The sequence below is a fragment of the Paenibacillus sp. FSL P4-0113 genome, assembly GCF_038009305.1.
Taxonomy (GTDB): Bacteria; Bacillota; Bacilli; order Paenibacillales; family Paenibacillaceae; genus Paenibacillus; species Paenibacillus polymyxa_D.
In genome coordinates this window covers 520172-635514 of record NZ_JBBPAZ010000001.1, presented here as the reverse complement: position 1 = coordinate 635514, position 115343 = coordinate 520172, and the positions used below count along the sequence as shown (strand labels likewise).

59 protein-coding genes, 3 pseudogenes and 1 riboswitch (1 of these 63 cut by a window edge) are annotated in these 115343 nt (G+C 47.5%); of the genes and pseudogenes, 12 read left to right on the top strand and 50 right to left on the bottom strand.

Going from position 1 to position 115343, the window contains the following annotated elements; genetic code table 11:
- The 5 genes from MKX46_RS02400 to MKX46_RS02380 form a co-directional block, all read right to left on the bottom strand.
- A protein-coding gene (locus tag MKX46_RS02400) for an ABC transporter substrate-binding protein (protein WP_029515274.1) crosses the window boundary here: on the bottom strand, positions 1–359 show its start. It extends 1267 nt beyond the left edge of the window; the window shows 359 of its 1626 coding nt (coding positions 1–359); its start codon is at positions 357–359; its stop codon lies beyond the left edge, outside the window.
- A 124-nt stretch (positions 360–483) separates the two neighbouring features.
- Positions 484–1380 carry a carbohydrate ABC transporter permease gene (locus MKX46_RS02395; RefSeq protein ID WP_069012408.1) on the bottom strand — a complete coding sequence of 299 codons (897 nt, stop codon included), beginning with the start codon at positions 1378–1380 and terminating at the stop codon, positions 484–486.
- Positions 1381–1393: 13 nt separating this feature from the next.
- The gene (locus tag MKX46_RS02390) at positions 1394–2347 is read right to left on the bottom strand and encodes an ABC transporter permease (protein ID WP_340932231.1); all 954 of its coding nucleotides are present in this window, start codon (positions 2345–2347) and stop codon (positions 1394–1396) included.
- Positions 2348–2657: 310 nt separating this feature from the next.
- Positions 2658–3626, bottom strand: a complete 969-nt coding sequence (locus MKX46_RS02385) for a LacI family DNA-binding transcriptional regulator (RefSeq protein ID WP_029515279.1) — start codon at positions 3624–3626, stop codon at positions 2658–2660.
- 322 nt (positions 3627–3948) lie between these two features.
- The gene (locus tag MKX46_RS02380; RefSeq protein WP_029515280.1) at positions 3949–4842 is read right to left on the bottom strand and encodes a helix-turn-helix transcriptional regulator; all 894 of its coding nucleotides are present in this window, start codon (positions 4840–4842) and stop codon (positions 3949–3951) included.
- 147 nt (positions 4843–4989) lie between these two features.
- Between MKX46_RS02380 and MKX46_RS02375 the strand changes: the two genes are divergently transcribed.
- A complete protein-coding gene (locus MKX46_RS02375; RefSeq protein WP_318628297.1) occupies positions 4990–7185 on the top strand; it encodes an alpha-galactosidase in 2196 nt (731 codons plus the stop codon).
- Positions 7186–7353: 168 nt separating this feature from the next.
- Here MKX46_RS02375 and MKX46_RS02370 read toward each other — a convergent pair whose 3' ends face one another.
- From MKX46_RS02370 to MKX46_RS02275, 21 genes and pseudogenes are all read right to left on the bottom strand, one after another.
- On the bottom strand, positions 7354–7746 hold the full coding sequence (locus MKX46_RS02370; protein WP_341070839.1) for a PTS sugar transporter subunit IIA: 393 nt from the start codon (positions 7744–7746) through the stop codon (positions 7354–7356).
- The gene (locus MKX46_RS02365; protein ID WP_341070838.1) at positions 7718–8071 is read right to left on the bottom strand and encodes a GH32 C-terminal domain-containing protein; all 354 of its coding nucleotides are present in this window, start codon (positions 8069–8071) and stop codon (positions 7718–7720) included. Before MKX46_RS02365 ends, MKX46_RS02370 begins: the two co-directional genes overlap by 29 nt.
- A gap of 17 nt (positions 8072–8088) precedes the next feature.
- On the bottom strand, positions 8089–8277 hold the full coding sequence (locus MKX46_RS25540) for a hypothetical protein (protein WP_049816878.1): 189 nt from the start codon (positions 8275–8277) through the stop codon (positions 8089–8091).
- Positions 8258–8854 (bottom strand): hypothetical protein, encoded by a 597-nt coding sequence (locus MKX46_RS02360; RefSeq protein ID WP_318628299.1) that lies wholly within the window; start codon positions 8852–8854, stop codon positions 8258–8260. Before MKX46_RS02360 ends, MKX46_RS25540 begins: the two co-directional genes overlap by 20 nt.
- Positions 8855–8896: 42 nt before the next feature.
- A complete protein-coding gene (locus MKX46_RS02355) occupies positions 8897–10351 on the bottom strand; it encodes a sucrose-specific PTS transporter subunit IIBC (protein WP_209950298.1) in 1455 nt (484 codons plus the stop codon).
- 549 nt (positions 10352–10900) lie between these two features.
- Positions 10901–11125 (bottom strand): hypothetical protein, encoded by a 225-nt coding sequence (locus MKX46_RS02350; RefSeq protein ID WP_029515287.1) that lies wholly within the window; start codon positions 11123–11125, stop codon positions 10901–10903.
- Between the two features lie 258 nt (positions 11126–11383).
- Positions 11384–11512, bottom strand: a pseudogene (locus MKX46_RS02345) (tyrosine recombinase XerS); the annotation flags it as partial.
- A gap of 75 nt (positions 11513–11587) precedes the next feature.
- Positions 11588–12286, bottom strand: a complete 699-nt coding sequence (gene narI, locus MKX46_RS02340; protein ID WP_322252365.1) for a respiratory nitrate reductase subunit gamma — start codon at positions 12284–12286, stop codon at positions 11588–11590.
- A 2-nt stretch (positions 12287–12288) separates the two neighbouring features.
- Positions 12289–12957, bottom strand: a complete 669-nt coding sequence (gene narJ, locus MKX46_RS02335) for a nitrate reductase molybdenum cofactor assembly chaperone (RefSeq protein WP_029515290.1) — start codon at positions 12955–12957, stop codon at positions 12289–12291.
- Complete coding sequence (narH, locus tag MKX46_RS02330) at positions 12944–14458, bottom strand: nitrate reductase subunit beta (RefSeq protein WP_341070837.1); 1515 nt, start codon at positions 14456–14458, stop codon at positions 12944–12946. Before narH ends, narJ begins: the two co-directional genes overlap by 14 nt.
- Positions 14448–18134: a nitrate reductase subunit alpha gene (locus MKX46_RS02325; RefSeq protein WP_341070836.1), complete on the bottom strand. Its 3687-nt coding sequence runs from the start codon at positions 18132–18134 to the stop codon at positions 14448–14450. Before MKX46_RS02325 ends, narH begins: the two co-directional genes overlap by 11 nt.
- Positions 18127–18408: a hypothetical protein gene (locus MKX46_RS02320; RefSeq protein WP_029515295.1), complete on the bottom strand. Its 282-nt coding sequence runs from the start codon at positions 18406–18408 to the stop codon at positions 18127–18129. The genes MKX46_RS02325 and MKX46_RS02320 overlap by 8 nt, the downstream gene beginning before the upstream one ends.
- Before the next feature lie 52 nt (positions 18409–18460).
- Positions 18461–18787 carry a hypothetical protein gene (locus tag MKX46_RS02315; RefSeq protein ID WP_069011450.1) on the bottom strand — a complete coding sequence of 109 codons (327 nt, stop codon included), beginning with the start codon at positions 18785–18787 and terminating at the stop codon, positions 18461–18463.
- A complete protein-coding gene (locus tag MKX46_RS02310; protein WP_341070835.1) occupies positions 18777–19217 on the bottom strand; it encodes a hemerythrin domain-containing protein in 441 nt (146 codons plus the stop codon). Before MKX46_RS02310 ends, MKX46_RS02315 begins: the two co-directional genes overlap by 11 nt.
- A pseudogene (locus tag MKX46_RS02305) lies at positions 19199–20784 on the bottom strand (nitrate/nitrite transporter). The gene MKX46_RS02310 and the pseudogene MKX46_RS02305 overlap by 19 nt, the downstream one beginning before the upstream one ends.
- A 951-nt stretch (positions 20785–21735) precedes the next feature.
- Positions 21736–22617: an ABC transporter permease subunit gene (locus tag MKX46_RS02300; RefSeq protein ID WP_069011453.1), complete on the bottom strand. Its 882-nt coding sequence runs from the start codon at positions 22615–22617 to the stop codon at positions 21736–21738.
- On the bottom strand, positions 22614–23597 hold the full coding sequence (locus MKX46_RS02295) for an ABC transporter ATP-binding protein (RefSeq protein ID WP_318628308.1): 984 nt from the start codon (positions 23595–23597) through the stop codon (positions 22614–22616). The genes MKX46_RS02300 and MKX46_RS02295 overlap by 4 nt, the downstream gene beginning before the upstream one ends.
- Positions 23594–24700: a hypothetical protein gene (locus MKX46_RS02290; protein ID WP_341039353.1), complete on the bottom strand. Its 1107-nt coding sequence runs from the start codon at positions 24698–24700 to the stop codon at positions 23594–23596. The genes MKX46_RS02295 and MKX46_RS02290 overlap by 4 nt, the downstream gene beginning before the upstream one ends.
- A 28-nt stretch (positions 24701–24728) precedes the next feature.
- Positions 24729–25247 (bottom strand): sigma-70 family RNA polymerase sigma factor, encoded by a 519-nt coding sequence (locus MKX46_RS02285; protein WP_029515305.1) that lies wholly within the window; start codon positions 25245–25247, stop codon positions 24729–24731.
- A 914-nt stretch (positions 25248–26161) separates the two neighbouring features.
- Positions 26162–27043, bottom strand: a complete 882-nt coding sequence (locus tag MKX46_RS02280; RefSeq protein ID WP_209950304.1) for a DNA-binding protein — start codon at positions 27041–27043, stop codon at positions 26162–26164.
- A 623-nt stretch (positions 27044–27666) separates the two neighbouring features.
- Positions 27667–28161, bottom strand: coding sequence for a MerR family transcriptional regulator (locus MKX46_RS02275; protein ID WP_029515307.1), 495 nt, complete (start codon positions 28159–28161; stop codon positions 27667–27669).
- Between the two features lie 175 nt (positions 28162–28336).
- Here MKX46_RS02275 and MKX46_RS02270 point away from each other — a divergent pair, with 175 nt between their 5' ends.
- Both MKX46_RS02270 and MKX46_RS02265 read left to right on the top strand, forming a co-directional pair.
- Complete coding sequence (locus MKX46_RS02270) at positions 28337–29188, top strand: aldo/keto reductase (RefSeq protein WP_318628310.1); 852 nt, start codon at positions 28337–28339, stop codon at positions 29186–29188.
- Positions 29189–29784: 596 nt separating this feature from the next.
- Positions 29785–30069, top strand: a complete 285-nt coding sequence (locus MKX46_RS02265) for a helix-turn-helix domain-containing protein (protein WP_141695491.1) — start codon at positions 29785–29787, stop codon at positions 30067–30069.
- A 370-nt stretch (positions 30070–30439) separates the two neighbouring features.
- Here the strand turns inward: MKX46_RS02265 and MKX46_RS02260 are convergent, their stop codons facing one another.
- Both MKX46_RS02260 and MKX46_RS02255 read right to left on the bottom strand, forming a co-directional pair.
- The gene (locus MKX46_RS02260) at positions 30440–31090 is read right to left on the bottom strand and encodes an FMN-dependent NADH-azoreductase (RefSeq protein WP_341039350.1); all 651 of its coding nucleotides are present in this window, start codon (positions 31088–31090) and stop codon (positions 30440–30442) included.
- A gap of 475 nt (positions 31091–31565) precedes the next feature.
- Positions 31566–34097: an NB-ARC domain-containing protein gene (locus MKX46_RS02255; RefSeq protein WP_341070834.1), complete on the bottom strand. Its 2532-nt coding sequence runs from the start codon at positions 34095–34097 to the stop codon at positions 31566–31568.
- 124 nt (positions 34098–34221) lie between these two features.
- Between MKX46_RS02255 and MKX46_RS02250 the strand changes: the two genes are divergently transcribed.
- The 6 genes from MKX46_RS02250 (at position 34222) to MKX46_RS02225 (ending at position 40205) form a co-directional block, all read left to right on the top strand.
- Positions 34222–34605 carry a tautomerase family protein gene (locus MKX46_RS02250; protein WP_341039349.1) on the top strand — a complete coding sequence of 128 codons (384 nt, stop codon included), beginning with the start codon at positions 34222–34224 and terminating at the stop codon, positions 34603–34605.
- A gap of 37 nt (positions 34606–34642) precedes the next feature.
- Positions 34643–35278, top strand: a complete 636-nt coding sequence (locus MKX46_RS02245) for an FMN-dependent NADH-azoreductase (protein ID WP_029515311.1) — start codon at positions 34643–34645, stop codon at positions 35276–35278.
- Positions 35279–35383: 105 nt separating this feature from the next.
- Positions 35384–36073: a metal-dependent hydrolase gene (locus MKX46_RS02240; protein WP_069011459.1), complete on the top strand. Its 690-nt coding sequence runs from the start codon at positions 35384–35386 to the stop codon at positions 36071–36073.
- A 183-nt stretch (positions 36074–36256) separates the two neighbouring features.
- The gene (locus tag MKX46_RS02235; protein ID WP_029515313.1) at positions 36257–37873 is read left to right on the top strand and encodes a spore germination protein; all 1617 of its coding nucleotides are present in this window, start codon (positions 36257–36259) and stop codon (positions 37871–37873) included.
- Positions 37874–37882: 9 nt separating this feature from the next.
- Positions 37883–39085 carry a Ger(x)C family spore germination protein gene (locus MKX46_RS02230; protein ID WP_165150641.1) on the top strand — a complete coding sequence of 401 codons (1203 nt, stop codon included), beginning with the start codon at positions 37883–37885 and terminating at the stop codon, positions 39083–39085.
- A 28-nt stretch (positions 39086–39113) separates the two neighbouring features.
- A complete protein-coding gene (locus tag MKX46_RS02225) occupies positions 39114–40205 on the top strand; it encodes a GerAB/ArcD/ProY family transporter (protein WP_165150639.1) in 1092 nt (363 codons plus the stop codon).
- A gap of 7 nt (positions 40206–40212) precedes the next feature.
- Here the strand turns inward: MKX46_RS02225 and MKX46_RS02220 are convergent, their stop codons facing one another.
- The 13 genes and pseudogenes from MKX46_RS02220 to MKX46_RS02160 all read right to left on the bottom strand — a co-directional run bounded on the left by MKX46_RS02220 (position 40213) and on the right by MKX46_RS02160 (position 57533).
- On the bottom strand, positions 40213–41850 hold the full coding sequence (locus tag MKX46_RS02220) for a glycoside hydrolase family 13 protein (RefSeq protein WP_341070833.1): 1638 nt from the start codon (positions 41848–41850) through the stop codon (positions 40213–40215).
- Positions 41851–41914: 64 nt separating this feature from the next.
- Positions 41915–42808 (bottom strand): carbohydrate ABC transporter permease, encoded by an 894-nt coding sequence (locus tag MKX46_RS02215; protein WP_039274896.1) that lies wholly within the window; start codon positions 42806–42808, stop codon positions 41915–41917.
- Positions 42809–42821: 13 nt separating this feature from the next.
- Positions 42822–43736 (bottom strand): ABC transporter permease, encoded by a 915-nt coding sequence (locus MKX46_RS02210; RefSeq protein ID WP_029515318.1) that lies wholly within the window; start codon positions 43734–43736, stop codon positions 42822–42824.
- 62 nt (positions 43737–43798) lie between these two features.
- A complete protein-coding gene (locus MKX46_RS02205) occupies positions 43799–45535 on the bottom strand; it encodes a sugar ABC transporter substrate-binding protein (protein WP_165150635.1) in 1737 nt (578 codons plus the stop codon).
- A 323-nt stretch (positions 45536–45858) separates the two neighbouring features.
- Positions 45859–47517, bottom strand: a complete 1659-nt coding sequence (locus tag MKX46_RS02200; RefSeq protein WP_341070832.1) for an extracellular solute-binding protein — start codon at positions 47515–47517, stop codon at positions 45859–45861.
- A 47-nt stretch (positions 47518–47564) separates the two neighbouring features.
- Positions 47565–48971 carry a response regulator transcription factor gene (locus MKX46_RS02195; protein WP_341070831.1) on the bottom strand — a complete coding sequence of 469 codons (1407 nt, stop codon included), beginning with the start codon at positions 48969–48971 and terminating at the stop codon, positions 47565–47567.
- A 2-nt stretch (positions 48972–48973) separates the two neighbouring features.
- Entirely contained in the window at positions 48974–50680 is a 1707-nt protein-coding gene (locus MKX46_RS02190) for a sensor histidine kinase (protein WP_069011467.1), read from the bottom strand.
- A 547-nt stretch (positions 50681–51227) separates the two neighbouring features.
- Entirely contained in the window at positions 51228–51560 is a 333-nt protein-coding gene (locus MKX46_RS02185) for a hypothetical protein (RefSeq protein WP_029515324.1), read from the bottom strand.
- 259 nt (positions 51561–51819) lie between these two features.
- Positions 51820–52527, bottom strand: coding sequence for a response regulator (locus MKX46_RS02180; protein WP_029515325.1), 708 nt, complete (start codon positions 52525–52527; stop codon positions 51820–51822).
- Positions 52520–55216 carry a sensor histidine kinase KdpD gene (locus tag MKX46_RS02175; protein ID WP_341070830.1) on the bottom strand — a complete coding sequence of 899 codons (2697 nt, stop codon included), beginning with the start codon at positions 55214–55216 and terminating at the stop codon, positions 52520–52522. The genes MKX46_RS02180 and MKX46_RS02175 overlap by 8 nt, the downstream gene beginning before the upstream one ends.
- Positions 55217–55531: 315 nt before the next feature.
- A pseudogene (locus MKX46_RS02170) lies at positions 55532–55648 on the bottom strand (hypothetical protein); the annotation flags it as partial.
- A 221-nt stretch (positions 55649–55869) separates the two neighbouring features.
- Complete coding sequence (locus MKX46_RS02165; RefSeq protein ID WP_341070829.1) at positions 55870–57102, bottom strand: starch-binding protein; 1233 nt, start codon at positions 57100–57102, stop codon at positions 55870–55872.
- Positions 57003–57533, bottom strand: a complete 531-nt coding sequence (locus MKX46_RS02160) for an alpha-amylase family glycosyl hydrolase (RefSeq protein ID WP_341070828.1) — start codon at positions 57531–57533, stop codon at positions 57003–57005. The genes MKX46_RS02165 and MKX46_RS02160 overlap by 100 nt, the downstream gene beginning before the upstream one ends.
- A gap of 561 nt (positions 57534–58094) precedes the next feature.
- Here MKX46_RS02160 and MKX46_RS02155 point away from each other — a divergent pair.
- Entirely contained in the window at positions 58095–60941 is a 2847-nt protein-coding gene (locus tag MKX46_RS02155; RefSeq protein WP_029515329.1) for an alpha-amylase family glycosyl hydrolase, read from the top strand.
- 857 nt (positions 60942–61798) lie between these two features.
- Complete coding sequence (locus MKX46_RS02150; protein ID WP_341070827.1) at positions 61799–62452, top strand: helix-turn-helix domain-containing protein; 654 nt, start codon at positions 61799–61801, stop codon at positions 62450–62452.
- A gap of 146 nt (positions 62453–62598) precedes the next feature.
- On the opposite strand, the gene MKX46_RS02145 is transcribed toward MKX46_RS02150, so the two are convergent.
- The 4 genes from MKX46_RS02145 to MKX46_RS02130 form a co-directional block, all read right to left on the bottom strand.
- Positions 62599–62913: a DMT family transporter gene (locus MKX46_RS02145; RefSeq protein ID WP_023988641.1), complete on the bottom strand. Its 315-nt coding sequence runs from the start codon at positions 62911–62913 to the stop codon at positions 62599–62601.
- A 3-nt stretch (positions 62914–62916) separates the two neighbouring features.
- Positions 62917–63258: a DMT family transporter gene (locus tag MKX46_RS02140; RefSeq protein ID WP_069011472.1), complete on the bottom strand. Its 342-nt coding sequence runs from the start codon at positions 63256–63258 to the stop codon at positions 62917–62919.
- Positions 63259–63353: 95 nt separating this feature from the next.
- Positions 63354–63450: riboswitch (guanidine-I (ykkC/yxkD leader) on the bottom strand.
- An 84-nt stretch (positions 63451–63534) separates the two neighbouring features.
- Positions 63535–64053: a GNAT family N-acetyltransferase gene (locus MKX46_RS02135; protein ID WP_341070826.1), complete on the bottom strand. Its 519-nt coding sequence runs from the start codon at positions 64051–64053 to the stop codon at positions 63535–63537.
- 26 nt (positions 64054–64079) lie between these two features.
- The gene (locus tag MKX46_RS02130; RefSeq protein ID WP_029515334.1) at positions 64080–64532 is read right to left on the bottom strand and encodes a MarR family winged helix-turn-helix transcriptional regulator; all 453 of its coding nucleotides are present in this window, start codon (positions 64530–64532) and stop codon (positions 64080–64082) included.
- Positions 64533–64646: 114 nt separating this feature from the next.
- Here MKX46_RS02130 and MKX46_RS02125 point away from each other — a divergent pair, with 114 nt between their 5' ends.
- The gene (locus MKX46_RS02125; RefSeq protein WP_340885403.1) at positions 64647–65309 is read left to right on the top strand and encodes a YczE/YyaS/YitT family protein; all 663 of its coding nucleotides are present in this window, start codon (positions 64647–64649) and stop codon (positions 65307–65309) included.
- 820 nt (positions 65310–66129) lie between these two features.
- On the opposite strand, the gene MKX46_RS02120 is transcribed toward MKX46_RS02125, so the two are convergent.
- The 5 genes from MKX46_RS02120 to MKX46_RS02100 form a co-directional block, all read right to left on the bottom strand.
- Positions 66130–108312: a non-ribosomal peptide synthase/polyketide synthase gene (locus MKX46_RS02120; RefSeq protein WP_341070825.1), complete on the bottom strand. Its 42183-nt coding sequence runs from the start codon at positions 108310–108312 to the stop codon at positions 66130–66132.
- A 2025-nt stretch (positions 108313–110337) separates the two neighbouring features.
- Positions 110338–110646: a hypothetical protein gene (locus MKX46_RS02115; RefSeq protein WP_039275163.1), complete on the bottom strand. Its 309-nt coding sequence runs from the start codon at positions 110644–110646 to the stop codon at positions 110338–110340.
- A gap of 121 nt (positions 110647–110767) precedes the next feature.
- Complete coding sequence (locus tag MKX46_RS02110; protein ID WP_165150625.1) at positions 110768–112618, bottom strand: ABC transporter ATP-binding protein; 1851 nt, start codon at positions 112616–112618, stop codon at positions 110768–110770.
- On the bottom strand, positions 112611–114374 hold the full coding sequence (locus tag MKX46_RS02105) for an ABC transporter ATP-binding protein (RefSeq protein WP_039275165.1): 1764 nt from the start codon (positions 114372–114374) through the stop codon (positions 112611–112613). Before MKX46_RS02105 ends, MKX46_RS02110 begins: the two co-directional genes overlap by 8 nt.
- 73 nt (positions 114375–114447) lie before the next feature.
- Positions 114448–114858, bottom strand: coding sequence for a MarR family winged helix-turn-helix transcriptional regulator (locus MKX46_RS02100; RefSeq protein WP_069011340.1), 411 nt, complete (start codon positions 114856–114858; stop codon positions 114448–114450).
- Between the last annotated feature and the right edge of the window lie 485 nt (positions 114859–115343).

Genomic DNA, 115343 nt, shown 5'->3' with positions numbered 1-115343 from the left:
TAATCTGTGAATCCAGCTCCGTAAAAGGCATCTGGCAAATCTCCGCTGGCCAACAACAAATTTTTCTTCTCTGCAAAGTCAGTGTCTGGAATGTTTTCCCAATCAATTTTTACGTTTGTTTGTTTTTCCAGCCGCTTAAATATTTCCATTTTCGAGTAATCTGGCGCTAAAGCAGCTTTTGGGGATACCATCTTTAATGTCACCGCTTCTTTAACAATCGGAAGACCGGTTTTATTAAAATTTGCATCCTGATCTGGATTCACCGTCTGATTTTTTGACTCGCCTCCGCCTCCCGAACATCCGCTAAGAGCAAACATTCCAGCCAGCATTAGAATTCCAGCCCTTTTGAATAATTTCATCGTACATAACCTCCTTATGTCAGTCCACAAGCTGAGAACTTCCCTTGTCCTTGTTATTTACTTGTCTGAATGCTGAATTTAGGTATTCTGTTGCACATTCCCCCTTTCAGGCACCATGACAATGTTAGCCTTTGATCGAGCCGATCATCACGCCTTTAACAAAGTATTTTTGCAGGAAAGGATACAAAATCAGCAACGGTAGGCTGGATACCATGATGACACCATATTTGATAAGCTCTGTAACGCGCATCTTCGCTGCATAGGATTCCACGTCTATCATCATGCTCGAGTTGGCCTGATTCTGGACAAGAATGTTGCGAAGGACCAGTTGTAATGGATACTTGCTTTCATCGTTCAAGTAAATCAAAGCGTCAAAGAAACCATTCCAGAACCCGACAACATGATACAGTACCATTACGGCTATAACGGACTTAGACAAAGGTAATACGATGCTCCAAAAAAATCTGGTATTGGAACAACCATCAATGGAAGCGGCCTCCCACATTTCATCCGGGATGGTCGACTGAAAAAAAGTCCTTACGATAATGACATTGAACACACCTCCCGCTCCAGGAATAACAAGTGCCCAGATCGTATTCAGCATGTGAAGATCTTTAATCAGCAAATAGGTCGGGATCAACCCCCCACTAAAAAACATGGAGATCAGTAAAAACCACATTATCACCGACTTTCCTGCCAGTCCTTTACGAGCTAACGGGTAAGCTGCACATATGGTCACGGCAACTCCGATTAATGTTCCTAGACTCGCATATAAGATCGAATTGGCATATCCAATCCATATAGATGAATCGCTGAATATTCGCCCGTATCCATCCAGCGTAAAACCCTTTGGAAAGAACCATACTTCACCTGAGTAGATGAGATTGGGGTCACTGAGTGAAGCAATCAATACAAAATACAGCGGGAATAATACAAGCAACATAACTATGGTCAGCATGACGTAGTTGACGATGTCAAACCACATGTCTCCCTTGCTTTTTCTCTTTAATAATTGATTCAAAATGAACTCCCCCTTACCACAGGCTGGTTTCCGTCAATTTTTTTGCGATCCGGTTGACGGTGACTATCAGGATAATATTTACAACTGAATTAAACAGGCCAACTGCTGTAGAAAAGCTGTATTGTGCTTTTTGAATCCCGATTTCATAAACATAGGTCGGAATGATATTGGAGGTGGCATAATTCAAATCGTTCTGCATAAGGAAAGCCTTTTCAAAACCGATACCCATAATGTTACCGAGTGCGAGAATCAATAAGATGACGATCGTCGGCAAAATGCTTGGAATATCCACATGCATTACGCGCTTCCATTTGCTTGCTCCATCCATGATCGCGGCTTCATGCAATTCTGGATTGACCCCTGCCAGCGCAGCAAGGTAAATGATGGTAGCAAAACCTGTCTCTTGCCAAACCCCTGATAAAATATACAAAGGGCGGAACCACCCTTCGTCGGCCAAGAACATAATGGGGTCCCCTCCAAACCAAGTGATGATGTGATTCACAATTCCGCTGTTTGGAGACAGAAAAACATTAAGCATACCGACGAGCACTACGGTCGAAATAAAGTGTGGTGCATAAATTACAGTTTGTACAATTTTCTTGTATCTCTTGGCCAGCATCTGATTGAGCATAATCGCTATAATAATCGGAGCTGGGAAGCTAAATACAAGCGATAGAACACTGAGTGTAAGCGTATTAGTCATGATCGTCCAGAAGTTATAGGAATCGAAAAAATCAATAAAGTGCTTAAAGCCTACCCACTCGCTTCCCCAGATTCCCCGACTTGGTGAAAAATCCTTAAAAGCAATTTGTATTCCATACATTGGATAGTACTTAAATACGAGATAAATAATAATGATTGGCAGCAAAAACAGATATAGTTCATAGTCACGTTTGATCTGGTTCCATATTTTGCGATTTGGCTTGATCGTAGAATGATCCCACTCACTAGTTCTTGAATTCACCATTACACTCCCTTTCTTGTAAAAGAATATTTTCATTTTTGAAACGTTTCCAATTTATTAAAAGAAAAACGTCAGCCGGTGATCCATACCATAAATCCACCGAATGAGCTAAAGTTTTTCCAAAGTCAAAAACAACCTTGCCTAAGATAGCAGGAGACGATACATTTGCTGATCCAAACTTATTCCTTGGATCTTTTAACAGAGTAGTCTGATTGTCAAATGAAACGTTTCCAATTTATTATAAAAAAAAAAGGCGAGTTTGCAGATCCAGACTGAGATCCAACTGAATGAGCTAATATTTATACAATAAAACTCATGTCGTTTCGCCTTGCCTGAAGATAACGGGGAGACGATACACTTGCTGATCTAAAGTTATACCATCCATCTTTTGATACAGTAGTCTGATTGTCAGACGTGCCATCTCCTCAACTGGCTGCCTAATTGTAGACAATATCGGATGAAAATAACGATGATCCTGAATGCCGTCATAACCGATGACCTTTACATCTTCTGGAACTCGAATACCCTGCCTACCTGCTCTTTCTATATATTTGGCGGCAAACATATCGGTAATAGCGAAAATGCCATCCACATCCCGATGCTTAGATAGAAATTCGCCAAAATAGGCTTCGTCGTCCACAATAGGATCTGGTTTCTCGTATACAACATGGTCTACACCCAATTTTTTCGCCTCATCAATGAAACCTTTTCTTCGATTCATGGTTTCACTAAAAATTGAAGTTACACTTCCTATAAAGGCCGGTTTTTGGGCCCCTGCCTTAACAAGTTCCCTCAAAGCTAGACGGCCTCCCTCATAATTATCTGAGGTCACACAAGTGATTTTTTTGTTGAAATGTCTGTCAATACTTAGAATCGGAATGTCATTGCTTACGCTATTTTCTATATCATTGTAAGTAATGCCGACAATACCAGCCACTTTGTTTTGACGTAGCATATCCAGGTAATACAGTTCCTTTTCTGGCTTGCCGCCGCTATTACATAACATGAGCTTAAAGCCTTCCCGATCTAACTCATCCTCAATGTAATAAGCCAGTTCAGAAAAAAAAGGATGCCAGATACTTGGAAGCAGCAAGGCTACCATCTTGGATTTCCTCATTTTAAAATTTCGAGCGACTTCATTAGGAAAATAATTCAGTTCTTGTATAGCTTTCTCCACTTTCCTTCGTGTATCTGGTTTTACAGAGCCCGAGTTATTAATAACGCGGGACACCGTTCCCACAGCAACACCAGCTATCTTAGCTACATCTCTAATACTTGGCATTTAACCCCCCCATATCTCTTATGGGAATTATAATAGCACGAAGTTGGAAACGTTTCAATAATCTTTGAAGCGCTTTTTTTCTAACTTTCTTCATTGCTACCCCGCATTTGAGTTTCGTGCCACCTGATTCAATCGAACCGCTGAGGAGTACCAACTCCATTCCGGCGGGACGGGGATCTTTTTGTCATCGATACTATTGAGTCAATCGACCCCCTAATCATTAACGTAGTGTTTGCGTGACCCTTCTTTTTTCTTTTAAGCCGCTTTAAAACAAGGCTGCCGAAATTTTCGGCAACCTGTTACTATCTTCAAGACCCTATTTTCATTGATCGCTCCGGATCAACCGCCGAATTTGATACAAATCGCCCTCCATGCGGAATTCGCCTGGAGCCATTCCTGTATACTTTCGGAACACTTTGCCGAAATAATTCGCATTCGAGAAACCGGACTGTTCCGCCACCTGCTCCAATGTCAGATTTGCGGGCTCCAGCAGAAGAGCAGCCGCTCTTTCCAACCTCATACGAGTTAAATAGCGGCCGGGAGAGAGGCCAAGCTTGCGCTCAAACTCACGGGTGAGATGAAATTTAGAACATCCGGAGACCTCCGCCATGTCCTGAAGGCCAATGCTCCGATGCAGATTACTGTCAATGAAGGTCTTACAGCGTTCTACAATCGGAGGCAATGGGACGCTGCTGGCAAGAGTGACAAGATGACTCGCTAGTGACATGGCCAGTGAATAAGCAGCCCGTGAGCACTGATACATATCGCGGTAGCTGTTCTCAATAGCTTCCCGATAAGTCACCCACAGGAGATGCTCCAAATCGGTCCCCGGCTCAATCCGGAAAATGTAGCCGCTTATGTCCAGCCATTCCTGGAGGAGATGCAGCGCCAAGTGTGACAGTTCGAAGTAAAGCACTTCCCATCTGGGAGAATCAGAGGGGAGACGGTAGATATGGTCGCCCGGAACATCAGCCAGAAAAGCATCCCCCGGCTCGAGGGAATGTCTCCTCCCCCCCGTTTCAATCTCACCGCGACCATTCAATGTATATTGAAGCACACAATGGTCTCCGGTACGGTTCCGTCCATCCCAGATATAATCATGCGAAGTAATCAGCTCATATCCAGCACCTTTTAACAAGATATAGGGCATAGGTGTTATAAAGTGAAAAGATATCGAGGACTGCTTCTCTTTCCCGTTTCCCTCCCCATGATTCACAGCAATATTTCACCCTCCTCAATTTATAAAGTTACTCTTGTTTCGGTTCTTCTGCACCTTTACGCTAATGATGAAGACGAATTTTCTATAATCAGTTATTTCATACGCTTACTAAATTATAACACTAAAAGGAGCACGATTTCACTTATGGGCATTCACTACGATGAGAAGCGCATGGTATTTCACCTGCAAACCCCCGGTTCCAGCTACTGCATTCAGATTGTTCGCGACGGCTACCTTGGGCATTTATACTGGGGACGACGAATCGCCATCTACCAGGATTCTGTACCTTTTGATTTTATCGATCGGGGCTTTTCGCCGAATCCTGACCCTGCTGACCGAAGGTTCTCCTTGGACAACCTTCCGCAGGAGTATCCGGGTTACGGGAACGGCGATTTTGGCATACCCGCCTATCAGGTCGGCCAGTCTAATGGATCTGAAATCTGTGATTTCCGTTACCAGACTCATCGGATATTCGCCGGCAAGCCAAAGCTTCCAGGTCTTCCTGCCACTTACATCGAGAGGGAGGACGAAGCGGATACGCTGGAGCTTGTGCTTGAAGATGCACTGACCGGTCTGCGTGCTACCTTAATTTATACTGTCTTTAACAAATACGACGCCATCGCTCGGTCGGTTCGTTTCGACCATACCGGCTCCGACAATCTGGTCCTTCTTCGCGCGCTCAGCGCCAGTATCGATTTCAGAGATGACGAGTATGACATGTTGACCTTCTACGGTACGCATACCAATGAGCGAAATATTGCGCGGAGACCCCTTATGCCCGGCATCCAGAATGCGGAAAGCCGGCGAGGTGCCAGCAGTCCCCAGCAGAATCCGTTTCTGGCCCTGCTTCGTCCTGGCGCTGATGAAGACAATGGCGAGGTATACGCGCTCAATCTCGTTTACAGCGGAAACTTCATAGCCCAGGCCGAGGTTCAGCAGTACCGGACGACTCGGTTGTCGATCGGCATCAATCCGTTTGGCTTCTCCTGGCAGTTGGCTCCCGGAGAAAGCTTTCAAACGCCCGAGACCGTCATGGTATACTCTGCACAAGGCTTGGGCGGGATGTCTCGCGTCTTTAATAGGCTCTACCGCACGCGGCTCAGTCGCGGCAAATTTCGTGACGCCGAACGGCCGATTCTAATTAATAACTGGGAGGCCACCTACTTTGACTTTAACGCCGACAAGATCGAAGCGATCGCCCGCGAAGGGAAAGAACTTGGTATGGAGCTCTTTGTCCTGGACGACGGTTGGTTCGGCAAGCGGGACAATGATTTGAGTTCCCTGGGCGACTGGACCGTTGACCGTCGCAAGCTTCCGGAGGGGCTGGACAATCTGGCCCGGCGGATAACCGGAATGGGCATGCAGTTCGGTCTGTGGTTCGAACCGGAGATGGTCTCACCGGACAGCGAACTCTACCGGCGCCATCCCGACTGGTGTCTTCATGTGACAGATCGTCCCCACACGGTGGGGCGAAATCAGCTTGTTCTCGATCTGTCGCGGCGGGATGTATGCGACTATATTGTTGGAGCGCTGTCCGATGTTCTGTCTTCCGCACCGATTACTTATGTCAAATGGGACATGAACCGCCATTTGACGGAGATCGGCTCTGCCCTGCTTCCGGCGGAGCGCCAGCGCGAAACGGGACACCGGTATATCCTCGGTCTGTACAGGGTATTGGACGAGCTCACTTCCGTCTTTCCGGATGTACTGTTCGAGAGCTGTTCCAGCGGAGGAGGGCGCTATGATCCCGGCATGCTCTATTACATGCCGCAAACGTGGACAAGCGACAATACCGATGCGATCAGTCGGCTAAAAATCCAGTACGGCAACAGTATGGTCTATCCGGCTGTGTCTATGGGCGCTCATGTTTCGGGTGTACCGAATCATCAAGTCAACCGGGTTACTCCTCTTGACACCCGAGGACATGTCGCGATGTCGGGAAACCTTGGCTACGAACTCGATCTTACCAAGATGTCGCCGCAGGAAAAGATAGCGATCAAGTCCCAAGTTGCGCTATATAAAGCAATTCGCCCCCTTATCCAATTCGGAGAATTTTATCGCATTTTAAGTCCGTTCGAGGGCAACGAGGTGGCCTGGGCCTTTGTTTCTGATGACCAGAGCGAAGCTGTACTTGCTTTCTTCCGAGTGCTGAGCCAGCCGGGTGAAAGGGTGCCTATTCTGAAATGCAAAGGATTGAATTCGCGTTACCTGTACCGCCATCACGAAACTGGAAAGATATACGGAGGTGACGAGCTGATGTACGCCGGTTTGACACTTCCAAGAATAAAAGGGGATTTTATCAGCCTGTTCTGGCGGTTTAGTAAGATCGACGAGCAATGAATGTATCAAAGCAAAAAAATTAGAAGTCCAACAGAAAGCAGGGCCTGAAATCATGAGATTTCAGGCCCTGCTCGCTATGCCCCTTCGCCGTGGTTATATTATTTTGAGAAGCAGAAATCAACTGGCAAATGTGCTGTAACAGCTTGCCGGTTCTCCGATAAATCCAAGCTACACCATCATTTTAAGTGAACACGAAGCAGTGGGGACACCGTCTACCACCCCAGCGCCTTCCATCGTCTCCACCGGTTTCACCATTTCCTGGTCGTCCGGGACCAACACTGGTGTGATCACCGGAAAGCCCGCCTGCTCGATTTCGGAAATATCAAATTCCAGCAGCTGTCCTTTCTTGATTTTGTCACCGGTCTGAACTCGTAGGGTAAACCCTCTTCCCTTCAACGACACCGTATTAATGCCAACGTAAATCAGCAGTTGAATACCGCTAGCATGCTCCAGCAGCAGCGCGTGATTACTACGGCCGAACGCATGCGCTACTATTCCGTCAAACGGCGCGTAGACTTTACCTTCCCGGGGCTTAATGGCTATTGACCTCGCGGCCATCATCTACGAACACTTCTACAGATGATGTATCCATAAACAAATGCAGCTTGACAGCCAAAGGATTCAGCTTGCAGCTTCGGACCGTACCAAATTCTTCTGCAATCGGCCTTCCGGACAGCGTTCGATCCAGCATAAGCCTAGATTCCCTGGTGTTGCATACCAGATTCGTCCCTTCTGCTTCTTCTGTTCTCAGTCTAATACCATATTCGACGGCGTCTACATTATTGAATTCTATTATCAGCTCGTAACGTGAGCCGGCAAAACCGGCCGGACTAAGCGTATCGTTTGAAATTTTCCCGTCCGCGAACCTTTCCCTTCCCGTCTCCACATTCAGTGGATCACCGATTACATAACCCGACGGTAAATATTACCAGGGTCGTTCAGCTTTGCTCCCTGCGGACAGAAGCAGAGAACCCCCTGGCCGTCAAATTCAAAATAATCCGGACATTCCCACATATAGCCGAAATCGGACAAACGGGTATGCAGTTCGCCAACCTCTTCCCATTTGTAAAGATCAATGGAGCGATAGAGCATGGCTCAGCCGGTAAGATTGGAACGTTGCGCTCCAAACGGCATAAAAGCAATCTTTCTGTTTCCATACTTTGGGGTCGCGACAATGATCGGTATACCCGGACGGAGGTCCGCTTATAACCGGGGAGGAGAACTTGTGTATACGTCCATCTCTCTCCATTTGAGCCATACACTGATAAGGCACTCGCTCCCAACTCTTATCATGTGTATTGCCGGTGTACCTGAGGTACAATCGCCCATTGTGTTCGATTGCACTGCCCGAGTATACTCCATGACTGTCAAAATCCCGGTCCGGTTTTAACGCCACTCCCCGGTTCGTCCAGTGAACGAGATCCCGAGAGCTGGTATGATACCAATATTTGAGACCATGCACAGTACCGAGAGGAAAACATTGATAGAACAAATGATACTCTTCATGAAAAAAAGCAAATCCATTCGGGTCGTTCAGCAACCCTGTCTCAGGCTGGATATGATACCCCTGGCGCCAGGGGCACCTTGCCACTCTGGCGGCCAGACCGGAGATTTCCTCCGTATTGGTATCTTCTAATCTTCTGTATCTCTCTTCTTTTGTCCACTCCACAGCAACCTCCTTACTGCAAAATAGTTCCAAGCATGCTTAAACTTACGGTCGATCCGCTGCTTCGCTTGAAGTCTCCCCTGAGGCTGACGCATTTTTCCGCTTGCCCCAGAGCAGGGTGATGAGAAACGTAACCAGAAAGCTGATGCCCATGCCGATACAGAAATCAGCGATGGACTGTGGACGGATTGCGATAATACCGGGTAGCGCCGCCGGTCCCATTGAAATGGACAGCACATGTGCGTAAGCAATATAGGCGGAAGCCAGGCCGGAACCGATCATCGCAGCAATGAACGGGTAGCGAAGCTTCAGGTTGATTCCGAACATTGCAGGTTCGGTAATACCGAGCAGCGCGGATATGCCGGCAGCTGAGGCGATACTCTTCGTCTTGCTGTTGCGTGTGATGAGAAAGACGGCCAGCGTAGCCGCGCCCTGAGCGATATTCGCCATCGAGGCAATCGGAAGCAAGAAGGATCCGCCCGTCTTAGCAACGTCCGACAATAGTTGGGTATCCACAGCGAGGAAACTGTGATGCATTCCCGTTATGGCAATCGAAGAATAGAAAAAACCGAAAATACCTCCTCCAATGAAACCCGTCGTATCATAGAGCCAGAAGAGACCATCTGTCAGTCCGTTGCCCGCGGCGCGAAGGACCGGTCCAACAACAGCAAAGGTCAAGAGGCCGGTAACGAGGACAGACAGCAAGGGAGTCAACAGATTATCAAGATAAGATGGAATTACCTTTCGCAAATTTTTCTCGATTACCGATAAAATATAGGATACGGCCAGTACTGGCAGAACCGTTCCCTGATAGCCAACCTTTTCGATTGAGAAACCGAACAGTTGCCAGGTGGGTACTGTCCCATCTACAAGTGCCTGGCCGTAGCTGTAACCATTAAGCAGATCGGGATGAACCATAATCATGGCCAGCGCCGCACCCAAATAAGGATTTCCACCAAACTTGCGAGTGGCCGAGAAGCCGATCAGGATGGGAAGGAAAACAAAAGGAGCGTTGGCGAATAAATTAATAATGCTTGCCCAATCGGCAATACCAGGGTACATTTCGACCAGAGACCTGGGACCAAACAGATTGCTGGCAGTCAGAACATTGTTGATCCCCATTAATAGACCCCCGGCAACAATCGCCGGAATGATCGGAACAAAAATGTCGGAAAGTGCTTTCACAAGTCGTTGAAGCGGATTCATTTTAGCTGCTCCTGCCGTCTTTACATCGCCGGTGGACATTTCTCCGAGACCCGTAAGTTTGGCGAACTCGCCATACACGTTATTTACAATCCCGGCTCCAAGGATAATTTGATATTGCCCTGCTATAGAAAAAGTCCCTTTAACAACGTCCATTTGATCAAGCGCTTTTTGATCAAGCAAAGATTCATCTTCAAGAACGAGCCGCAATCGCGTCGCACAATGAGCAGCTGCCGTTATGTTTTCCTTACCTCCCAGGGCATCCAGGATGTCAGCTGCAACTTGCTTGTAATCCATATTTCTCTCCTCCTAATATTATGAAACCGGTTCCAATTTAATTAAAAAAAATGTTCGTTACCGACATTGGCCGGTAATTTTTGTTCGAAAACAACTGCCCCCCCTATTACTTTCTCCGAAGAAGGTTATTGCCCCACTTCACCACTTCTCGCTCCCTTCAATAAGCCCCTTTTGACCACCCGTAGGATTGGATGGACATACAACCCTTGCCATAGGAAAAAAATTGCTCAATTCAAAATGTTTGTTTTATATTAAATTTTGTAAGGGGGCTGTTATTTGATAATAAAACACTATCCATGTCATCCTCAATGGTAAGTTAATGCGATGGCAGGGTAAAAAATTGCCCCTTCATTAACACAAAAATCCACCGCAGAAAATAAAGGGTCGTTGCTGCTTCCAGCCCGGTTTTCCTACACTCTGACCTGAACAGACTGAAACACGAGGATTATTTGCTAAATCCATAAGAGTGCTTGCCTGCCAATCGTCAGGAAAGAATTTAAGCATCTCTTGGCAGAACAATGTGGGTTCTTACGATATTCAGGAATCGGTTTATTGAATACTTAAAGCCTCCGTTTCGTCTCCGGTGAGTCCTTCGTCTTCATCATCTACCATCGTCTCTACCCAATTAATGTCTGCAAAAGCTATCTTCATGTACTCCATCAGTACGCGCTGAGCATTGAATCCTACCTCATCAATCATAGATTCCTTAGTAAAGTTTTCTGCAACTAACCAATCAAAAAACATAATATAGTCATGGCAATAGTTCAGAAGCACTGATAAACCTCCCCACCTATAAGTTCATCACTTTGGTCGTTTGATCAATGATGAAACTGAAATCACCTCTTGCAAGTGGGGAATTATATATTATTATACAATTTTGTCTATGTATTCCATAAAAGAATTCTCCTTGGACGCAAACCATCATTCTGAATCCATTACTATAGAAAAAAGCCGCCATTAAGGGCGACTTTCTACATCCTATGTTCTGTCCTCCAAGAGCTTCAATCTTAATTTGATCGCCCACCATCAATAAAGGTTGTTTTTCAATCTGGGCACATTAATGTTCTCTAGGTGATAACGGGTTGCAAATGAATGTCTCAGAGAATGCACGGATAAAGCTGGTTTTCCAAAAGCTGAAGCATATTTTTCAATCAGTTTCTCATTGGTTAAGCAGAGATGCTCTTCATGAACAGCTATTATTGTCATCAGAAATTTTCGTCCATATCGAAATAGAAATCAGGTTCTCTCCCGTTTCCGGTAACTGTTTCTGGAACGGTACTGCTGCGGAGATCTTGCCGGATAACGTGCGGGAAAAGAAAACATATGGACCAGATGGGTAAACGGAATGGAAGCGAACAGAAGAAACGCCAGGATGATGTGAAGCTGAAACACGAAAGGAACCATGTGCATCAACCCGTATTGCGGATTAAAGGTGAACAGGCTGCGAAACCAAGGCCCGATGGTCGTACGGTATTCATAGGCCACCACAGTCGTATTATACACGATGGTCATATAGGTACCGATGGCTGCGATGATCAGGACTAAAATCACTGCAAAATAATCACCAAAACCCGCATGGGCCCTTACCCGACGGTTAAGGATTTTGCGCATAAGCAGAAGAACCAGACCGATGACGACCATCAGACCGGCAAAGCCGCCCCCCGCGATCGCAAATATATGATAGGTCTCATCGGATATGCCGAAGAAATGATAAACACTGCGCGGGATCAACACACCCATGATATGGCCAACAAACGCGAAAATAATCCCGTAATGGAACACAGTCGAACCGATTCTGAGCCATCTTTTTTCAAAAATCTCCGTAGAAGGCGCCGTCCAGCTGACCTGACGAAAAGCAAACCGATAGAGCAAGCCGAAGATCATCACCGCCAAGGTAAGATAGGGAAACACGACCCACCAAAAGATACCAGTCATCATTATACCCCCATTCCATTGCACGTTTTATAGACAGGTAAGCCTGAATCACTACGAGCCGTACCGTCCATGCCAAACAGGATAGGGTAAGGCAGTTCATCCAGATCGGCGCTCTCCCGCTTGCTCTCCAGCATGCGAATTTCTTCTTCCGTAGGGACCTCGAAAACATCGGTCATCAGAAAGTTCAACAACTCGGAATAGGGACTGTCTTCAGACAGATGCTTCCGAATCCGCTCTGTGGCTGCGGCCAGCCGGAGTTCAAGCGCGCGTACATGAACATTGTCGGACCTTACGGCCAGCAGCTCGTACAACAGCGGAATGAAGTCGCACAGCTCCCCGCTCGGCATCATAAAGCCCGCATCCCGGACAATATGCTGAAGCAAAATCAGAGCTGCCCCACGTTCCCGACTGTCACCCAATTCATGAGCGGTCAGATAGAGTCCGGTCTTTTCCTTCCAATCGAACGTCCAAACATAAATTTCCTGAAGCTCCTTGGGAGGAACCGAGAAGATAGCCTCGGCCGCCTGGCCAAACCTGCTCGCCAGCTCATTATCTTTCATTTCCTCTTGGACAGCTGAAAGCAGTTCCTCCTTCATTTCCTGAAAATCCTCACAGGGATATCCTAGCAATCTGGCGCAGGCCGCCAGCAAAACGGGCTTATGTTCCATCATCCATGTCCTCCCTTGCGAAAAGATGTGACGTGACCGCGCTTGACGGGGTAATGGATTCGATGCTGCAGGCCCCCTGCTTGTAATGAAGCTCTTTCGCGCCATCCATTTCCCTCCGAGCGGTTGGGATCACAAACCTTTCGTTATATTTGGCAACAGCGAACAATCGGGTCATCTCTTCAATTTCCTCCACTGTAATTCCCGCCTCTCCCAAAAGCTGGCTGTGTCTGAGATCATCCATGCCGCCAACGGCTTGCTGCCGCCTATGTACACGCATGGCGGTCATTTTAAGCAACACTCTACGGATGACGGAGGTATCCCCTGCCGTAAGCAGAGATGCCAGATACTCCATTGGAATCCGCATTTGATCGACGGCGGGAATATAGTGATCGGTCTGAAGCTCGTCTTCTTCAATATGGTTCATAATCGGGCTAAGCGGTGGAACATACCACACCATAGGGAGCGTGCGGTATTCCGGATGAAGTGGCAGAGCAACCTTCCACTTCATGGCAAGCTTGTAGATCGGCGAGCGCTGTGCCGCATCGATCCAGGAATCGTTGATCCCGCTTCTTCTCGCCTCCTTGATCACTTCCGGCTCGAAGGGGTCAAGGAACACCGAAAGCTGGGATTCATACAAATCCTGCGGATTCTCCACGGAAGCTGCCGCCTTGGCTCGATCTGCGTCATAGAAGACGACACCGATATAGCGAATCCGGCCCACACAGGTTTCCGAGCAAATCGTGGCCATGCCCGCTTCTGTCCGCGGGTAGCAGAAATTGCATTTTTCCGCCTTGTGCGTATTCCAGTTGTAGTATACCTTGTGGTAGGGACAGCCATTGGTACAGAATCTCCACCCCCTACAGGCGTCTTGATCTACAAGTACAATGCCATCCTCCTCCCGCTTGTACAGAGCTCCGGATGGACAGGAAGCCACGCAGGAAGGGTTCAGACAGTGCTCGCAAATGCGGGGCAGGTACATCATGAACGTCTTCTCATACTCCATGGCGATCTGTTCCTGAAGCTGCTTGACATTCGGGTCCAGCGGTACGATCTCACTTCCGCCAGCCAGGTCGTCATCCCAGTTCGGGCCCCATTCCGGCTTGTCTATATATTCTCCGGTAATCAGTGATACAGGCCGCGCGACCGGAAGATGCTTCCGCTTGGGGCTATGAATCAAGTTATCGTAATCATAGGTCCACGGCTCATAGAAGTTGTCCAGGCTGGCCATATTCGGATTGTAAAAAATATTCGCCAGTTTGGTGATTGGCCCCCCCGCCCGGAGTGCCAGCTTTCCGTTGCGCAGAACCCACCCGCCTTTAAATTTCCTCAGGTCTTCCCATGCCCGAGGGTAACCGGGACCCGGCCGGGTTTCCACATTGTTGTACCACATGTATTCCGTTCCGGGCCGATTGGTCCACGTGTTCTTGCAGGTCACCGAACAGGTATGGCAGCCGATGCATTTGTCCAAGTTCATGACCATGGCGACTTGCGCTTTAATCCTCAAGCCAGTCAACCTCCTTCAACGGTCGGATGATTGTCATCGTATCTCTCTGACTTCCTGTCGGCCCGTAATAATTGAACCCGTAGCTCAATTGGGCATAACCTCCGATCATATGTGTCGGCTTCATCGTAATCCGAGTCACACTGTTATGGGTACCGCCGCGCTGCTTGGTGATAGAGGTGCCCGGCACGCCAAGCGTGCGATCCTGGGCATGATACATATAAGCGATCCCCTCCGGAATCCGGTAAGTCAGCACCGCTCTTGCTGCGATGACTCCATTCCGGTTATATACCTCAATCCAATCGTTATCCTTGATCCCGATTGAAGCCCCGTCTTTTTCGTTCAGCCAGACGACCTGCCATCCGCGGAACAGCGTCGACATTTGATTGGTGTCGATGAACATCGTATGAATTCCCCATTTTTGGTGCGGGGTCAAATAACGGATCGTCATCGTTTTCCCATTCGCTGGCACTTCTTTCTCACCCTTAAAAAAAGGAACGTGCTCCAGCGGCGGCAAATAAAGCGGCAGCCCTTCACCGAAATCCAAAATCATCTCATGGTCCAGATAAAAGCTTTGTCTGCCTGTTAAAGTACGCCATGGAATGCTGTACTCCGTATTTAAGGTAAAGGGCGAGTATCTCCGATTGTCCTTCTCCAAGCCACTCCAGACCGGAGTTGAGATCGTATGCCGGGGCTGAGCAGTAATATCCAGAAGTGTGAAAGCCTCTTCTTCCCGAGGTTTTGAGATGTCCTCCAGCTTTTTGCCGGTTTTGGTCTCTAACGAACGCCAGCCTTCCACGGCCCGTTCTCCGTTCGTGGCGCCAGACATCAGCAGAATCGCTTCGATTACCTGTTTATCCCGGAATAGATCCGGCTGTCCTTTGCCAATCCCCTCATGTTTCGATGCCCCCAGCCGCTCCATGAGCTGGCCGTACACCTTGTCGCCGGGAATTTTAATCCCCTTTGTTCCATAGCCCTTTTTAATGTTCGGTCCGATGGTAATCATTTTTCCATACACGTTCGGATAGTCACGCTTCACCAATAAAAAATGGGGCATCGTTTTGCCGGGCACTGCCTCCGTCTCTCCCTTGCGCCAATCGCGGATTTTTCCGTGAACTTGGGCGATTTCATCTGGACTGTCATGTCCGAGCGGAGTCATGAGAACATCCTCGCAGGCTGGCAAATGTTTCTCTGCCAATTGGGAGAACGTTTTGGCGATTTCCCGAAAAGCGTCCCAATCGCTTTTGCTTTGCCAAGGTGGTTCAATAGCTGGATTAAACGGATGGACAAACGGATGCATATCGGTCGTGCTTAAATCGTATTTTTCGTACCAGGTCGCTGCTGGCAGCACGATATCCGAAAACAGCCCTGAACTCGTCATTCTAAAATCCATGCTGATGAACAAATCGGTTTTGCCTTCCGGCGGAACATCATCCGTCTTCACCGTCTCCGGCCGCCACGAATGGCTCGGGTCCGTCAACACCTGATTGTCCGTCCCGATCAAATGCTTGGCAAAGTATTCATGCCCTTTACCGCTATCGCCAAGCAGATTGGACCTCCAGTTGAAAAAGACACGCGGGAAATTGTTCGGATCATTGGGGTGCTCCACCGCAAAATCTAGCTCTCCCTCTTTAACCATTCTCGCAATTTCCTGTACGGCCTCCTGATCGTCCGAAAACCCTTTTTCTCGAACCTGTCTGGCCACATCGATGGAGTTCTGGTTGAATTGCGGGAATGAAGGCAGCCACCCGAGCCTTACGGCCAGAGCATTGACATCCGCAGGATGCATATGGTTAAACCGCCCGCCCCAGGATGGTTTCTGCTCCTCATTGACCTTGGCCTCATAGCGGAACTGCTCCGTCGCGAAGTAGAAGAAGGAGGTTCCGTTTTGTAAGCGGGGAGGCTTGATCCAATCTCCTGCAAATGCGATCTGCTGCCACCCCTCCACTGGCCTCACCTTTTCCTGACCTACGTAATGGGCCCATCCGCCGCCATTTACTCCCTGGGAGCCCGTGAGCAGAACCAAATTCAGAATGGAACGGTAGATTTGGTCGCTGTGATACCAATGATTCGTTCCTCCGCCCATGGCGATCATCGATTTTCCACCTGTCTTGGCCGCATTTTCGGCAAACTCCCTCGCTACCTGAATGCAATGAGATTTCTTGACGCCAGTAATCGCCTCCTGCCAAGCCGGAGTGTAAGGCTTCGGATCGTTATAATCGACCGGATAATCGCCTTGCAGTTGCTGTCTGGGTACACCCACATGAGCCATCATAAGGTCATAAACCGTCACGACTTTGAGCGTCCTGCCTTCCACACTCGGCAAATGCTTTACAGGAACTCCACGCCGAACTGTCCCTCCCTCCGATTCCACGAAATAAGGAAAGTCAACGGGAGCCACTTCATCCGCCGCATCAATAAATGACAGCAGAGGATCCACTACTGTCCCGTCAGGATTTTCGAGATCCAGGTTCCACCTGCTGTCCTGATCCCAACGGAAGCCCTGGCTGCCGCTCGGAACCATCGGCGCTCCTGATGCCTCGTCCCAGACTACCGTTTTCCATTCGGCCAACTCCTGGACATCTCCCAAGTCGGAGGCCCGGAGGAAGCGGCCCGAACGAAACGCATCGGCATGTTTCTCTAGTATCACGAGGAAAGGCAGGTCTGTAAATTTTTTCGCGTAATCCGTAAAATAAGGGACTTGCTGATCCACGTAGAATTCTTTGAGAATGACGTGGGTCATAGCCATGGCAAGCGCGGCATCGGTCCCGGCTTTAGCTGGCAGCCAAATGTCCGCAAACTTTTCATACTCGGCATAATCGGGGCTGACCCCGACCACCTTGGTGCCGTTATAACGGGCTTCCACCATGAAATGCGCATCAGGAGACCGGGTTTGCGGAATGTTGGTCCCCCAGATAATAAAATACTTGGAGTTATACCAATCGCCGCTTTCCGGCACATCTGTTTGTTCTCCCCAAACCTGTGGCGAGGCAGGGGGAAGATCTGCATACCAATCATAAAAACTGAGGATGGTCCCGCCAATCAGCGACAGGAAGCGTGTCCCTGCCGAATAACTCACCATGGACATGGCCGGGATCGGGCTAAAACCAACAACACGATCTGGACCGTATTGTTGAATGGTATGGATAATAGAACTGGCGATCATCTGACAGGCATCATCCCAATCCGCCCGGACGAAGCCGCCTTTCCCTCTGGCCTTGACATATCTGTCACGCTTTTTGGGATCACTGACGATGTTTTTCCAGGCCCTGACCGGGTCCTCCACAACTGCCAACTCCTCACGCCACATGTCGTACAAATCGCCGCGGATATAGGGATACTTCACCCGGATCGGGCTATAGGTATACCAGGAAAAGCTAGCCCCGCGCGGACAGCCCCGAGGTTCATACTCGGGGCTGTCGACCCCCGTGGTCGGATAGTCCGTTTTTTGTGTTTCCCAGGTGATAATGCCGTCCTTGACGTAAACATTCCAACTGCAGGAACCGGTACAGTTGACACCATGTGTCGACCGGACGACCTTGTCATGCTGCCAGCGGCCGCGGTATAGGCTCTCCCAATCCCGGGATCTGGGGCTCTCCTCGGTCCATCCCTCGTTAATGGCCTCTCCGCGTTTTAAGTATTTCAACGCTTCAAGCAGCTTGTTTTTATGTTCAGCCATTGCACAGATGCTCCTTTCCCTGCTGGTTTACCGGGTTAAACCTTTCCCCCGTCAGTTTAAAGCTGTCTTGTCCCAACTGAAGCTCTTCCATAAACACTTCCCAATCCGCTGCGTTGCAAGCCGCGATAATCAGGCGCTGAAGCTCGTTCAGATCCTGCAGCCGGCAGATTTGTTCTTGCACAGGCTGCGGCACTCCGCCGAATCTCATCTCAAGCAAGGCAAGCAAATCATTCCGATCATCCCGGACAAACTGTTCCGTTTCCACCTGATTCATCTGGTTCGCCTTCTTTCGTAGCTACTTTTCTACACTCATCTGCCGACCCTTGTCAGAATTTCATCATTTTAAAATAATCGGCAATCATCGATTTCTTAATCTTTTCCGCCGACTGTTTAAAAAAGGCCAAGACCTCCTCGTCGCCACCTTCCACCAATGCCCATAAAAATTTCCTGCTGGTGACCTGTCCCAATTCCTCTCCAAATCGGAGGTAGACGGTGATACCTTGAGCATCAGCCCGGCCACCCGCCTTCACATCATAAGGATGAAGGTGGAGCCTCTCGAGCTCTTGTACCAGTAGCCGATACAGCCTCGGCTCCACGGATTGAAGCGGTTTGTCGGGAAGCATCGCCGCCAGTGTATAGGTCTCATTTATCATGAAGCAGCCCCTTCACTTCTTTTTCCAGCATGTTCATTTCATCCCGGTTATGCAGTTCATCAACGACAATCAAAGCCTGAAAACGGGCAAGAAGCTCGCCTCCCACCTTGCCCTGCACCAGCAGTTCCTTAATCTCAGCGACAATTTCTCGCATTATTTGATGATCGCGAGTCAGAGAAATAATGACGTTCTTCAACTCCGGCTTGATGCCCACAGCTTCTACATATAATCCTTCCTCTTCGCTGGCCGCGTGCTGAAGCGTACGCCCCTCCCAATGCTCCACCGTGATGTAGGCAATTTCCTCCGCTTTGTCCAATTCACCTTTTTTTATACTTCGATTCAACAGCTCGGTAAGCTCTCTTGCTTCGCCTAAGGCCGCCTCATGAATCATCGAATGACTGTCCACATGTCTCAATGCGGGTCCTGACATGAAGCCCCCGCCTCCTTTCCTGTTGCTTTTTTTGAGAATTGATTTTCCAGCCTGTCGCCTTCACCTTCCCCGATTACGGAGTCAGAATGCGAAAGGTCGCTGAATATAGCCACATAATGGGTGGCATTTTGCTCGTTCGTGATCGCCGTTACGGAGAGCCACTCCCGAAAAACCTCCCCATTTGCCTTGCGGTTGACGATCTTTCCCTGCCATTTTCCGGTGGTCAGTAAAGTGTCCCAAAAGGCATTATAGAAAGAGCGATCATGGAAGCCGGAGCTGAGTATATTGGGAGTTTTTCCGATCACCGCTTCTTTGGGATATCCGGTGACCTCGGTGAAGGCAGCGTTTACGGTATGGATCACGCCCTTGGCATCAGTGACCATCACGGCATCGGCTGTGGACTTGATAATATCCGACGCAAACTCCAGCTTGTTGCTGAAAAATACCCACAGAACAAGTATCAGGCTGGCCAGCGAGGCTTCGGACAAGGCCATAAAGCCGATTGCGTAGTGGCCCGTCCACCCAAACAGCAGGGTAAGCAGCAGTGGAGGAAAAAAACCGCCCAGACCGCCCGCTGCAGAGACGATCCCGCTGGCGATGCCCCCCTGTTTGGAAAAGTAAAGCGGGACCAGTTTGAACACCGCGCCGTTCCCGATACCGGCGCACACGGCTACCATCAAACAACCCAACGTAAAAAGAGGCATGGTCAATCCGAAAGAGAGTAAAACTCCTGACAAGGTTAGGCCGGCAAACACGAACATAAGAACTACAAAAGGATTGGACTTGTCGGACAGTATCCCGCCTACTGGACGGAGAAAGGTAGCCAAGGCGATAAAACCCGCCGTCCTGAGTCCGGCATCCACCTTGCTTAATTCAAAATAGCTGACCAGAAAACTGGGGAGATAGATTGTAAAAGCTACGAGGAGCCGAAGGTAATGAAGTAAAATATGCTGAAAAACCACAGCTTTTCGTTGCGATAAACCTGCTTGAGTTGATTCTTCCAGGAGCTTCGTACACGCTCTTCGCGCTTATCCCCTAAAAACAGATTCAGCAGAGCGAAAAGGGCAAGCAAAATCAAAAAAAGCTGAAGGGCTCTTGACCAGCCGATCGCATCAGCCACCCACGGTGCGCCAAAGGTAGAGATGGCCGTACCCAGGTTCCCGATCCCGTATATCCCATTGATGGTGCCCTGCTTTTCTTTGGGATAATATTGAGGCAGTGAAGTCACACCGATCGAGAACGTAGCCCCGCCTATCCCAAGAAAGAAGCCCCCAACCGCCAAATCCAGAAAAGTATTGGCCTGGCTCAAATAGTAGACAGGAACAAGCAAAATCAAGAAACTGACTGTATTCATCAGCCTTGCCCCGAAGCGGTTGGTCAGAATCCCCGCCGGAATTCGCAGCAAAGAGCCCAAGATTACCGGGATCGCGGTAGACCACGCTCTTTGCCCAGGCGTCAGCGGAATATCCTGACTTATGTAAGAAATCAGGGAAGAGATCAAGACCCAGGCCATAAAGGAGACAACCAGACTAAGGGTTTGCAATGGCAACTGAATTTTTTTTACCATGTATAGCTCCCCTTTGGAGATTATTCGAATTGCAACTATAGGATATAATATCCATTTTTGACAAACTTCTGGCCTTTCAAACATTTGATTTGGGGAGATAACAAATGACGGCTCACTTGCAACCTGTGATGGAAGGATGCTTGCCATGATCGGTTACGATGTGGAAAAATATTTTCGGAAGATGCTGTAGCTGGCGGGCAAAAATCAGGTCAACTTTTTATGTAGAGCAATTGCATTTGTATTTTATGAAGCTCAAGCGATTAATAGTTTTTCCACGTCCATGACCAGTTCTTCGCCTGTCATATTTGAATACTTTTGGCCAAATAGAAATTCTAAACCACTGTCTTTTTCTATTGTACAGGATGAAAAACTCCAACTTGACATGGTTAATCAAAATAGTAGGTTTCTATTGATTGTTACGCTGGAAAGATAAGCATCGTTTGCAGAAATGGGCATATACCCAGGTGATTTTCAAAATAAAAAAACGCTCTAGGTTATCCTAAAACGTCTTTTGAAAATAGAAATATTATCCATAGAGGTCAACATCAAATGATTAAAGTTTGAGCTTGTACCCGATGCTCTCTAACGGGTAACATCAAACTGTAATTAAGATGCATATTGTCAGAATAGTAACTAGCAGCAGTCCATCTTGTTCTGCCCCAATTAAAATATTATTATCGCTGTGTAGATATGGTTGCAATAATGTCGTTATCACCTTCTTTAGACTTGGAGACCTTAGCGCCCTTTTTGATCGCTTTAAGCGTGATTATGGCGTAAAGACGAGGCTGAAACTAATGAACGATCGAAATAGATAAACAGACTCATAGATTCATTTATTGGAATAAAGCAAGCAATTTGGCGGTCTTTTTAGACCACCTTTTTTATTCTCAGAAGGTCTTTTAAAACAATTTTTTTGAATGGCTGCTGAAGTCTGAAACTTCAAAGTAGAACCTATAAATCCTTGCGGACAAAGCGGCGCAGCCCGAGTCCAAAGAGCACAGCCGTGTAAAATGCCGCGTATATCAAAAAGGCTGTTGAAGGAATCTCGCCGATACCAAACGGTCCACTTGTGCTTACCGGGATGAGTCCATTAATATTCTCAAAGCTGAACAACACTGCCTGCATTTTACGCTGCAGTCCATCGGCAGGCATGATCAGGGACAGGACACCCGTTATATTGTTCAGGGTCTGCATGGGACCTGACTCCAGACCCACAGAGCCGATGATTTTTCCAACCATGCCACCGAGCCAACCAGCCCCATAAAGCATCGTCATGACGACACCATTCGCAACCGATGACAAATAGCCGGATCCGAACATGGACACGGTTACAAGCAAGGGAACGACTGAAGCAAATAGCAAAAAAGACTGCACCAGCACTACCGGATCACGCGGGATCGAAGCATGCACATCGGTGATCCACAAAATCAGGCTGTACAATACCAAGGCATAGATTACACCAAGCGAAACATAGCCCAGCCAGCGGCCCGTATACCATTTCCACCTCGGAATCGGCCGTGGCAGCATCGCCTGCATGACCCCCTGCTCCGCCTCACCCGCAATCGTGGAAAATGAGCTGAAAATCGCTAAAAAGGCGAGTACAAAACTTGCGAAGAAAAAACCGAGCATCAAAATGAACATCCCGAGCGTAAATTCCTGGATCATAGTTTCATTATTCGTACCGCCTGTGATCACCCTAGAGGTAGAATCTCCTGCGATGGCGCCGGCAATAAACCAAAATCCCAGCAGGAATACAACAGTTAATAAAAGTGTCAGCAGGAGGACCCGTTTGCGCAGTAGCTCCTTCCAGGTCATGGTCCAAATAATCCTCATTCCAGTTCCCCCCTATGATTCAGCCCTGCAACAGCCTTCATGAACCACTCTTCAAGCCGTTCTCGAACTTTGGTGACTTCATATAACGTCATCCCCTGTCCGATCAGCAACGTATTGATCCAGCCTGCCTGTTCTTCGCTCTCCAGTTCCGCTTCAAGCCAGACGGTATCATCTATGCCCCTCTCTCCTGTAAATCCGCCTTCGGCTTTTCCATCTGTTATTACTCGAAAGCTGAGCTCTGTCGTATCCATAAGCCAGGACAGCAAAAAAGGCGAAAATCCGCCGACTTTAAAACGCCAGCAGACTCGCTTCTGGAGCATTTCGGCTACCCGCCCATGGCGGAGAACCTGTCCGTTATTCAAGAGTGCCATTCTGTCGCATAATACTTCCACATCCTCAAGCAGATGGGAGTTTAAGAAAATCGTTTTCCCCTGCTGCTTCAGTTCCTCAAGTATATTACGTACATGCATTCGTCCAACCGGGTCCATGGCGGAAGAAGGCTCGTCAAGAAAAATCACGGCCGGATCATTCACCAGCGCGCAAGCCAGTCCAAGCCGCTGCTGCATGCCTTTGGAATAATGCTTAACACGGTCCTTCCCCCGCTGACCCACACCTACCATGTGCAATAGCTCAGGAACTCTCTTGTCGATCACCTGCTTGTCCAAACCGCATAATCGCCCATGCAACCGGACGACCTCATCACCTGTAAGCCATTCCTGATACCGGTACAGCTCGGGAAGATACCCGATTTGCCGTTTCGCTTCGAGCGTTCCGATGGGTGCACCCATCAGGGTTGCTCCTCCGGCCGTCGGATGGATGAGCCCGACCAGCATTTTCACAAATGTGCTTTTCCCGGCTCCATTGGGGCCGAGGAAGCCAAAGGCTTCCCCTTTCCCTACGGTGATGGTCACGTTGCGGCAGCCGCGCCCGTTGCTGTATTCCTTGGTTAATCCTTTAGCGTCGATTGTCGGCTTACTCATGCCTCAACCAGCTCCTTAAGCTTGTTCATGAAATCAAACTCTGACTCATAGGCGCTCCCACCTTCAAAGGAAAAGAACTGTCCGTCTTTGATCCAGATAGCGGTACGATTCGTCATTGAGCTGTACTTCATGTTTGTAACCAGAACCTTGGTTCCTCCAACGGTAATCTCAGAAGTTTCAGCACTTTTATTAACCACATATGGCATAGGAATGGAACCTGCCAGAATGCGGCTGCGCTTTACCTTCTCTTTCAGATCGGAAGGCAGAATCGGAAGCTGAAGAACGGCATCCACCGCTTTTTCTGTATCAACGGACGGATCTACCGTAATTTCTGGAGCCTGCATCTGTGTCAGAGTTGCCCAGTGGTCCTGATCGGTACCCAAATCGTAATTTACGCTTTCATGTGTACTAAACGCTATTTCTTTACCGTCCATCGACTCCGGCAGCAGCTTCGTTGCCCCTACACGCTGCATAGCTTTATTGAGCTCATCCACATTCAGCATCATTGTAATTTTTTGCGAAGGAGTAACGTACACACTTTCCTTCGTTCCGGCCACATTTACTGGAAGAAGCTGATATCCGAGCTTAGAGACGGCTTGTTCACGCGTAAAATCCCCCTGTACGTTTCCGCTTTCCGATGTAAACTGGCCAAAGGTGTTTTCTATGTCGGCCGATTTTCCCGGAACCAGCTGATTAAACATACCTTCGAGCGTGCTTTCGTCAACTGTAGCGATATCCTGCACCCGGAATTGATTTAAAAATGCCGCCAGCGCGTTATTTCCCACAGGGGTTGTAAGTACGACGCCAAAGATAACGGCTGTCGCCACCGCTGCGGCCCACTTTCGGCCCTTGCCTGCTCGCCGGCGGAAAGAAGCAACCGGAGCCGGAGCATCAACTTTCAAACTGGATTCCGAATCCTGAATTGCAACTGAGTCCGCTGGCGGCCTAAGGGCATCGGCAAGCCTCAGAACGTCCTCTTTGTCATTTGCGTCCCTGGTCTCCCACTTGGCGTTTACCGGCTCCATGGCCAGCTTCTGTAGCAACCTCTCCCAGGCTTCATGTGTACTTTTGTCAGCTTCTGAATGCTGCAATTTAGTTGTCATATCATTTCAATCCTTTCCGAATATTTGATTAGTCCTGCCTTGCTATAGCCTTGCTGGATGTGGCCTGCAGCTTGCGTGTCGCTCTTTGGAGCAGACTGCCTATTAGCGGCGACCTGACATTAAGCTCTTCCGCGATCTCCGCATAGCTGTAGCCGGAGTAGCGCAGAAGCAGCGCTTGGCGGTCTCGTTCGGGCAGTCTGTCCAGCCAAGCCTGAACCTCTTCCTGATCCAATCGACGCATCAGCGCCTCTTCGCCGGATTCAGAAGCGACTTCCCCTTCATACATTATCTCCTGCTTATTCTGCAGCTTTCTCTCTCTTGCTCTCTTCTCTAAATAATCGTATCCGATTCTTGTCAGTACCCGGTGTAGCCATGCCCCCAGGGTTGCCGGGTTGTCCGGCGGATTTCTGTACAGCCGCAGAAATACTTCTTGCGCCAGATCGTCGGCTGCTGCTTCATCTCGCACAAGCGCAGCCAGTTTTCTGCGTACGGTTGGATAATGCTCATAAAATATGTTGCGGAATGGTGAGGATTCCGGAATACTCATTTTGTAATTGCCTCCTTTTAAGCTGCAGCTATTAGGAAGACGAACCTTCTTCCTTTTTTGTATCATGCTCGGGAGATTTTCTTCGAATTTTTTTAGGCTGCACTTAATTGGACAGTCCGATGACATCAGGATTAAGAAATTGTTAGACATTAGAAAACAACTTTATTGTACAAAGAACTATTGTATTTCAGCAAAACCTATGCTAGTCGCTCTAACGAAATTTGTGTATGTACGTCGTACCGACTACATCCATCATTGTATTAATGATTCATTAAACCGGTAAAAAAGCTTTCCATAGCCACCTTTTCGGGTGATTATAAAAAGCTAATCTGCTTTGGAGCGTCTATAACGATCGCTTAAAATTTCCCAGGAAACTGTTTGACAATGCCTTTTGTCAGGTCCGCTAGAACTAAATACTGAACGACACTTAACTTTTCATTATTTAGTATGCATGGGGTTAATTGATATTGAACCTATGACTGGAATAGGAATGGAGGGAATATTATCAGTAACGATTACTAGTCAGTGTTATCACGTTGAGCGCCCTCCATCGTTTTTATTGCAATGTAAAACGCCCAATGTAACCGATATATTTGAATTGACGGCCGAGACATTAAGTCTTTGTGCTGCTGAAATGGCTTTATGAGGGCACGAAGCACCCCCTGCCTCGACACGTCTCTCCTCAATGATAGTGTTCTGTGAATTGAGGGGAAATCCTTCAGAAAAATCAGTAGATTTCTAGAAGATTGTTATGATTCTTTGGAACTATTCTGCCAAATTAAAACCCCTTCTTTGTAGAAGGGGTTTCAAATATACGAACCTAGCTATTCATGCCATGATTGTTAAGTTGTTGGAAGCTATTCATGCCGTGATTGTTAGGTTGGATCGTTGCTGCACCAGTAGGGATGATTACGTTACCTAACAGAAACAATACTACTGCCATCATACCTAATGCCTTTTTCATCTTTTAACACCCTTTCTAGGATAGTTTTGTTCAATACATTATATTCATTCAGCTGTTCTTTAGTTGCATGAACACTAAATGAAACAAATAATGCATTGATTTTTTTATATCCAGTATCATCCTTAAGTTTATCAGACATTCGCAATCCCTTGAGGGATATATTTAATGCATTGTAAATATTACCATTAGTAAAGTGGTAAAGGGACATAAGATATAAATGATCTATATAATAACGAATATTGGCTTCCGTTTCGTACTCTCCATCCAGAGCGTCCAAATTAGGTTCAAATTCTTTTAATGCCCAATCAACGTTACAGTTATGTTTTAAAGCTGACTCCAGTATCGTAATAATCCCCGGCAACAACTCTTCTTCCTCGGCATTGTGTATAAATTGCACATATTCAGGAAGCGTCTCCATATTACCTTCCAGCAAATTCAAAACATATGTATTGGCATTTGCAATCATCCTGAAATGTGTTACATCCTCCTTCCCCTCATCGTCCAATCCAGATATCCATCCCAATTCAGAGTACTTTTCAATACAATCCCTTGCTGCTGAGTAATCGCCCATCTTTTGCAATGCGATACCTTTCGCCACCATAGAATATCCAAAATAAAAAGCAACACTTCGTTTAAGTCTTTTAGTATCAATTCTCGGCTGCCCTTTTGCTTGTCTAAGTTGGTCTTCCTCATAGAATGCGTTGATTGAGTGGTGGAGTTTATCCGCAATATGTACCATAGCATCCCAACCATCTAGTGAAAACTCTGCTTGCAGCATTTCATACAAAAGGTTTATGTCACTTATTGATTCTAAAACTGCCGAGTTAAACATATAGCTGCCTCCTGATTACATTTTTAACCAATAGTATATTATAATTGGGCAATGGTCAATTACGTAGTTAAGTGAGCTATTCACAAGTTGAATCTTCTCTGAATTTTCTCATATGATGTGAGACACTGAATCGGCTTAGCCCAAGTATTTTTGCATACTGTGCCTGTTTAAGTCTTGGACGCAGTTCCATTAAATCTTTCAGTCTGCCCCTTGTTATTTCAGACTTACGTTTCTTTACATTCTAATCTCTGTAGTAGTCAATTCTACCGCTGGCGTGGGGTGCTGCCCTCCTTTTAATCATGTGTACATACGATGCATAGAAAGCTTTCCCGAAAGTGCGTTAGCTGATCGACTGATCCCGCAAAAAGGTAAATACATACATTGGGAGGATCAGTCCGAGAACTAAGTTACCCAGACGGTTCGACTCATGTTTGAAACAACGCTACCATTTTATGATCTTTTACGATGCGTTCAGTGCTGTTATTTAGTGTAAAAACAGAGGATTTGAACGAAGGCAATGGGTCCATTTGGCCTGCTGCCTTCTCGTTATGATTAAGTTATCGTCTCTCGTTAGTCCAATCTAGACTGTTCTGAATCTTGTTCATCCTAAGCCAACCAGGAATTTAAAACAGAGGATTTTCTTCGAGTGGTTGTGTCTCACGTAGATCTCTAGCCTTCCGAACAGAGGGCGAGTAAAAAACGTCACTATGCATATGCTGAATTTTATCCCAGTTGCCAGGATTGGTCGTGTCTGGAGAGCGGTGCTCCAGAATGGCCTGATATAGAGCCGTTTTTTGTTCCAAATGGGCAACGTGCTGTTTGGCTTCTTCGAGCTTAATGAGCGCCGCTTCCTTATGCTCCATCATGAGTGTGTAGCGTTGCGGAATGGTCGAATCCCCTTCGAGACAGAAATCGACGTACATTTTAATGACTTCAATCGGCATCCCGGATTGCTTGAGACATTTGACGCCATGCAACCAGTTGATCGATTCTTCGTCGAACATCCGAATGTTGTTTTGATTGCGCTGTACGCTTGGTACCAGGCCTTTATCCGTGTAAAAGCGTACAGCGTGCTCGGTGAGTCCCGTTATCTGGGCAGCTTCTTTGACTGTATGCATGTGGAATCCTCCTTGGAAAAATAAAAATTTTTGAAGATGGCTTGACTTCGTGTAACACGAAGGCGTTAGGCTTATTGTAATGCAAGTCGACCGTAAGCGGAAGCCCACTGAGGTGCCCGATTTCCGAGTTTTGCGGCCGTTTGCGTTTTACATTTGGACAATGGGAGGAAATACAATGCAAACCGTAACATTAAACAATGGTGTGAAAATGCCGATCATCGGCTTTGGTGTCTACCAAGTTCCAGATGCTGAAGAATGCGAGAACGCTGTATATGAAGCGCTGATGGCTGGTTACCGCCTGATCGACACCGCCTCCGGTTATTTGAATGAGGAAGCGGTCGGTCGTGCGATTAACCGCAGCGGCGTACCGCGTGAGCAGCTGTTCATCACGACCAAGCTCTGGGTTCAGGATGCCGGCTACGAGAGTACCAAGCACGCATTTGCCAAATCCTTGAAGAAGCTTCAACTCGACTATCTCGATCTGTACCTTATTCACCAGCCATTTGGCGATTACTACGGTGCATGGCGTGCGATGGAAGACCTGTACCGCGAAGGCAAGATTAGGGCGATCGGTGTCAGCAACTTCCTACCCGACCGCCTGATGGACCTCATCGTTCATAACGAAATCGTACCCGCCGTCAACCAGATCGAAACGCACCCGTTCTACCAGCAAACAGAGAGCGCAGCTTTTATGAAAGAGCACGGAGTTCAACACCAGTCGTGGGCCCCATTCGCTGAGGGACTTAACAACATGTTCAAAAACGAAGTGTTGCTCTCGATCGCAGAAAAATACAACAAGTCCGTCGCTCAGGTCGTATTGCGCTGGCTTGTTCAGCGTGAAGTCGTTGTAATTCCAAAATCGGTGAGAAAAGAGCGGATCGTCGAAAACTTTGACATTTTCGATTTTGAGTTGAGCGCGGATGATACCGAACAAATCTCGGCCCTCGATACGCGGGAAAGTCTTTTCTTATCGTATCGCGACCCGGAAGTCGCCAAGATGATGGGCAACTGGAGAATCGATCTGTAAACCTTGATCGAACCATAAACTTATCACTCGTTTATCCTCATCTATAAAGAAAGGGCAGGGCGGTTTGAAGTGAACCCTGTCCTTTCTTTACTTGAATTGACCCTTGGATTTGCTTTTCAGCTTTATAAGATGCCACCTTTCGCTTAATCATAATCCCCCCTATTAAAGCAATAATTCTAGTCTGTTTCTAATAGAAGATTTAGACTAATTTATTCAACAAGCATCTCTGTTAGCGCAATTCTCAGCTTGTGTTCGTAACTAGATATTTTCGGTTTTGTCAGTTGGAAGCTGGGACACACAAATATCTACGCGAAGTGCCGAGGATTCCAAGGGAATTTTCCAAGCTTGGTGCACGCTGTTTGAGTTTGGCTAAAATGTCATAGTACTGTCTAATTCCCGCATCCAGATTCCTGCGTGTCTCTGTGCAAATTGTTGGAAGGAGACAGGCGCCTTCCCAGTCACCCTCATTACAGTATCAGTACTTAGATCTTCCGCTCCTTCCTCGCGAATTTTACGGTCGAGTCCGGTCATGATCTCAGCATAATCCTTGCTTATCCCTGCTGCTAACCAGCTGCGGGTGAATTCATCATCTGATATTGATTAGTCAAATTGAGAAAGGAAATGCGATGCCCTCTTTTGAGATCATTAGCAAGCTTGCGGAGCGATTAAATTGCTCTATTACTTTTCTCTTAGAAGAAGTGGCCTCGGAAACCGTTTCTCCTCCTCCCTCCATTCCTACTCAATTGGTAAGGGCGGAACAATATCTTGAAAGCAATTTGTTAAATGAGTTTCTAAACATAATAAAGAGTATAGAAATCACAGAGGAAGAAGCTGATTTAAAAGCCCAACTCAATAACAAAAGCAAGCGCACAAAAAAATGAGTGAATTGTATATTCTTATAGCTGAAGCTTATTATCACCAAAAAGATTTTGAGACCGCTTCGTATTACTACAGGCAAGACCTCCCTGCTCAATAACAAAAAACCTCAGGGCTTCTTCCAGATGGATAAGGTCCCTGGGGTTTAACCATTATATTTCCACTTATGGCTCATAGCGCTCCATAATGATGACCGCATTGTGGCCGCCAAAACAAAGGAATTGCCTTAAGTATCAAGGATTGTAATAATGCAACTTATTTGGGTAACGTACATCAGGTGTAACAACAATACATTCCCCCATCATGGTCAAAAAAGAGAAAGAAAAACCAGAAAAAAATCCTGGAATTTTTCCGCTTTTTCTTTAGGCTGTCACATCAAAACGCTTTGGCTGCCAATATGGCTTGCCGGATTGCTGATTCCTTTATGCTCTGCGCTTGGTCCGGCTGCTCACTGATACCTTCAACAAAGATAGCCTGCACATCGTCAATGCCCAGTAAATTCATGATAGCTTTTACATAACTATGGCTGTACTCTACATCTTTGAACTTCCCATGGGAAAGAACCGTGCCGGAAGCCTGAATGTGCATCACTTTTTTGTCCTGCTGCGTCCCAATCAAACCGGACAAACCCCGCAGCCCATTATCGGCTCGCTTAATAGTTTTTCCCGGAACTATAACCGCGTCAATGTACGCTTTCAGAACCGACGGGAAAGAATAATTCCATACCGGATTGACAATGACGATTTTATCCGCAGTCATGAATTGGTCCGTAATCTCGCGCATTCGCACCGCTTTGACCTTCGATCCCTCGCTCAGTTCATCGAAAGAAAGACCACTTGGTGGCTGCCCCCAGCGTCTTAGAAGATCGGCGTCGATTTGCGGAAGATCCATGCGATACAGGTCCAAATGAATGACCTCATCTCCTGGATTGGCCTCCTGATAGGTTTCGATAAACTGTTTGCCGACTGATAGGCTGTATGTACCGTCTTTTAAAGGATGAGCGGTTACGTACAATACAGTTGCCATGATAAATCCACTCCTATGTTATGATTAAAATAATTGAGGATACAATGCTATTAATAGCAATTCTAGCTATGCTGTTCGTGGATATGAAAGAGCTTCCCCTACTCCATGACTTCCACTGTCTGGTAAACATTCAGCAGTGGAACTTTTTCGAGTCCTATTGAAAATCGCTGAATATTATCATTACTAACTCCCTTCTTAATGTAATCATTATAGTTACAGAAAAAAATGAGTGTCAAGAGGGATCTTGAAATGCAGACACCAATTTTTTGACTTTTATTGGTCGTTCATAAACTGCATACCCCACAGGAAGACCGCTTTTCTCAAAGATGTAAAACAAAAAGAAACCGTCTTGGTAAATGGAAGTGCGACCCACCATTTACGAAAGGAACGGTTTCTTTGTACTATCACCTTGTTCGTGTTGTCAATGAGGCTGTCCATCGTTTGGACGATCAGATTTTCAGGGAGGCTATCACACCTAAGTTTCTAAAGAATATGCGAGAATCTGGTCTTTCGTTAGACTCTTTCCTTTGTTCCAAATATCGCGTATTTCCTGTTCAATTAAAACATGTTGAAGATCAAGAAGCACTGCATTATGCTCCACGGGAAAATTCGGAACGGCAGCAGCTCCGAAGCTTTCGCGACATTTCTCAGCAGCACTCAGAAGGATGACCGCTTCTGGATAAGCCTTCTTTGCCCATAAAGCTATAGCCAACCCTTCTATTCCGCGAGAGAGAATCCATGTCCCTTTGTAAATTTGGCTGATCGCAATGCTTTTTTTGAAGCATTCAATGGATTGATCGGTCTGCCCAAGTTTCAAGGCAGTATAACCGAGGCTTTCGTACGGACCGGATACTTCCCATTTATCCTGAACCGATTCGAAGAAGTACACGCTCTCTTTTAGAAGCATGGATGCTTCATGATACTCCTTTTGTTCCAGCTTTAGCTTTCCGTAAGCATGCAACGAAGCCGCCAAATTCCACATGTCCTTCGTTTTCCTGGCAATATCAACGCTCTCCTTAACGAGAGGCTCGACATCTTTCAAAAGTAGCTGGTTGATATAAATAAATGCCATGAGACGAAGAGAAGAGGCTAATTGTGCAGAATGGTTCAGATCACGGGCGAGCTCAGCGCTGCGTGCAGCTGAAACCATGGCTTCTTCAACGTTTCCTTGAACCAATTGAATGACGCCCCGCCCATGCAATGCTTTGGCAAAATCTCCACCAGGCAGTTCTTTATGAACGGTACTTTCCAGAAAACGATTAAGCCAAAAAATCCCCTCCTTTAATCTGCCTTCATGAAGCCAGAACCAGTAAAGGTTTGAAACCATATGAAATCCAATTGAGTTGGTATGTGCATCATTCTGATAACACCATTGCATGGCTGAGCGCAGGTTTGCATATTCTCGTCTCACTTCATCAAGGCAGGCATCACGCTCGCGAGTCCTGAACTTGGCCTCGGCACGATTCAAAATTTGGCTGTAATATTGAGCATGACGTTCAAGAAGAACATGTCTGTTACGGCCGTCAGTTTCTTCCCGCATCTTCTCGCCAGCATATTCCTTAATGGCTTCCAGCATGAAATAACGGATATAGCGGTAGTCATCACTGGTTTCGATTGAGACGAGTGACTTGTTGACCAGTCCGGATAACAGATCAAGCATATCTTCCCGAGCAAGTTTATCATCACGGGTGGGCAATGCGGGTTCGCAGCTACAGATCCGCTCCACTGCCTCCAACGTAAACCCTCCCGAAAATACACTGAGCCTTCTCAGAAGCAGTTGCTCCTTGCCGGTTAGTAGATCGTAGCTCCAATCGATTGTAGATTTCAGCGTTTTTTGCCGAGGCACAGCATTTCGTTTTCCAGCAGTCAATAATGTCAGCAGACTCGCCAGACGTTCTTCCATCTGTTCTAATGTCAACATACTCATTCTGGAAGCCGCAAGCTCAATGGCTAACGGAATCCCTTCTAATTTTTTGCATATGGCACCTACAAGCTGCAAGTTTGCCAGCGTGGGTTGAAGCTTAGGAGCAACCAAAAGCGCACGTTCCATAAACAGTTGCACGGCTTCAAATTCCTTGATTTCTTCTTCGGAAAGCACCTCCAGCGAATACTCCTCACCTGGAAAGGATAACGGGGGAATCCGATAGACGTATTCCCCCGAAATGTTCAAGGCTTCTCGGCTCGTGACCATGATGCTTAGTGTTGGCGCAGCCATCAGGAGTGATTCAGCTAAAGCCGCGCATGCATCAATGATGTGTTCGCAGTTGTCGAAAATAAACATCATTCTTTTCTCGGAGATTACATCTAATATGGTTTGGAGATCAGTTCGATTCCCTTGATTTTGCAGTCCCATAGTGGATAACAGATACTGGCCCAAAAAATGATGATCCTTTACGGCGCCGAATTCGAACATCCAAATACCGTCCGGATACGTTTCAGCAAGCGTTGAAGCGACTCGAACAGCAAGTGATGTTTTCCCTATCCCTCCGGGTCCTACGATTGACACAAGGGAATGGAACTTCAGCTGTTCTTTCAGGTCAGCCATGGATTGGTTTCTTCCTATAAAGAGAGAAGGAGGCTTCGGTAACTGACTTTGCCTTGCAAGTGAAACGGCTTGCGTGGCAACCCGACCTTCCTGCGCGGAACCTTCGAACGAAGCAACGGTTTCAAACCAAGTGACATCAAAATCCGGAAACTCCCGTTTTGTTGCAGAGCGCACTTCCGAAAAACGTTTTACTGCAAGCCAAAGCTCCTCAGCCTCTTTCCGCTGGGCTCCCTCCAGGAAGAGTCCTTCCTCCAAAAAGACTTGAATCAAACGTTTGAGGCTGCCAACGCTGGGAAGACGATCTCCGTTCTCCCACTGTTGAACGGTTCGTGGATCGACGCCAACTTGCCTTGCCAAGTCAACTTGCCGTGTTCGTTTGGAAAGGTTATGTCTAGCGGGCCTGGAACGAATTTTTTTAATCCAATCATGGGGCCAATCTTTCAAAGATTTTTCGTCTTCCATCTTATCACCTGGCTTCAATAGTTTGAGCATCTCTGACACGAACTAACACGAACTCATGTACATTCGTGTTCTGGATTTTAACAGATAGAATAAAGCATATCAACAAAAAGAGGAGGTAATCTACATGCCTTTAACGCGTATCGTCACGTTGGAAGGACGTTCGAGCGAAGCTAAAGCCCGTATTAAAGAGGTCGTCTCGCAAACGATCGTGGACAAACTGCAAGTGCCTGAAAATGATCGTTTTTTGATTATCGAGGAACACAACCGAGAGAACTTCAACTTTGATCCAAACTGTCTGGACATTGAAAGAAGCGATGGATTTCTCATTGTTCAAATCATTTTGAATGTCGGCAAATCGTCTGAAGTAAAAAAAGAGTTCTATGCGGCATTAGCTGAACAACTGCATGAGCAGTGCAACATTAGAACCGAGGATGTTTTTATCAATTTAATTGAAGTCACGAAAGACAACTGGTCTTATGGCAACGGCATCGCCCCTTTTATTGTTTAAATCGTAATTTTATATAAGAAGGAGAGAAAATATAATTATGTCGACTATTCTTTATATCACTGCGCATCCTGGTAATCCTGAAGCATCTTACAGCCTTTCCGTTGGCGAGCAATTTGTACAAGCCTATCAAGAAAGTCACCCAGAAGATAAGATTGTGCACGTAGATCTGTATCAACGAGACATTCCGCATATCGATGCAGATGTATTGGAGGCATGGGGCAAGCTTCAAACGGGAGCATCGTTTGATCAATTGACTGCCGCGCATCAAGAAAAAATAACCCAACTGAATCATTTGCTCGAAGAGTTTGTCACTGCGGACAAGTACGTGTTCGTTACACCCATGTGGAACTTTTCTTACCCTCCGGTATTGAAGGCATACATTGATTCCTTTTGCGTCAGAGCCAAAACATTCAAATACACGGAGAATGGCCCCGTTGGACTGCTGCATAACAAAAAAGCATTCCACATTCAAGCTAGCGGCGGCATCTATTCGGAAGGTCCTGTGGCGGAACGCGAGAATGGAAGCCGTCATTTGAAGACGGTTTTGAATTTTGTCGGCGTAACAGACTTTGATAGCCTATTTGTGGAAGGTCTGTCCACGGCGGGAGACCGCGCTCCCCAAATCAAAGCCGAAGCAATTGAAAAAGCGCGCAATGCTGCGAAGAATTTCTAAGAGTATGTTTCGATAGCGATTGGAGATTAGTCAATATCGTGGCAATGGTTTGTTACATCACATTAATAAACCCGGCACCGCCGATTTGACCAAGGGGGAAGAAAAATGAAAGTATCTTATCATGGACATTCCGTTGTAAAAATCGAAACCCATGGCACAATTATTCTTATTGATCCTTTTATTACAGGCAACTCCAACACCGATCTGGAAGCAGCCGACGTGCAGGCTGATGTAATCCTTCTGACCCATGGCCACGGGGATCATGTTGGAGATACTGTGGAAATTGCAAAACGAAATGACGCGCTGGTAATCGCATCGGCAGAGCTAGCGGATGTTCTCAGTTGGCAAGGTGTACGAACCCACGCCATGAGCATTGGGGGAGCTTATCAATTCGAATTTGGAAAAGTGAAATTAACCCAGGCTTTTCATAGCTCAAGCCTCGTTAATCTGGAGACTAAAACAATCATCTATACGGGAATGCCTACAGGGATTCTGTTCACAGCAGAGGGCAGAACGATTTACCACGCAGGAGACACAGGTTTGTTCTACGATATGAAGGTGATTGGAGAACTCAGCAATATCGATTTGGCATTTCTGCCGATCGGAGACAACCATACTATGGGTCCAGAAGATGCTGCGCTGGCAACTGAATGGCTTCAAGCGAAACAAGTTGTGCCGATCCATTTCAATACGTTCCCTCATATCAAACAAGACCCTCACTACTTCGCCTCGCTTCTAAAGGAAGGGGTAGGGAAAGTGTTGGAACCGGGAGAAGGGCTCGAGTTGATTCCCTGACCTGCTAGTTGAATTTAGTTATTTCCAAAAAATCAAAAGCGGGCGCTCTCCTCTGTTGGACGGCGCCCGCTTTTGATTTTTTAGATTTTAATGGTTAACTTTGGAATCAACTGCTCTTAAGAAGTATATTTTAGGTCTTAGAGGATAAAATATGCTTTATCAATAAAGCAAGGGGGTTAACTTGTGTTGTTAGGTTGGTTTAGAAACGTTCTGAGACCTGAAAGAAGGCGTAGACAAGATAGTGAAAAGTCCAATCAGCAAACAACTGACCCCATTAATCCGTCATTGCCCCAAACTCTGTCTTTACTCAAATCGAAACTCGGACAAGGTCCTGATTTTATCATTCGTAATTTTTCCGAAAATCCTGCCCATGCCGGTCATCTCGCAGTATGTTATATCGAGGGATTAATTGATCAAAACTTACTTTCCGATTTAATGGAAGGTTTAATTACAGAAAAACTCTCTGAATCTTCCTCTAAGCTTGGTGAAAATAGCACGGTCTCTCTATTAAAGAAGACAATTCCAGCAGGAAATATTCAAATGATACATTCGCAAAATGAGGTATATCAAGCCATTCTCTCCGGGAATGCTGTCATTGTCATCAACGGAAACAACTATGCTTTGGCAGTTTCCATCGCAGGCGGAGTAAGACGGGCTATTCAGGAACCCAGTACTCAGACCGTAGTACGGGGTCCTAAAGAAGGATTTACAGAGGATGTCTCAACTAACATTACACTGATCAGAAGAAAATTGCGGACACCTGACCTTAAATTTGAAAGTCACGTTATTGGACGATATACACAAACTAAAGTCATATTAGCTTACATTGAAAATGTCGCTAATCCAGAAGTAATACGGGAAATTACAAAACGGCTTCAATCCATTGATACAGACAGCATACTTGAAAGTGGCTATATCGAAGAATTCATACAGGATGAACCACTTAGTCTCTTTCCCACCATGCTAAACTCAGAGCGTCCGGATACTGTCGCAGGTAGCCTTTTAGACGGACAAGTAGCTGTTCTGGTTGATGGGACGCCATTCGCTCTGATTGCACCTGTAACTTTCTTCAATTTCTTTCAAACGGCCGAAGACTACTACCAGAGATATGACATTTCAACTTTTTTAAGGGCTCTTCGTGTGGTATCTTTTCTAGTCTCATTGTTGCTTCCCTCTCTATTTATAGCCTTGACGACTTTCCAACAGGAAATGATCCCCACCACGCTGTTAATTACGCTGATGGCTCAACGGGAAGGAACTCCTTTTCCTGCATTAATTGAAGCATTAATGATGGAATTGATGTTTGAAGTGATTCGTGAAGCAGGTGTGCGAATGCCACGGGTCATCGGACCAGCCGTTTCCATTGTAGGAGCTCTGGTTATCGGGCAGGCAGCGGTGCAAGCCGGACTGGTCTCAGGTGCAATGGTTATCGTTGTTGCCTTCACTGCTATATCGAACTTTGTCATCCCGTATTTTGGTATGGCTTCAGCAGTCAGGTTGTTGCGTTTTGCACTTATGCTACTGGCGGGGGCTCTGGGCTTATTCGGTATTCTGATAGGAATTATCCCCCTTCTTGTTCATCTTGTATCTCTCAAATCATTCGGAGTTGATTATTTTGTGCCCTACAGCCCCACCTTTAAATCTAATATGAAGGACCTTATCATCAGAGCTCCGTGGTGGGCTATGAAAACCAGACCTAGCGAAAAATCAGGCCATAACCAGACAAGACAGGCAGCTCACCAATACCCTGCTAGTTCGGATGAAATCAAAAATAATGACAAGTCTGATACCCAAAAATAGGAGAGATCAATGGTGCGGCAATTAAGAGTTAGTTATGTTCTGTTTATTGCAGGGTTATTACTTACAGGGTGCGTAGATCGTACAGAATTGAACGAATTAGCCATCACAACAGCAACTGGAATTGATGGCCATAAGGGCGACTGGATCAATACCTATCAAATCATAATTCCATCAGCTATGACGACTGGATCAGGTGGTTCTTCCACCGGGGCATCGCAAAGCGCTGTACATACCTTTTCTACACATGGAAAAACATTGAGAGAAACCGTTACGAAGAGTAGCCTGGAATACCCGCGTAAACTATATTTTGCCCAAAATAATATACTCGTTATTGGAAAAAAAGCAGCAGAACAAGGCATTGAAGAGATTATTGATATTTACCTCCGCAACCTTGATTCACGAGAAACTGTAAAAGTATTCATTGCCAACGGAGAGGCTCGTGATTTTTTAAAAAAGCTTGTACCACCAGAGAAAATTCCTGGTCAAGCTTTAGAAAAGATTATAGAAAGAGATAGCAAATTAGGATCAATCTACCCCGCAATATCCATGTATGAATTTATTTCGAAAATTAGCTCCGATAGTGGCGCAGCCGGAGTTCCAGAAATATCTCTTGAGGGTTCAGAGCCGGAGAAACTAGACTCTGTTGATGTTTTCAAGGAAACCTCCGCCAAAAATAAACTCAAGTTATCGGGTTTAAGCATTTTTCAGAAAGACAAGAGAGTCGGCTTTCTAAATGAAAAGGAAAGTATGGGGGTTTCATGGTTAAACAACCAGATTAAAAACACTACTGTAAACTATGTAGATGGGAATGTTACGTCCGCTTTCCTCATCCGGAAAGCCAAGATTAAGGTTACGCCAATCAAGAATTTAAATCATTATTACCTAAACGTTGACGTTAAAGCTACCGGTGATCTTCTGTCAGCCTCTTCCCAAAGAGAAATGAAAAATATGCAAAGTACACATCAATTGCAGATGCAAGCAGCAGAAACGATCAAATTGCAAATTCAGGAAGGCTGGAAAGCCTTACAGCAAAAGAATATCGACCTTATCGGTATTGGAAATAAAATCCATCACAAGTATCCAAAAGACTGGAAAAAAATAAAAGAGACGTGGCCTGGAGAGTTAGCAAACATGGATATAAAAATAGATGTAAAAATGAAGCTTGCACGTCCAGGATTATTCGAAAAATCTTTTAACGAACTGTTGAAATAAGATAAACAGGGAGAGGTGAATTGAAGCCATGCGTCAAAATACAATCCGACTATCCGAGTTGATCATTTGTATGTCTTTATTTGAAGTTGGAAGTACAACTTTGTTTTTAATGGGGGCTGAAGCAAATCAAGATGCTTGGTTAGTCATGTTGATAGGAGCTTTAGCAGGACTACTTCTGCTAAAGCTCCATCTTGTTATTCACCATCAAGATCCTGAATTAGATTTGTTCATGTTGTTTCGCCGTTACACTGGGAAATATGTGGGCACACTCATCAATTTACTTTTTGTGCTGTATTTTACATATGAAGCTTCTCGGAACATACGCGATTTAGGCGAGGTGACAGTAATGACATTGCTCCGCCAAACCCCTTTGTGGATCATCATCTTGATCACAATCGTGGTTGTATCCAACACGGTTCGTTACGGCTACAAAGCATTTTTCTTATTTTGCTTGTTCCTTTTCCCTTTTTTTGTACTTGGATACGCCATAATTAGTATATTAATTCCGGCAACTGGTCTCTTTCACTTGGAAAATTCCCTTCCAGTTTTAGAGGAAGGATGGAAACCCATATTTAAAGCCGCTATTCCTGAGCTTATCTCCTTTCCATTCGGACAAACTGTGTTATTTCTTGTATTTTATCCGCTCGTACATAAAGGCCGGAATCTCACAAAACCCGTTTTCTTTGCCTATATAGTGACCGCACTTGCTCTAACATTTATTAATCAATTGGATATTTTTGTTCTCGGACCTAAGATCGCCGCTAATAGCACACTTCCACTTTTGGAAACCGTTCAGTTGATTGAATTAGCAGATCTGTTCGAACGAATGGATGCCCTTTTCACCTTGCTTCTTTTTCTTGGCTTGATCATCAAAATGTCTTTATTTTTTAACGGTGCAGTGATAGGACTTGAAAAAATAACTGGAGTCGGATTTAAAAAATGGATTCTTCCCCTTGCTGCACTTATTTATGGGCTTTCTTTTTTGTCGCCTAACTATACTCATCACATGGTAATCGGTCGGAAATTTGTTCTTAATTCCTGGTTTCCTATTTTTCAAATTCTCCTCCCTTTGTTACTATTTGTGGTTATTGTCATCAAAAAAAGAAATCTAAAAAGCTGAGACCTTTTCATTTATGGAGTGTATCGATAAGGTACATCCTCGCTTCATAAGGACGCATTTCTATTTCAGACATGTTATTTGGATAATTGGATATTAGCAACTGCTTAGTCTCTGCCAGCTCTTTCTGAAGTGGGAGATGGGTTGTGTATTTTTGAAAATTACATACTACAAGTAGTTTGGCTCCTTTCAGCGTTCGAGTGTAAGCGAACAAATCTTTATTCTCGGGATACATCAGCTCATAATCCCCATATATGATCACTTCATGATCTTTCCTTAATCGGATTAGTTTCCGATAATAATGGAATATGGATTCAGGGTTATTTAAACTTTCTTGTGCATGGATATCCTTATAATTCGGGTTTATTTTAATCCAAGGGTTCCCTAATGTAAAACCAGCGTTGTCGGAAGCGTCCCACTGCATTGGTGTTCGAGCGTTATCACGCCCCTTTGCAAAGACTGACTCCATAACTTTATCTTTAGGGTATCCTTTCTCAATTCTATCTTTGTAGAAATTTAGTAACTCAATATCCCGATAGTCTTCAATTGGATATTGAACATTCGTCATTCCTAATTCTTCCCCCTGATAAATGTATGGTGTGCCTCGCATGCCATGAAGAAGGGTTGCCAACATTTTAGCCGATTCTATCCTGTATTCTCCGTCATCTCCCCAACGAGAAACGATTCGGGGTAAGTCGTGATTATTCCAAAACAAACTGTTCCAGGCATCCCCCTTCAGCTCTGTCTGCCATTTAGACAACACTTTTTTTAATTCTAGAAAATCTAGAGGCTTAAGATCCCACTTCCCTTTCCCCGCTTGTTCGTCCAAACTAATATGTTCAAATTGAAATACCATTGAGAACTCACTGCCGTCCGGGTTGCTATACAATTTGGCGATCTCTGGCGTAGCGCCCCATGTTTCTCCAACCGTCAGCAGGTCTCCAGCTTTTTGAAACGTCTCCTTGCTGAGTTCCCTGATATACTTATGCAGATTCGGCCCGTTGCTGGTAATTTTCAAATCTGGCTCTTTTCCGATTAAGTCAATTACGTCAAGTCGAAAACCGCCTACACCCTTGCTTATCCACCAATTGATCATTTCGTAAATCTCTTGTCGGACTTTTGGGTTTTCCCAGTTGAGATCCGGCTGTTTTACAGAAAAAAGATGTAAATAATATTGTCCTATCTCGGGTACCCATTCCCATGCTGAACCACCAAAGATGGAACCCAAATCGTTTGGTGGCATTCCTTCAACGCCATCTCTCCAGACATAATAGTCATGGTACGGATTTTCTTTGCTTTTTTTTGCTTCTTGAAACCAGGGATGCTCATCGGAAGTATGGTTTAACACCAAATCCATTATGATTCGAATGTCACGCTTCCCAGCTTCATCAATTAACATCCCCATATCATCCAAAGACCCGAACATCGGATCAATATCCCGATAGTCCGAAATATCATAACCAAAATCATCCTGAGGGGATTTACAAACTGGTGATAGCCAAATTGCACCGACACCAAGTTGCTGCAAATAGTCCAGACGGGAAACAATTCCTTTCAAATCGCCGATTCCATCACCATTACTATCTTGAAAGCTCCGTGGATATATCTGGTATACAACGATTTCTTTCCACCAATTTTTATTTTCCATTGTTCATTACAACCCTTCCAATACACAAATAGTATTTTTATCTTAAGCAAGTCACAGCATATAATTACTCTTTTACCGATCCTACAACAATTCCAGTCACAAAATATTTTTGAAGCAGCGGATAAATCAGCAGCAGCGGGATGACAGCGACTACGATTTTGGCCGCATTTAAATTTTTGTTTGAAATTTCAGTCAAGTTGCTGAGTTGTGCTGAGTTGGTGCCGGATTGAAGAAGTTCCGCAATGTTCACATTAAGGGACTGAATATAAGTCATTAGCGGATAATTGCTAACTTGGGTCATATAGATCAAACCGCTGAAGAAATCATTCCACGTTCCCACGATACTGAATAGTGCTACCGTCGCCAGCGCAGGGATGGACACGGGAACATACACTTTAAACAGGACCTGGAGCGGATTCGCCCCATCGATGAATGCTGCTTCTTCTAGCGCCTTAGGTACAGCAGAGAAGAAGTTCATGACAAGGATGACACTGAATATAGGGACCGCACCCGGCAGAACAAGCGACCAAATTGTATTAAGCATATCGAGGTTTTTGATCAGTAGATAACTCGGGATCATCCCGCCGCTGAACAGCATGGCAAAAATCATGACATTCATATAAATGTTTCTGCCTCTAAATTCCCTTTTCGACTTGGAGAGCGGGTATGCCATTAAAATAATAAGAATCATGTTGAGAATAAGTGTAAGCACAACACGTAGAACAGATATGCCAAAGGAACGCCAGAACTGAGCATCATCAATAATTTTCGTATACGCTGCTGTTGTAAAATTGACCGGTACGAGACCTACAGCATTAGCTGACACGGCCTCGCTGCTGCTGAATGAAATCGCAACGATATTCCATAAAGGAAGAAGGCAGATCAATGCCAGCAATATGACGATGGTATTGATGACAAACCGGCCAATTCGATCTTTTAGGCTTACAGAATACGGCATAGGCTTTGCCTCCTTAGAATATTTTTCGGTCGGTGTATTTCTTGGCCAAATGGTTGGCGGATAATAGCAAAACAATACCGATCACTGACTTAAACAGACCAACAGCCGTACCGAAGCTATACTGTCGCCCAACGAGTCCAATCCGATATACATAAGTATCCAGAATATCCCCCGATTCATAGACAACCGGATTATACAGATTATAAATTTGATCGAAGCCGGCACTCAAAATATTGGTCAGACTCATCACTCCCATGAGCAGGATAATAGGCAGCATACCTGGCAATGTAATATGCCATACTTTTCTCCACCAGCTGGCTCCATCCATTCCTGCCGCTTCATACAGACCCGGATCAATCGAAGTAATTGCAGCCAAATAGACGATGGAACTGTAACCGAACTCCTTCCACACGTCTGTCCCAATAATCAGCGGCTGGAACCAGGTGTTGCTGCCGAGAAAATTAATATTCTCCAGACCGAAAAAAGCCAAAATTTGATTCACTATTCCATCCAAACTGAACATGTTAACAACCACGGATGCTAGAACTACCCAGGATAAAAAGTGTGGCAAATAAACAATTGTCTGTACGGATTTTTTAACGAATTTGATGCGGATCTCATTTAACAAGATGGAAAAAATGATAGCCATCATTGTTCCCAATAGAATCTTGGCAATGGCAATCACCAACGTATTACTAAAAACCTGTGCGATGTCCGGCAGCTTAAACATATAAATAAAATGCTTCAGCCCTACAAATTTGGAGCCAAACATCCCCTTGGCTGGTATATAATCCTGAAACGCCGTAATGACACCGACCATCGGAACATAGCTGAATACCAGTAAAAATAAAATCCCCGGAAGCATCATCAAATGATACATGGCACCCGTGCCCAACCGACCTTTTGCTCTATCATTTCCCTGTTTCATGGATGGACCCCTTTCCTGAAGAAAGGCTGCTTATCGCAGCCCTTCTAGCAGTTCATGATTGTTTATTTTTCGGATGCAGCTTCGTCTTCAATTTCCTGAATTACCTGGTCACCACCTTGTTTCTTCCAATTGCTAACGAAAGTATCGAAGTAATCCAGAGATTCTGCACCAGTCACGATTTTGATGAAAGATTCCTGCTCCATCTTGGTCAGATTAGCCCATGTCTGTTTCATGCTTGGTGTAGTGCCAGAGAAGGCGGGTGTCATCCAAACGAATTTGTTTTCCCGTGTCAGTTTGTCGATGAGTCCCACTCCGTTGATACGCGAGTGATATTTCGCCCAGGATGTTACGTTATCCGTATCCATATCGCTCAAGTAGGTTTGAATACTTTTAATATTGTTCTTTGATTCTGTTGTCCGGACCTGATCCAAACTAATCTCCCCTTTAATTCCGCGAACAATGTCAGAGTAATCATCCAGCAGCGAGGTAGCCGAGTTGACTTCAATATTAAAAGGTCTGGTAGAACCGTCTACGCCGTTCTCTTGATACTTGGCGGCTTCTGGCATAGATGTTTCCACATTTTTATCATTTGCCAATTTATCGTAGAAAAGGTTTACTATTTTAACGGCGAGTTCCGGGTGTTCATATCCTTTTCTCACAACGATAAACTGATTAGCTGGATTGGCGTGTGCCACGTTTACCTTTCCGTCTGCATCCTCCAAAGTGTAAGCCGTGAATTTCGCATTCTTATCCATCTGCTTCACGCTGCTCAGACCCCAGTCAGGAATATGCCATGGTCCAAAAGCAATACCACTTTGGCCGTTGGTGTACAGTGCCGTAATATCATCAAATGTGCGTGTTCCAAATTGCGGGTCGATGAGGCCTCTCTTGAACCAATCTGCCATGACGCCTAACATCTGCTTGGTTTCCTTTGTTGTCGAGCCATAAATAATGCTGCCGTCCTTCCCCTTCATCCAGTATTGAGGGAATGCACCCTTGGTGGAGGCAACTCCCAGCATGGTATAGGCAGAAGCATTATAGTCACTTGTATTCAGGGTGTTCACAAAGGGAATACCTACCGGTTTCCCGGATTGGCCAGGATCTCTTTTCAGGAATTCCTCAGCCGTTTTCTCCACATCATCCAGCTTGATGGCCCCGTCTCCGTCTGCGTCAAGTTGGATTCCCAGTAGATCCAGCCAATCCTGACGAACCCAGACCATGGTTGGCGCGGAATCTAGGGAAGTAGCCGGAAGTCCCATTAAACGTCCATCTATCGTTGCACTGTCTAATGCACGGCCCTCATAAGAGTCGTAAATGTTCTTGATGTTATCTGTGGCATATTGTTTGTAAATTTCCGTCATATCTTCAATCAGATCATTATCAACCAGTTCTTTGAGTTCATCCTTGGAATCAACACGCATCATGTCAGGCAGTTCCCCAGAGGCGATGGCGAGAGAAACCTGACGGCTGTAATCTTCTCCGTTGGCTTCAAATTGGTCTTTAATCTTAGCGTTAAACGTTTCTTTAACTAGCCGAGTATACGCGTTGTTCTCATACGTATCTCCAGCCGGCAGTTTCGGGTTGGCTGTAGTTACACGACCCATCGTTACGGTTATTTCGTCTTTATAGGCACTGAATGGGTCTCCCGGTGTTGCCTCATACTTGCCCGCTTCCTCCGCAGTGGGAGGGTTGGAGGAGCCCCCACAGGCTGCAAGGGTTGAAATCACCAGGGCAGACATCGACAGCGCAGCCAGACGTCTCGTCAACAATTTGCTTTTTATGAACCATTTAGTTCTCATCACATTCGATTCCCCTTCGTTCTGAATATTTCTCTATCATTGTTGTTTGCGCTTTCATTATAAAGCTCGGAGAAGACAAATCGAGATAGGGATTGAACGTCTGTTTGGATAGAGGAATGTATGCGGTTTCATTTGGGATCAAAAAGCCAATGTTGGCTTGTAAGCATTTATCCTACCTACCGACATACATTTGTCTATCCTTACTTACTAATCAAAGTGAAGAATAAAAAAAACCGGCAGCTCCTGAAACAGGAATCGTCGGCTTGATTAATGGAATTATAAACGTGCTTATAGAATTTATCGTATCACATTCATGATGGTCTTCAGCGATGGTTATGGAGTGCAGTCACCTCCACAGTCACTTGATCGCCCCCTTGTTTCTTCCATTCCTCGACAAATTGATCAAATGAATCGGTCGGTTCAGCGCCTAAAATAATTTTTAAAAATGTATCATGTTCCAGTTTTGATAGTTCACCCCAAGCCTTCTCCATCGTTGGAGTTCGTATATAGGTAAGACTTCGAACTTTATGGATGTTTGGATCGAAAAAATTTCTTCCGCCTACTAGAAGCGAATAACCCCGCATAAAGCTGTTGCTGTGTTCATTCCAATAGGAAATACCATATTGATCATAAGGCTTCAATTTGGTTTGTTTTATTGTCGAAACCAAATTTTCCAGCAATTTGTATTCAGACTTGTCCTTGAAATCGGCGGGTGTTTTGGTTCCCATCAGAATATCCTGCGCGGCCTTTGTTTCAAATCGTGCTTCATCTGTCGGAGCTAAGAAATTGCGGCCCAGCATAAAACGCGTACCGTACTTGAACTCATCACGAAGGTACAGATTGTTAATTTTTATGATCGCTTCGGGATGAGCATATCCTTTTCGTACCACCAAGAATGAACTTGACGGATTATCCACCTTCACATGGTATGCACCGTTTGCATCCAGTGGGAGTGCGTATGCTTGCCAGTTCGCCTCCGGCTCGTTCTGCCAAGCGCTCGGAAGGGGCCAGTACCCAGCATAGAAACCTTGAAAGAACATCCCCGCCTGACCGTTAATAACTGTTTCTTCCGCTTCTTTGCGGAGACCCAGTTCTGGATCGAGAAGGCCTTTGGCGTACATTTCACGCAGTTTGACCAAGGCGTCCTTCGTTTCCGGTAGAACCGAACCGTATACAGGTTTTCCATCTTTGCTCAGCCAATATCCCGGAAAAGATCCATATGCTGCGAAGATTGGCGTTAGATCAAAAGAAAAAGCACTGTTGTTGAAATCGTTATACAGTCCAGTGCTTGAAGCAAGGCCAATCGTATCCCGCTTACTGTCTCCATCTGGGTCATTCTCCACAAAGGCCTTGGCGATAGCTTCCAGATCATCTACCGTTTTCGGCGGCTTCAGTCCAAGACGGTCCAGCCAATCCTGTCGAATCCAGAGCATGCTGAAGTCTTCCGCTGTCACAGAAGGAACAGCCATTATCTTGCCAGCGAAGGTCACTTGTTCCATAGCCAATCCGTTTGTGCTATCAATAATTTTTTTTATTTCCGGTGATGCGCTGCTATTGTATGCCTCGGTTAGATCTTCAATTTCACCAGCCTTGATCATCTCGTTCAGCTGCAGCTGATTTACAATCATGGCATCCGGCAGATCATTGCTGGCGATAGCCAGGTCGATTTTCTGACTCAGATTTTCCTTCGATACCTGCCATAATACCTGGACATCAATGTTAAGGTTTTGTTTAATCACCGTTTTCCATATATTCTTCTCAAGTGTTTCTCCTCCAGAGAGATCCGCGCCTGTTGGGTCTACCGCATATCCCAGTCGGATGGAAACGGGATGTTCATATTTCCCAAATGGATCGGCAGCGGCAGTGTCCGAGATTGTTTTCGTTGGTCCCATTGGCGATTCCCGGAAGTATGGTTTGCTGAAATATACGGTCACTGCAATTAAGCTGACGACAAGAACACATGCAGCCATCTTCTTAATCATCGCTTTCCCCTCTTTCGCCCGGTTTATTGGTCATCTGGGAGAGTACGCTATTTATCCCCTCTGCCGAGGTGTCGATATTCGCTTGGCAGCAGACCTGTCAATTCGCGAAAAATTCGGCTGAAATATTTTTCATCCGTATAACCCACTCGCTCCGCAATCCAGAAAATCGTGTTGTTTGTATTCAATAAATACTCTTTAGACTTCTCTATTCGTATAAATCGGGAGTACTCATTAAAGGTTTTCCCCATCAGATCCTTGAAGCATTGACTGAAATAGCTTCGGCTGATGTTCAGTTGCTGGGACAGACCTGAAGCTGTAAAAGCTTGGTCCAAATCATTGTGCATGATCATAATCGCTTTTTTCACGGCGTCTACAATTTCCTGTGAATACGAAGTCTGTTCATCTGACTTACGAATGCCCTCAGAGGTCTGCTTGATCCACTCTTCTACCTCGTACCAGGATTGAAAAGAATGGATCATTGAGATTCTACCCAGCGTAGTCTGGGCAAAAAGGTGATTCCATTCCATAACTATAGAGTATAGCAATCCCATCAGCTGGCTTTTATGCAGTCTTAGTGATTTGAGCTGTTCAATCAGTTGGTTGTAGTAACTATCGTTGTGGGTCCATGGTGATAGGAACCAACTTTGCTTAATACGATCCATGTCTTCATCCTTCGGTTCTATTGGAAAAGAGTCCTCCACATCCATCGAAACGGCAATGACAGGATCATAAGGGTTGTATGCATAGAATAAGGACGTTTCTGTATAATTCATAATCCAGTTTTGGATTTGCGACCATGTTCGGTCTTGTACATCGGATATAACCAGCAAGGCACCTTGGGGAACTTGATCCAGGGATTCCTTCAGTTTATGGAACAGCTGATCCTCTACGTCCATGGGTGCCGTCCACATCCAACAGTTCCGTTCAACCTCCCATCGGATCTCGTCTACATTGGATGTCAGTTCAATCGGCCAGCTCTGTCCTGACTTGCGATCCAGTGAAACAAGTGCATACACATGGCGATAATGGACATTGGTCTCACTTAGCAGAGGCAGCTTTCGTCTTGTATTCGCCAGTTCGTCAATCCGAGCATGTATTCGATGCAGCACGTGTTCGAATTGCTCCTTCTCGAGCTGAACTTTGGCTATATAGTCGATGGCTCCAAGTCTGAGCGCTTCTTGGATATAATCGAAATCTTGATGCAGTGTTAATACGACAATATGTAGTTCTGGATAGAGCTGCCTTGCAGCTCGCATCAGTTCAATACCTGACATCACCGGCATCGCGAGATCGGTCAACATCAGATCGACCGGTTGGGCTTTCAGAAAATCCAGTGCTTTCAACCCGTTACTTGCTTCTCCTACAACCTCCATATTGAACTCGTTCCACGGCATCGCAGAGCTTATTCCTTTTCGTACTAATTTATCGTCATCCACTATCAATACCTTAATCATCCTCAGACATCTTCTCCTTTGATAGGAAGTATGAGCAGTATACTTGTCCCTGTACCCAATTCACTTTCGATCACCAGTTGTGCTTGATCTCCGTACTGTGCCCTCAACATGCGGTGGACATAATTGAGTCCAATGCCCATCCCTACTTTTTTATGTTCAGTTATACGATTATTCAGAAGTCTTTGAATCGCTTCCTCGGTCATGCCTGCTCCATTATCCTGTATTAAAATATTCAGCGTTTTAGCAAGTGTAACTTCAATTTGAATAAAACCTTCGTCACTCAGTCCATGATAAAGTGAATTTTCAACCAACGGTTGCAAAATAAAACGAGGCACAGGTATTTGAAGCACTTGATCATCCGCTGAAATACGTACGTCAAATTCAAAGTCATATCGAATTTGCTGCAGGATTAGGTACTGTCTTAGCGCATCAATTTCCTCTTCCATCGTGGATACTTGCCCTAATTTACCCAAATTGTAATACAACAGCTTGTTTAAGGATTGCACCAACTTGTCAATCTCCCCTTGTCCGTTCATGACGGCCAGCCAGTGCACAGTATCCAGCGTATTCATCAGAAAGTGAGGATTGATCTGATATAACAATTTTTCCACTTCCAAATCTGCACGAATCTTCTCTTTCTGCTGCACTTCCTTGAACAGGTCGCCGATTTGATGCTGCATATTTGAGAATTCCCCCAATAGAAAATCAAACTCGGGAATTTGAGTGCGGGTCTGGCTGCCTGCCTTTTGTGGATTCTGAGACATTCCGTTAATTTCCGAATGGAACAGACCTAATGGTTTGTAAACCATCTTCCACAGAAGCCAAGCCAGAAATACGGTAAAGCCGAGAAAGAATAAAGCGACCAGTAATATTTGAAGCAACCACTGGTTTTTCTCCTGTTGATACTTAGCCTGCGAAATTACCGATATGACGCTCCAGTTCTGAGTGGAGTCCTCCTTAAACCAATGGTAATCACGGGATATTCCATCTTTTGCAGTACCTTTCGATATGCTGGAAAAATTCTCTCCGACCTTCATCGCTTCTGGAATTTCACTGTAAACAATGTTGCCCTCACCATTCAGGATTAAATGCGATAAAGCTCCTTTGTATTGATTGTAACCCAGTATATCCTGTGTAAGACGAAAGCCGGATTCGATGTAAATATATACATCGTCCCTTTGAGGCAGCTGTACCTTTCGCATAGCAGATAAAACAAGCTGATCATCAAATCGGTTCATACTCATATGGGGACCATAGTACGCAATGCCATATGATTTGGAAAGCACAGGCAAAGACTCGGGAGAAAAACGATCTTTGATGGGAAAGTTAGCGAACTGTGTAGTGCCTTCTTTCTGGAAATAGTATAAGGTCAGACCTATATTCGGATTAGTAAACGTTACGACATTTAACTCATTCTTTAATTCATCTCTAGCCTCAATCAATTCAAATATATTGGAGGAAGGCTTCAAGACTTCATCCAGTTTTTTGCCTAATGTACCACTATAGGATAATTGCTGAGTAACATGATTCAGGTTGGTAATTGAATTTTCCAGTGATGAAGTTACCTGCTGTAGATTGCTCCTAATTCCATCATTGATTTTATTCGCAAAAATGGAATCAATGGTATAGTAAGAAATTGCAAATATACTGATAAAGGGAATAAATGCGCTGAGAAAAAACAATAAAAAGATTCTTTTTTTAAGTGTCATTCCGACCCATTCTCCTTAGGTAAATGAAAGAGCAAGCCCCTGGTTATGAGCTTGCTGTTTATGAATAACAGCTCTATCAATTATCGTCTTCCTCATAGGCAGCGACCTATTTGAAAATTGGCGACATCTTAATCCGATTCAGATTGAAAAAATCAGGATACCTCCATCTCGGGGAGGTCCAATTCTGTTCATAATTATAGATTGATATTCAAATATGTCAAACGCTTTCATGGAATTCATAGAACTTATTCTCTCTTCCTCTTTGCATACATCGACTTGCCGTTTTTAATTGCTTATTGTAGTTGAATTTTCTGCATGTAAAAAAGACTCACTCCGTCTTCAACAAGTGGAATAAGCCTTCTAAGCTTTCAATAACATTTTCTACTCCTAATTCTTACAAATGTTGTTGTTGATCAGGATTGGATGCCAAAGCAACAAATAATTTCTCTCCTTCACTCAGCACTTGTAGAAATTGTTCTCTGGCCAAGTTGGGAGCAAACACCAGTAACGCGGCCTAACGATTCATATTTTTCCTTCTTACTAACGTTTAGCTGTAAACCTCTTGTTCCAGCACCCGATTTACAGCCTTGATAAAGGCAAGATAACCACCATCGGTATCGTGCCGATGAGGAAGAGCCAAAAGCATTGTCTCTTCAACCTGGTTATCGTCTAACTCATAGCTGTTTGTCAGGATTTCTCTGATCTCATCGACGGGTGTACCGAGAGCAAACTTCTGAGCTGCTTTATAGATATCATAGTTCTCATAGATATCCTTCCGTGTCACCTTCTGCAAATCGATAAAATCATATATTTTTTTAACGAAATACAGCACCGCCAGCACAATTGAGATCAGACCCGCAATTGTTAAAATTTCATTCATTCCCCATACCTCTTTCCCTTTCCACTCAGTTGACAGCTTAGCCGATGAAACAGACGAACATGGGAGTGCCCATCTCACATGCCAAACCTCCTTATCCTCTCTACTTCCGAATTCAGCGTAACATTTTCACCATTAGTTTAGGATTAGGGTTTTCATATAGGTATAAAGATCACCTTAAGATTTAGATGACAGATGAAAAATAAAGAGACCATGCTCCAAAAGAGCATGATCTCTAATTACATCATTATAATATGATTACCTAGCCATCATCTCCAACCTGAAGCATACGATAACCAACTCCGATATGTGTTTGAATAAACTTAGTTTGTGATGATGTTTTTTCTATTTTTTTTCTCAGCGTTGCCATAAACACACGCAGGGCAGGAATGTCATAGCTGTGGCTGCCCCAGATTTCATGCAGAATAAAATTATGGGTCAGTACTTTGCCTACATGTTTTGCCAGCAGGCAAAGCAGTTTATATTCGCTTGGGGTCAGGTGAATTTCTTCTTCTCCAATCCATACGCATCCTGCTGCATAATCAATTCTCAAATTTCCATTAATAAAGCTGGAAGCATCCTTCAGGAGCTTATCACTGTCATTTCGAATTCTTCGTAAACTGACTCGAAGTCTGGCCAGCAGTTCTTCTACACTGAAGGGCTTTGTTAGATAATCGTCCGCTCCGGCATCCAGCGCATCTATTTTATCCCGATCTTCGCTGCGTGCGCTGACCACGATAATAGGCATATTCGACCATGCACGAAGCTTTTTTATGATATCTACACCGTCCATATCCGGCAGCCCCAAATCCAGAATCATTAGGTCCGGCTGCTTGGATACTGCTTCTAAAATCGATGCTTCCCCTGTTTCAGCCGTATGGTATTTATAACCCTGTGTCTCCAGGGTTGTCGTAATCAGCTTGCGGATGGGTTTATCGTCCTCCACAACAAGGATAAAAGGTTTATTCATGAACATTCACTTCCTCAGCTTGCAGGGTAAAATAAAAAATCGTCCCTTTAGGGACATTGTCCTTAACACCAATAGTACCTCCATGAGCATTCACAATTGATTTGCACAGAGAAAGCCCCAGCCCTAATCCACGGCGTCCGTCCCCATGAATGTTGTCTGCCGTATAAAACATCTCAAACAGTCTGACCTTGACTTCTTCTGAAGAAATACCGGGGCCATCATCTGAGATTTCTACAACGACTATATGTCTTTCGTGTCTTGCGGAAATCGTGATGTGAGAGTCATCTTGGGTATACTTGATTGCATTATCAATCATATTGATCAATACCTGAACAATAAGTCGGGAGTCCATTCGAGCCATCATCAATTCATCATCCAATTCCGTCTGAATGACATGCTTCACACTGTTGCGATTCACATGAAGCAGAGCCTCCGAAATGACTTCCTCCATTAATTCTGCCTGAAAATTAAGATTTAGAGTACCACCTTCGATTCGACTAATGGACAGCAAATTTTCTACTAAATTGATCAGCCACATGGAATCGTCATATATATCCGTATATAGACCTTTTTTTTGTTCCTCGTTTAGTACCTCTGAGTTTCCAAGAAGAATCCCCGCATTGCCTGAGATGCTGGTAAGAGGAGTGCGTAAATCATGAGAAATGGACCGAAGCAGACTGGCACGGAGTTGCTCCTGCTGGATTTGCATGGAGATCTCTTGTTGTCTTTGGTTCAGTTTTTCTTTCTCCAGCGCCAGCGCGCATTCTCCCAGCATGGCAAGCATTAGGCTATTTTCAAAAACTTCTAAAGGTTCTTCCTTATCCATTACAATAGCTACCACCGCAAGAACCTGATCTCCTCCACGCACCGCATGATATAGACACTTAGCGCCAAAAAAAGTATCCGTCGTAGCTCCTGCACGCTTGTTGTTTTTATATACCCACTCTGCAACTGCACGTTCGTAGCCTCCTGTGTAGACCCCTGGATCAACTGCAGATTCTTTCTTTGGAAAAAACTGCGGCGCCAACAGTACCCCTTGGTCAACTGAATAGAAAATGACCATTCTGTCCAACAACTTCACCATTTGATGCGCCATTTCATTAATAATAGCCGGAGAGTCTTTGGCCTGTTGCAATTTCCGGCTTGTTTCCAGAAGCACCTCGGTACGGTAAGCTTTTTGCGCGGATTGCCGAGCCTGCTCTCTTACTCGCATAGTTAGTGTACTCGTCATGAAAGAAGCAGCCAGCATGACCAGAAAGGTGACCGGATAGCCTGAATCATAAGCCTGTAAAGAATAATAAGGCTCGGTAAAGAAATAATTAAACACAAGTACACTCATAACCGAAGAAATGGCGCTATACATTCTGCCCTTGGTCACAATTGCATTTAACAAAACCCCTAGAATGTACACGGTGATAATGTTAGCTTCTCGGAATTCCAAATACTTAAACCACAAGCCAATAATTGTGCACACAGCCAAGATAACAATGGTCTTGATAGTATCTGCCAACGACAGCATTGGGTATTTTTCGTAAAAAGGCAATCTTTTATATAAGGAGGACTGAGTATAGGGGATAATATAGATTTCAATATTAGGAAGCAAGGCCGTTAGTTTATCCATTACATTGGATTTTGCAAGCCCTCTCCTCTTGTAAGGGGAGCGTCCTAGGACAATTTTCGATACATGGCTTGTTTTGACATATTCGGCAATCTGTCCTGGAATATCGTCTCCATACATCGTTGCGATTTGTGCACCCATTTGCTCAGCCAGCCTAAGGTTTTCCCTTAACTCCGCTTTATTTTTTGATGTCAATTCTCTCACTTCTGGTGTTTCCACAAACAACGCGGTGAAATGACCATGAAAAGCTGCCGCCATTCTTGCTGCTGTTCGGATCACTTTCTTATTGGAAGCAGCCGAAGACAGGCAGACCAGAATATGTTCTTTCGTATCAGATTCATTTGTTATCGCCTGCTCACTGATTTGCTCCGCAATTCGGTTTAACTGACTTGCTGTATTACGCAAAGCAATTTCACGTAGAGCCGTCAGCTTCTCCTTGGTAAATAAATGAGCCTGTGTATTCTCCCCCTCAGGATAAATCTTTCCCCTATTCAAACGTCCTATTAAATCATCCGGTTCAATATCGACTAATTCCACCTGATCAGCACTGTCAAATACACTGTCCGGTATGCGTTCGTCAACGGAAATGCCAGTAATGGAGTAAACAATATCCGTTAGGCTTTCGAGCTGTTGAACATTCATCGTCGTATATACATGAATTCCTGCGCGAAGAAGCTCCTCGACATCTTGATATCTTTTTTTATGTCGGCATCCTGCCGCGTTGGTATGGGCCAAATCGTCCAATAATATAAGGTCAGGGCTTCTCTGGAGCGCTTGGTCCAGATCAAATTCCTTAGTTGAGGATTCTTTATTTGAAATTTTGATGTAAGGAAGAAGTTCAAGTCCTTCCAACAGCGCCGCAGTGTATGGCCGGGCATAATGTTCAATATATCCAACTACGATATCTATACCCTCTTTTTGCTCTTCGTGGGCGTCGCTAAGCATCGCACAGGTCTTCCCAACACCTGGTGCATATCCAACATAAACCTTCAATCTTCCTCTTCTTTTCCTTACCGGCAAGTCAGTAATTTGATCAAATATGGACTCGGCATCGTTCTGTTTTGCTGCCATCCTGTGCCCACCCTCTATTATATATCTCTCAATCCTTAGTATATCATGGGCAAAATCAGTACCGTATTACGAATTTGCCTACAGCATTAAGATTGTATTAAGATCCGTTCTTATGTAATAACATCCTTAAAGAAGCCTCAAAATCCTGATTCTATACTAGCTTTCTCAGTGGAAGGATAGCAGCAAAATAATATAAAAAACTTTCTAAAGCTGGCTAAGTGCGAACTTAAATAAGTTTCAGTTTTTTTGAAAAGCCTATACAACAAAAAAAGCCGCCAAAATAGCGACTTTTAATAGGACTATGTTCTTGTCCCTCGACAAATGCTGATCTGAACCGCCAAGCTCAATATTGCATTGCAAAACGACCGAGCCGCAACCTTGCATTAGCGGGTAAAAGAATTCATGCAATGAGATAGGTTTCCCAAAAGCCATTCATACAAGCCGCTCCCCTGGACCTCCCGACCCAGCTGTATTTTCTTTCTTGGAAGTCAACATCTTCTCGCTTGGGCTTTGTGCTTTGGCGAAAGTATAGCTATTGTTCGTTTTCCCTATAGCGTTGCTTGCTGTCACTTTCAGCGTATAGCGGGCACCGGGCAGATCGCCCGTGCCTATCGTTAGTTTGTGGTCGGTAGTAAAAAACCGCCGTTCAGTCTCTAAGTACCACTGTCGACATCGGTGTAATTGAGCATCTCCTGACTATCCCCTTGGAATGTTCCTTCCGGTTTATCGATCGGAACCGTCGGTTTTGTCCCATTGGGATTTTGCGGAGTAATCCGTCCTTCCTTGATCCATCTCTCGCCACTTACGGCATATCCAGGCATTTGCGATCCGGGTATCTGATTTCCACTTGAGTTGAATATGACCTTCGCCTGCGTCCAGTCCGGGGCCCTATACACGAACCAGCCATTGCCTTCATCCTGCATGGCCACGCCCGGCCAAGCAGAGCCTTCCCTGAGCGGAGTCATGGAATCATCGTAGTAGTAGATGTTCGGTACTCCCCAGCCGGAAGGCTTGTAGAAATGAACGGTCATGCCCGAGCTCGGTTCCTCCTTCGTATACCTGAACATCTTCTCTGTTTGACCAGACAAATTCGCGGCGACTATTTTCAGAACAAACGTCGATCCGATTGGAGTTCCAGCGCCAATGCTGACCATATCTCCCGAACTGAACGGAGTCACCGGCCCCCCGTTCAAAGTGTAGGTTGCCGAGTCTGCATTGGAATAGTTCATTCTCACGTTAACAGAATCTGTGAAAAAGGCTCCTTCCCCAGGATCGACGGATACTGACGGAGTTTGTTGCGCTGCGCTATACAGTACGGCGATCCTGCCTCCGTCCAGATGGCCGGTAATTCTGCCGTTCGACACCGTAAACGATCCACCACCATTGGCCTTGTTCTGGTAAACGCCGTCCTCCAGTCTGGTAGGGGAGTTGATTTGAGCATTGCCTCCAAGATTCACAATCGTCATGCCTTTGGTTCCGCGTTCAACCTGCATAATTTGATTCCCTTGCGTCCTAATGTATTCGTCTTGACCTACCATGGCATTGTGGAACTTGTTAATGGCAACGACGTCCGGGTCCTTCCAGAGCGTATTCCCCGCATCGCCGAGCCGATTCGCAAATTTCCCACCTCCTGTCGGTCTGTTGAAGAACAGAGAGGTCGTCTCCGCCCGGGAGGCGATGATTGCCCAGCCCATTTTGATTTGCCAATCGTTCAACCCCGTCGATTCGCTGTTGTCGTTGGCATAAGTGTCATGCGATTCGACCCAGGTAACTAATTTGGAGGGGCTTACATTATTAGCGTTAAAAGATTTGGCCGCATCAACATTGATGCCACCGTGATAACCAACGGCGCTTCTGACACTGTCCCCATAGCTGGAGGCGGCCAATTGGCGACAACATCAACAATGATACTTATGCCGTATTTATCCGCTTCCTGGCAAAGCTGTCTGAAATCATCCCTGCTTCCCAATTGAGAGTTGCCGATTTTAAAGTTGATGGGCTGGTACAAAATCCACCACTTGCTGCCTTCTGTCAACCCTTCCTTGCTGGCTTGGATTGGCGAAGTTTGCACCGCTTTAAATCCCGCCTGAGCCAGTTCCGGAAGGTTTCTGGTGATGTTGTCAAAAGACCAGTTCCACGCATGAAAAATAAGACCATCCTTCGTTCTTTCCGGGAGTTCGTAGTTTGCGACAGCCGATAGCTTCGCATCCGAACCTCCTAACTGCCGAACATCGGCATTCGCCTGTGCTTCGGGAGTAAAGCCATTCGTTTGCAACAACAATACGACAAAGAGAACGATACTCCAGGTACGCCTCAAGATGGGGCTTGTCTTCCTCCTCATACTAAACTCTCCTTTTAAATTTTATTTTACAACCAACCTCTCTTGAGAGATTAGGAGTAAATAAAAGAGGGCAAAACAACATGTATACGCTTCCAAAAAGGGCAATCGTTTGCACATAATTGAGCTCAACGACATGATTTCATTTATTTGACAATTTGTCAATGCTTATATTAAAGATAAATTTCCAACGGCCTTTTTTCCCCCTCATTATTATTCACTGTGCCTTCAAGACTTTTTGGACGTTGACTTCAATTACGAACTGGTTTTCTTAGATTTGAATAATGTCCCTGCAATTGCATTGACTAGTAAAAGTATGGTTGATATAATCATAAAAGGAAAAATCATTGGCATAGTGCCCTGTGGATGTTTTTTTTATATTTTCTTTTGTAAGCGCGTACAATGATTTATTTCCCTACATACCATGGAGGAGGCGATCAATGAATCTATTTTATCCAAATAAATGCCTTTCTTTTTTTTACTTTTAATGCAACCGGTTGCAAAATCCATTCCACTAAATATTATCAGGAGGTTGTTAACTTGCTAAGAAAAAAAACTGGGAGTTTTATTTCTTGGTTGATTATTTTATCGCTTTGCTTCAACTTCTTCGGCTTACCCGGCGTAGCTTCGAGTAACAACGATTATACAGCCACCTACACGAATTCCACAGCGACTGCTCTTCCATCGACAACCGCTTCGATCACGTCTACCGTTACCGCAACGTATGCACCTACCACAACAACTAAATCAACTCAAACTGGGTTAACGGTTCACTTTAAGAAACCTTCAAGCTGGAATTCAGCGATTCGAATCCATTACTGGAATCTGAATCCGGCAAGCGTTCCGATAAGCGGGGCGTGGCCGGGAATCCTGATGAAGTCGGATGGAAATGACTGGTACAGCTACACCATTGCCGATGCCACAGGCTCAAGCCTCATTTTCAATGACAGTAGCGGCAAACAAACGGCCGACTTGTCCCGCAGTGTGAAAGAGGGCTGGTATTACACAGATAACACATGGTATGATGTCAGCCCGGAAATGCCTAAAATTCCGGCGATTTCCGCCTCTCCTGTACCCAAAACATATGATTCGTCCCAAACGGTGACGCTTTCCAGCACCAACAGTGATGATAAGATTTACTATACGATAGATGGTTCGACACCTACGACATCCTCGACCTTGTATACCTCTCCAATCCAAGTTGCTTCCTCTTTGACCATTAAGGCCTTCGGTATCAACTCAATCGGTCAAACTGGAAATGCATCCTCTTTTGATTATGTAATTGACCTGAATGCAGATCTGCAAGCTCCGACAATCACAGCGAATTTGCCTGCCGGGCATTCTGATTCCTCGGTGACTGTATCCTTTAACCTGAAAGATAACAAGGCGGCAACGACCAAGGCATACTATACGGAGGATGGTACAGAACCAACCACAAGCTCAAAAGTCTATATTCTCGGCAACGCGCTGACCGGATTGACTGGACCGTCTATTCTTATCTCCAAGACTACGACATTAAAATTTCTCGTTATAGACGGCGCTGGTAATCAAACCAAGCAGAGCTTTGTTTATAATATTGGAAATAAGAAGGATTTTCGGGAAGACACCATCTATTTCGTGATTACTTCTCGGTTCTATGACGGTGATCCGAGCAACAACGTGCACGCATGGGATGATGGAAAGGCGCGCAATCCAGATTCGGACCCGGCTTGGAGAGGAGACTTTAAGGGGCTGATTCAAAAGCTCGATTATATCAAAGCCCTCGGATTCAGCGCCATCTGGATTACACCTGTTGTGCAAAATGCCAGCGGTTATGATTACCATGGTTACCATGCTTTAAATTTTGCCAAAGTAGACCCACGGTATGAATCGGCGGGAGCTTCTTATCAGGATTTGATCAATGCAGCCCATGCCAAAGGGCTGAAGGTTATTCAGGACATCGTCGTCAATCATACGGGTAATTTCGGTGAAGAGAATCTGTACCCCATGTTCAAGAAAGATCCGGCTAAACCGGATACTGCTAACAACTTGGTGAAAACTACGGATAAGCTGCCACCAAACTATGATACTATGACACCCGATCAGCAGTATCAGGCAAGGCTCGCCTTAATGAAGAACGAGGGAACGAACAATAACATTTACCATACAGAGAAAAGTCTTTCCTGGGAATCCTATACGGTTCAGACTGGTCAGATAGCGGGAGATTGCGTGGATTTGAACACGGAAAACCCTGCAGTTAACAAATATTTAATTGATACCTACAATCACTATATTGACATGGGTGTTGACGCTTTCCGTGTCGATACGGTGAAGCATGTGAGCCGGTATATTTTCAATAAATACTATATTCCTGCCTGGAAAACAAGAGGCGGCTCGGATTTCTATATTTTTGGAGAAGTAGCCACACGTTACAGAGATGTTTGGAACAGTGGAATTCCGGCGATCTCGACGCCATTCTATACTTGGAAAAGCTCGAAATCGTATCCGGGCGATGGAAAGAATGACTACGCCTCCAATAAAGCGTCAGTTGAACAAGAGTGGACGGACAACTCTACTACAGCAGGACAGCCAACCTCGAACAATGCTCTCTTAAACGGAAATACCTATCATACGCCTGACTATTCGATGAAATCGGGCATGGATGTGATTGATTTTCCAATGCATTGGGCATTCAAGACCGCGCATGAAGCATTCAATATGAGAAGTGGCGACCAATACTATAATGATGCTACGTGGAATGTAACCTATGTCGACTCGCATGACTATGCTCCTGACCAGGCTCCGGAAAATCAAAGATTCGCGGGCACACAGGACACTTGGGCTGAGAATCTCGATCTGATGTTCACCTTCCGCGGAATACCCGCTATCTTCTACGGCTCCGAAATCGAGTTTCAAAAAGGGGCAACTATTGATACAGGTCCAAACGCACCGCTAAGCAAAACGGGACGAGCATATTTCGGCGATCACGTGGAAGGCAATGTTACGGTACAAGATTACGGCAAATACACAAATGCTACTGGCACGCTTGCGGAATCGCTCAACCATCCTCTGGCGAAACATATCAGACAGCTTAATTTAATCAGAAGAGCTGTTCCCGCCTTGCAAAAAGGCCAGTATTCCACAGAGAATGTGTCGGGCAATCTGGCGTTTAAGAGAAGATATACCGACAGTGCCAAAGGTATTGACAGCTTTGCATTGGTCACGATTTCAGGAAACGCCACGTTTACCGGAATTCCGAACGGAACCTATGTGGATGCGGTGACCGGTGATTCCAAAACCGTTACTGATGGCAAGATTACCCTGACATGCTCCGGCAAAGGAAATGCAAGGGTATATGTATTGAATGGTAGAGGTGGAATTGGAGAAACGGGAACCTATCTGAAGTAAACGGTAGTATGTCCTAGATAACTGAAGCAACCTCAGTTCGGTATTGCACTGTGCTAAGGTTGCTTCCAATTAAAAAGTATATCTAAGAGAGAGAGTCAGGATATTGCTCTGAACTAAATTTTTAACGGATGGGAGTGAACCAAGATGCCCCAACGACAGCTTCTATGTGCGTAAATTCTTCCGTATATTTAATGACCAACAACCATCAAGTATTAGCGGTTATCCCGCCCCTAGAACTGATAAAGCGTGAGCACGTACCCTGCTCTCTTGTCCATTCCGTTGTTGTTTATCCCCCCTGCATTGCTCCCCGAAGGATAGAGGCTATCAGACGCTTAATGAATGAAAAAAATGATTTAGATGGTCGGCAAACAATTTAGGATTTTCCATAGCGGCGAAATGACCGCCTTTATTCGCTTTCTCCCAGTACGTAATATTATAGACGCGTTCTACCCAGCTTCGGGGAGGCGTGGGCAGCTCCTTGGGAAATAAGGAAACCCCTGTTGGAACAGTAACGCGCTGACCTTCGGTGAAATGCAGTTTATTATTCACGCGATCCCGAGACCAACGACTGTTGGATAACAGCTTTGGTGTACGTACATGGTATAGAATTCGCGCAGGTCAGTGTTATGGAACTGGATCGTAAATTTACAGATATTGATTTTGAACTGAGTGCAATTTCTTTGTGAGCTGGTTTCGGTAGAATTGCAAAAGAACGACTTTTATAATTGTAGTCAAGGAATGATGCATAGCTTTTTGCTTTCCGAACTGCTCACAGGCGAGCTCAATGATGCTAATGTCATCGCAATGCGACTGGCTCATCTGGACTGGACGCTTACACCTACCTAAGAGTGATGACCTTGACAGACCTGAAGAACAGCTTTTTTGACGGGAAAGTTCAGTTAGTTGCACAGCATATGATCCAATTGCTACCGGATAGCCGCTGGATCGTATATCAGGGACGCATTGTATTTCTCATTTCCCTCGTTGATTCATCCTGTAAAACTATTGCTGAAGACAAACGATTTCTAGAATTTCTCCAAGTAAACGGTCTAACTGCTTCGCTGAGTAACTGCTTTAGTCATTTAACTTTTTTGCGAAAATATTATAAGCAATGCCTAACCGCCGTCGAGATTGATTTCCAACTTAATTCAAACAAGCCAGTGTATATGTATGAGGACTATCTCTGCGAGCATATTGGAAAGATCATATCGGAACAGAACGATCTCGCTGACTTCTGCCATCCAGTTATCCAAAAGTTAATTGCTTATGACAATGGCCACAAAACAAGTTTACTGCCCACCCTTGAAGCCTATCTTCAATATGTGGACACTCCAAATCTTGCTGCTAAAACACTTTTTATTCATAGAAATACTTTGTTCTATCGAATCAACAGGATACGTGAGCTTTTCGAGGTTGATCTAAGCGATGGTGATATTCGCCTGAAGCTTCAAATGACTCTTCATTTTCTAAAACTGAAAACACAACGCGGCGATCCTGAAGATCAGAGATAGAAGGCTAAGAGTATGCAAAAAAACATGCAGACAAAATTTCTTATCGATACTTTGTCTGCACGCTGGTCTTTTCTAGCTACCATAAGCATTCAGATAGTTCGCTGCTGTTCTAAGATGAGCAGCAGTTTTTCTAATTCCATCATTATTCAGCTTACCAGCTTTAGGCCAACTGCTGAACCGAGTACCATCGCGATGAACAGAATCCTCGCGGTATTACGCGGTTCACTGTAGAAGATCATGCCCAATATGGCTCCGCCAGAAGCTCCAATACCGGTCCAGACAGCGTAGGCCGTTCCCATTGGTAGTGTTTCCATGGCCAGGGATAGAAACAAAAAGCTCAATCCAAAGCCTGCAAGCAAGTAAAAAGCAGACAGGAAATTCCGGTCTTTATGGAGCTTATTAATCATGAGAACTCCCATCATCTCAAATACGCCTGCCAAAATAAGAAATACCCAGTTCATACGTCAGTGCACCTCTTTTCCTTGTTTCTTCTCTTTACTCTGTATTTTGAGTCCTACAACTCCGAGCAGAAGCACCCCGATTAGCAACAATTTAGATCCCTTTACCTCAGCACCAAACAACAAAATTTCTGCTAATACAGTGCCGGCCGTTCCCAATCCGACAAATACTGCATACACCGTACCTACCGGAAGCGTACGGGAAGTCATAATCATGAGTATGAAACTTACTAAAATGGCAACTAAAGTGCCCCCCCACTCTAACCAGCCGCTGGCATGTTTCAGGCCGATGACCCATCCAACTTCGAATAATGCCGCAACTACAACAGATAACCATGTCTTGTTCATTCTGTGCTTCCTCCTTTTAGATAATGCTGCAAATGTAGTATGAATTTATAGCAGCAATAAAAAAAAGCCTGAGAGAATACTGCATACAGCAGTTTTTCTCCCAGGCTTTTATCCCTCCGTGGCACAGTACGACGACTGTGAGTTTTCTCTCGGACCAGCCGATATTATCGCGGAACCCTAGAAAACATTTTTGAATTCAATTTTATAGTTAACATTATACATATTAGTGAAAAAACACAATATAAAATCAATAAAAATTCGTATATCTCCCTAAACTTATATCATTGTTTTGGTCATTATGAAATCAATTTGTTCTTCATCACCCATATAAAAAGAGTGTGCGCCAGTTTGAACAAACCCCATTTTCTTATAAAAAGCAATGGCGTTTTCATTTTTTTCCCATACACCAAGCCAGATTTTCTTTTTATTATGTTCCATTGCAATTTCCATAGCTTTATTTAGCAGATATTTACCAAGCCCATGTTTTTGAGAACTGTTTTTTATATAAACCCTCTCAATTTCGAGCGACTCATTACCCATTTTTTCGGATTGGGCATTGTTCATATTTACCTTTAAATATCCAGCAAGTTCTTCATTGAAATAGATGAAAAAGAATTCTGAAGAGTCGTTGGACAATTCCTCCTCCAACTGTTTAAAATTAAATGCTTTTTCCAGATAGGCATTCATATTTTCAGGTGAATTCTGATCCTTAAAAGTATCGTTGAATGTTTCAATACTTATTTCTTGGAGTATTTGTAGATCTTCACGGCTGCACTTTATTATTTTTACAGTCACTTTAAATTATCGCCCTTTCATATAAATCAGTAATTTCTCTTGTTCCCCTTTTTTACAAATTCCCATTCATCACCTATATTTTTTCTTACTCTTTGAAGAAGATTAAAAATGGTGTTTACTTCACTTTCCGAAAATCCCGCTAATGCAACATTATCCGAATAATCATGTTCTCTTTTTATAAAAGGATAGACTTTATTCCCTTTTTCTGTTGGAAAGAGTTTATTAATTTTTTTGTTATGCTGATCCTCTTCCTTTTCAATAAATCCGTTAATAACAAGTTTTTTTATAGCACGAGATGCGGTTGTTCGATCTACTTTTATCATCTCGGCTAACTTTTCTTGAATGATTCCTGGGTTTTCACATATTCGTACAAGGTATAAATATTGTCCTTTTGTAAGGTCATATTCTTTAAATTCGATATTGCTTATAGAATCTAATGCTCTTGCGATCATTCCAATTTCACGAAGTACTTCCTTCATAATGTACTCCTTTACCCCTGTTTTGTTGCAAATGCAATAAAAATGATATATATTGAATTTACCTTATTTTTATTGCATTTGCAACAAAAAAATATATTAAAGAGGTCGAGTAAATTGAAATATATTTTTTTCGTATTAGGAATTTTTATATTATCCCTTGGAATTTCGTTCACTATACAATCAGACCTTGGGGCTTCACCTTTTGATGCACTTTTAGTAGGACTGTCTATAAATGTGGGGCTTACTGTGGGAAGTTGGGAAATCATAATAGCTATAATATTGATAGGTTGTAATTCGCTTTTAAAAAGACAAACACCAGAAGTTTTGGGGTTGTTAACAGCATTTATAACGGGTATTGGTATTGATATGTGGCTTTTTTTACTGCACAATTTGATAACACCTGAACTATGGTACAGCAAAGTTGTTTGTTTTGGAATTGGTTTAGTTGTTGTAGGATTAGGAACTGCAACATATTTACAGACAAATTTTGCACCCATTCCAGTTGATCGATTAACATTAATCATAAAGGAATTAACTAAAACAAATCTATTTTTTTCGAGAACATTCATCTACCTTATATTCTTGATCATAGCAGTCCTTTTAAACGGACCCATTGGCATTGGAACCTTGTTAACCGTTTGTTTAGGGGGGCTAATACTCAATTACTTTATGCCATTTACTAAAAAAATACTTGACCGCATATTAACACACTCTGCTACATCACCAAATCATGAGAAAGATAAAAGATGTAATATCCAAGTTGAGACTGAAGCTTGATGCTCATATCTCTTTGTTTCGATCTTAAGTTTCTCTTGGTCGAGCTTCAGTCATAGCATTTTTTCGGGACTAACGCCTGTGCTTGTTATCCTGCCTAGCTGCTTTGTTTTGGGAAGAGACGCCGTTTTAGTGCAGCTAGTCGGATTCTGCATCATTATCCTCTCTTAGCGTCGTTAGATACAAGCGAGATCTGCAAGTAGGACAGTATCAAGACTGGCAATGGGGCATACTGGCCATCTTGTTTTATAGCCTTTGTAATTAAGATTAGACAAGTTCCTTCTTCAACAGATGTAACTTTTAATGAGCAAAACAAAAAATCAAAAAAATGAAGGGACACTTTTAGAACGTGTCTCAATTCTATCTAAAAGAAAAAATGAGTCGTCAAGAGATATTCGGCTTAATTCTTGCATTGATTGGAATTATCGTAATTAAAATGATGGTTTAATCAAATTGGTCTTTAAACTGCATATGAATCAAACCAGCAATTTCTAACAAAAGAAGACCCGCGTTATTGAAACGCGGGTCTTCTTTTGTTAGAGTTCATTGAGCTTATTCAAAGTGGTACCTTTTAAATAATCTAAACAATTCGGAGCATAAAATGGAGCTAATCCATCTTATACTCTTCCCCTAATATATAATGTGCATAATCAACCTAAACTCGACGAATTGTTTTATAATACTTAAATTTTCAAATGGAATTGTTTTTGCTATTTTTTTAATGTTAGTAGATGATCATTGTGTCGGAAAAAGAATACTTTGCAGGCAAGGGCAGTCGGACAAGCCGCCACCCTCTGCACACGCAAAGTGAAATCATTGCATTTTAGAAAACAAAGTCGATGGAATCCGGTGAGAAGCCTTCCGGCTGCTCGTCCGAGTTCACCTGAATATCGCTTAACAGCAAATCTGGATCGATTCCAATCTGGGACAGGATCGCTATCAAATCTCTGGTTAATCTCTCAATAGCGTCAGCCCCAAATAGCTTCGTGCAATATTCAAACGAACCCTTCATCTCCCCATCTTCATCACTCATAGACAAAGTCAAATCGAATTTGGAAATACGATGCTCCCGAACATACGGGCTGAAGGACAACGTTTCAAGCTGCGCTTCCGGCGACTCTGTGTTTTCCAGTACAAACATGGTGTCGAATAACGGGTTACGGCTTGCATCCCGTGTTACATCCAGCTTTTCCACCAACTCTTCCAGTGGATAATCCTGATGCTCGAAGGCTTGCAGCGTACGATCTCTGGCTTCCTGCAAGTAGCTGTGGAACGTTTGGTTGCCCCTCGGCTGATGCCGGATGGCTAGCGTGTTGACGAACATTCCGATCAGTGGCTCCAGTTCAGGCAACAAGCGGCCTGCTACCGGCGTACCGATGATCAAATCGTCCTGACCGCTGTATTTGGACAGCAGAACGGTGTAGGCGCTCAACAGCACCATGTACAGTGTACTTCCGGTTTGTGTCGCAATTCGGTGCAGTTGCTCGGATACATTCGCGTCCACTGTAAATTCATACATCGCACCCTCGAAGCTGCGAACAGCAGGTCTAGGATAAGCAATTGGCAAATCCAGTACCGGCAATTCTCCGGCTAAATGCTCCAGCCAGAAGTGTTCCCGGCGTTGGTATGACTCACGCTGCATCTCCTGCTGCTGCCACACGGCGTAGTCCTTGTACTGAATTTGCAGCGGCTCCAATTCCTGCCCTTCGTACAGTTGTACCAGCTCCTGCACGATATTGTTCGACGATACACCGTCTGAAATAATATGATGCATGTCGTACATCAGGAGGTGACGCTCTGGTCCGGTTTGAATAAGACGGACACGCAGCAGTGGTGCCTGGCGAAGATCAAAGCTGCGTACAAAGGACTCGATATAGGCTTCGGCTTCAGACTCCCTAACCTGCAAGTGCTCTACTGCAAACTCCACTTGATCATACACCCGCTGAACGACCTCGCCTTCCACCATTTCAAAGGAAGTCCGCAACGTTTCATGGCGGGCTATTAACTGACGGAACGCATCCTCCAGCCGATCGGCCTGAAGCGGTCCCTCCACGGTTAATACACCCGGCATATTGTAGCTGAGATCCCCACCTTCCAGATGGCTCAAAATGTACAGTCGTTTTTGAGCCGAGGAAACCGGGTAGTATGCCTGTTGCGCCGCCGCAGGGATCACCGTATAGGTGTCTGTGCCGTGCGTAGCTATGAGCTGGGCTTGCTGCTCAATCGTAAAGTGTTGGAACACCTCACGCAGCGTAATCCGGCTGTCCAGTTCCTGATGGATTTTGGCCACCAGCGTCGTTGCCCGCAGGGAGTGCCCACCCACGTCAAAGAATGAGTCGGTGACTCCTACGCTGGACAGCTTCAAAACATCCTGCCAGATTTGGGCTAGCTTGGCTTCCAGCGGCGTCCGCGGTGCAACGTACTCCAGGCCTCCTTCGAGGCGTGCTTCCGGCGCCGGCAGCGCCTTGCGGTCGATTTTCCCGTTCGGTGTCAGCGGGAAACGATCCAGTTGTACCACATACGTCGGGATCATGTAATCGGGCAGCTTCGGCTGCAGCGCATTCCGTAGCTCCGGCAAACTCAGGGACGCTGAAGCTATGATATAGGCACACAGATCCTTGTGTCCATCTTCGTTTTCCCATGCTGTGACGATGGCTTTCTGAATGCCGTCCACGGTCAGCAGCTGCGCTTCCACCTCACCCAGCTCGATCCGGTACCCCCGGATTTTCACTTGGTGGTCAATCCGGCCCAAATACTCAATGCTGCCGTCTGGCAACCACCGGGCCAGGTCGCCCGTTCGGTACATTCGGTGTGCGTAAGTGCTGTCCGCTTGATCGGTTGCTGCCGCAACAGCGAACGGATTCAGGACAAACTTCTCTGCCGTCAGCTCTGGCAGATTCAGGTATCCTCGTCCGACACCTGCACCCCCGATATAGAGTTCACCTGCGATACCGATCGGTACCAGCTGTTGCTGGCTGTTCAGGATGTACACCGACTGGTTCGCGATCGGCGTTCCGATAGATACCGTATGCTCCCCTTTTTCCAGCAGTGCGTTCAGGGACTCCATATCTTCAATCGTATAAGCGGTCGCATCTACCGTCGTTTCGGTCGGACCGTACACGTTCGTAATCACCGGACGATACCCGGCCCATTTGTGTAGGAACACATGTACCAGCTGCACGGATAATGCTTCGCCACCGATCAGGTAATGCTTCACTTCCGGTGCTTCCGTCACACTGACACTTTCATTCAAAATATGCAGATGCGCAGGTGTGCCGTCCGACAAATCAATCCGGTGTGTGCGGTAGTAGGCGATCAAATGCTCTCCGCTCAGACTGACGTCACGGGACACCACATGCAGGGTGTGGCCTAACAGCAAGCTGGCAAAGATTTGCTTCACCGAAGCGTCAAATACAAATGCTGACAGCCATGCGACATGAAGCGGCTGTTCGTAACGACTGTATACTCGTTTCCATAAAGCATCTACCAGATTGCTAACACTGCTCTGCTCAATCATGACCCCTTTCGGCTGACCGGTGGTGCCTGACGTATAAATCATATAGGCCAGGTTATGCGGGCCGGCGATAGGGATCAGGTTGCTCGCATCCTGTGCTCCCAGTTGAGCTTGAGCGTCCTCGTCATCCAAGACTACAGCTCGAACTGTGGATGGCAAGCTGAGCGACAGGTTGGCAACTCTACTTGTAATCACGACCTTGGCCCCACTGTTTTGGAGCATGTAGTCGATGCGCTCCTGTGGATACATCGTATCCATCGGCACATACGCGCCTCCGGCCTTCAGTACCCCCAGAATGCTCACCAGAATATCCGCAGAACGTTCCAGCAATACGCCCACCGGTTGATCTGCTTCGACCCCTTCCGCTCGTAACACACGAGCCAATTGGTTCGCACGCTCATTTAGCTCAGTGTAGGTCAGCGCGGTGGCCCCAGACACAACGGCTATCCGCTCAGGGTTGCGCTCAGCTTGCTCTTCAAAGCGTTCGCTGAGCGAATGGCCTTGCACCTGTCTGTGTTCAGCACAACGCACGCTATGTGCATTCGGATCATTGAACACCTTCAGAATCTGCTCGGTTTCTTCCGCCGTAATCAACTCCAGCTCTCCCAGCTTCGCATCCGGATTCGCCGCCACGGCTTCGACCAAGCGAACAAAGTGACGCGTCATCCGTTCTACCGTTTCGCGCTCGTACAACGCAGTTGCATACTGCAATCCAAACTGGATGCCTGCCTCTTCCTCTCTAGCTTCCATCATCAAATCAAACTTGACTGGCGTTTGTTCCAGGCCGTATGGACGGAAGCTCAGGTTTGCCAGTTGCAGTTCGCCTTCCTCAGTCGTTTGCAGCGTAAACATCGTATCGAACAGCGGATGGCGGCTCATATCCCGCTTCACGTTCAGCTTTTCCACTAGCTCCTCAAACGGATAGTCCTGGTGCTCGTAAGCTTGCAGGGCACGCGTCTTCACATCCTCCACATAGCTTCGGAAGCTTTGCTCTGACGTCGGATAGTTCCGCAATGCCAGCGTTCCGACGAACATCCCAATCATCGGCTCCAGATCGGCATGCGGTCGTCCGGCAATTGGTGTGCCGACTACGATATCTTCTTGCCCGCTGTATTGGTGTAGGAGTGCAGTGTACGCTGCCAGCAGCACCATATACAGCGTGGAGCCTGTGTACGCCGCCAGTTCTTTCAGCCGTTCGCTGACTTCACGTTCCAATCCGAACACCACCGTATCGCCTGCCGTACTTCGCACCGCCGGACGGGCAAAGTCCGTAGGTACATCCAGCACTGGCAGCTCACCCTGGAAGGTGCCCAGCCAGTACGCTTCCTGACGTTGCATCCACTCTTGATGGGCTTCGCTTTGCTGCCATACCGCATAATCCTTGTATTGTATCCGCAATGGTAATAGCTCTTCACCGTCGTACAAGCGGACAAATTCATCGGTCAGTACACCCATGGACACGCCATCCGAAACGATGTGGTGCATATCGAGCATGAGTAAATGCTGCGGTTCCTGCTCGGTTCCTTGTACGCCCAAATCTACCAAGCCTACTCGCAGCAGCGGAGCAGCTTGCAGATCGAACGGTCGTACAAACTGCCGCACCCGTTCTTGTACTTCCTGGCTGACCATCGTGTCCGCATCCGTGGTTGTGTCCTGGTCTGTACCCATAGTCGCAGCTTCTGCCTGTACCTTTGTATATTCCAATTCAAACGGCACAGTGTCCTCAATCCATTGCATTGGCTCACTGTCCACTAGTGCAAAGCGGGTACGCAAGGTCGCATGACGGGCGATTAATTGATGGAACGCGTTTTCTACCCGCTTCACATCCAGGGGTCCGCTCACTTGCAGCACCGACGGCATGTTGTAGTTCACATCATACGGGTCGAACTGATGCAGCACATACAGTCGTTTTTGCGCCGACGATAACGGGTAGAAGTTGCGTTCTTCCGTTACTGGAATGGACGCATATGTTACTTGATCCAGATATTCCAGTACGACTGCCAATTGCTCAATCGTTGGTGCTTCAAAAATACTGCGCAATGGAAGCGGCTTGTTCAGCTCCTTGTGAATCCTCGAGGCGAGCGTCGTCGCCCGCAGTGAATGTCCACCAATCTCGAAGAAGTTTTCCTTCACGCCGACCTGCGCCAGGCCCAGCACATCCTGCCAGATTTGCGCCAACTTCACTTCCACCCACGTCCGCGGTGCGACATAGTCGGCTACGCTTTGCAGGCTGTCTTCTGGTGCTGGTAGAGCCTTGCGGTCGATTTTACCGTTCGGTGTCAGCGGCATTTGTTCCAGCTGTACCAGATAGGAAGGGATCATGTAACCCGGCAGCTTCTGGCTCAAATCGCTGCGTAGCTCACTTGCGACAACTTCCTCATCGGCGACCACATAAGCGCAGAGCTGCTTCTGCCCTTGCTCATCTTCCCGTGCGATGACCACAGCTTCTCGCACTGCCTCCAGCTTCAACAGCTGCGTTTCTACCTCGCCCAGTTCGATCCGGTAGCCCCGAATTTTCACCTGCGCATCGATCCGCCCCTTATATTCAAGCGTACCGTCCACATTTAAGCGTACCGTGTCACCTGTGCGATAGCAGCGTTCTCCGCTGCGGAACGGGCTATCAATGAACTTTTCGGATGTCAGGTCCGGACGGTTGCGGTATCCACGTGCCACCCCGTCACCGCCTACCAGCAGTTCACCCCATACCCCGACGGGTTGAAGCCGCATCGAACGGTCCACGACGTACGCTGTTGAATTATGGATCGGTCTACCAATTGGCACCGATTCCGATTGCACACCGGTGATCGCATGCACTGTGGAAAAAGTCGTATTTTCAGTCGGGCCATAGATGTTACTGATTCGAAGGGACGGATGGGCCTCCAGCACCCGGTTCATATGTGGTACGGACATCACATCACCGCCGACCAGCAGTTCCCGTATCCCCTCGAACAGCGCCAAATCCTGCTGAGACAACTGGTTAAAGAGCGGTGTGGTCAGAAACATCGTGGTAATACCGTGACTGCGCACTGCTTCCTTAAGCTTGAGCACGTCCAAAATGATATCCTGACTCACTAGCACCAGCTGTCCACCGTTTAATAGAGCGCCCCAAATTTCGAAGGTGGATGCGTCGAAAACAATAGCCCCTGTCTGCAAAATGCGCGTGTCAGCATCCAACTGCGCGTAGTTTGTATTTTTCACCAAACGTACGACATTACGATGCTCTACCATGACACCCTTCGGCTGCCCCGTCGTACCTGACGTATAAATGACATACGTTAGATCGTTCGGACCGGACAACGGCTCCAGGTTGGAACCATCCTCGTGATACACACTTTGTGCTCCATTCAGCACCAGTACCTGACCATCAAAAGCTACTTTGTCCACCAGATGGCTTTGCGTTAACAACAGCTCTACTCCCGAGTCGTCCAGCATGTAGCGGATACGCTCCTCCGGATACGTCGGATCGATGGGGACATATGCGCCCCCAGCTTTCAAAATGCCTAAGATCCCCACGATCAAGTCTACCGAACGCTCGGTCATCAGTCCCACCAAACGATCCTTCGTCACACCTTGACTACGCAAGGTGCGCGCCAGACGATTCGCACGTTCATTCAGCTCGCGATAGGTCAGCTGTTCTCCTTCAAAGAACAATGCTGGCTGTTCCGGTGTGTGTGCCGTTTGTGTCTCGAACAGGCCATGGATCGTTTGCTCGCTCGGATACTCGGCGGCTGTATTGCCCCATACGCGGAGAATTTGCTCGCGCTCCTGCGTACTTACCATATCCAGCTCCTGCACCCGAGTGTCCGGCTTCGCTACCACCTGCTCCAATAGCTGTATCAGATGGCCCTGAGTCCGCTTCACGGCTTCACGATCATATAACTTCGCATTGTATTCAAATCGGATTTTCATCGCTTCCTGCGGCATGACAACCAGATTGAAATCATAGTTGGTTTGTTCAATCATGCCGGCATTGCGAATTTCAAAGTCCGACGCTGCCCCTTCGCCAAGTTGCTCGACCTGCTCCTCCACCGGATAGTTTTCAAACACGATAATGTGGTTGATCAGGTCTTGCTTTTGCTCGGTCAAGGCTTGAATTTCATACAGCGGATACGTTTCATAATCTTGAGAAGTCAGCGCCTGTTTCTGATTCGTTCTGATCAGGTCGGCAAAGGTGTCCTCAGCCCCACTGCGGATACGTATTGGAATGGTGTTAATGAACAAGCCCACCATATTTTCAATCCCCGAAATATCCGCTGGACGACCCGACACTACACCGCCAAAAACAGCGTCGTCACTACCGTTGTACTTTTGAAGCAGTAAGCCCCAGGCGGTTTGCAGCAATGTATTCGGGGTCACGTGGTGCTGCTTGGCCACCATTTCCATACGTCCGGTCAAGTCCTTGCCCAGATCGCACAGGATATGCTCAAATTGTGCATCGCCCGCTTTCACGCCTACTTTTCCGGTCGGAATCGAAGTTTGCTGATCATAGCCGAGCAAATAATCCTTCCAGTAGGAAGCTGCTGCTTCTTCATCCTGTGCTTCAAGCCACTCAATATACTGACTGTATGGAGTCACGGGGGCAAGCTTCGGCTGTCTATGCTCCACGGCTGCAAAATAAGCCTCAAACACCTCATCCGTGACTAACGCCACACACCAGCCATCCATCAAGATGTGATGAGAGCTCCACACAAAATAATAATCCTCATCACCTGTTCGTAAAATCGCCACGCGCATCAACGCATCCCGGGACAAATCGAATCCGGCTGCCTTGTCCTGGCGAATAAATTCCTGCACATACGCGTCACGTTCCTGCTCATTCAGATGACGCAAATCTTCACATCTGAAACCAACCTCCTTGCGGCGGAAAATCACCTGCACAGGCTCATCCTGCCAACCGCTGATGAAATTAGCTCTAAAGATCTCATGCCGCTGCGCCAAATGATTCAAGCTATCCTGGAAAATATCCGCTTGGAAACGTCCGTGCAAATCAAAGGTCGTTTGTTCAAAATAAGCCCCGGATGCTGCATCCATCAGACTATGGAACAACATGCCTTTTTGCATCGGCGTCAACGCATAGACATTTTCCAGTTCCCCGATGTCACGAGTCCGTTCTACCAATTGATCCAGCTCGGCCATCGTTACATGTTTAAGCATGACATCGCTTGGCGTCAGTTCTTGCTGTTTGCGGCCTGTGCAATGCGTAATGATTTCCTGCAAGCTGGTTCTGAACTGTTCAGCTAACTGCTCCATCGTTTCATGGCGATATTCCTGCTTGCTGTAGCTGATTGTCAATTGAAGCTTGCCTTCCGAAATCAGTCCGTTCATATCCAGCGTGTGCGTTCTGGCTGCATGGGCGCTAAGCTCTGCACCGCTAGAGTAAGGAGATACGCCAAAGGACTGACTTTGCATATCTTGATCAAATTGTCCCAAATAGTTAAAGCTGATTTCAGGTTCGGTCACAAAACGCTCTGGCTCACATGCTGCGGACAGGTATCTCAACATCCCGTAGCCAATGCCCTTTTGCGGAATGCGGCGGAGTCCTTCTTTCACCTGTTTGATGCGCTGTGAAAGGTCTTGCCCCACGCTCATATCCAGCACCACCGGGAATTGGGTCGTAAACCAGCCCACGGTGCGCGTAATATCCAGTTCTGGCAGAATGGATTCCCGCCCATGGCCTTCCAGGCTCACGAGCACTCGTTCCAGGCCCGCCCAGCGATGAATCGTCAGTCCCAATGCGGTAAGCAGCAAATCATTCATCTCCGTGTTGTAGGCACGATGCGCCTGTTTTAACAACTGCTCCGTTTCCTGAGCTGTCCACGTAACTGTCATGTTCTCGCTGTCCCTATTCAAGGAATGAGAAGGGGACTCGTCTTTTGGAAGCGGCTGATATACGCCATGTTCCATTTCCTTCCAGAATGCAAGTTCTGCTGCCATAGCCGGACTATTCGCATATTGAGACTGCCCATCCGCCCAGGTGCGGAACGAATCCGTTTTGTGCGGAAGGCGAGCCGTTTGTCCGTTCAATGCCTGCTCGTAGGCGGTTGTAATATCCTCGAACAAAATGCGCCAAGATACGGTATCCACCACCAAGTGATGAATCGCCATCAGCAAATGATCACCATCTGGGCAATGGAACAGCCCCAGTTTCACCAGCGGTCCTTCGCTTAACTGAATACCCGCCTGAATTTCATTCACTTTAGCCTCGATCGCCGCTGACACCTCAGTCTCATGGCTGAGGTCTATACGTTCCAGCGTATACAGCTCGCCCTCCCCAACCGCACGGTTCCAAGCTTCATATCCGTGCTCCGTAGGACGGAAAATGATACGCAGTGTGTCGTGATGGCTAACGATTTGATCCATCGCCGTGCGCAGGGCCGGTTCATCAAAACCATCCTTGCTATGCAGCATGATGGACTGGTTATGATGATGAGCATCCGTCAGGTTTTGCTCAAAGAACCAGTGTTGAACAGGTGTCAGCTTCACAGCGCCCACCACTTCGCTCTGATCCGCCAATCGGGTCACCGATTGAACTTTCAGTGCCAAGGCAGACACGGTTGGATGACTGAACAGGTCTTTCATCTCCAGTCGATAACCTGCTTGCAGCAATCGGGAGGATACTTGCAAGGCCTTAATCGAATCGCCACCCAGCTCAAAGAAGTTATCCTGCGCACCTACCGCTTCCACGCCGAGCACCCCGGCCCATACCGCAGCCAGTACTTGCTCCACCGTGGTACGCGGTGCCACATAGGCTGCACCCGTATGGATGCTTCCTTCCGGTTCCGGCAAGGCCTTACGGTCGATTTTACCGTTGCTCGTCAGCGGGATCGTCTCCAGTCGCATCAAACGTGCAGGCACCATGTGCGCTGGCAGTCCGGCTTCCAGTTCGGCCTGTACCTCCTCGATCCGCAGCTCAGCTTCTCCTGTGATGTATCCGCACAAGTACTTGTGTCCACGCTCATCCGTCCGGTCGATGACTACCGCTTGACGTACACCCGGCACCCGCTGGATCGCCGTTTCGATCTCGCCCAGCTCGATCCGATAGCCCCGGATTTTCACTTGATAGTCCATCCGGCCGATAAAGTCCACATTGCCGTCCGGCATCCATCGCGCCAAGTCACCTGTGCGGTATAATCGTTCACCTGGCACGAACGGATTGGCTACGAATTTCTCGGCCGTCAGGTCCGCACGGTTCAGGTATCCCCGTGCTACCCCAATTCCACCGATGCACAACTCGCCCAGTACGCCGATCGGCACCGGATTCAGCTGGCTGTCCACGATGTAGAAGCGTGCGTTCAGCCATGCCTGTCCAATCGGTACACTGCCACTGTCCGGCAGCTTCAACAGTTCTTCGTCGTAGAAGCTGGAGTCGATCGCCGCTTCCGTGACGCCGTAGCTGTTCATAATGCGGATATCCGCACCAAATCGTTCTTGCAGCACCCGATAATCCGTCACGCTGCAGCTATCCGAGCTGGTAATCAGCAATTCCAGACTGCTCATGTCCAGTCCCTGCTCATATACATGCTGCATAAACGGTACGATCAGGGCTGGAGTCGATTCGAACACGGTAATCTGATAGTCGCGAATCCAGCCATACAGACGGCTCGGATCAATGCGGTCGTCTTTCGGACAGATAACCATTGTGCCGCCGTTATAAAGCGTCCGCGCGATATCACCGACGAACACGTCGAAGGAGAAGCTCGCCAGTTGCAGCAGTCGTACCGGGAACTGGTTCAGACGGTAATCCCGGCGATAGGCCGCAGCCGTATTCACCAAGCTGCGATGCTCAATCATGACGCCCTTCGGACGTCCCGTTGTCCCTGAGGTGTAGATCACATACGCCAGATCCTGCGGTTCGTTGATGTGATTGACGTCTGTGGTATCTCCGGTGTACAGCGACTCATCGTCCAGTGCCAGTACGGTGTGCAGACGCAGCCCTGTTGCGGGTTCGGATGTAGGTTGGCTTTCCTCGAGCCATGCCTGTGCACGCTCCTGCAAGCCGATTTGGGTCAACAGTACCGTCGCACCACTGTCCTCCAGCATGAAACGAATACGTTCGGACGGATAATCTGCATCCAGCGGCACATAGGCGCCTCCTGCCTTCCACACCGCCAGTACGCCAACCAGCATGTCGACCGAACGTTCACTCAAAATGCCAACAATCGACTCGCGTCCAATGCCTTCATTTCGCAGTCTACGGGCTAATTGGTTCGCACGCTCGTTCAGTGTGCGGTACGTCAGTTGTTGTTCCTCGTACACCACCGCCACATGATCTGGTATAAGCTGGGTCTGTTCTTCCACATAAGTATGGAATAAGCCTCCTGCTTCAGCAGTAACATCCGATACTCCCACATCTCCAAAACCGTAGATGATTTGTGCCTTCTCCTCGACAGTTACCATATCCAAAGCTGCCAGTGGCTGCTGCGGATGAAGAGTAATCGCACGTACAAGTTCGGTAAAATGCTGTGCCAATCGCGCGATGGTCTCAGGCTTGTACAGCGCCGTGCTGTATTCCAGACTGCACAGAATGCCTTCCGGCTGCTCCACGGCATCCAAGGTCAGATCAAATTTGGCCGTATGATTGTCTGTCGGATACGTTTTAAAGGTCAGACCTTCCAGCTCGAACTCCTGCTGCTCAAATGTTTTCAACTCAAACATCGTGTCAAACAGCGCATTCCGGCTCGTATCCCGCGTTAAATTCAGCTTTTCAACCAGCTCTTCAAAAGGATATTCCTGATGTTCGTAAGCACTGAGCGCATGCTCTTTGACCTCTTGCAAGTAATCTAGGAACGTTTTGTCACCAGACGGATAATTGCGGATCGCCAGCGTGTTGAGGAATACGCCTACCAAGCCCTCCAGCTCCGCATGCGGTCTTCCGGCAATCGGCGTGCCGACGATAATGTCTTCCTGTCCCGAATATTTATGCAAAAGCGTGCTATACGCGGCCAGCAATACCATGTACAAGGTGGAGCCGGTTTGCGCGGACAGCTGTTTCAACTGTTCGCTGTCCTCCAGGCTGATCGCAAATTCCAATCGCGCTCCTTCCAGACGCTGTACGACTGGTCTTGCAAAATCCGTAGGCATATCCAGCACCGGAATGTCACCAGCCATCGTGTTCAGCCAGTAGCTTTCCTGCTCACGAAGCCGCTCACTTTGCATATCTGCATGCTGCCAAACCGCATAGTCCTTGTACTGGATGCGCAGTGGCGGCAGTTCCTTGCCTTCATACAATTGAGAGAACTCCTGCACGATAATTCCTTCCGTGACGCCATCCGAAATAATATGGTGCATGTCATAGAGCATGACGTGACGCTCCGGTCCGGTTTCCACCAGCTGAACCCGCAGCAATGGTGCTTGTGCGAGATCAAATGCGCGTACAAAGTCTTGGGCATACTGCTGGGTCTCTTCTTCGCTTGCCTGCACATGCTCCACGCTGAATGCGACGCCCGATTCAATCCGTTGAATCACCTCACCATCCACCATCTCGAATCGGGTTCGCAGGGCTTCATGACGGGCAATCAGCTGGCGGAAGGCTTGTTCCAGTCGCATTTTATCCAAGGAACCTTCGATAATCAACGCTCCTGGCATGTTGTAGCTAACCTCTCCACCTTCCAGGTGACTCAGCACGTACATCCGTTTTTGCGCCGAGGAAACAGGATAATATTCACGCTCCTCCGCCACAGGAATAGATACATACGTTTGCTGGGTCTGATCTTCACCCATCACCTGCACCAATTGTTCAATCGTCGGATATTGGAAAATATCTCGCAGAGCCAGCTTGTAATTCAGCTCCTGATGGATTTTCGCCATCAGTGTTGTCGCGCGCAAAGAATGTCCTCCGACTTCAAAGAAATGGTCCTTAATACCGATCTGCGGATGATTCAGAACACTTTGCCAAATACGTACCAACTGCTCTTCCAGCGGTGTGCGCGGTGCCACGTACGCCGTGCCTCCTTCGAGGCGCGCTTCTGGCGCAGGCAACGCTTTGCGGTCAATTTTTCCGTTCGGTGTCAGCGGGAAACGATCCAGTTGTACGACATAGGTCGGGATCATATAGCCCGGCAGTTTGGGCTGGAGTGTGCTGCGCAGATCCGGCAAATTCAGCGCCTCCGAGGCTACGACATACGCACACAGATCCTTGTCTCCGTCTTCGTTTTCCCAGGCGGTGACGATGGCTTTCTGAATGCCGTCCACGGTCAGCAGCTGCGCTTCCACCTCGCCCAGTTCAATCCGGAAGCCCCGGATTTTGACTTGATCATCCATCCGGCCGATAAAGTCTACATTGCCGTCCGGCATCCATCGCGCCAAATCGCCTGTACGGTACAACCGTTCACCTGGTACATACGGATTCGCTACGAATTTCTCGGCTGTCAGGTCTGCACGATTCAGGTAGCCTCGTGCCACCCCGGCTCCGCCAATGCACAGCTCACCCAGTACGCCGATCGGCACCGGATTCAGCTGGCTGTCCACAATGTAGAAGCGTGCGTTCAGCCACGCCTGACCAATCGGCACATGGCCGCTGCTTGGCAGCTTCGACAGCTCTTCGTCGTAGAAGCTGGAGTCAATCGCCGCTTCGGTGACGCCGTAGCTGTTCATAATGCGGATATCCGCACCAAACCGCTCTTGCAGCACTCGGTAGTCCGTCACGCTGCAACTATCCGAGCTCGTGATCAGCAGCTCCAGACTGCTCATGTCCAGCCCCTGTTCATGCACATGCTGCATAAACGGTACGATCAGGGCCGGAGTCGATTCGAACACGGTAATCTGGACATCGCGAATCCATCCGTGCAGACGGCTAAAATCAATCCGGTCGTCTTTCGGACAAATGACCATCGTGCCGCCGTTATAGAGCGTCCGCGCGATATCCCCGACGAATACGTCGAAAGAGAAGCTCGCCAGTTGCAGCAGTCGGACTGGGAATTGGTTCAGGCGATAATCCCTGCGATACGCCGCAGCCGTATTCACCAAGCTGTGATGCTCGATCATGACGCCCTTCGGCCGTCCGGTTGTCCCGGATGTATAGATCACATACGCCAAATCGTGCGGTTCGTTGATGTGATCGACGTCTGTCGTATCTCCGGTGTACAGTGACTCATCGTCCAATGCCAATACGGTATGCAGACGCAGCCCTGTTGCCGGTTCGGATGCTGCTTCGCTGTCAGACTTCGAATCTGATTTTGAGCCTAAGTTTTCATTTAGGCTGTCTCTTTCCATCGTTTCAGCACCAGCCGCTGTTTCCAACTCACCCTCAGTCTGCCCTCCGGCCAAGGCCTGTCGGCTTTCCCCAAGCCATATCTGTGCTTGCTCCTGTAAGCCGATTTGGGTCAACAATACCGTCGCACCACTGTCCTCCAGCATGAAACGAATCCGTTCAGACGGATAGTCTGCATCCAGCGGCACATAGGCGCCTCCCGCCTTCCACACCGCCAGTACGCCGACCAGCATGTCTACCGAGCGTTCACTCAAAATGCCGACAATCGACTCGCGTCCAACGCCTTCATTCCGCAATCTCCGCGCCAATTGGTTCGCGCGCTCGTTCAGTTTCCGGTAAGTGAGCTGCTCCTCCTCGTACACCACCGCCACATGATCTGGTACAAGCTGTGCCTGTTCTTCCACATAGGTATGGAACAGGGCTCCTGCTTCAACTGCGGCACCATCCGTTACTCCCACTTCTCCAAAACCGTAGATGAGTTGCTCCTTTTCCTCAACGGTTACCATATTCAAAGTTGCCAGGGGCTGTTGTGGATGGTATGCAATAGCTCGAACGATTTCCGCAAAATGCTGTGCCAATCGCGTCATGGTCTCAGGCTTGTACAACGCCGTGCTATATTCCAGACTGCACAGAATGCCTTCTGGCTGCTCCACTGCATCTAAAGTCAGATCAAACTTGGCCGTATGATTTTCCAGTGGATAGGAGCTCAAGGTCAAACCTTCCAGCAGTAACTCCTGTTGCTCCAAGGTTTTCAACTCAAACATCGTGTCAAACAGCGCATTTCGGCTCGTATCTCTCGTCAAATTCAGCTGTTCAACCAGTTCTTCAAAAGGATAGTTCTGATGCTCATAAGCACTGAGCGCATGCTCCTTCACCTCTTGCAGATAATCCAGAAACGTTTTGTCGCTGGACGGATAATTGCGAATCGCCAGCGTGTTAATGAAGACACCCACCAGATTACTGAGCTCCGCATGCGGTCGTCCTGCAATCGGCGTGCCGACGACAATGTCCTCTTGGCCCGTGTATTTGTGCAAGAGCGTAGTGTACGCCGCCAGCAGCACCATGTATAGGGTAGCGCCTGTTTGCGAAGCCAGTTCTTTCAGGCGTTCACTAACCTCACGCCCCAGTGCAAATTCGATCGTATCCCCTGCCGTACTCTGCACCGCCGGACGGGCAAAGTCGGTTGACAGATCCAGTACAGGCACTCCGCCCCGGAAGGTGCCCAGCCAGTACGCTTCCTGACGCTGCATCCACTCCTGATGGGTTTCGCTTTGATGCCATACGGCATAGTCTTTGTACTGAATCCGCAATGGCGACAGTTCTTCACCGCCATACAAGCGGACAAACTCATCGGTCAGTACCTCCATCGACACGCCATCCGAAACGATATGGTGCATGTCGAGCATGAGTAAATGCTGGGATTCTTGCTCTACTCCTTGGACACCCAGATCCACCAAGCCTACCCGCAGCAGCGGTGCAGCTTTTAGATCAAACGGACGGATAAACTGCCGTACCCGTTCTTGTGCTTCCTCGCTAATCCTCGTGTACGTAGCCGTAGTCGTACTCTCTACCTGTACCTTCGTATATTCCACCTCGAATGGCACGGTATCCTCAATCCATTGCATCGGCTCATTGTCTACCAGCTCAAAGCGGGTACGCAAGGTTGCATGACGATCAATTAGTTGACGGAACACGTCTTCTACTCGTTTCACATCCAGCGGACCGCTCACTTGCAGCACTGACGGCATGTTGTAGTTCACATCACTTGGATCAAACTGATGCAGTACATACAGTCGTTTTTGTGCTGAAGATAACGGGTAGAAGCTGCGTTCTTCTGTTACCGGAATGGACGCGTACACCACTTGATCCAGACCTTCCAGAACGGCTGCCAGTTGTTCAATCGTGGGTGCTTCAAAAATACTGCGCAGGGGAAGCGGCTTGTTCAACTCCTTGTGAATCTTCGAGGCCAGTGTCGTCGCCCGCAGCGAGTGTCCACCAATCTCAAAGAAGTTTTCCTTCACGCCGACCTGCGTGAGGCCCAGCACATCCTGCCAAATTTGCGCCAGCTTCACTTCCACCCACGTCCGCGGTGCGACATAATCGGCTCCGCTTTGCAGGCTGCCTTCCGGTGCTGGCAGGGCCTTACGGTCAATTTTGCCATTGGGACTCAGCGGCATTTGCTCCAGTTGTACAAAGTAGGACGGCACCATATAGCTTGGCAGCTCTCGGCCCAGCTCACTTCTCAGCTCGCTGGCTCCTAGCTCTTGCCCGGCGACATAGTACGCCACCATGTGTTTTTGTCCCGTTTCGTCTGCACGCGCCATGACAACCGCTTCTCGCACGGACGCTACTTGGAGCAGCTGCGTTTCGACCTCGCCCAGCTCAATCCGGTAACCGCGGATCTTCACCTGATGGTCGATCCGGCCCAGATATTCAATGTTTCCGTCCGGCATCCATCTTGCCAAATCGCCAGTGCGGTACATCCGTTCATAGCCTGCTTCCCCGCCGGCAAACGGGTCGGCTACGAATTTCTCGGCCGTCAGCTCCGGACGGTTCAGATACCCACGTGCCACACCGACACCACCGATGCACAACTCCCCTGCAACCCCAATCGGCTGCAATTGCTCCGTGCCTTCCTTCACGATGTACAGGCGAATGTTTTGAATCGGTTTTCCGATCGGAATGACTGCATATTCTTCCGTCGGCTCGCAATCAAAGTACGATACGTCCACCGTCGCTTCGGTTGGTCCATACAGGTTGACCAGCTTCGCTCCGGCCAGGCTCGACACGAGCCGCTGGAACCGGGCCACATGCTGTGGCGGCAACGCTTCACCACTGGCAAAGACATGACGCAGCGTTGCCAGTTTCACTTGCATCACTTCCCGTGGCTGCTGCTCCACATACTCCAGGAACGCATGCAGCATGGCAGGTACAAAGTGCATCGTGCTCACGCCATCGCGGGCAATCGTGTCCACGATCTCTTCCGGGTTCTTTTCTCCGCCCACGGACAGCAGGCTCACCTTCGAGCCGACCAGCGACCACCAGAACAGCTCCCACACCGACACGTCGAAGGTGAAGGCGGTCTTTTGCAGAATCGTATCTTCCGCACTCAAGCCGTACCGATCATGCATCCACAAAATCCGGTTCAGAACGGAATGGTGCTCAACCATAACGCCCTTCGGTTTTCCCGTGGAGCCGGACGTATAGATGACATAGGCTACATGATGCGGCCCGGCCAGTGGCTCCAGATTCGAGCCGTCTTCGTGGTAAATGTCTTGGCCAGCCTGCTCATGACGATCCAGCACCAGCACCTTGCCGTCGAAGCTCAAGGATGCTTGCTCCGCCAGATGCGATTGCGTCAGCACCAGCTTCGCTCCCGAATCCTCCAGCATGAAGCGGATGCGGTCGGCCGGATATTCTGGATCAATCGGCACATAGGCTCCGCCGGCCTTGAGAATCGCATAGATGCCTACAATCATGTCCAATGAACGGTGAACCAGAATGCCCACAGGCTGATCCGGTTTAACCCCTTGCGCACGCAAGGTGCGTGCGAGACGGTTGGCTCGCTCGTTCAGCTCCGCGTAGGTCAACGATACCGCTCCACACAACACCGCCACTTGCTCCGGCGTGTTCGCTACCTGCTGCTCGAACAGTGCGCTTAGCGTTTGATCCTGCGGATAAGCTGCCGCCGTATCCCCCCAGACCTGAACGATCTGCGCCTGCTCTTCCGGTGTCACCAATTCCAGCTCATTCACACGGATATGCGGATTATTCACGATTTGCTCGATGACATGCAGTACATGTCCCTGCATCCGCTCGATCGTAGACCGATCGTATACATTGGCGTTATATCTGAACATGATGCGGAAAAGCTCATCTGGCATCACAATCAAGTCCAGATCATAATTCGTTTGCTCAACAACCTCTACATTCGTAATTTCAAAAGCGGATGGACGAACTTCACCCAACTGCTCGACTTGCTCCTCAACCGGATAATTCTCAAATACCATAATGTGGTTAATCAGATGCTGCTTCTGCTCGGTCAGCGCCTGAATTTCATACAGCGGGAAGCTGTCATAGGCTCCTGAGGCCAGTGCCTGCTCCTGCGTTTTGCGCATGATGTCCACAAACGTGGCATTCTGTTCACTTTGAATCCGCACTGGGATCGTATTAATGAACAGACCGATCATATGCTCTACACCCGCAATATCCGTCGGACGTCCAGATACCACACTGCCGAATACAACATCCTCATTGTTGTTATATTTCTGCAAAATAAGGCCCCACACGCTCTGCATCAGCGTATTAATCGTGACCTGCTGCTGCTTCGCAATTCGGTGTATGGCTTCGCTCCATGCTGGGTCCAGATCTACCATTATTTTTTCAGAAATATATTCGCTGGTTTCACTTGCTGTAGTGGATACCGTATGATCCTTGCTGTCCGCCACGTAGTCTTTCGATGAAGTATCCGATCCAGGCAACAACGTCTGCTGTTCAAAGCCCGCCAAATAGCTGCTCCAATACTCTTTTGCCGCATGTTCATCCTGACGCTCCAGCCATTCAATATATTGACCATATGATGTGACAGGAGCAAGCTCCGGCTGCTTCTGCTCCAGCAGCGCAAAGTACGTACCAAACACTTCGCCTGTAACGAGCGATAAGCACCAGCCATCCATGACAATGTGATGGAAGCTCCAGACCAAATGATACGTTTCTTCATCGGTTTGCAATACCTGTACGCGCATAAGTGCATCCGTACCGAGATCAAAGCCTCTAGCCTGGTCTTCCTGCTTAAACGTCTGGATATACGCCTGTTGCTCCGCTTCCTGCATTTCGCGTATATCCTTGAAGGACAGATCGCTATCTTTGTGACGGAACACGATTTGCAATGGCTCCGGACCATGTCCTGTTTCAAATCGATGGAAATTCGTCCGCAGTGCTTCATGACGCTGTGTCAGTACATCTAGACTCTTGCGGAAAATTTCAACATCAAAGCTGCCTTTTTGATCAAACGACGCTTGCTGGAAGTATGCACCTGAGTCCGGCTCCATCAGACTATGGAACAGCATCCCCTTCTGCATCGGCGAAAGAGCATACACATTTTCCAGTTCGCCCACAGAAGCCGTTTGCTCCGTCAATTGCTCCAGTTGTTCCAACGACAAGCCTTTGAACAAGACATCGCTTGGGGTTAGTTCGCTCCGCTCTTGGGAGGCACAATGCGCGATCACTTCCTGCAGGCTTTCCTGCAGCAACTGCGCAAAGTTCTCTACATTTTGCTGTTGATATACCTTACTGTCATAGCGAATGTCCAGTGTCAGCCCGCCTGCTGTAATCATGCCGTTCACATTCAGCGGCTGCTCCAGAACGGTATGATCACTCATCGGCTCTCCACCTGGATGCGAAGACAGCCTGATATCCCCATTTTCCAAGTCCTGATCAAACTGTCCCAAATAGTTAAAGCTAATTTCAGGCTGCAAGGTCAAGGAAGGATGGACATCATGCTGAGACATATATTTCAAAATGCCGTAGCCAATGCCCTTATGCGGTACATGGCGCAGGTCTTCCTTCACCCGCTTGATTCGCTGCCCTACTTCTGCCTTCCCATCCACATCAAGCAGCACCGGATATTGGCTCGTAAACCAGCCCACGGTACGTGTGATGTCGATATCTGGAACAATGGCTTCCCGGCCATGGCCCTCCAGATTGACCAGTACGCGCTCCTGACCGCTCCAGTTATATAACGCGGTGCCGAGTGCAGTTAACAGCAGATCATTGACCTCGGTGTTGTACGCACGATGCGATTCCTGAAGCAGTAGCCGGGTTTCCTGTTCGCTCCAAGCCACGCTCACCGTCGCAGTGTCTCTGATTAGAGAATGTTGTCCCTCCGCTCTCTCTTGATCCTTAGGCAACGATGCAACTTCCATTTGGGCAAGATGCTGCCAATATTCGCGTTCGTTGTCGATCGCCGGACTGTTCGCATATTGAGACAACTGCTCTGCCCAAGCAGAGAAAGAGTCCGTTTTATATGGCAAGCGAATCGCTTCTCCCCGCACGGCCTGCTCATACCCCGTGGCAAAATCCTCAAACACAATCCGCCATGAAATCCCGTCTACGACCAAATGGTGGATCGCAATCAGTAAATGATCTCCATCCATGCAGCGGAAAAGTCCCAGCTTCACCAGCGGTCCTTCATCTAGACGAATAGAGCTTTGGATGGCATTGGCTTTCGTTTCAATCGCCATCGCCACCTCTGCCGTGTCTTCGACGCCTGTCAAATCAACAACGTCCAGACTGTACAGCTCGCCTTCGTTCACACCGCGATTCCACGCTTCATAGCCCTGTTCGGTCTGACGGAAGACCATACGCAATGCATCATGATGCTCCGTCACCTGGGTCACCGTTTGATGCAATGCGGCTTCATCGAATCCTTGTGCTCTATACAGCATCACCGATTGGTTGAAATAATGTGGCTCTGCTGAGGATTGTCCAAAGAACCATTGCTGTATTGGGGTCAATTTAACTGCTCCCGAGACCACCCGCTGATCGGCTGTGCGGCTAACTTTGTGTACATGACTGCTCAGCAGTGAAATGGACGGATATTGGAACAAATCCTTCATCTCCAGCTTGTAGCCCGCTTGCAGCAAGCGGGACGATACCTGGATTGCCTTGATCGAATCGCCGCCCAGATCAAAGAAATTATCCAAAATGCCGACTCTCTTTGCTCCTAATACAGACTGCCAAATGGACACTAACGTCTGCTCCAGTGCTGTGCGCGGCTCTACATAATCCGCTCCGCTTTGCAAGCTGCCCTCCGGTGCTGGCAGTGCCTTGCGGTCGATTTTACCGTTCGGTGTCAGTGGCATCTGCTCCAGCTGGATGAAATACGAAGGCACCATATAGTTGGGCAGATCCTCACCCAGTAAGCTACGCAGCTCCCCAGCGCTTACGTCTCTTTCAGCGACATAGTACGCCACCAGTTGGTTTTGCCCCTGTTCGTCCGCTTGGGCCAGTACGATGACCTCTTGCACGTCTTCCACTTTCAAGATTTGTGCCTCGACCTCACCCAGCTCGATCCGGTAGCCCCGGATTTTCACCTGATGGTCAATCCGGCCCAAATATTCGATGTTGCCGTCTGGCATCCATCTCGCCAAGTCACCCGTACGGTACATTCGTTCATAGCCTGCTTCACCAACCGCAAACGGGTTCGCTACAAATTTCTCCGCCGTCAGCTCTGGACGATCCAGATATCCACGCGCCAGACCTGGACCAGACACGCACAGCTCACCTGCTACGCCTACCGGAGCCAAATGTCCATGCCCATCCACCATGTATACCCGATGATTCGGCACAGGACGTCCAATGGAAATGAGTTGTCCAGCTCTCTCATCCTCGGACACCGGCCAGATGGACGTTGCAACTGAGTTTTCAGTTGGACCGTAGCCGTTGTAGTACGCCACTTGATCCTTCCACTTGTATACCAGTTCGGTGGAAGATGCTGAACCCGCAGTGAACAGAATACGCAGGTGTGGCATCCGCTCTGGCTCCAGATACACCGCATAGGTCGGCGGCAAAGCGGCCACCGTAATCCGGTGATTCGCCATATATTGCTCAAACCGCTCGTAGTTCAAAATCGTCTCTGTCGTTGGCACATATAACGTGGCTCCGCAGAACAGCGCTTGGAAGATTTCCCAGCAAGCCGCATCAAACGAATAGCTAGCGAACAGCAACGCATGATCCGACGTGCGGATTCGAAGCGTCTGATCAAAATATGTTTTCAGATTGCACAGCCCGTGATGCTCCAGCATGACACCCTTCGGCTGCCCGGTTGTACCTGACGTATAAATCACATACGCCAAATCATTCGGGCTGGACCCCGGCTGCAGGTTAGAACCATCCTCGTGATACACCGTTTGCGCTCCATCTAATACCAGCACTTTACCATCGATAACTGCTTTGTCCACCAGATGACTTTGTGTCAACAGCAGCTTCGCCCCCGAGTCGTCCAGCATATAGCGGATACGCTCTTCCGGATAGGTTGGATCGATAGGTACATATGCGCCTCCGGCTTTTAAAATCCCGAAGATGCCCACGATCATATCCACCGACCGCTCAGTCATCAGACCCACCAAACGATCCTTCGTCACGCCTTGACTGCGCAAGGTACGAGCCAGGCGATTGGCGCGTGCATTCAGCTCGCGATAAGTCAGCGTTTCTCCTTCTAAGAACAAGGCTGTCTGCTCCGGCGTCTGCGCGGTTTGCGCCTCGAATAAGCCGTGGATCGTTTGCTCGCTTGGATACTCGGTCGCAGTATTGCCCCAAGCCTCAACGATTTGCTCACGCTCCTGCATGGTAACCATATCCAGCTCATGTACACGGATGTCCGGATTCGCTGTCACCTGCTCCAGCAGTTGCACCAGATGGCCTCGGACTTGCTCTACACTTTCCCGTTCAAAGGCCAGAGCATTATACCCAAAGCTCATGTGAATGGTGTTCCCGGGCAGTACCACCAGGTTAAAGTCATAGTTGGTCTGCTCGACAGACTCGGCTCCGGTGATCGTGAAGCTGGACTCCTCACCGCTGCCTAATTGCTCGATTTGTTCCTCGACCGGATAGTTCTCAAAAATAAGAATATGATTGATCAAATCCTGCTTAAGCTCCGACAGTCCCTGAATTTCATACAACGGATACGTATCATAGGTATGGGAAGCAATCGATTGCTCTTGGGTTTGCTTCATCACATCGGAGAATAAACTGTCCACTTGACTGCGGATACGCACCGGAATCGTATTGATAAACAGACCAATGATGTGCTCCACATTCGGAATGTCTGCCGGACGTCCAGATACCACGCTGCCAAACACGACATCATCGGTGCCATTATATTTTTGCAGCAAAATACCCCAAACGGTCTGCATCAACGTATTGATCGTCACCTGATAACGCTTGGCTATACGCTGAATACCAGCTGTGAGATCCGCGCCCAAATCAAAATCTAAACGCTCCGACTGATACCCCGTTTTGCCCTGAATTTTAGCCTGTGGCAAACGAGACTGCTCCTCATATCCTTCCAGAACCTTGCTCCAGTAGCTTGATGCGGCCTGACGATCCTGCTGCTCCAGCCATTCGATATATTGACTGTACGGCGTTACAGGGGCCAGTTCCGGTTGTTTATGGGCCAGGATCGCAAAATAGCTCGCAAACACTTCGTTTGTCACCAGCGACAAGCACCAGCCATCCATCACGATATGATGGAAACTCCATACAAAACGGTACGTCTCCTCACCTGTGCGCAACACAGCGACACGCATCAAGGCGTCTTGTGCTAGGTCAAAGCCTCTTTGCTTGTCTTTACGCGTAAATTCGAGCATGTATTCGTTTTGCTGCTCGTCCTTCATATCCCGCAAATCTTCCACATACAGTTCACTGCGCTTATTCCGGTACACAACCTGAAGCGGTTCATCCTGCCAGCCGCTGTAGAAGTTCGTGCGCAGTACCGTATGCCGCTGCATTAAAACATCCAAACTGGCCGCAAATGCAGCGATATTAAAATGTCCTCGCAGATCAAAGGAGGCCTGTTCAAAATAAGCTCCTGATTGCGAATCCATCAGATTATAAAAGAGCATCCCCTTTTGCATCGGCGTCAGTGCGTATACATTTTCCAAATCACCGGTATGTGCCGCCTGTTTCGCAATTTGTTCCAGTTCTCTAGTCGTCAGACCTTTGAAGGATACATCACTCGGGGTCAGTTCCGGCTGTTCCTGAGCGACGCAATGCGTAATCACCTCTTGCAAAGCGGATTGAAGCAGTCCTGCCACACGTTCCAGCGTTTCTTTACGATACTGCTTACGGCTGTAAGCAATCGTCAAGCGCAGCGTGCCTTCCGAGATCATCGCGTTTAAATCCAGCGTATATTGCAGCGGTGAATGTGCATCCTCTGTCTCCCCTGCACTATAGGGTGACAATGCGATTCCACTGTTTTGTAGATCCTGATCGACCTGACCCAAATAGTTAAAGCTGATTTCCGGTTCTGCTGCAATCGTATGCGCTTCATCCGATGCAGACGCAGGAGACAAGTAGCGCCAAGTTCCATAGGTCAGCCCTTTATGTGGAATCCGGCGCAGACCTTCCTTCGTTTCTTTAATCCGCTGAGCCAGTGTCATTTCCTTGCCGGTCTCCAGCAGCACTGGATACAAGCTCGTAAACCAACCTACGGTACGTGTAATATCCACCTCTTGCAGGATCGCTTCCCGGCCATGGCCCTCCAGATTCACCAGTACCTGTCCTGCGCCTGTCCAATTGTGCACCGCCAGTCCCAGCGCGGTCAGCAGCAAATCATTGACCTCGGTGTTGTAGGCGCGATGGACCTGCTTTAACAGTTGCTGCGTTTCAGCTTCGGTCCACTCTACCGTCAGCACTTCGCTGTCTGCGTTTAAGGAGCCCTCGTAGGTAAAATCCTTAGGCAGCGGTGCGGCTTCCGCTTTGGCCTGTTCCAGCTGCTTCCAATAAACTTCATCCGAGGCAGCCTCAGGGCGGTTGGCGTAAGACGACAACTCCCGTGCCCATGCTTGGAAGGAATCCGTTTTATAGGGCAATCGTACAGGCTCACCCTTGCTCGCCTGCTCGTAGCCTGTCGAGAAATCTTCGAACAGAATCCGCCACGACACTCCGTCCACCACCAAGTGGTGAATGGCGATTAGCAGATGGTCGCCTTCGGCTGTGCGGAACCATCCCAGCTTCACCAGCGGTCCTTCGGACAGGTGAATGCTGCTTTGAATTTCCGTTACCTTCGCTTCCAGCGCTTCTGCATCGGTTTCCTGTTCACGGTAATCCACCGTTTCCAGCGTATACAGCGTGCCTTCCTCTACAGGGCGTGTCCAAGCCGTATAACCTGCGGGAGCCTGATGGAAAACCGTACGAAGCGCATCATGATGCTTCACAAGGTGATCCATGACTTGCCGAACCACTGCCTCGTTAAAGCCCTCAGCGCGATAGAGCATGACCGCTTGATTAAAGTGCTGCGGACGCTCGCGCTCCTGCGCAAAGAACCACTGCTGGATCGGTAGCAACGCGGTTTCCCCGCTCACTTCTCCTTGATCTGCCATACGGCTGACCTCATGCATATGCGGTGCCAGTGTTGCAACCGTTGGATACTGGAACAAATCCTTCATGTCCAGCTTATAACCGGCCTGGAACGTACGCGATGCGATTTGGATGGCTTTGATGGAATCGCCGCCTAGATCAAAGAAATTGTCCAAAATACCGACTGTCTGCAGCCCCAGTACCGACTGCCAGACCGCTACCAGTGCGCGTTCTTCCGCCGTACGCGGCTCTGCATAATCAGCTCCAGTTTGCAGGCTGCCTTCCGGTGCTGGCAGGGCCTTGCGGTCAATTTTGCCATTTGGACTCAGCGGCATCTGCTCCAGCTGTACAAAGTACGATGGCACCATGTAGCTTGGCAGCTCCCGGCCTAGCTCACTTCTCAGCTCGCTGGCACCGATCTCTTGCCCAGCGACATAGTACGCCACCATTTGTTTTTGGCCCGTTTCAGCCGCACGAGCCATGACGACGGCTTCGCGTACCGATTCCACTTGGAGCAGCTGCGATTCCACCTCGCCCAGCTCAATCCGGTAGCCCCGGATTTTCACTTGATGGTCGATCCGGCCCAGATATTCAATGTTGCCGTCCGGCATCCATCTCGCCAAATCGCCGGTGCGATACATCCGTTCATAGCCTGCTTCACCACCCGAAAACGGATCAGTTACAAATTTCTCGGTCGTCAACTCCGGACGGTTCAGATAACCTCGTGCCACACCGACACCACCGATGCACAGCTCCCCTGCAACCCCGATCGGCTGCAATTGCTCCGTGCCTTCCTTCACGATGTACAGACGAATGTTTTGAATCGGTTTCCCGATGGGAATGACTGTATATTCCCCATCCGGCTCGCAATCAAAGTACGATACGTCCACCGTCGCTTCGGTTGGGCCGTACAGGTTGATCAGCTTCGCTCCCGCAAGGCTCGATACAAGCTGTTGGAACCGGGCCACATGCTGTGGTGGCAATGCTTCACCACTGGCAAAGACATGGCGCAGCGTGCCCAGCTTTGCTTGCATCACTTCCCGTGGCTGCTGCTCCACATATTCCAGGAACGCATGCAGCATGGCAGGTACAAAGTGCATCGTGCTCACGCCAACGCGGGCAATCGTGTCCACGATGTCTTCCGGGTTCTTTTCCCCGCCCACGGACAGCAGGCTTACCTTCGAGCCGACCAGCGACCACCAGAACAGCTCCCACACCGACACGTCGAACGTGAAGGCCGTCTTTTGCAGGATCGTATCCTCCGCACTCAAGCCGTAACAATCATGCATCCACAAAATCCGGTTCAGCACGGAATGGTGCTCCACCATCACGCCCTTCGGTTTCCCCGTGGAGCCGGAGGTATAGATGACATAGGCTACATGATGCGGCCCGGCCAGTGGCTCCAGATTCGAACCGTCTTCGTGGTAAATGTCTTGGCCATCCTGCTCCTGACGATCCAGCACCAGCACCTGACCGTCGAAACTCAGTGACGCTTGCGCTGCCAGATGCGATTGCGTCAGCACCAGCTTCGCTCCCGAATCCTCCAGCATAAAGCGGATGCGGTCGGCTGGATATTCTGGATCAATCGGTACATAGGCTCCGCCTGCTTTGAGGATCGCATAGATGCCTACGATCATGTCCAGCGAGCGGTGGACCAGAATGCCCACAGGCTGATCTGGTTTAACCCCTTCCGCACGCATGGTGCGTGCGAGACGGTTGGCTCGCTCGTTCAGCTCCGCGTAGGTCAACGACTCCGCTCCGCACAACACTGCCACTTGCTCCGGCGTGTTCGCTGCCTGCTGCTCAAACAGACTGCTTAACGTTTGATCCTGCGGATAGGCTACCGCCGTATCGCCCCAGACCTGAACGATCTGTGCCTGTTCTTGCGGGGTCACCAATGCCAGCTCATTCACACGGATATGTGGGTTGTCTACGATTTGTCCGATGACGTGGTTGATATGACCCTGGATACGATCCATTGCAGACCGGTTATACACCAGCGCATTGTATTCAAGCAGGATAGAGATATCTTCGTCAGGCACGACAATCAGGTTAAAATCGTAGTTGGTTTGCTCGGCAAGTGCCACATTGGCAATCGAGAAGCCTGTTTGTGCCTTTGTCTCGCCGGAACCGCCTATCTGCTTCATCTGCTGCCCAATCGGGTAGTTTTCAAAGACCATGATGTGATGAATCAGGTCTTGTTTTTGTTCAGTCCGTGCCTGAATATCGTACAGCGGAAACGTATCATAGACACTGGAGGCCAAAGCCTGTTCCTGTGTGCGCTGCAATACTTCAGCAAATGTAGCATTCCGTTCACTTTGAATCCGAACCGGTATGGTATTGATAAACAATCCAATCATGTTCTCCACACCTGGAATGTCTGCCGGACGACCGGATACCACACCACCAAACACAACATCCTGATTATTATTGTATTGCTGTAAAATAACGCCCCACACACTTTGCAGCAAGGTGTTAATCGTGACATGTTGTTGCTTGGCTATTTGCTTTAATGCGGCACTCCGTTCTTTACCCAACATAAATGGCAGCTTTTCCGAAACATAGCCAGAATTTGAACTTCCACCACTTCCGTCTGGTTCTTCATCCCGTGCGGCTACAGAAGCTTGCGCATTCTCACCAGGCAACAAGGTTTGCTGCTCAAAGCCTGCCAAATAGTCACTCCAATAACGGGTCGCTTCCTGTGCATCCTGATCTTGCAACCATTCGATATAGTCACTATACGGCTTGACAGGTGCGAGCTCTGGCTGCTTGTTCTCCAGCAAGGCAGCATAGGCACCAAACACTTCGTCTGTCATCAGCGACAGGCACCAGCCGTCCATCACAATATGATGGAAGCTCCATACAAAACGGTATGAGCTTTCACCCGTGCGGAAGACGGATACGCGCATAAGCGCATCCTTGCTTAAATCAAAGCCTCGAGCTTTGTCCTGGGCCACAAATTCAGCTACAGCCTGTTCACACCCTCTAACGTCCTCATAAAAGAAGCTCGGACTTTTATGGCGATAGACGATTTGCAAGGGTTGACCATGCCAGCCGCTGTAGAAATTCGTCCGTAATATAGCATGTCGACTAACCAGCAGCTTCAGACTTTCCTCGAATGTGGACGGTGCAAAATGGCCCTCCAGATCAAAGGTCGCCTGTTCAAAATACACGCCTGTTTCAGCATTCATTAGACTGTGGAACAGCATGCCCTTTTGCATGGGCGTTAGCGGGTACACATTTTCCAATTCCCCAACCGTCTTGGTCTGCTCCTTAATCGTATCTAATTGCTCCAGGGTCAGACCTTTGAACAGTACATCACTTGGAGTTAATTCGATCCGATCTCGTGTAACACAATGCTCGATAACTTCAAGCAGATTGGATTTCAACAGGTTGGCTAACATTTGGACCGTATCTTTACGGAAGGCTTTGCCGTTATATCGAATGTCCAGTTCCAGGATGCCGTTCGTTACGATTCCGCTCACATCGAGCGCAAATTTCATCTTCGTCCGGTCACTAACGACCGATCCCATCGAGTAAGGAGACATACGAATATCGCTGTTTTGCAAGTCCTGATCCAGCTGTCCGAGGTAATTGAAGCTCACTTGCGGCTCGGCAAAAGCTTGATGTTGAGCGAGATTCAGTGCATCTGCTTGCTGACCCATGGCTTGGCCAGATTCACTCAAATATCTCCAGATTCCGTAGCCCATTCCTTGATTCGGAATATCACGCAGACTCTCTTTGACCTGTTTGATGCGTTCCGACAAAGCCTGATCACGACCGATGTCCAGCCATATCGGATATGGACTCGTAAACCAGCCTATGGTACGAGAAATGTCCGTATCCGGCAAAATGTTCTCACGTCCGTGTCCCTCTAAATGAATCAGACTGCGTTCATGGCCGGTCCATGTGTACAGCATCATGCCCAAAGCCGTCAGCAACAGATCGTTCACTTCCGTGTTGTACGCGCGGTGCGCTTGCTTCAATAGTCTCTCTGTCTCTTCTTCCGTAAGCTGGAAGACCACTGTATCGGTGTCAGCCAAAGTAAATGAGTCAGCCTGCGCTTGATCCTCAGGCAATCGTACTTGGTCAGACAAAGCGACTGCGTTCCATTGCTCCCAGTAGGCGTGCTCACTGTCCATGGCTGTGCTATTCGCATACTTGGAAAGTTTTTGTGACCAGGAACGGAAGGAATCCGTTTTGTCCGGCAGCTGAAGCACTTTCTGATGAACGGCCTGTTCATAGGCAGTAGCCAAATCCTCAAACAAAATACGCCAGGATACCCCGTCCACCACCAAATGGTGAATCACCATCAGCAAATGATCGCCATCTACACAGTGGAACAAACCTGCTTTAAACAGCGGCCCTTCATGCAGTTGGATACTCCTTTGAATTTCACTGGCTTTCGCCTCAATGGCTGCGCTGAGCGTGGCTTTATCCGTCAAGTTCGTAAAGTCCACCACATCCAGATGATACAGCTCACCTTCCTGTATTCCGCGATTCCATGCTTGATAGCCTTGTTCTGTCTTGCTGAACACCATCCGCAGAGCATCATGATGCTCTGTTAGTTTGCCAAGCGCCTGACGCAGAGCCGACTCGTCGAACCCCTGCTCCCGGTGCAGTATCACCGCCTGATTAAAGTGATGCACGTCTACTTGCTCCTGCGCAAAGAACTCGCGCTGGATCGGAAGCAACGCCGTTTCTCCGCTTACTTCTCCCTGATCTGCCCTACGACTGACCTCGTGCATATGCGGTGCCAGGGTTGCGACGATGGGATAGCGGAACAAATCCTTCATGTCCAGCTTGTAGCCTGCCTGGAACGCACGGGACACAATCTGAATCGCCTTGATCGAATCGCCACCCAGATCAAAGAAATTGTCCAACATACCGACGGTTGGCACGCCCAGGACGGACTGCCAGACCGCTACAAGCGCTCGTTCCGGTGCAGTGCGTGGCTCTACATAATCCGCACCGCTGTGCAGATTGCCTTCCGGTGCTGGCAGGGACTTGCGGTCGATTTTACCGTTCGGTGTCAGCGGCATCTGCTCCAACCAGATGAAATACGACGGCATCATATAGCTTGGCAGTTCTTGTCCCAGCTCATGTCTCAGCTCACCGGCTCCCAGTTCTTGACTCGCCACATAGTACGCCACGAGCTGTGTTTGACCCGTTTCGTCCCCACGAGCCATGATGACCGCTTCTTGCACCGACTCCACCTGCAACAGCTGCGATTCGATCTCGCCCAGTTCGATTCGGTAGCCCCGAATTTTCACCTGATGGTCCATCCGCCCCAAATATTCAATGTTGCCGTCCGGCATCCATCTTGCCAAATCGCCTGTACGATACATCCGCTCATGGCCTGCCTTGCCCCCAGCAAACGGATTATTTACAAATTTCTCAGCCGTCAGTTCTTCACGTTTCCAATATCCACGGGCCAAGCCTTCCCCTGCAATACATAACTCGCCCGGCACGCCGACGGGCTGCAATTCCCCATTCGCATTCATGATATAGATTTGTGTATTCGCAATAGGACGTCCAATATTAATATGTTGAGCATGGGTCAGTTCCTGCACGGCCGACCACACCGTCGTTTCTGTAGGTCCGTACATGTTATAAATACGGGGACCGTTTATTTCTTGCAATGCTGCGAGCAGCTTGGATGGAAGTGCTTCGCCCCCAACCATAATTGCCTTCACGCTTTGCAGCGCGCGCGAGCCTGCTTCATGACCCAACAGCATTTGCAGCCGAGATGGTGTCATTTGCAACATCTCAATCGAATGTTGAGTAATCAACTCACCAAGTGCCTGAGGATTCACCTGATGCTGGCTGTCGCCAAGCACAACCGTCATTCCACCCAACAGGGGGAGAATGGTTTCCAATACGAAAATATCGAATGAAATGGTCGTCAGTGACAACATGGTTTGGCTCGCTTCAAAATCAATGACTTCGCGCATCCCAGTAATAAAGTTGAGGACCGAGCGATGCTGGAGCATAACTCCTTTCGGATTTCCAGTCGAACCCGACGTATAGATGACATAAGCCAAATGCTCTGGGCGGGCAATCGTCTCCAGGTTGCTACTTTCTCCCTGATACAATGCGGCATCCTCAAGAAACAGGGTATTGGCATGGCAATGGTGTTCTTCTGCCAGTTCACGACGGGTCAGAAGCACTGCGGCCTCGCTGTCTTCCAGCATGTATGCAATACGAGAGGATGGAAATTCGGGATCAATCGGCACATAAGCACCGCCTGCTTTTAGCACAGCCAGCAGACCTACGATCATTTCCACGGAACGCTGCACCATCAGACCGACCAGTTTGTCAGGTCCTACTCCCTGGGCTTGAAGCATTCGAGCCAATGAATTGGCACGTTCATTCAGCTCCCGATATGTCAGACGCTGATGTCCAAACACCAATGCTACCTGATCCGGCGTATATTCTACCTGCTCCTCGAACAGCTGATGGATCGTCTGTTTGCATGGGAATGCACAAGCGGTATCATTAAAGGCCGCTGTAATCTGTTGTTTTTCTGCTGCTGTGAGTAGTTCCAGTTCTTCCACCCGAACATGCGGATTGAGCGAAATTTGCTCCAGCAAACGTGCAAAATGTCCATACAAACGCTCAATGCCTGCTTGATCAAAGCTGAGCGTGTTATACATAAAACGAATCTTGATGCCTTCTCCCGGCATCACGACGACGTTCAGATCATAGTTGGTTGCCTCTGTAGACACCACGTTCGAAATCGTAAATTTATTCTGCCCATCGCCGCCTAACTGTTCTACCTGCTGCTCCACCGGATAATTTTCAAAAATCATAATATGATTGATTAAATCCTGCTTCTGCTCGGTCAGTGCTTGAATTTCATACAGCGGGAACGCATCGTAGGCATTGGAAGCCAGCGCCTGCCGCTGTGTTCGTTTCATCAGCTCGACAAAACTTTCACCTGGTTCAGACTGCACACGCACTGGAATTGTATTGATAAATAGCCCGATCATGTGCTCCACGCCTGGAATATCTCCCGGGCGACCGGACACAACGCTGCCGAACACGACATCCGTACTGTTGTTATATTTTTGCAACAGAACGCCCCATACGGTTTGAATCAGCGTATTGATCGTGACCTGATTTTGCTTCGCCACTTGTTCGATCTGGGCAACCAGCTCTGGTTGGAATTCGCAATCCAGATCTTCAGCGATATATTCCCCGGTGTGCATCGATTTAGGCTGTGTTTTTTGCTGGGGAAGCGTAATTTGCTGCTCATAGTCCGCCAGATACCCACGCCAGTATTGCAAGGCTGCCTCACGGTCTTGACGTTCCAGCCATTCAATAAATCGACTGAACGGCGTGACAGGCTCCAGTGCTGGCTCATGACCCGCGCGCAGTGCCAGATAGCTACCAAATACCTCCTGTGTCATAAAGGACAAACACCAGCCATCCATCAAAATGTGATGGAAGCTCCAAATAAAGTGATACGTTTCATCCCCGGTTTGTAGGATCGAGATACGAAGGAGTGCGTCCTCCGCCAGACGGAATCCTTTCGCTTTATCAGCAAGGGTAAATGCCTCCACACGTGCTTTACGTTCTTCTTTTTTCAGTCCGCGCAGGTCTTCATAGTACAACTCTCCGCTGCGGTTGTGGAAAACGACCTGTACAGGCTCATCCTTCCATGAACTGATAAAGTTCGTCCGCAATGCCTCATGACGCTGTACGAGCAGATCCAAGCTCTTGCCGAAAGTAACCACATCAAAACGCCCGTTCAATTCAAAGGTGGCCTGCTCAAAATACGCCGCCGAATTCTCATCCATCAGGCTGAAGAAGAGCATGCCCTTTTGCATCGGTGTCAAAGCATACACATTTTCCAGTTCACCCATATCTCGCGTATCCTTCACCAATTGCTCCAGCTCGTCCAGCGTTACATGGTTTAACAGCACATCACTTGGGGTCAAAACCGTTCTCTCTTGGGCGACACAATGATGAATGACTTCACGCAAGCTGGATGCCAGCAGCTCTCCAAGCCGTGCAATCGTTTCTTGGCGGAATTGCGTTGTACCGTAGCGAATCGTGAAAATCAGTTCTCCATCCTCGATGACTCCATTGATATCCAGTGCAAAATCCATAGCCGCATTCGTGCTGACAGGCACACCGATGGAATAGGAGGAAGGCTCCAGATCATTGCCTTTATAATCCTGATCGAATTGGCCCAAATAGTTAAAACTGATCTCAGGCTGAGCCTTTAACTGCACGCCTGCTTTCTCCAGAACATTCGTATCCGACAGGTATCGTAAAATACCATAGCCGATGCCTTTCTGCGGAATATGACGCAGCCCTTCCTTGACCCGTTTGACCAGACGAGCCGTATTCCTCCCTTGTCCCAGACTTCCATCCAGTACAACCGGGAACTGGCTCGTAAACCAACCGACTGTCCGCGTAATATCCACATCCGGTACAATAGCTTCCCGTCCATGGCCCTCCAGGTTGACCAGCACCCGTTCAGAACCAGACCAGTCATATACGGCTTTTCCGAGCGCAGCCAGCAGCAGGTCATTCATTTCCGTGTTGTATGCGCGATGAGCTTGTTTGAGCAACTGCTCGGTTTCCTGCTTCGTCCAGCGGACCGTCACAACCTCACTGTCTCCAAGCAATGCATTGTCATTCGCAAAATCCTTTGGCAAAGGCTTCGCCAGACTCGCTTCTGCTTGTTCGATATGCTGCCAGTAGGCTAGCTCACGCTCCATCGTCGCCCGATTCGCATAGGCTGACAGTTGTTTGGCCCATACCTGGAACGAATCTGTTTTATGCGGCAGTCGAATAGCTGTGCCTGTTTTACCTGCAACAGCCTGCTCATAACCGGACGCCAAGTCCTCCAGCAAAATACGCCACGATACGCCGTCCACAACCAAATGATGAATGACCATTAATAAATGGTCGCCCTCAGCGCAATGGAACAGACCGAGCTTCACAAGCGGACCCTCGCTCAAATGAATGCCTGCTTGAACTTCACTCGCCTTGGCTTCGACAGCGGCAGATTCGTTCTCCATTCCTCTAAAATCTACGATGTCCAGTGTGTATAGCTCGCCTTCCTCTACACTGCGGTTCCAAGCGGCATAGCCCTGCTCCCTCTCACGGAATACCGTGCGCAATGCGTCATGATGCTGGACAATACGGTCCATTGTACGGCGTAGCGCGTTGACGTCAAAGCGCCCAGCTCGGTACAGCATCATCGCCTGATTGCTGTGGTGCAGATCAGCAGGCTGCTGCTCGAAGAACCATCGCTGAATGGGTGTCAGATCTACCTTGCCTACTGCTTCTTCCTGACTGGCCATCTTACCATCTGTACGAAGCAAAGGACTGAGCGCCGCTACCGTCGGATTGCTGAAGAGATCCTTCATGTTCAATCGATAGCCTGCTTGCAGCAAGCGGGACGATACTTGCAGTGCTTTGATCGAATCGCCGCCCAGTTCAAAGAAGTTATCCTGCGTGCCTACCGCTTCCACGCCGAGTACTCCGGCCCACACTGCAGCCAGTACTTGCTCTGCCGTAGTACGTGGTGCCACATAGGCTGCACCCGTATGGATGCTTCCCTCCGGTTCCGGCAAGGCCTTGCGATCGATTTTGCCGTTGCTGGTCAGCGGAATCGTCTCCAGTCGCATCAAGCGTGCTGGCACCATGTGCGCTGGCAGTCCTGCTTCTAGCTCGGCCTGTACTTCCTCGATCCGCAGCTCGGTTTCTCCTGTGATGTATCCGCACAAGTACTTGTGTCCACGCTCATCCGTCCGGTCGATGACTACCGCTTGACGCACACCCGGCACCCGCTGGATTGCCGTTTCAATCTCGCCCAGCTCAATCCGGTAGCCCCGGATTTTGACCTGATAGTCCATCCGGCCGATAAAGTCCACATTGCCGTCTGGCATCCACCGCGCCAGGTCACCTGTGCGGTACAATCGTTCACCGGCTACATACGGATTCGCTACGAACTTCTCGGCCGTCAGGTCTGCACGGTTCAGGTAGCCTCGTGCCACGCCAGCACCGCCAATGCACAGCTCACCCAGTACACCGATCGGCACCGGATTCAGCTGGCTGTCCACGATGTAGAAGCGTGCGTTCAGCCATGCCTGACCAATCGGCACACTGCCGCTACTTGGCAGCTTTGACAGTTCTTCGTCGTAGAAGCTGGAGTCAATCGCCGCTTCCGTGACGCCATAGCTGTTCATAATGCGAATATCTGCGCCAAACCGTTCTTGCAGCACCCGATAATCCGTCACGCTGCAGCTATCCGAGCTGGTGATCAGCAGTTCCAGACTGCTCATGTCAAGGCCCTGTTCATGCACATGCTGCATAAACGGTACGATTAAAGCCGGTGTGGATTCGAACACCGTAATTTGGTAATCGTGAATCCAGCCGTACAGACGGCTCGGATCAATCCGGTCGTCTTTTGGACAGATAACCATCGTGCCACCGTTATAAAGTGCCCGCGCGATATCGCCGACGAATACGTCGAAGGAGAAACTTGCCAGTTGTAACAGGCGTACCGGGAACTGATTTAGACGGTAATCCCGGCGGTATGCCGCGGCTGTGTTTACCAAACTGTGATGCTCGATCATGACACCCTTCGGACGTCCCGTTGTACCGGACGTGTAGATCACATATGCCAGATCCTGCGGCTCGTTGATAGGTTCCACATCCGTGGCATCTCCGGTGTACAGCGACTCATCGTCCAGCGCTAGCACGGCATGCAGACGCAAGTCCACTGCGGATTCGGATGCTGATTCGCTGTCAGACTCCGAATTTGGTTTCAAGCTTAATTCTTCATTCAGGCTGTCTCTTTCCATCGTTTCAGCGCCAGCCGCTGTCTCCAACTCTCCCTCAGATTGCCCTCCGACCAAGGCCTGTCGGCTTTCCTCCAGCCATGCCTGCGCGCGCTCCTGCAAACCTGTTTGCGTTAGCAGCACTGTCGCACCGCTGTCCTCGAGCATAAAGCGGATCCGTTCGGACGGATAATCTGCATCTAACGGCACGTATGCACCGCCGGCCTTCCACACCGCCAGTACGCCGACCATCATGTCCACCGATCGCTCGCTCAAAATACCAACAATGGATTCACGCCCAATGCCTTCATTCCGCAATCTACGAGCAAGTTGATTCCCACGCTCGTTCAGCTCGCGGTACGTAAGCTGCCGCTCCTCGTATATCACTGCCACATGATCCGGCACAAGCTGCGCTTGTTCTTCCACATAGGCATGGAACAACAATTCAGATTCTTTTTCGTCACTCCATGCAGATACGCCCACGGATCCAAAACCATCGATGATTTTTGCTTTTTCCGCAGCAGTCACCAGCTCTAACTCATCTACCAGCGCATCTGGTCTGTTAATCGCTTCTTCAATCATATGCAGCAAATGCTCGCGGATTTGCTCGACAGCTGCACGTTCAAACACCAGCGCGTTGAATTCCAAATGAATGTCTATTTCATCGCCTGGCACAACCGTAATGTTAAAATCATAGTTCGTTTGCTCTGACATTGAAGCATTAACAATCGTAAAACCGTTCGTGTCACGGCTCCCCATGTGCTCCATACGCTGTTCCACCGGATAGTTTTCAAACACCATAATATGGTTCACCAGGTCCTGTTTCTGCTCAGTCAGGGCCTGAATTTCATACAGCGGATAGGTTTCATAGGCACGGGAAGCCAGTGCCTGCTCCTGTATCTGCTTCATTAACGCAGCAAACGTCATATCTTTCTCACTGTGAACTCGTACAGGAACCGTATTAATGAACAAACCAATCATTTTATCGATGCCCGGAATATCCGCTGATCTGCCGGATACGACACTGCCAAATACAACATCCCGACTGTTGTTATACCGTTGCAGCACAACGCCCCACGCTGCTTGCAGAAGGGTATTGACCGTTACTTGCTTCTGCTTAACCAGCTTGTTCATCCGTTCCGTCACTTCGTGGCCCAGTGTAAACGAAAGCTTATCCCCTTCATATCCCTTGGCGTGACCGTCCAGCTGTTTTACCTGCGGTAATACGGTCTGCTGCTCAAAGCCAGCAAAATAATCACTCCAGAACCGTTCAGCCTCCACGTTGTCCTGCCGATCCAGCCATTCAATGTATTCGCTGTATGGTGTTACCGGGGCGAGCTCCGGCTTGCGGTCTTCGAGTATGGCAAAGTACTTATTAAATGCTTCCCCTACAACAAGGAACAAGCACCAACCGTCCATCAAAATATGATGGAAGCTCCACACAAAACGATACGACTCCTCGCCTGTACGTAAAATAGACACCCGCATCAGCTCGCCTGAGCTGAAATGAAAGCCTTCGGCTTTGTCGCGCTCAGCAAAATCAGCAATATATGCGTCCTGCTCACCTTGTTCCATCGAACGTACATCTTCAAAACGGAACCCGGCGTGCTTGTGACGGTACACCACCTGTAAAGGCTGCTCATTCCATCCGCTATAAAAATTCGTTCTGAATATTTGATGGCGATCCACCAGCTGATTTAGGCTTTCGGCAAAAGCCTCCACTTGAAAGCTGCCTTGCAGATCAAATGTCGCCTGCTCAAAGTACGCCCCAGATTGCGGCTCCATTAAGCCGTGGAACAGAATGCCTTTTTGCATGGGTGTGAGCGAATAAATGTTTTCCAGTTCTCCCGCATTAGCCGTCTGCTCTACAATATGATCCAGCTCTCCAGCCGTCAGTCCTTGGAAGGACAAGTCGCTTGGTGTCAGCTCCGGCAACTCTTTACCCACACAGTGAGCCAATATCTCACGTAAGCCCTCCTGCAACAGATCAGCCAGCTTTTTGATTGATTTTTTCATAAACATTTTGTTGCTGTAGCTGATCGTCAGTTCCAGTGCACCGTCCGTGATCATGCCGTTGATATCCAGAGCATACCGCTTGGTCAACGTGTCACTCATGGAAGCTCCGATGGAATAAGGAGACATGCGGAACGCATTATTCTTTAAATCCTGATCGAATTGTCCGAGATAGTTAAAGCTGATTTCTGGCTCGGCAACAAAAGCTGCTTCTCCTTCACCGCTAGCAAGATATCTCAAAATCCCGTATCCAATCCCTTTATGCGGCAAACGGCGCAGCCCTTCTTTGACGTTCTTGACACGCCGTCCTACATTCCGATCCTCGCCCATATTGAGTACAACCGGGAATTGACTGGTAAACCAACCGACTGTGCGCGTAATATCCATATCCGGCAAAATGGCTTCCCGTCCATGACCCTCCAGATTTACAAGCACCTGACGGATGCCCGCCCACTCCTGAATTGCAGTGCCCAGAGCTGTCAGCAGCAGATCGTTTGCTTCCGTATTGTAGGCCCGATGAGCTTGTTTCAAGAATTGTTCTGTTTCTTCTACCGTCCACGCTACGGTCAGCGTCCGATCATCGCGAAGCTGTGGCTTGGCCTGAGATTTATGAGTGTAATCCATAGGCAAGGATGCCAGACTCTTCCCTGCTTCCTCCACCTGCCCCCAATACGCACGTTCCTTCTCCAACGCGGCGCTGTTCGCATAAGCTGACAGCTGATCTGCCCACAGGCGGAAAGAATCCGTCTTATTCGGCAAGCGGACAGACTCGCCCCGTAAAGCCTGCTCATAGCCGGATGCCAGATCCTCCAGCAAAATACGCCATGATACGCTGTCGACCACCAAATGGTGGATCGCCACCAGCAAATGGTCTCCATCGTTGCAACGGAACAGACCCAGCTTTACCAGCGGTCCTTCGGATAGATTCATTTTGTTTTGAATTTCAGTTGCTTTCGCCTCAATCGTCGCGCTCAGAATGGCTTCATCCGTCAAAGCCCTAAAGTCTAGCACGTCCAGAAGATACAGCTCGCCTTCCTGTATTCCGCGGTTCCACGCTTGGTAGCCTTGCTCGGTCTTCCTGAATACCATCCGTAGTGCATCGTGATGCTCGGTCAACTGGATTAGCGCCTGATGCAAAGCAGCTTCGTCAAAGCCCTGCTCCCGGTGCAGCATAACCGCCTGATTAAAGTGATGCGCGTCTACATGCTCCTGTTCAAAGAACCAATGATGGATCGGAAGCAATGCCGTTTCCCCGCTCACTTCTCCCTGATCTGCCATACGACTTACCATAAACGGTGCCAATGCTGCGATGGTTGGACAGCGAAGCAGATCCTTCATATCCAGCTTGTAGCCTGCCTGGAACGCACGGGATACGATTTGAATCGCCTTGATGGAATCGCCGCCCAGATCAAAGAAATTGTCCAAAATACCTACAGTTGGCACGCCCAAGGCAGACTGCCAGATCGCCACGAGTGCCCGTTCCGGCGCGGTATGGGGCGCTTCATATTCCGCTCCGCTTTGCTGACTGCCTTCCGGTGCTGGCAGGGACTTGCGGTCGATTTTACCGTTCGGTGTCAACGGCATCTGCTCTAACTGAATGAAATACGACGGCACCATATAGCTTGGTAGCTCCCGCCCCAGCTCACTTCTCAGTTCACTGGCTTCCATTTCTTGACTGGCCACATAGTACGCCACCATTTGTTTTTGACCCGTTGTTTCGTCCGCACGGGCCACGACAGCCGCTTCTCGTACCGACTCCACCTGCAATAGCTGCGATTCGATCTCGCCCAGTTCGATCCGGTAGCCACGGATTTTAACCTGGTGATCCATTCGTCCCAAATATTCAATATTGCCATCCAGTGTCCATCTCGCCAAATCGCCTGTACGGTACATCCGTTCATAGCCCTCTTTGCCTCCGGCAAACGGATTTTCCACAAATTTCTCTGCCGTCAGATCTTCGAGATTCCAATACCCACGGGCCAATCCTTCCCCCGCAATACATAACTCGCCCGGCATACCGACTGGCTGCAATTCCCCGCTCGCATTCATGATATAGATTTGGGTATTCGCGATCGGACGTCCTATATTAATTTCTTGAGCATGAGTCAGTTCCTGTACGGTCGACCAAACCGTCGTTTCTGTAGGTCCGTACATGTTATAAATACGGGGACCATTTATTTCTTGCAGTGCTGCGAGCAGCTTGGACGGAAGGGCTTCACCTCCCACCATGATTTCCTTCACGCCTCGCAGCGCGTGGGAACCAGCTTCATGATCCAGCAGCATCTGTAGCCGGGATGGTGTCATTTGCAACATGTCTATAGAATGATGAGCAATCAACTCACCCAGCGCCTGAGGGTCCACCTGATGCTGATGGTCGCCAAGCACAACCGTCATTCCAGCCAACAGTGGCAAGATGGTTTCCAAGACGAAAATATCGAATGAAATGGTCGTGAGTGACAAAATGGTTTTGCCAGCTTCAAAGTCAATGATTTCATGCATCCCGGTAATAAAGTTCAGTACCGAACGATGCTGGAGCATAACTCCTTTTGGATTTCCGGTCGATCCAGAGGTATAGATGACGTAAGCCAAATGCTCTGGGCGAGCAATCGTCTCCAGGTTGTTGCTTTCTCCCTGATACAATGCTGCATCCTCAAGAAATATTGCATTGGCATTGCAATGATGTTCTTCCAACAGATCACGACTGGTCAGAAGCACGGCAGCCTTGCTGTCTTCCAGCATGTATTGAATACGAGATGACGGAAATTCAGGATCGATCGGCACATAAGCACCGCCTGCTTTTAGAACAGCCAGCAGGCCTACGATCATTTCCACGGAGCGCTGCATCATCAGGCCGACCAGCTTGTCAGGTCCTACTCCCTGTGCTTGAAGCATTCGTGCCAATGAGTTCGACCGTTCATTCAGTTCCCGATAAGTCAGACTCTGACTTCCAAACATAACCGCTGTCTGATCTGGTGTGCATTCTGCCTGTTTCTCGAATAACTCATGAATCCCCACATCGTCTGGAAAGGGAACTGTGGTCGCATTAAATACATTCATAATTTGTGCCCGCTCTTTGTCACTCATCAGTGACAACTCCTGAATCCGCTGCTGTGGCCCTTTCACCATATGCTCTACCACACTCAAGAATTGACGAATAATTCGAGCGATTTCCTGCTCGCTGAACAGCTCGGTCCGATAATCTAGTTGCAATACAAGTTTATCCTCATCCAGCATATCAATCATGGCAATATCAAAGTCACTCACTGTATCTCCGCAGAAATCGGTATGCACCTGCTGAACAGCTTCATCAAAACGAGAGAAGCTCAGCGTACGGTACTGAATGGTGACGCCAAACAGGCGGCCAATATCCGTGCCGCTTTGTTGTTCACGCAAATCCTGTATGATTTTGTTATACGGATAACGCTGATGCCGCAAAATGGACGACTGCTCCTTGCCAACACCCTGTAGGAAAGTAAGCAGCTCGGATTCCGGCTCAACTTGCAAACGTGTAGCCACAGTGCTGACGAACATGCCCATTGTATTTTTTTCCTTCTTCAACGTACGGTTAGCATACAATGTACCAACCGTTAAATCTTGTTCACCTGTCGTTTTATGTAAATAAATATACAGAGCAGCCAGGAAAAATGTAAAAATACTGATGTTATGCGCCTCGCAAAAAGCCGTGACACCACGATATAATTCGTGCTCCAGTGTATAGGTCTCCCGGCGTGCAGCCGTGCTTACTGTGAGCGGATTGTACGATTTTAAACCTGTAACCTCCGGCAAATTGGCAAATTTCTCCGTCCAGTACATCTTATCCTTTTGATAGCGGTCCGATTGCTCATAGCTTTGCTCCGTCTGAATAAAATCGAGATATGAGTTCGCTGGGGCCGGCGCATCTGAACCTGTACCATGCACAATATTCATATAATTCCCCGTAATTTCATTAATGGCCTGCTCCATGGTAACGCCATCCGAAATAATATGATGCATCTTGAAACTAAACCAGGTGTCTTCTGCCCCCAGCTGCAAAATAGTAAACCGATACAGCTGCGAATCCAGTAAGGGGAACGGCTGTGCGTTGTGATGGCTGACCCATAGCTCAGCTTCCTCCGGGGTAACCTGAAGCGTTTCTATGCTTTGAGCAGCAAACGGTTCCACATATTGATAGGGGATGCCATCCCGAGCCGTGATTTTGATACGAAAAGAATCGTTTTGTGCAATCACCCGGTTCATTGCCTGCTGCAATGCATCTATTCGAACCGTTCCCTTGATTTTAACAGTGGTAATAATCGTGGACGTGTTGCGATTGGGATACACAAGCTCCGTGTACCAAATACGTTGCTGTGGTTGGCTTAATGCAAACAGTTGAACATTGTGCTGAGTCATACGTATCTCTCCTCGCGAAATAGATAGGGGTAAAGTAACTCCTCATAAATGACCGCCCTTGTCAAGGAACTAGTCATGCGTGTCTTTTCTCCGGCATTAAATTGCCAATGGTAGTCGGCAAAAGCGATCACTCCTGATATACCATTGAGATATGGGTGCCTTCAAAGAGCTGAATTTGAATCGAAACAAGCGCATCTTCTTTTTCATCGCTCACACTTTCGCAGTGCAAGCTTTTTTAGTTGTGCGGACATAGCAAATAACTCTGACTCTGGATGTATGAAAATGTGCATGGAATGAGAATATTTTTGAATTATGCTGAGAGTACATCTTGGTGGTGGGTTGTAGAATGGTTGCCACAATATTAACAACGTAGTGTATCATGATGTGTGCTGTCGAATCTTGGCTGGAGGGTATCGATGCTGTGAGATACATGAGCTGCTGCAGCGTGGTTAGGAGCGTGATTCACGACTGCGCTTATGACTTCCTGATTTTGTACATGGATGAAAAATGATGGTCATCGGACGGGCCAACGGGGTTCCCATGCTGCTAAGGATACGTTTCACATACCTTAAAAATAATGAAGTTGTCTTTTGCAATACGGGAGATGTGGGACGGATTTACTGGATATGATGCTATGGACAGGGACTCTTACAGTTTGGCCTATACAACTGCCATGCTGTTTCAATTACAATCAGTGCCCCCATACATTGTCTAAAAAAGAGAACAGCTTATGTACTTATGAAGCCATTTCGGGAAGCAGTGAGGGCATGTTGTCCTGCTTGATGTCCATGGAGCTTCTGTTGAACAACTTCTATGTTCTGCAAGCCATTAAGCAAAGTCCTCATATCGGGCGAAAATAACTGGATCTTCTCAGTCAGATAGATCACGATTTTTAAAAACTAAGACATGATCGGAGTCGCCATATAAATTTCTCAAATCCTCTTATTGCCCAAAATTTCACAATAAATCCTTATATCCCTTTTTTCCTCCCAATACTTTCTAGCTATTTTAAATATACAAACTTTAAAACCGATTAGCATGGGACAAAAGTTCCAAATTGATAGATTTCATGAAATCCATAAATAACCCATATTATTCTATTATTTTTATATCTTCAAATACAAGAATTTCACTTTTTTATTAAATTGAATACCGATCATGACCCGTTAACGTGATTCAAGACAAAATTTTTGATTTTATAAATTGATAAAATCAAAATGACGTAGACTTGCAAAAAAGTCCAAAACCCTTGTATCAAAACAAATTTTACGTTACACATCATTAACACAAATGTAACAAATCAATTCTGACATCATCCGACAAATTTCAACTTTTTCAGCAATATTCTTTAATCACCTATATAATGGAATTTATTCACATCAAGCAGAAGTGATTCAAAATTAATAACTCTTCATTTTTTAAATAGATAGTGACTTTTCATAGCTCTTTTGAACTAATTCACATGCAAAATTTTCTTTAATTTTCTTCTGAAATTTTATTTCAGATTAAATTTTTCTCTAATTTTAGCTAGAAACTTTGCTTTTTATTTAATAGAAACGTTTTGATCTTCCTTTAAAAGTATAAATTTTTAGAAAAATCATAACTATGGAACTATTTTTTTCGCAAAATTCAATGAACCGAAAACATAAAAATAGCAAGTCTCCATGTTGCAAGAGACTTGCTATTTTTATGTTTTGGCGACTTGACCCTTAAGAATGAAGTGAATACTGCCACAGCGAACGTACCAGAAACATTTGTTGTGTGATGTATACTGTGTACGAATCGAATCGTTTTTGTTGCCGAGCGCATCACAACCGATTGAGCTTCTGCCCTGTGATCAGACATGGAACAAATCCTTTGCAACCACTCACCAGATATCCAGACAAACAATCGTATATCGCGTCTTTTAGATGACAAGGGATTCCCGCGGCTGTCCACATTAACCGATTCAAACTGGTGCGAGAACTGAACCGGATAATCAGAGCTTGGCTTCTACGCCTACTTTGCTGCAATAAGAATCGTTCTTCACCCATCCACTACATCTGCTTGTAAATCTGTTGCAATTTCAATCATCTTAGGCACGACAGCCTCATTGGAAATAGCCACGTACACATCCCCCATGTAATGACGAAAAGGTATTTCTACGTCAGCATACTTCCACATGAAAAAATCTCCCTCGATCGACATGGTGCTCTCAGCACCTTGTATGATAAGCTCCCGTGAATACGAAAAGTCTGGCTGGGATGCAAAGTAATCTTTGCACTCCTCCAGGGAAATGGATTGCTCCACAGGATTTTCCTGCATGGAACGGGTGATTCGAAAACGCTGGTTCATTGATCTGCCTCCACAATTATGATTAAGAAATTCTGGCTCTTATACCTTATAATGTCCACATGATGATGTTAATTAAGTTGGAACTATATGGATATTCATTATACTTTCAAGCAGTTACTTTTTAGGACGCATGTTCAAACTGACTGTTGTATAGATCGGCATAGAAGCCGCCTTTTGCTAGCAATTCCTCATGGTTACCCATTTCGATAATGTCACCGTCCTTCATGACCAGAATCAGATCCGCATTCTTGATCGTCGAAAGTCGGTGAGCAATCACAAAGGAGGTTTTCCCCACAGTCAGCTGATCCATCGCTTGTTGAATCAGCAATTCCGTACGCGTATCGACCGAGCTTGTGGCCTCATCCAGAATGAGCATAGGTGAATCTTCAATCATCGCCCTTGCAATGGTAATCAATTGCTTTTGACCCGCAGAGAGATTGGCTTTGTCATCCAGAACTGTATCATATCCCTGCGGCAGTGTTTTAATGAAACTGTGCAGTCCCACCGCTCTACATGCAGCTTCTACCTGCTCATCAGTAACATGATCTTTGGAAAAGACGATATTGTCACGAATCGTTCCTTCGAACAGCCAGGTATCCTGAAGCACCATACAGAATAATTCATGAATATTCTCACGCGTTAATTGGCTGATCGGGGTTCCGTCAATGTAGATTTCTCCATCGTTCAGCTCATAAAACCGCATGAGTAAATTCACGAGCGTGGTCTTACCAGCGCCTGTCGGACCGACAATGGCGACTTTCTGACCAGCTTCAGCTTTCATAGAGAAGTCTTTGATAATCATATGGTCTTCGTTATAACCGAAACGAACATGTTTGAATTCAACATCCCCTTTGGCGTTATCCAGCTTCATAGTCTTGTCACTTTCATCCGCCAATTCTTCTTCACCCAAAAATTCGAATACACGTTCACTGGCAGCAGCAGCCGATTGCAAATTGGTTGCTGCCTGCGCCAACTGTGACAAGGGCTGTGTAAATAGACGAATATACACCATGAAGGCGACAATAGTTCCGATGGTTATAGTCTGTTGGTTGACCAGCAAAGCTCCCACAACACAGACCGCGACATAACCAAAATTTCCAATGAACATCATGACTGGCATCATCAGACCAGACATGAACTGGGACTTCCATGCATTTGTATATAAGCGGCTGTTAATGCCATGAAACACCTCCTTGGCTGCTTGTTCCCCGTTATAGACCTTGACTACGTTATGACCAGCATAGGTTTCTTCGATATGACCGTTGATCTGGCCAAGCTCCGCTTGCTGTGCTACAAAGTATTTCTGTGAATGCTTCATAATCACGCTCATCAGGCTAAAGCCGATCAGCGTAGCTACAATTCCGGTAACGGTCATGATCCAGTTCGTATAAAGCATCATAATCAAGGCTCCCACGAAAGTGGCCAGCGCACTAACAAGCGTGCCGAGACTGTTGTTTAGCGTTTGTCCGATGGTATCGACATCGTTGGTTACGCGGCTAAGCACATTACCGTAACTCGTAGAGTCAAAATACTTCAAAGGCATATGATCGATTTTTCGAGACAGCTCTGTTCGCATCTTCTTTGTAAGACGCTGTGAGACGGTTGCTGTAATGAAGCCCTGAAAATAGTTAAAAATAAGACCAAATCCATATAAAAGCGCTAATACAAAAACAATCTTCTGAACAGCACTTACATCAATCCCGGTTACGATTCCTTCCTGAATCAGGTTGGCAATATCACTGAGCTTATCTGGGCCAATCACGTTGAGGGTAGAGCCGACCAGGGCCAGTACCATAGCGAGTATAATCATAGGCACATAGGCCTTGCTGTAGGATGCAAGCTGGCTGATGGTCTTTTTAAAATTATTTGCTTTTTCACCACCACCCCTGCCCCCCGCGGGACCTTTGCCCATGGGACCTGGCTGATTCATTTTCATTTGCTGGCTGTCGACGGTGTGTTCATTCTTATCCATGTATGAGTTCCTCCTTCGAAAGCTGCGAATATGCGATCTCCTGATAGGTGCTGCAGTTCGTCATCAGCTCTTCATGCGTGCCACTCCCTACAATCTCCCCCTGGTCCAGCACGATAATTCGGTCAGCGTCTTTGATAGTGCCTATGCGCTGACCAACAATAAGTGTCGTAGCGTGGCCGGTTTCTTTTTTGAGAGCGGAGCGCAGAATCCGATCTGTTCTGTAATCTAGTGCCGAGAAGGAATCATCGAAAATATAAATTTCCGGCTGTCGGTAGATGGCACGCGCAATCGACAGCCGTTGCTTTTGACCACCCGACACGTTCGCTCCACCTTGCGAAATTCTACCCTGATACTGACCATCCATTTTTTCAACAAACTCCGTTCCTTGAGCAATACCAACGGCTTCTTTGACGAGTTTCTCTGAAGCTCCTGCTCTTCCGTTAACACCATACGAAACGTTGGATACCACCGTACCGTTGAACAGTACAGCTCTCTGGGGAACATATCCGATTTTGTTATGGAGTGCCTGCTGATTATAGTTCCTGACATTCACACCGTCCACGAGTACCTCTCCCTCGGTCACATCATAGAAGCGGGGAATTAGATTGATCACGCTGGTTTTGCCGCTGCCTGTAGCGCCAATAAAGGCAACCGTCTCGCCTCGTTTCGCCGTAAAGCTAATATTGCGAAGCACGGCCTCCTCCGCGTCCGGATATTTGAAGCTGACATTACGGAATTCCACTTGCCCCATAACGCTTTCTTCTCCAGTCGTCTCATGCCCGTTAACGATACTGGATTCGGTATTCAAAACCTCCATGATCCGTTTGGCAGAAATCGAAGCTCGAGGCATCAGGAAGAAAATCATACTTACCATCATAAAGGCCATGACCACCTGCACCGCATAAGAGGAGAATACGACCATATTAGAGAATAGCGTAATGCGGTCCGGCACGGCCGCTCCGTTAATCAGGTAAGTGCCAACCCAATAGATCGAGACACTCAGACCCGACATAATAAAGGTCATACCCGGGCCAACCATTGCCATTAACCGGTTCGCAAACAGGTTTGTATTCGTCAATTCGGCATTAGCCTGCCCGAACTTCTCCTCCTGATACTGATCTGCATTATAAGCGCGCACCACCCGAAGCCCGGTCAGATGCTCACGTGTTACTCTGTTCAGATTATCGGTGAGACGTTGGATTTTTTGGAAACTCGGAAGAGCGAAAATAACAATGACACTCAGCATCAGGATCAGGACAGCCACAGCCACTCCTGTAGAGGCGGTCCACTGCCAGTTTTTATCCGCAATTTTTGCAATGGCCCACACGGCCAGAATCGGCGCCTTGATGATCACCTGCAGCCCCAGCGCAACCACCGTTTGAATTTGGGTAACATCGTTCGTGGAGCGGGTGATAAGGCTGGCTGTTGAAAAGTTGTTCATCTCTTCCATGGAAAAAGATAAGGCCTTGTCAAAGACCATCGCACGCAGACGCATGGCCAGCCCTGCCGCGACCTTTGCCGCAAAATAGCCGACAATAATAGATGCAATCATACTGCCGACGGCACAAAACAACATGTAACTGCCGGGAATCAGCAGTTCGGACATAGGTGTTCCTTCTGTTTGCAGCTTGGTCGTAATTTCCGCCATATAATCAGGTAGCTTCAGATCAAGCCATACCTGCACAACGATGAAAGCCAGGCTGCAAAGCACGAGCATCCATTCATTTTTTTTGAGATATTTGAATATCTTTAGCATTCCGTTGCTCTCCTTTTATCTGATAGTCTTTGATGTCTGGTGAAGTATGGTGCTCCTGCGTCTGCATAGAAATTCAGCTTCTAGAGACAATAAGCTTAATGAGCCGGATCAGTTCTTTGGCATCCTGTTCGTCTAACTTTCGAAGAACATTCTCGGTCCATGTGATTCCTTCCTTATGCCTATCAATCATAAATTGCTTACCTGAATCCGTAATGAATACAATCACCTTACGTTTGTCATTGACATCAGTACGCCGTACAACTAGTCCTTTCTTCTCAAGGCTCTTCAGTGCCGTTGCTACTCGTCCCGTACTGACGGACAAGTATTCGCTCAAGTGGCCAGAGGTAACCCCGTCCTTATTGAAATTCAGACAAATGAGAATCCCCATTTCGCCACGTGAGAAGTGCCCTCGTTCCTCTAATGCTGGTTTCCGCGATTTGACGATATACTCGAATAGTTCTGTCGCTAATGCTTTATAATCCAATGGTCACAACACCTTCTCGCTAATACCTTATAGTATGAGATAATTAATCTTATAGTATAAGATAATAATAATGTTGGGTTACAAAGTCAATTAGAGAAAATATGGAATACAAAAAATCCTCCGTAACCAGCTTGTATTTTCACCAAATTTTCCACACAAAAAGTTCAATGGAAATGCCAAAAACTCGAGGAGTGGTTTGCAAGGCTTTTACCAACCTTCACTTCTAACATTGGAAGCTACATTGCATTGTAACGTCCATGGTATGAATAACCATCTTATAGTGCCACATATCACAACACCTAAGAGCTAAAACCGAATCTCATCTTATGTATCTTCCTCTGACATGCTCTCTGTGGTCGCATAGTTCATTGAATTAGACCTTCTGTAGAGTACCTTGATAGAGTACTTTACAAAAGGTCTAAAGGACGTACTTTTTTCGCTTAATCGACCATTTCCATTTCAAAGTCTTTTATCGTTGCATTCGG

Bases quoted from the DNA above. Each gene is read 5' to 3' on its own strand.
- MKX46_RS02180 (WP_029515325.1), bottom strand. From the start codon at position 52,527: ATGAATAAACCTTTTATCCTTGTTGTGGAGGACGATAAACCCATCCGC.
- MKX46_RS02140 (WP_069011472.1), bottom strand. From the start codon at position 63,258: ATGAACAAGACATGGTTATCTGTTGTAGTTGCGGCATTATTCGAAGTT.
- MKX46_RS02200 (WP_341070832.1), bottom strand. From the start codon at position 47,517: ATGATTAAGAAGATGGCTGCATGTGTTCTTGTCGTCAGCTTAATTGCA.
- MKX46_RS02220 (WP_341070833.1), bottom strand. From the start codon at position 41,850: ATGGAAAATAAAAATTGGTGGAAAGAAATCGTTGTATACCAGATATAT.
- MKX46_RS02215 (WP_039274896.1), bottom strand. From the start codon at position 42,808: ATGCCGTATTCTGTAAGCCTAAAAGATCGAATTGGCCGGTTTGTCATC.
- MKX46_RS25540 (WP_049816878.1), bottom strand. From the start codon at position 8,277: ATGCTCTATCGCTCCATTGATCTTTACAAATGGGAAGAGGTTGGCGAA.
- MKX46_RS02195 (WP_341070831.1), bottom strand. From the start codon at position 48,971: ATGATTAAGGTATTGATAGTGGATGACGATAAATTAGTACGAAAAGGA.
- MKX46_RS02355 (WP_209950298.1), bottom strand. From the start codon at position 10,351: ATGGATTACAAGCAAGTTGCAGCTGACATCCTGGATGCCCTGGGAGGT.
- MKX46_RS02145 (WP_023988641.1), bottom strand. From the start codon at position 62,913: ATGAACTGGGTATTTCTTATTTTGGCAGGCGTATTTGAGATGATGGGA.
- MKX46_RS02120 (WP_341070825.1), bottom strand. From the start codon at position 108,312: ATGACTCAGCACAATGTTCAACTGTTTGCATTAAGCCAACCACAGCAA.
- MKX46_RS02260 (WP_341039350.1), bottom strand. From the start codon at position 31,090: ATGGCAACTGTATTGTACGTAACCGCTCATCCTTTAAAAGACGGTACA.
- MKX46_RS02385 (WP_029515279.1), bottom strand. From the start codon at position 3,626: ATGCCAAGTATTAGAGATGTAGCTAAGATAGCTGGTGTTGCTGTGGGA.
- MKX46_RS02245 (WP_029515311.1), top strand. From the start codon at position 34,643: ATGTCGACTATTCTTTATATCACTGCGCATCCTGGTAATCCTGAAGCA.
- MKX46_RS02185 (WP_029515324.1), bottom strand. From the start codon at position 51,560: ATGAATGAAATTTTAACAATTGCGGGTCTGATCTCAATTGTGCTGGCG.
- MKX46_RS02320 (WP_029515295.1), bottom strand. From the start codon at position 18,408: ATGAATCAGGTGGAAACGGAACAGTTTGTCCGGGATGATCGGAATGAT.
- MKX46_RS02390 (WP_340932231.1), bottom strand. From the start codon at position 2,347: ATGGTGAATTCAAGAACTAGTGAGTGGGATCATTCTACGATCAAGCCA.
- MKX46_RS02115 (WP_039275163.1), bottom strand. From the start codon at position 110,646: ATGAACCAGCGTTTTCGAATCACCCGTTCCATGCAGGAAAATCCTGTG.
- MKX46_RS02175 (WP_341070830.1), bottom strand. From the start codon at position 55,216: ATGGCAGCAAAACAGAACGATGCCGAGTCCATATTTGATCAAATTACT.
- MKX46_RS02105 (WP_039275165.1), bottom strand. From the start codon at position 114,374: ATGCTAAAGATATTCAAATATCTCAAAAAAAATGAATGGATGCTCGTG.
- MKX46_RS02275 (WP_029515307.1), bottom strand. From the start codon at position 28,161: ATGCATACAGTCAAAGAAGCTGCCCAGATAACGGGACTCACCGAGCAC.
- narJ (WP_029515290.1), bottom strand. From the start codon at position 12,957: ATGATGGAACATAAGCCCGTTTTGCTGGCGGCCTGCGCCAGATTGCTA.
- MKX46_RS02190 (WP_069011467.1), bottom strand. From the start codon at position 50,680: ATGACACTTAAAAAAAGAATCTTTTTATTGTTTTTTCTCAGCGCATTT.
- MKX46_RS02210 (WP_029515318.1), bottom strand. From the start codon at position 43,736: ATGAAACAGGGAAATGATAGAGCAAAAGGTCGGTTGGGCACGGGTGCC.
- MKX46_RS02255 (WP_341070834.1), bottom strand. From the start codon at position 34,097: ATGGAAGACGAAAAATCTTTGAAAGATTGGCCCCATGATTGGATTAAA.
- MKX46_RS02280 (WP_209950304.1), bottom strand. From the start codon at position 27,043: ATGTTTAACTCGGCAGTTTTAGAATCAATAAGTGACATAAACCTTTTG.
- MKX46_RS02375 (WP_318628297.1), top strand. From the start codon at position 4,990: ATGGGCATTCACTACGATGAGAAGCGCATGGTATTTCACCTGCAAACC.
- MKX46_RS02130 (WP_029515334.1), bottom strand. From the start codon at position 64,532: ATGAAGGAAGTACTTCGTGAAATTGGAATGATCGCAAGAGCATTAGAT.
- MKX46_RS02300 (WP_069011453.1), bottom strand. From the start codon at position 22,617: ATGAGGATTATTTGGACCATGACCTGGAAGGAGCTACTGCGCAAACGG.
- MKX46_RS02290 (WP_341039353.1), bottom strand. From the start codon at position 24,700: ATGACAACTAAATTGCAGCATTCAGAAGCTGACAAAAGTACACATGAA.
- MKX46_RS02325 (WP_341070836.1), bottom strand. From the start codon at position 18,134: ATGGCTGAACATAAAAACAAGCTGCTTGAAGCGTTGAAATACTTAAAA.
- narI (WP_322252365.1), bottom strand. From the start codon at position 12,286: ATGACTGGTATCTTTTGGTGGGTCGTGTTTCCCTATCTTACCTTGGCG.
- MKX46_RS02370 (WP_341070839.1), bottom strand. From the start codon at position 7,746: ATGATGGCCGCGAGGTCAATAGCCATTAAGCCCCGGGAAGGTAAAGTC.
- MKX46_RS02285 (WP_029515305.1), bottom strand. From the start codon at position 25,247: ATGAGTATTCCGGAATCCTCACCATTCCGCAACATATTTTATGAGCAT.
- MKX46_RS02110 (WP_165150625.1), bottom strand. From the start codon at position 112,618: ATGGATAAGAATGAACACACCGTCGACAGCCAGCAAATGAAAATGAAT.
- MKX46_RS02295 (WP_318628308.1), bottom strand. From the start codon at position 23,597: ATGAGTAAGCCGACAATCGACGCTAAAGGATTAACCAAGGAATACAGC.
- MKX46_RS02270 (WP_318628310.1), top strand. From the start codon at position 28,337: ATGCAAACCGTAACATTAAACAATGGTGTGAAAATGCCGATCATCGGC.
- MKX46_RS02310 (WP_341070835.1), bottom strand. From the start codon at position 19,217: ATGTCAGGACCCGCATTGAGACATGTGGACAGTCATTCGATGATTCAT.
- MKX46_RS02315 (WP_069011450.1), bottom strand. From the start codon at position 18,787: ATGATAAATGAGACCTATACACTGGCGGCGATGCTTCCCGACAAACCG.
- MKX46_RS02225 (WP_165150639.1), top strand. From the start codon at position 39,114: ATGCGTCAAAATACAATCCGACTATCCGAGTTGATCATTTGTATGTCT.
- MKX46_RS02205 (WP_165150635.1), bottom strand. From the start codon at position 45,535: ATGAGAACTAAATGGTTCATAAAAAGCAAATTGTTGACGAGACGTCTG.
- MKX46_RS02240 (WP_069011459.1), top strand. From the start codon at position 35,384: ATGAAAGTATCTTATCATGGACATTCCGTTGTAAAAATCGAAACCCAT.
- MKX46_RS02230 (WP_165150641.1), top strand. From the start codon at position 37,883: ATGGTGCGGCAATTAAGAGTTAGTTATGTTCTGTTTATTGCAGGGTTA.
- MKX46_RS02250 (WP_341039349.1), top strand. From the start codon at position 34,222: ATGCCTTTAACGCGTATCGTCACGTTGGAAGGACGTTCGAGCGAAGCT.